This is a genomic window from Enterobacter cloacae complex sp. P16RS2, assembly GCF_014982155.1.
GTDB lineage: Bacteria > Pseudomonadota > Gammaproteobacteria > Enterobacterales > Enterobacteriaceae > Enterobacter > Enterobacter cloacae_M.
Genome location: NZ_JADCKW010000028.1, coordinates 1 through 115,343 on the forward strand (window position 1 = coordinate 1; position 115,343 = coordinate 115,343).

Consider the following 115,343-nt stretch of genomic DNA (forward strand, 5'->3'; position numbering starts at 1 on the left):
ATCCTCAATATTGCAATAAGACTTATAAATAAAGTGGATTTGGGTTAAGATGTCTTTCAGGAAAGCAGAGGACAGATGCAAGAATTTTGTATGTCTGGCACTGACTTTCCGAATTAATTGATTGTTATTGTTGGAGTTATCTCTGGCTGGAATGTGTCGAACATCTCCTGCTACGTTGACAGCGCTGCGATAAAGATGGCAGAAAAGGTGTTATACCTTTAATGTAATTTACATAAACCTGCGAACATCTAAATATCCTGAACGTTTAAGAGAATAAAAATAACGTCATGAAACGTGCTTTCTGACTGTTGATATAAAGCAGCACAATAACTATCTGTCAGGCAGTCTGCCGGGCCGGGATGCGAGGGAAAACCTTCAGAGGGAATTGCTTAACTGTTACACACAGCTTCAACCCGGGCAGCTCCGCACGAGCAACCTGAAAGTGAATAGATATGATAAATGCAAATCGTCCGATAATGAATCTCGACCTCGATCTGCTGAGAACGTTTGTTGCGGTCGCCGATCTCAACACTTTTGCAGCAGCTGCTGCCGCCGTTTGCCGAACTCAGTCCGCCGTTAGCCAGCAAATGCAGCGGCTGGAGCAGCTGGTCGGTAAAGAGCTTTTTGCACGTCACGGGCGTAATAAGCTCTTAACGGAACACGGTATTCAGCTACTGGGTTATGCCAGGAAAATTCTTCGCTTTAATGATGAAGCATGTATGTCATTAATGTTTAGCAACCTTCAAGGGGTGCTAACGTTAGGCGCATCTGATGAGTCAGCGGATACTATATTGCCGTTTCTTCTCAATCGTATTAGTTCGGTTTATCCGAAGCTTGCGCTGGACGTTAGCGTAAAACGTAATGCCTTTATGGTTGAGATGTTAAATGAGCATAAAGTCGACCTGGTGGTGACGACGCATCGTCCCGGGCAGTTTGATTGCCTGACGCTGCGTACATCGCCTACGCACTGGTATTGCGCAGCCGAATACGTGCTGCAAAAAGGGGAGCCGGTTCCGCTGGTATTACTGGATGACCCGAGCCCGTTCCGCGATATGGTGCTCACTGCGCTGAATGAGGCCAACATTCCGTGGCGTCTGGCGTATGTGGCTTCCACGCTGCCAGCGGTTCGTGCCGCCGTGAAGGCTGGTCTGGGCGTAACGGCCCGTCCGGTAGAGATGATGAGTCCCGATCTGCGCGTCCTGGGGAAATCCGATGGTCTTCCTGCGCTGCCGGATACGGAGTATCTGCTCTGCCACAATTCGTCCAGCCATAACGAGTTGGCAAAAGTGGTGTTCGAGGCGATGGAAAACTACCATAACCCCTGGCAGTTCGAGCGCATTACCTCCGAAGGGGGGGATGATTCCCTGATCGTCGAAGGGGATTTTGAGTGATCGATAGCTCAATATTCTGGTAACAAAATGTAAGTGTAAAAAACAGCCACTCGTGTGATTTTCACATGCAGTGGCTTTTTTTACGCAATAATACCCGCCTATGGCGCAAGGGTTTTCAGGATACTCTCTTATTTATCAATAAGCTGAATGCTTTTGCTTAAAACTTGTCCGTTTTCCGTTCTAACTTCGCCCATATCCCTCTCATGTTAAAAAAACAGGAAATATGTTGCCGTTTTCCATGTTGAATTAACAAAAGCGTGTCGCAGATCAAGAAAATACTCCTATTTGGGGGGAGGAATCGTTGGCAAATCCTGTCAAAATAGGAGGGTTATTTTTTTTACTTCCGAAACGGACACGATTCAACAACATACATTTGACGGAAAGTCATGCACCCACCAGGGTTAAAGGGCACCAAATGTTAATGAGAATCGCTCGATGTAATTTAATGTGAAGAAACCTTTGTTAAAGTTGACAATAGGTTATAGAAAGGAGTAAAAAACCCCATCATTTTGCTGTCTACGTCTCATTTCGGACAGTTAGTGTAAGGTTATTTGTTCCTCCCCATGAATCGATGTGATGCCCATCTGCCAGCAAGAGCAGTGTCGTTGGTATCACTTTTGATGAGTAAGCAATGAGTATGTCAACATCCACAGAAGTCATCGCTCATCACTGGGCATTCGCAATCTTTCTTATTGTAGCCATTGGCCTGTGCTGCCTGATGTTAGTCGGCGGCTGGTTTCTGGGCGGTCGCGCCCGTGCAAGGCACAAAAACACACCTTTCGAATCAGGTATTGATTCAGTAGGTTCCGCTCGCTTACGCCTGTCTGCCAAGTTCTATCTGGTAGCCATGTTCTTCGTCATCTTCGACGTGGAAGCGCTTTACCTTTTCGCATGGTCAACGTCCATCCGCGAAAGTGGTTGGGTGGGCTTTGTCGAGGCCGCAATTTTCATTTTAGTGCTACTGGCCGGTCTGGTTTATCTGGTGCGTATTGGCGCGCTTGACTGGACGCCTGCGCGTTCACGTCGTGAACACATCAACCCGGAAAACAGTATCTCTAATCGTCAGCAGTAACAGCGAGGCAATAAGATGGATTATACGCTCACCCGCATAGATCCTAACGGTGAGAATGACCGTTACCCCCTGCAAAAACAGGAGATCGTAACCGACCCCCTGGAGCAAGAAGTCAATAAAAGCGTGTACATGGGCAAGCTCGAACATGCCATGCACGATATGGTCAACTGGGGTCGTAAGAACTCCATCTGGCCTTACAACTTTGGCCTTTCTTGCTGCTACGTTGAAATGGTGACGTCATTCACTGCGGTGCATGACGTTGCGCGTTTTGGGGCCGAGGTACTCCGTGCTTCCCCGCGTCAGGCTGACCTGATGGTGGTAGCCGGTACGTGCTTTACCAAGATGGCACCTGTTATTCAGCGTCTTTATGACCAGATGCTGGAGCCAAAATGGGTTATCTCCATGGGCGCATGTGCAAACTCTGGCGGTATGTACGACATTTATTCCGTCGTGCAGGGCGTAGATAAATTTATCCCAGTGGATGTGTACATCCCGGGTTGTCCGCCACGTCCGGAAGCCTACATGCAGGCGCTGATGCTGCTGCAGGAATCTATCGGTAAAGAACGTCGCCCACTGTCGTGGGTTGTTGGCGATCAGGGTGTGTATCGCGCGAACATGCAGTCTGAGCGCGAGCGTAAACGTGGTGAACGTATTGCCGTCACCAACCTGCGTACGCCTGACGAAATTTAATTTGCGCCTGTAGGCCTGGAGAACACCTTCGCATATCACTACTCAAATAGCGCGAAGCCAGGCTCAACAGTCACCACGGACCATTTGCAATGGTGAACAATATGACCGACTTAACCGCGCAAGAAGCCGCCTGGCAGACCCGGGATCATCTGGATGACCCAGTCATTGGCGAACTGCGCAACCGTTTTGGGCCGGATGCCTTTACTGTTCAGGCTACCCGCACCGGGGTACCCGTTGTTTGGGTGAAGCGTGAGCAATTGCTGGAAGTTGTCGATTTCCTCAAGAAATTGCCAAAACCGTACGTCATGCTGTTTGACTTACACGGCATGGATGAACGTCTGCGTACCCACCGCCAGGGTCTCCCTGCTGCGGATTTTTCCGTTTTCTACCACCTGATCTCAATAGACCGTAATACGGATATCATGCTCAAGGTGGCATTGTCTGAAAACGACATGCATCTGCCGACAATCACCAAACTTTTCCCGAACGCGAACTGGTATGAGCGTGAAACCTGGGAAATGTTTGGCATGACCTTCGACGGCCACCCGCATCTGACGCGCATCATGATGCCGCAGACCTGGACCGGCCACCCGCTGCGTAAAGACTACCCGGCACGTGCAACCGAATTCGATCCGTTTGAGCTGACCAAAGCCAAACAGGATCTGGAAATGGAAGCGCTGACCTTCAAACCGGAAGACTGGGGCATGAAGCGCGGTACCGACAACGAGGACTTCATGTTCCTCAACCTCGGTCCAAACCACCCGTCTGCGCACGGTGCATTCCGTATTATTCTTCAGCTTGATGGCGAAGAGATTGTCGACTGCGTTCCGGACATCGGCTACCACCACCGTGGTGCTGAGAAGATGGGCGAGCGTCAGTCCTGGCACAGCTACATTCCGTATACCGACCGTATCGAGTACCTCGGCGGCTGCGTCAACGAAATGCCATACGTGCTGGCCGTTGAGAAACTGGCGGGTATCGTTACGCCGGATCGCGTTAACGTGATTCGCGTTATGCTGTCAGAACTGTTCCGTATCAACAGCCACCTGCTGTACATCTCCACGTTCATTCAGGACGTCGGCGCGATGACCCCGGTCTTCTTCGCCTTTACCGACCGTCAGAAAATTTACGATCTGGTGGAAGCGATTACCGGCTTCCGTATGCACCCGGCCTGGTTCCGTATCGGCGGTGTGGCACACGATCTGCCGCGCGGCTGGGACCGTCTGCTGCGTGAGTTCCTCGACTGGATGCCAAAACGTCTGGCCTCTTACGAGAAAGCCGCGCTGCGTAACACCATCCTGAAAGGCCGTTCCCAGGGCGTTGCTGCCTACGGCGCGAAAGAAGCGCTGGAGTGGGGTACGACAGGTGCAGGTCTGCGTGCGACCGGTATTGATTTCGACGTGCGTAAAGCGCGCCCTTACTCTGGCTACGAGAACTTCGACTTTGAAGTCCCGGTGGGCGGCGGTGTTTCCGACTGCTACACCCGCGTGATGCTGAAAGTGGAAGAGCTGCGCCAGAGTCTGCGCATCCTTGAGCAGTGCCTCAACAACATGCCGGAAGGCCCGTTCAAGGCGGATCACCCGCTGACGACGCCGCCACCGAAAGAGCGCACGCTGCAACATATCGAAACCCTGATCACCCACTTCCTGCAGGTTTCATGGGGTCCGGTCATGCCGGCGCAAGAATCCTTCCAGATGATTGAAGCGACCAAGGGTATTAACAGTTACTACCTGACCAGTGACGGCAGCACCATGAGCTACCGTACCCGCGTACGTACGCCGAGCTTTGCGCACCTGCAGCAGATCCCGTCCGCCATCCGCGGCAGTCTGGTCTCCGACCTGATTGTGTATCTGGGTAGTATCGATTTTGTTATGTCAGATGTGGACCGCTAATTATGCACGAGAATCAACAACCACAAACCGAGGCTTTTGAGCTGAGTGAAGCAGAACGTGCCGCCATTGAGCACGAGATGCACCACTACGAAGACCCGCGTGCGGCGTCCATTGAAGCGCTGAAAATCGTACAGAAACAGCGTGGTTGGGTGCCGGATGGGGCGATCTATGAGATCGCGAAAGTGCTGGGTATTCCGGCAAGTGACGTAGAGGGCGTAGCCACGTTCTACAGCCAGATCTTCCGTCAGCCGGTAGGCCGCCATGTGATCCGCTACTGTGACAGCGTTGTCTGCCACATCACCGGTTATCAGGGCATTCAGGCTGCGATTGAGAAAAAGCTCAATATCAAGCCGGGCCAGACCACGTTCGATGGACGCTTTACCCTGCTGCCAACCTGCTGCCTGGGTAACTGCGACAAGGGGCCGACCATGATGATTGATGAGGACACTCACAGCCATCTGACGCCGGAAGCGATTCCTGACCTGCTGGAGCAGTACAAATGAAAACTGTAATTCGTACTGCTGAGACGCATCCGCTGACCTGGCGTCTGCGCGATGACAAACAGCCGGTATGGCTCGATGAATACCAGAGCAAAAACGGCTATGCCGGCGCGCGTAAAGCCCTTGGCGGCATGGCGCCGGACGACATCGTTAATGCGGTGAAAGACTCCGGCCTGAAAGGGCGCGGCGGTGCGGGCTTCTCCACCGGTCTGAAGTGGAGCCTGATGCCGAAAGACGAATCCATGAACATCCGTTACCTGCTGTGTAACGCCGATGAAATGGAGCCGGGCACCTATAAAGACCGCCTGCTGATGGAACAGCTGCCGCACCTGCTGGTGGAAGGCATGCTGATCTCCGCGTTTGCGCTGAAAGCCTACCGTGGCTACATCTTCCTGCGCGGTGAGTACATCGAAGCGGCGGAAAACCTGCGTCGCGCGATTGCCGAAGCCACCGAAGCGGGCCTGCTGGGTAAAAACATTCTGGGTACCGGCTTTGACTTTGAACTGTTCGTGCACACAGGCGCAGGGCGTTATATCTGCGGTGAAGAAACCGCGCTGATTAACTCCCTGGAAGGCCGCCGCGCGAACCCGCGTTCCAAGCCACCGTTCCCGGCAAGCTCCGGCGTATGGGGTAAACCGACCTGCGTAAACAACGTTGAAACCCTGTGTAACGTTCCGGCTATCCTCGCCAACGGCGTGGAGTGGTATCAGGGCATCTCCTCAAGCAAAGATGCTGGTACCAAGCTGATGGGCTTCTCTGGTCGCGTTAAAAATCCTGGCGTCTGGGAACTGCCGTTCGGTACCACCGCACGTGAAATTCTTGAGGACTACGCTGGCGGCATGCGCGATGGCCTGAAATTCAAAGCCTGGCAGCCGGGTGGGGCAGGGACAGACTTCCTGACCGAAGCCCACCTTGATCTGCCAATGGAATTCGAAAGCATTGGTAAAGCAGGCAGCCGTCTGGGTACGGCGCTGGCGATGGCCGTCGACCACGAGATCGGCATGGTCTCGCTGGTGCGTAACCTGGAAGAGTTCTTCGCCCGCGAGTCCTGCGGCTGGTGTACACCGTGCCGTGATGGTCTGCCGTGGAGCGTGAAGATCCTGCGTGCAATCGAACGTGGCGAAGGCCAGCCTGGGGATATCGAGACGCTTGAGCAACTGTGTCGATTCTTAGGCCCGGGTAAAACCTTCTGTGCCCACGCACCGGGTGCCGTCGAACCTCTGCAGAGCGCGATCAAATATTTCCGCGACGAGTTCGAAGCAGGTATCAAGCAGCCGTTCAGTAATACCCATGCGATTAATGGGATTCAGCCGAACCTGCTTAAAGCGCGCTGGTAACGACAAGAATTTTGATTAACGCTCGGTTTCGACCGAGCCAACTGGAAGCATGCTAATGGCTACGATTCATGTAGACGGCAAAGAATACGAAGTCAACGGGGCGGACAACCTGCTGGAAGCTTGTCTGTCTCTTGGCCTCGATATTCCGTACTTTTGCTGGCATCCGGCGCTGGGCAGCGTCGGTGCTTGCCGCCAGTGTGCGGTGAAGCAATATCAAAACGCGGAAGACACGCGTGGTCGCCTGGTGATGTCCTGTATGACGCCAGCCACCGAAGGCACTTTTATTTCGATTGATGACGAAGAAGCCAAACAGTTCCGCGAAAGCGTTGTGGAATGGTTGATGACCAACCACCCGCACGACTGTCCGGTCTGTGAAGAGGGCGGTAACTGCCACCTTCAGGATATGACCGTGATGACCGGCCACAGCTTCCGTCGCTATCGCTTTACCAAGCGTACCCACCGTAACCAGGACCTGGGGCCGTTCATCTCTCACGAAATGAACCGCTGCATCGCCTGCTACCGCTGCGTGCGTTACTACAAAGACTACGCAGACGGTCAGGATCTGGGCGTATATGGCGCGCACGATAACGTCTACTTCGGTCGTCCGGAAGACGGTACGCTGGAAAGCGAATTCTCTGGTAACCTGGTAGAAATCTGCCCGACCGGCGTATTCACCGATAAAACCCACTCCGAGCGTTACAACCGTAAATGGGACATGCAGTTTGCGCCAAGCATCTGCCAGCAGTGTTCCCTCGGCTGTAACACCAGCCCGGGTGAGCGTTACGGCGAGCTGCGTCGTATCGAAAACCGTTACAACGGTACCGTTAACCACTACTTCCTTTGCGACCGCGGTCGTTTCGGCTATGGGTATGTGAACCTGAAAGACCGTCCGCGTCAGCCGGTTCAGCGCCGTGGCGACGACTTCATCACCCTGAACGCTGAGCAGGCGATGCAGGGCGCGGCAGATATTCTGCGTCAGTCGAAGAAAGTGATCGGTATCGGCTCCCCGCGCGCCAGCATCGAAAGCAACTTCGCGCTGCGCGAGCTGGTTGGAGCGGAAAACTTCTATACCGGTATCGCCCAGGGTGAGCAGGAACGTCTGCAGCTGGTACTGAAAGTGCTGCGTGAAGGCGGTATTCATACCCCTGCGCTGCGCGAAATCGAATCTTATGATGCGGTCCTGGTGCTGGGTGAAGACCTGACGCAGACGGGCGCACGCGCGGCTCTGGCGGTTCGTCAGGCGGTGAAGGGTAAAGCACGTGAAATGGCAGCGGCGCAGAAAGTGGCTGACTGGCAGATTGCGGCGATCCTGAACATCGGCCAGCGCGCGAAGCATCCTCTGTTTGTGACCAACGTCGATAACACCCGTCTGGACGATATCGCTGCGTGGACCTACTGCGCGCCGGTTGAAGATCAGGCTCGTCTTGGCTTTGCGATTGCCCACGCGCTGGATAGCAGCTCGCCGGCCGTTGAGCTGGATCGCGACCTGCAGAACAAGGTCGACGTGATTGTTCAGGCCCTGGCGGGTGCGAAAAAACCGCTGATTATTTCCGGTACCAACGCCGGTAGCGCCGAGATCATTCAGGCGGCAGCCAACGTTGCCAAAGCCCTGAAAGGCCGCGGTGCGGACGTCGGTGTGACCATGATTGCCCGTGCGGTGAACAGCATTGGTCTGGGCATGATCGGCGGCGGCTCGCTGGAAGAAGCGTTAAGCGAACTGGAATCCGGTGCCGCTGACGCCGTTGTGGTGCTCGAAAACGACCTGCATCGCCACGCCTCTGCCGCTCGCGTTGACGCCGCGCTCTCCAAAGCGCCGCTGGTGATGGTCATTGACCATCAGCGAACCGCGATCATGGACAAAGCGCACCTGGTGCTTTCTGCGGCAAGCTTCGCAGAAAGCGACGGTACCGTTATCAACAACGAAGGTCGCGCCCAGCGTTTCTTCCAGGTTTACGACCCGGCGTACTACGACAGCAACACCGTGATGCTGGAAAGCTGGCGCTGGCTGCACTCCCTGCACAGCACCGTGCAGAGCCGTGAAGTGGACTGGACGCAGCTCGACCACGTTATCGACGCGGTAGTGGAAAAACTGCCTCAACTGGCAGGCATTAAAGATGCCGCACCTGAAGCAAGCTTCCGCATTCGCGGCCAGAAACTGGCGCGTGAACCGCACCGCTACAGCGGCCGTACCGCGATGCGCGCCAACATCAGCGTGCACGAACCGCGCCAGCCGCAGGATAAAGACACCATGTTCGCCTTCTCCATGGAAGGGAACAACCAGCCGTCTGCGCCGCGTTCGCAAATCCCATTCGCATGGGCGCCGGGTTGGAACTCCCCGCAGGCATGGAACAAGTTCCAGGCTGAAGTGGGTGGCTCCCTGCGCCACGGCGATCCGGGCGTGCGTCTGATTGAAGCCTCCGAAACCGGTCTGGACTTCTTCACCACCGTTCCGGCGAGCTTCCAGGCGCAGGACGGCAGCTGGCGTATCGCGCCGTACTACCATCTGTTCGGTAGCGACGAGCTGTCCCAGCGTTCACCTGTCTTCCAGACCCGTATGCCGCAGCCGTACATCAAGCTTAACCCGGCTGATGCCGCGAAGCTTGGCGTTAACGCGGGCGCGAACATTGCCTTTAGCTATGACGGCCAGACAATCAGCCTGCCGCTGATTATCTCCGAAGGTCTGACAGCAGGGCAGGTGGGTCTGCCGATGGGTATGCCTGGCATCGCGCCGGTTCTGGCGGGTGCGCGTCTTGATAATCTGCAGGAGGCAAAAGCATGAGTTGGTTAACGCCGGATCTTATCGACATCCTGCTGAGCATTCTGAAAGCGATTGTTATCCTGCTGGTGGTGGTCACCTGCGGCGCGTTCATGAGCTTTGGTGAACGTCGTCTGCTCGGTCTGTTCCAGAACCGTTACGGACCGAACCGCGTGGGCTGGGGTGGTTCACTCCAGCTGGTCGCGGACATGATCAAGATGTTCTTTAAAGAGGACTGGATCCCTCGCTTCTCTGACCGCGTGATCTTTACTCTGGCACCGATGATCGCCTTCACCTCGCTGCTGCTGGCGTTTGCTATCGTGCCGGTTAGCCCGACCTGGGTGGTCGCTGACCTGAACATCGGCATTCTGTTCTTCCTGATGATGGCAGGCCTCGCGGTTTACGCGGTGCTGTTCGCAGGCTGGTCCAGTAACAACAAATACTCGCTGCTGGGTGCGATGCGTGCTTCCGCGCAGACGCTGAGCTACGAAGTGTTCCTGGGGCTTTCCCTGATGGGCGTGGTGGCGCAGGCCGGTTCATTCAACATGACCGACATCGTCAATAACCAGGCCGACATCTGGAACGTTATCCCGCAGTTCTTTGGGTTTATTACCTTTGCTATCGCGGGCGTGGCGGTGTGTCACCGTCACCCGTTTGACCAGCCAGAAGCCGAACAGGAACTGGCCGACGGTTACCACATCGAATATTCCGGTATGAAATTCGGTCTGTTCTTCGTGGGCGAGTACATCGGTATCGTCACCATTTCCGCGTTGATGGTAACGCTGTTCTTTGGTGGCTGGCATGGCCCGTTCTTACCGCCGTTCATCTGGTTCGCGCTGAAAACCGCGTTCTTCATGATGATGTTCATTTTGATTCGCGCAGCGTTACCGCGTCCGCGTTATGACCAGGTAATGTCCTTCGGCTGGAAAGTGTGCCTGCCGCTGACGCTCGTCAACTTGTTGGTAACGGCGGCTGTCATTCTCTGGCAGCAGCCATAAGGGGCTATAGACCATGACCTTAAAAGAATTACTGGTAGGCTTTGGTACCCAGGTACGCAGTATCTGGATGATCGGCCTGCACGCGTTTGCCAAACGCGAAACCCGGATGTACCCGGAAGAGCCGGTATATCTGCCGCCGCGCTACCGTGGCCGTATCGTGCTGACGCGCGACCCGGACGGTTCTGAGCGCTGCGTTGCCTGTAACCTGTGTGCGGTAGCGTGTCCGGTAGGCTGTATCTCTTTGCAGAAAGCAGAGACGGTAGACGGCCGCTGGTACCCTGAGTTCTTCCGCATTAACTTCTCACGCTGCATCTTCTGCGGTCTGTGTGAAGAAGCGTGCCCAACCACGGCGATTCAGCTGACTCCAGACTTCGAGCTGGGTGAGTACAAGCGTCAGGACCTGGTGTACGAGAAAGAGGATCTGCTGATTTCCGGTCCGGGCAAATACCCGGAATATAACTTCTACCGGATGGCGGGTATGGCAATCGACGGCAAAGATAAGGGCGAAGCAGAGAACGAAGCTAAGCCTATCGACGTCAAGAGCCTGTTACCGTAAGGAGAGGGCAATGGAATTCGCTTTTTATATCTGTGGCCTTATCGCCATCCTGGCTACGCTGCGAGTGATTACGCACACCAATCCGGTGCATGCGCTGCTGTACTTAATCATCTCGCTGCTGGCCATTTCCGGGGTGTTCTTCGCACTGGGCGCGCACTTCGCCGGTGCGCTGGAAATCATCGTCTACGCCGGGGCCATCATGGTGCTGTTCGTGTTCGTGGTGATGATGCTGAACCTGGGCGGCTCTGAAATTGAGCAGGAACGTCAGTGGTTAAAACCGCAGGTGTGGATTGGTCCGGCAATTTTGTCGGCCATCATGCTGGCGGTGATTGTTTACGCCATTCTGGGCGTCAACGATCAGGGCATCGACGGCACGCCGATCGGCGCTAAAGAGGTCGGTATCACGCTCTTTGGCCCATACGTTCTGGCGGTTGAACTGGCCTCAATGCTGCTGCTGGCAGGTCTGGTTGTTGCTTTCCACGTTGGCCGAGAAGAGCGTGCTGGCGAGGTGCTGAGCAACCGCACTGACGACCGCGCGAAAAGAAAAACGGAGGAGCGCGCATGATCCCCTTAACACATGGACTGATCCTCGCTGCGATTTTATTCGTTCTGGGTTTGACCGGTCTGGTTATCCGCCGCAATCTGCTGTTTATGCTGATCGGTCTGGAAATCATGATTAACGCCTCCGCGCTGGCCTTCGTGGTCGCCGGAAGCTACTGGGGCCAGACCGATGGTCAGGTGATGTACATTCTCGCCATCAGCCTTGCGGCTGCCGAAGCGAGTATTGGCCTGGCGCTGTTGCTGCAGCTCCATCGTCGCCGCCAGAACCTGAACATCGATTCAGTAAGTGAGTTGCGTGGATGAACATGCTTGCCTTAACCATTATTTTTCCGCTGATTGGCTTCGTGCTGCTGGCGTTTTCTCGTGGCCGCTGGTCTGAGAATCTGTCTGCGACCGTGGGCATTGGCTCCATCGGTCTGGCTGCGCTGGTAACGGCGTATGCGGGTATCGACTTCTTTAACAACGGGCGTCAGCCTTTCAGCGTGCCGCTGTGGACCTGGATGTCGGTCGGTGATTTCAACATCGGCTTCAACCTGGTGCTGGATGGCCTCTCGCTGACCATGCTCTCCGTGGTCACCGGCGTTGGCTTCCTGATCCACATGTTCGCCTCCTGGTATATGCGCGGTGAAGAGGGTTACTCCCGCTTCTTCGCCTACACCAACCTGTTTATCGCCAGCATGGTGGTTCTGGTGCTGGCCGATAACCTGCTGCTGATGTATCTGGGCTGGGAAGGCGTAGGTCTGTGTTCTTACCTGCTGATCGGTTTCTACTACACCGATCCGAAGAATGGCGCAGCGGCCATGAAAGCGTTCGTCGTGACCCGCGTGGGTGACGTCTTCCTCGCTTTCGCGCTGTTCATTCTTTACAACGAACTGGGCACGCTGAACTTCCGCGAAATGGTGGAACTGGCGCCGGCGCACTTCGCTGCAGGCAACAACATGCTGTGGTGGGCAACGCTGATGCTGCTGGGTGGCGCCGTGGGTAAATCCGCGCAGCTGCCGTTGCAGACATGGCTGGCCGACGCGATGGCGGGTCCAACCCCTGTCTCCGCGCTGATCCACGCCGCGACCATGGTAACCGCCGGTGTCTACCTGATTGCGCGTACCCATGGCCTGTTCCTGATGACCCCGGAAATTCTGCATCTGGTGGGTATCGTCGGTGCGGTCACCCTGGTGCTGGCAGGCTTTGCCGCGCTGGTGCAGACCGACATCAAACGCGTTCTCGCGTATTCCACCATGAGCCAGATTGGTTACATGTTCCTGGCGCTGGGCGTTCAGGCGTGGGACGCGGCCATTTTCCACCTGATGACGCACGCGTTCTTTAAAGCGCTGCTGTTCCTCTCATCCGGTTCCGTGATTCTGGCCTGCCATCACGAGCAGAATATCTTCAAGATGGGCGGACTGCGTAAGTCCATTCCGCTGGTTTATGTCTGCTTCCTGGTGGGCGGCGCGGCGCTGGCGGCACTGCCGCTGATCACCGCGGGCTTCTTCAGTAAGGACGAAATCCTTGCGGGTGCCATGGCGAATGGTCATATCAATCTGATGGTTGCGGGTCTGGTCGGTGCGTTCATGACCTCCCTGTATACCTTCCGTATGATTTTCATCGTATTCCACGGTAAAGAACAAATTCACGCTCACGCAGGGAAGGGGATTACCCACCACCTGCCGCTGATTGTGCTGCTGGTACTGTCCACCTTCGTTGGCGCGATGATTGTGCCACCGCTGCAGGGCGTACTGCCAGACACCACCGAGCTTGAGCACGGTCGCGTTCTGACGCTTGAAATCACCTCCGGTGTGGTCGCTATCGCGGGCATCCTGATCGCTGCATGGCTGTGGCTGGGCAAACGTACGCTGGTGACTGCCGTTGCCAACAGCGCGCCGGGCCGTCTGCTGGGCACCTGGTGGTACAACGCGTGGGGCTTCGACTGGCTGTACGACATGATCTTCGTTAAGCCGTTCCTGGGCATTGCGTGGCTGCTGAAGCGCGACCCGCTGAACAGCCTGATGAATATCCCGGCGATCCTTTCCCGCTTTGCAGGTAAAGGCCTGCTGTACAGCGAGAACGGTTACCTGCGCTGGTATGTGGCGTCCATGAGCATTGGTGCGGTTGTCGTGCTGGCGCTGCTGATGGTGTTGCGTTGATCGTTAAGTGAATTTTATTCGAATTCGTTGAAAATCAGGCCCCTGCTGGGGGCCTTAAAAAGGAATGTAAATCGCCATGTTACTACCCTGGCTAATATTAATTCCCTTCATCGGCGGCTTCCTGTGCTGGCAGACTGAACGCTTTGGCGTGAAGATGCCGCGCTGGATCGCGCTGATCACCATGGGATTGACGCTCGCGCTTGGCCTGCAACTGTGGTTGCAGGGCGGTTACTCACTGACCCAGTCTGCGGGCATTCCGCAGTGGCAGTCTGAGTTCATTCTGCCGTGGATCCCGCGTTTCGGCATTACGATCCACCTGGCGATTGACGGTCTGTCGCTGCTGATGGTGGTGCTGACCGGTCTGCTCGGCGTTCTGGCGGTACTTTGCTCCTGGCGAGAAATCGAAAAATACCAGGGCTTCTTCCACCTGAACCTGATGTGGATCCTGGGCGGCGTGATCGGCGTGTTCCTTGCCATCGACATGTTCCTGTTCTTCTTCTTCTGGGAGATGATGCTGGTGCCGATGTACTTCCTGATCGCGCTGTGGGGCCACAAGGCGTCCGACGGTAAAACGCGTATCACGGCGGCAACCAAGTTCTTCATCTATACCCAGGCGAGTGGTCTGGTGATGTTGATTGCCATTCTGGCGCTGGTGTTTGTTCACCACAACGCGACCGGTACCTGGACCTTCAACTACGAAGATCTGCTGAAGACGCCAATGTCCCACGGCGTTGAATACCTGCTGATGCTGGGCTTCTTCATCGCGTTCGCGGTGAAAATGCCGGTCGTTCCGCTGCACGGCTGGCTGCCAGACGCGCACTCTCAGGCACCAACGGCGGGCTCCGTTGACCTGGCGGGCATCTTGCTGAAAACGGCGGCCTACGGTCTGCTGCGTTTCGCACTGCCGCTGTTCCCGAATGCCTCCGCTGAGTTCGCACCGATTGCCATGTGGCTGGGTGTGATCGGTATCTTCTACGGTGCCTGGATGGCCTTCACGCAGTACGACATTAAGCGTCTGATTGCCTACACATCCGTTTCCCACATGGGCTTCGTGCTGATTGCTATCTACACCGGCAGCCAGCTGGCGTACCAGGGCGCGGTGATCCAGATGATTGCGCACGGTCTGTCCGCAGCCGGCCTCTTCATCCTGTGCGGTCAGCTGTACGAACGTCTGCATACCCGCGACATGCGCATGATGGGCGGTCTGTGGAGCAAAATTAAGTGGCTGCCAGCGCTGTCCATGTTCTTCGCGGTGGCTACCCTGGGGATGCCGGGTACCGGTAACTTCGTCGGCGAATTTATGATTCTGTTCGGCAGCTTCAAAGTGGTTCCGGTGATTACCGTGATCTCCACCTTTGGTCTGGTGTTCGCTTCCGTGTACTCGCTGGCGATGCTGCACCGCGCCTACTTCGGTAAAGCGAAGAGCGAAATTGCTGCACAAGAACTGCCGGGGATGTCGCTGCGTGAGCTGTTCATCATCCTGCTGCTGGTCGTACTGCTGGTGCTGCTGGGCTTCTTCCCGCAGCCGATTCTGGATACCTCGCATAGCGCGATGGGTAACATCCAGCAGTGGTTTGTTAATTCTGCTTCTACTACAAGGCCGTAATTCGCCATGACAATAACTCCACAACAACTGATCGCGCTGCTACCGCTGCTGATCGTCGGATTGACGGTGGTGGTTGTGATGCTCTCCATTGCGTGGCGACGCAATCACTTCCTGAATGCCACGCTGTCGGTCATCGGCCTGAACGCCGCGTTAGTCTCTCTCTGGTTTGTTGGCCAGGGTGGGGCGATGGACGTCACGCCGCTGATGCGCGTTGACGGTTACGCCATGCTGTATACCGGTCTGGTGCTGCTGGCGAGCCTGGCAACCTGTACCTTTGCGTACCCGTGGCTCGAAGGCTACAACGACAATAAAGAAGAGTTTTACCTGCTGGTTCTGATTGCCGCGCTGGGCGGCATTCTGCTGGCGAATGCGAACCACCTGGCCGCGCTGTTCCTCGGTATTGAGCTGATCTCTCTGCCGCTGTTCGGTCTGATTGGTTACGCCTTCCGTCAGAGGCGCTCCCTGGAAGCAAGCATCAAGTACACCATTCTGTCTGCTGCTGCGTCCTCGTTCCTGCTGTTTGGTATTGCGCTGCTGTACGCACAGTCCGGTAACCTCTCCTTTATGGCGCTCGGCAAGAGCCTCGGTGACGGCATGCTGCATGAGCCGCTGCTGCTGGCAGGTCTGGGCATGATGATTGTTGGCCTTGGCTTCAAACTCTCTCTGGTGCCGTTCCACCTGTGGACGCCAGACGTATACCAGGGCGCCCCGGCTCCTGTATCGACCTTCCTGGCGACGGCGAGCAAGATCGCTATCTTCGGTGTGGTCATGCGTCTGTTCCTGTACGCGCCTGTGGGTGACAGCGAAGCGGTTCGCGTGGTGCTGGGCATTATCGCGTTCGTCTCCATCATCTTCGGTAACCTGATGGCGCTGAGCCAGACCAACATTAAGCGTCTGCTGGGCTACTCGTCTATCTCTCATCTGGGCTACCTGATGGTGGCGCTGATTGCGCTGCAGAGCGGCGAGATGTCGATGGAAACCGTAGGCGTGTATCTGGCCGGTTACCTGTTCAGCAGTCTCGGCGCCTTCGGCGTGGTGAGTCTGATGTCCAGCCCGTACCGTGGCCCGGATGCCGATTCACTGTTCTCCTACCGTGGTCTGTTCTGGCACCGTCCGATCCTGTCCGCGGTAATGACCGTGATGATGCTCTCTCTGGCAGGTATCCCGATGACGCTTGGCTTCATCGGTAAGTTCTACGTGCTGGCCGTCGGTGTGCAGGCGCACCTGTGGTGGCTGACCGCGGGCGTGGTTATCGGCTCCGCGATTGGTCTCTACTACTACCTGCGCGTGGCCGTGAGCCTGTACCTGAGCGCGCCTCAGCAGCTCAACCGTGATGCCCCAACCAACTGGCAGTACAGCGCCGGTGGTATCGTCGTGCTTATCTCCGCACTGCTGGTGCTGATCTTCGGTATCTATCCGCAGCCGCTGATTGATATCGTGCAGCGAGCGATGCCGCTGATGTAAAAACAAAAAACCCGCCTCGGCGGGTTTTTTTATGGTTTTCTCCCTCTCCCAGTGGGAGAGGGCCTGGGTGAGGGCACCAGCCCGCACCATGCTTAAGCCAGCTGCTTGCGGCTAATCAACGGCCCGTCAATCTTCTTCATCGAGCGGTCCAGTACTTCCTCAATCACCGACGACAGCTCGTTCAGCTCAAACTTCGCCACATACCCGTCCGCCTTCACCTTGCGAATATGGTCTTCGTTGGCGTTACCGGAAAGGGAAGAGTGGATCACCACCGGAATGTCCTTCAATACCGGGTCGGTTTTGATTTTGCGCGTGAGCGTAAAACCGTCCATCTCAGGCATTTCGAGGTCGGTCAGCACCAGAGCGATCTTATCGGTGATGGGAACCCCTTCAGCCTGCGCCTGTGCGGCCAGCACGCCAATTTTCTCCCACGCGTCTTTGCCGGTGATATGCAGTTGCGCGGGGATCTCCATCGCCTGCAGACCTTTCTCCAGCATCGAGCGCGCCACCTTGGAATCTTCTGCAACGATAGCGACAGCGCCTGGCTTGATATGGAATTTGGTGGTCTTTAGATTCGTGGCGTGCAGATCGTGATTGGCCGGGGTGATGTCATACAGGATCTGCTCAACGTCCAGCACCATCGCCAGATCGTTGGTATCGGTCTTCTCGTCAAGACACGCAATGCTGGTGATGTAGCGACCGCTGACGGCGGTTTCCGCCGCATGCACCTGCTTCCAGTCCAGACGCATGATGTTCTCAACCGATTCCACGGCAAACGCCTGCACGCTGCGCGCATATTCGGTGATCAGCAGGATGTTCAGCCCGGTAGTGGGCTTACAGCCCGCCACGGCGGCCAGGTCAATCACCGGGATCACCTGATCGCGAATATTCACCATTCCCATCAGCGGCGATTTCATCCCGGCGGGTTTCGTGAACTCCGGCATCGGCACAATTTCACGCAGCTTAAAGACGTTAATGCCAAACAGCTCGGATTTATTTTCGTTCAGAGAGGTGCCAAGACGGAACAGCAACAGTTCAAAACGGTTCGACAGGGTCAGATTCGCCCTGTCATCAATATCTTTCTGGAAATTATCCATTCTACCCTCGAGAGAAATGCTGACCTTTTAATCGTTATCGGCATCCTGAGGGAAAAATGAAGGACTAAACGCTAACCTGAGCGAAATCTTCGGCCAGCTCACATTCCGGGAACAGCGCGCGGCACTCTGCCAGCAGCTTTTCGCAGCCCCGCGCGTCGTAGCGCGAGCTGACATGAGTGACGATGAGCCGCCCGACGCCCGCGTCACGGGCAAGCTGTGCCGCCTGTCGCGTGGAGCTATGGCCCCGGCCGTTGGCCTTCTCTTCCATCGCCGTTTCAAGGGTTGCTTCATGCACCATCACGTCCACGCCCTGAGCCAGCGTGAGCGCTGCCGGGCATGGGGCCGTATCGCCAAAAATCGCCAGTTTTTTGCCGGGCTGCGGTGCTGCGAGATAATCCTGGCCGTTAATGACGCGTCCGTCCTCCAGCGTGACGGTCTCTCCGTGCTTCAGACGCTGGAACAGCGGCCCGGGTTTTACGCCATCGGCCATCAGCGCGGCGGCATCCAGCGCGCCGGGTTTATCATGCGCATCAATACGGTAGCCATAGCACTCCACAGGATGATTGAGCGGTTGAGCAGTAACCCGATAATCCTCGTCATCGAATACCAGGCCTTCGGCAATCTCAACGACCTCCAGCGGATAATCTGTCCATGACCCGCTCAGGCGTAGCGTAGTTTCAACAAATTCACGAATACCCGCTGGCCCGTAAATCGTCAGCGGGTTGGCGTTACCGGCCATCGAGCGGCTGCACAGCAGGCCGGGAAGGCCAAACAGGTGGTCGCCATGCAGATGGGTGATAAAAATTTTATCCAGCTTGCCGGGGTGGTAAGCGGTGTGTAACAGCTGATGCTGCGTGCCTTCACCGCAGTCAAACAGCCACAGCCCGCCGCGGGTGGGATGCTTAAGATCCAGCAGGATCGCCGTCACGTTTCGTGAGCGGGTTGGCACGCCAGCGGACGTACCCAGAAAAATCAGTTCCATAACGCAATCAGCCCTTTGCCGAACGGGGAGGGGTTTAGTATAACGTGATGAACCCCAGGAAGGAGACTGACATGATCCAGTGGCAAGATTTACATCATAGCGACCTCACCGTTGATTCACTTTACGCCCTGCTGAAGCTCCGCTGTGAAGTGTTTGTTGTGGAACAGACCTGCCCGTATCAGGACATCGACGGCGATGACCTCGTTGGTGAGAACCGCCATATCCTCGGCTGGCGGGATAACGAGCTGGTGGCATATGCGAGGATTCTGAAAAGCGAAGACGATTTTGAGCCTGTCGTCATTGGCCGCGTCATCATCAGCGGCAAGGCGCGCGGTGAAAAGCTGGGCTATCAGCTGATGGAAAAAACGCTGGAGGCGTGCCGGAAACAGTGGCCGGACAAGGCGTTATACCTGGGCGCGCAGGCGCATCTTCAATCCTTTTACGGGCACTTTGGCTTTGCGCCAGTGACGGATGTATATGACGAAGATGGTATTCCGCATATCGGCATGGCGTGGGAAACGAAGCAGGCGTAATGGCGAGTCGTTGGCTATAGTTAGCGGACTGGTGTACTAACATGGAGAAAAATATGTCATTTCAATCCTGGGATACCCGTATCGACGACGACCTGGCCTTGCTGAGCGAAACGCTGGAAGAGGTGTTGCGTTCCTCCGGCGACCCTGCCGATCAGAAATATATTGAGCTAAAAGCCCGTGCCGAGCAGGCGCTGCATGAAGTGAAAAACCGCGTCAGCCATGCGTCAGATACTTACTACTACCGTGCCAAAAAAGCGGTGTATCGCGCCGATGATTACGTGCATGAAAAACCGTGGCAGGGTATTGGGGTGGGTGCTGCCGTGGGGCTGGTGCTGGGGCTGCTGTTAGCCCGTCGTTAAGCCGCTTAACCACTCCCTATACGTGGGTACTGCTATTTATGGCCAGTACCCCGTATAATATGACGTTTTAACAGGGAGAGGTTCGCGTGAATTCGATTTTCCTCGCGCTGGAGCAACTGCGTACCCAGCTATCGCAAGCGTTACCCGCAGTACCCGGCATACGTCATTTCGACGTCACTTTCCCGTTAAACGACGCCTTCGATCCCCTCGCATGGCTGGGCGAGCAGCAATGTTATCCGCAGTTTTACTGGCAGCAGCGTAACGGTGATGAAGAGCTGGCCGCGCTGGGGGCGGTCACCCAATTTTCCTCTCTGGCATTAGCCTCGCAGTTTTTGCGCGCGCAAAACGCGGCAAGTGATACCCGCATCTGCGGCCTGAACGCCTTTAATCCCGAACAGGGTAGCCTCTTTTTACCGCGACTGCTCTGGCGACGCACCGCCGGCAACGCCACGCTGCGCCTTCAGCTGTGGAGCGACCGCTCGCTTGTGGAGGATGCCCGCGTCGCGCAGGATTTTTTACAGCGGCTTCGTCCTGCCAGATCTATCCGTCCGCTCTCCGTGCAGGTTGAGCACGAAACCCATCAGCCGCAGCAGGCCGAATGGCTGAGACTAATCCGCAGGGCGACGGAGACCATCGCGCGTGGTGATTTTGAAAAAGTGGTGCTCGCCCGGGCAACCGATCTGCAGTTCACGCAGCGCGTTAACCCTATCGCACTGATGGCCGCCAGCCGCGCCCTCAATTTACATTGCTATCATTTCTGCATGGTATTCGACGCCCGCAACGCTTTTCTCGGCTCGACCCCCGAGCGTCTCTGGCGGCGGCGCGGCAAGCTGCTGCGCACGGAAGCGCTGGCGGGCACCGTTGCCAGCCATAGCGATGATAGCCAGGCGCAGCGTCTCGGCGAGTGGCTGCTGAACGATGATAAAAACCAGCGCGAAAATATGCTGGTGGTGGAAGATATCTGCCAGCGTCTTCAGCACTCTACGCAGACGCTTGAGGTACTGCCCCCCCAGGTGGTACGCCTGCGTAAGGTGCAGCATTTGCGCCGCTGTATCTGGACCGAGCTGAAACAGGCCGACGACGTGCAGTGTCTGCTCATGTTACAGCCGACCGCGGCCGTTGCCGGATTACCCCGACAGCCCGCGCGCGAGTTTATCCAGAAGGTTGAACCCTTTAACCGCGAGTGGTACGCCGGTTCGGCCGGGTATTTATCCCCCGAACAGAGTGAGTTCTGCGTGGCGCTGCGCTCCGCGCGCGTTCAGGAGGACTCCCTGCGGCTCTACGCCGGCGCCGGTATTGTCAGCGGATCTGACCCGGAGCAGGAGTGGCAGGAGATTGAAAACAAAGCAGCCGGATTGCGCTCTCTGCTCCTAAGGGATTAATACAGATTCGCGCAATCCCGATTCATATCAAAATTCCAATTTTTTCTATTATTTATACTGTGTCGCATTCTTGATACCGGACAATCTCATGTCAGTAAGTTCTTTTAACCGACGCTGGGCGGCGGTGATCCTTGAAGCCCTGACGCGCCATGGCGTCAGGCACGTGTGTATTGCACCGGGTTCTCGCTCAACGCCGCTGACGCTGGCGGCCGCTGAAAACCGGGCGTTGATTCACCACACCCACTTTGATGAACGCGGTCTCGGCCATCTGGCGCTGGGTCTGGCGAAAGTCAGCAAAGAACCTGTGGCGGTGATCGTCACCTCCGGTACCGCCCTGGCGAACCTCTATCCGGCCCTGATTGAAGCCGGGTTAACGGGTGAAAGACTGATCTTACTGACGGCCGATCGTCCCCCTGAGCTTATCGACTGCGGTGCCAATCAGGCCATTCGCCAGCCGGGGCTCTTTTCTTCGCATCCTTCGCAGACGATTTCGTTACCGCGTCCCACCCAGGATATTCCGGCAAGCTGGCTGGTCTCCACCGTCGATCACGCCATGGAGACGTTGCGCAGTGGGGCGTTGCATATCAACTGCCCGTTTGCCGAGCCGCTGTACGGCGAGCTGGACGACACGGGTCTTGACTGGCAGCAGTCTCTCGGCGACTGGTGGCAGAGTGAAAAACCGTGGCTGCGCGAGCAGACGCATCTTGAGAGCGCGAAACAGCGCGACTGGTTCTTCTGGCGGCAGAAGCGCGGCGTGGTTATCGCTGGGCGCATGAGCGCCGCCGAAGGCAAGCTGGTCGCTGAATGGGCGCAAACCCTCGGCTGGCCGCTGATTGGCGATGTGCTTTCCCAGACCGGTCAGCCGCTGCCGTGCGCCGATCTCTGGCTGGGTAACGCGAAAGCGGTCACCGAGCTTGCGCAGGCGCAGATTGTGGTCCAGCTTGGATCGAGTTTAACCGGCAAACGGTTACTGCAGTGGCAGGCCACCTGCACGCCGGAAGAGTATTGGCTGGTGGATTCGCTGGAAGGACGGCTTGACCCGGCGCACCACCGCGGCCGTCGTCTGGTCAGCAGCATCGATGCCTGGCTGACGCTTCATCCGGCTGAAAAACGCAAGCCCTGGGCGGTGGCTATACCGGACCTTTCGCGCCAGGCGTGGGAACTGACCAAAGCGCACTGTGAAGCGTTTAGCGAAGCCGGGCTGGCGCACCGCATTCGTCAGTACCTGCCTGAACAGGGGCAGCTGTTTGTCGGCAACAGCCTGGTCGTGCGGCTGATTGACGCTTTCTCGAAGCTGCCCGCGGGCTACCCGGTGTACAGCAACCGCGGCGCCAGCGGCATCGACGGGCTGATCTCGACGGCGGCGGGCGTGCAGCGCGCCAGCGCGAAATCGACGCTGGCGATCGTGGGCGATCTCTCCGCGCTCTACGATCTCAACGCGCTGGCGCTGCTGCGTCAGGCGTCAGCCCCGTTTGTGCTGATTGTGGTCAACAACAACGGCGGGCAGATTTTCTCCCTGTTGCCAACGCCTCAGAGCGAACGCGAGCGTTTCTATCTGATGCCGCAGAACGTGCAGTTCGAACACGCCGCGGCGATGTTTAGCCTGAAATACCATCGCCCGGAAAGCTGGGAACAGCTGGACGCGGCATTAAGCAGCGCCTGGAAACAGCCGGGCGCGACGCTGATCGAGCTGGTGGTGAACGAGGCTGACGGTGCGCAGGCCCTGCAAAGCCTGCTGGCGCAGGCGAGCCAGCTGTGATCCTCTCGGGCGTGCAGCAGGCTGGCAAACCGGGCTATCCCTGGCTGGTCTTTTTGCACGGTTTTTCTGGAGATTGCCGCGAGTGGCAGAAGGTCGGTGAAAAACTCAGCGACTACCCCCGGCTGTATATGGATCTGCCGGGTCACGGTGGATCCCGAGATTTTAGCGTGATGGGGTTTGAGGAGATGAGCACGTTGCTCACTCAAACTCTGCTTAGTTACAACATACTTAAATTCTGGCTCATCGGGTACTCCCTCGGCGGCCGCATTGCGATGTTTCATGCCTGCCAGCAGCCGAAGGGGCTGCTCGGGGTGATTGTTGAAGGTGGACATCCGGGCCTGCAGGATGCCGATGCGCGAAATGCGCGGCTGGCGTCCGACCGCCGCTGGGCAGCGCGTTTTCGCACCGAACCGCTGGAGAAGGTGTTCGCTGACTGGTACCAACAGCCCGTGTTTGCCTCCCTCACGGACGCCCAGCGCGAGGCGCTGATTACCCTGCGCAGCCAGAACAACGGCGCGACGCTGGCGATGATGCTCGAGGCGACCTCGCTGGCCGTGCAGCCGGATTTGCGTGCCGCGCTTAGCGCACGCGATTTCTCTTTTGACTATCTCTATGGCGAACGGGATGAAAAGTTCGCGGCCCTTGCCGCGGAAGTGAACGCCGTTCGCCATGCAATTCCCAATGCCGGACACAACGCCCACCGGGAAAACCCCGATGCGGTTATCGCGAGTCTGGCTCAGATACTGCGTTATCGAATAAAGGACACTCTATGATCTACCCTGATGAAAACATGCTTTACGCCCCGGTTGAATGGCAGGACTGCTCCGAAGGCTACACCGACATTCGCTACCACAAATCCACCGACGGCATTGCCAAAATCACCATCAACCGCCCGCAGGTACGTAACGCCTTCCGTCCGCTGACCGTGAAAGAGATGATTCAGGCCCTGGCGGATGCGCGCTACGACGACAACATCGGCGTGATTGTCCTGACCGGCGAAGGCGATAAAGCGTTCTGCTCCGGCGGCGATCAGAAAGTGCGCGGCGACTACGGCGGATACCAGGACGATGCGGGTACCCACCACCTGAACGTCCTCGATTTCCAGCGCCAGATCCGCACCTGTCCAAAACCGGTGGTGGCGATGGTGGCGGGCTACTCCATCGGCGGCGGTCATGTGCTGCACATGATGTGCGATCTGACCATTGCCGCTGAGAACGCCATTTTTGGCCAGACCGGTCCGAAAGTGGGATCCTTCGATGGCGGCTGGGGCGCCTCGTACATGGCACGCATCGTCGGGCAGAAAAAAGCCCGCGAAATCTGGTTCCTGTGCCGTCAGTACAACGCTCAGGAAGCGCTGGATATGGGCCTGGTGAATACCGTGGTGCCGATTGCCGATCTCGAAAAAGAGACCGTTCGCTGGTGCCGCGAAATGCTGCAAAACAGCCCGATGGCGCTGCGCTGCCTGAAGGCCGCTCTCAACGCCGACTGCGACGGTCAGGCGGGTCTGCAGGAGCTGGCGGGCAACGCCACCATGCTGTTCTACATGACCGAAGAGGGTCAGGAAGGGCGCAACGCGTTTAACGAAAAGCGCCAGCCGGACTTCAGCAAATACAAACGGAATCCGTAATGCGTCGCGCGCAGGTTTACCGCTGGCAGATACCGATGGACGCGGGCGTGGTGTTGCGTGAACGGCGGTTAAAAACCCGTGACGGTTTCGTCGTGCATCTGCAGCAGGACGAGCGGGAAGGCTGGGGCGAAATTTCACCTCTGCCGGGCTTTAGCCTGGAATCGCTGGATGACGCGCAGTCAGCATTGCTGGCGTGGGCGGACGCGTGGCGTGAGGGCGCGGATCCGGCGTTGCCGGACGTGCCTTCCGCGGCTTTTGGCATCAGCTGCGCGCTGGCGGAGCTGGACGGCAGCCTGTCTGAAGAGGCTAACTACAGCGCGGCACCGCTCTGTACGGGCGATCCTGACGAGCTGTTCGCGCTGCTCTCCGCCATGCCGGGCGAGAAAGTGGCGAAAATTAAAGTCGGTCTCTACGAAGCGGTGCGCGATGGCATGGTCGCTAACCTGCTGCTGGAGGCGATCCCCGACCTCCATTTGCGTCTGGACGCTAACCGCGCCTGGACGCCGCTCAAGGCGCAGCAGTTTGCTAAGTACGTCAACCCGGCGTACCGCAACCGCATTGCCTTCCTCGAAGAGCCGTGCAAAACCCGCGACGATTCGCGCGCGTTTGCCCGCGAAACGGGGATTGCCATCGCCTGGGACGAAAGCCTGCGTGAGGACGATTTTGAATTTATCGCCGAGCCCGGCGTCAGCGCGGTGGTGATTAAACCGACGCTGACCGGCAGCCTGGCGAAGGTGCGCGAGCAGGTCGCGGCGGCGCACGCTTCGGGGCTGACGGCGGTCATCAGCTCGTCGATTGAGTCCAGCCTTGGGCTGACACAGCTGGCGCGCATTGCCGCCTGGTTAACGCCGGATACGATCCCCGGCCTCGACACGCTGAACCTGATGCAGGCCCAGCTTATCCGCACGTGGCCGGACAGCGCGCTGCCGTGCCTCGACGTCACGGCGCTGGAGCCGTTGTTATGAGTTTTACCGACTGGCCGTGGCGGCACTGGCGCGCGCAGTTTGCTGATAAACCGGCCCTGAGGCTGAACGATGAGGTGCTCAGCTGGCAACAGCTGTGCGCCCGCATCGACCGCCTTGCGGCAGAGTTTCACCTGCAGGGCGTGGAGGAGGGCAACGGCGTGCTGCTGCTGGCCCATAATCACCCGCAAACCCTGCTGGCGTGGCTCGCCCTGCTCCAGTGCGGGGCGCGTATTCTTCCCGTTAATCCGCAGCTGCCTCGCCCGCTGCTGGACGTGTTGCTCCCGCAGATGACGCTGCGCTTTGCGCTGGTGCTGGACGGTATCTGCGACGGTCTTCCTGCCCTGAGCATGCGCGAGCGCGCGGGGGAATATCGCGTTGCGTGGCAGCCGTCGCGGATGGCGTCGATGACGCTGACCTCCGGCTCCACCGGGCTGCCGAAAGCGGCGGTGCATACCTGCGACGCCCATCTCGCCAGCGCGCGCGGAGTGCTGGCGCTGATGCCCTACGGCGAAGACGACGACTGGCTGCTTTCGCTGCCGCTGTTTCACGTTTCCGGCCAGGGGATTTTATGGCGCTGGCTGCAGGCCGGCGCGCGGTTAACCGTGCGCGAGAAACAGCCGCTGGCGCAGGCTTTGCGCGGCTGTACGCACGCCTCGCTGGTGCCGACCCAGCTCTGGCGTCTGCTTAATACCCGTCAGCCTGTCGCACTGAAAGCGGTGCTGCTGGGCGGAGCCGCCATCCCTGTGGAATTGACGCAGCAGGCGCGCGAGCAGGGGATTCGCACCTTCTGCGGCTACGGCCTGACCGAGTTTGCCTCTACCGTCTGCGCAAAAGCGGCGGACGGCGAGCCGGACGTAGGCTATGCGCTGCCGGGCAGAGAGGTGAAGGTGGTTAACGGTGAGGTCTGGATCCGGGCAGAGAGTATGGCCTCAGGCTACTGGCGGGACGGCGAATTGGTTCCGCTGACCAACGCGCAGGGATGGTTCGCCACCCGCGATCGCGGTGAATGGCATGACGGCCGCCTGACGATCCTCGGCCGCATGGACAACCTCTTTTTTAGCGGCGGAGAAGGGATCCAGCCGGAGAGCCTTGAGCGCGTTATCGCCCGCCATCCGCAGATTAACCAGGTGTTTATCGTCCCGCTGGACGACGCCGAGTTTGGACAGCGTCCGGTGGCGGTGGTGGAGTGCGAGCCGGGCACGGATATCAGCTGTTTGCCTGACTGGGTCAGGGATAAGGTGGCGCGTTTTGAGCAACCCGTCCGCTGGCTGCTGTTGCCGGCCGAACTCAAAAATGGCGGCATTAAAGTCTCACGCCGCGCTTTGCAGCAGTGGGTGAACGCCTCGCTGAAGGGATAATAGCCGTTTCAAATAATTACAATCTACTGACCTGCCGCACGCAGAGTGCTTGATCCCCGGAAGACTCCGGTTAAAATCTCGCGGTTTTGGGACTTCTTTATAATAATTGTGCGGGATCACGACAATGAAAAAAGCGGCATTAGTGGGCTTCGGCCTGATGGTTGTATCTGCGGCGGCTAACGCCATCAGCATTAACGGCTCGGCGGGTCAGGATTATACCCACCTGGGCTTTGGCATGGGTACCGAGACTTCCGGTCTGGCGATGACCGGCGGCTGGACGCATAACGATGACGACGGCGACGCGGCGAGCCTCGGCCTGGGTCTGAACGTTCCTCTTGGCCCGTTCCTGGCCACCGTCGGCGGTAAAGGTATCTATACCAACCCAAATGACGGTGACGAAGGGTACGCGGCGGCTGTGGGCGGCGGCCTGCAGTGGAAAATTGGCGACAGCTTCGGCCTGTTTGGTGAGTACTACTACTCTCCAGATTCCCTCTCAAGCGGTATCGAAAGCTATGAAGAGGCCAACGCTGGCGCGCGCTGGACCATCATGCGTCCGATTACCATCGAAGCGGGCTATCGCTATCTGAACCTGGCTGGCAAAGACGGCAACCGCGACAACGCGTTGGCCGACGGCCCGTACGTGGGCGTCAGCGCAGGCTTCTAATCACACTGGCGCGGCGTTCTGTCGCGCCAGTTTCTCTCTTCTCGACCCCGCGTTTGCGCTATAGTGTTTTGACCAAATAAGCGGGAGAACATAATGATTAACGTGGAGATGTTATCCACCGGCGACGAAGTGCTGCATGGACAAATTATTGATACCAATGCTGCCTGGCTTGCCGATCTTTTCTTTGAGCAAGGATTACCGTTAACGCGCCGCAATACGGTGGGCGACAATCTTGAGTCGCTGGTCGCTATTCTGCGCGAGCGCAGCGAACACTGCGACGTGCTGATTGTGAATGGCGGACTCGGCCCCACCGGTGACGATCTCAGTGCCCTGGCCGCCGCAACCGCAAAAGGCGAAGGGCTGGTGCTGCACGAGGCGTGGCTTTCGCAGATGGAGCGCTTTTTCTCCGAACGTGGCCGCGTCATGGCCCCCAGCAACCGCAAACAGGCTGAAATTCCCGCCAGCGCCGAGCTGGTCGATAACCCGGTGGGTACCGCGTGCGGGTTTGCCATGCAGCTGAACCGCTGCCTGATGTTCTTCACGCCGGGCGTGCCCTCAGAATTTAAAGTGATGGTCGAGCAGCAGATCCTGCCGCGCCTTCGCGATCGTTTTACTCTGCCTGAACCGCCGCTGTGCCTGCGTTTGACCACCTTTGGCCGCTCGGAAAGCGATCTGGCCCAGAGCCTTGACCCTCTCCCGCTGCCGCCGGGCGTCTCCATGGGCTACCGCTCCTCCATGCCGATCATTGAACTCAAGCTGACAGGCCCGGCCGAGCAGAAAGAGGCGATGCTGGCCCTGTGGCCCGAGGTGCAGCGCGTGGCGGGCGAAAGCCTGATCTTTGAAGGGACGGAAGGGCTGCCCGCGCAGATTGCGACGCATCTGCAGTCGCGTCAGCTGAGCGTGACCTTAAGCGAGCAGTTCACCGGTGGCCTGCTGGCGCTGCAGCTGTCGCGCGTCAACGCGCCGCTGCTGGCCAGCGAAGTGGTGCCTTTCCAGCAGGAGACCCTGGCGCAGACCGCCCGCTGGGCTTCCGAGAGAAGGGTGAAGCATTTTGCCGGTCTGGCGCTGTTCGTCGGGGGGCTGGACGAGGAATGCCTTAACTTCGCGCTGGCGACGCCGGAAGGCACCTGGGCCCTGCGGGTAAAAATGAGTATCACCCGCCACAGCCTGGCGGTGCGTCAGGAGGTTTGCGCTATGATGGCGCTGAACATGCTGCGCCGCTGGCTGAATGGCAAAGAGGTTGCCAGCGAGCACGGCTGGATTAACGTTGTCGAGTCGCTGTTCATTGAGTAAAACCTGTGCCGGGGCCTTTCGCCCCGGCACTGTTTAGCCCAGCGCCTTCGCCAGCAGGGTGATCGGATGTTCGCAGCGCTTGCTGGTGGACATCTCAATCTGCCACTTGCAGGTTTCGCAGTCCGTTACCACGATATCCGCGCCGCTCTCTTCAATCTGACGGAACAGCGGGGCGCCAATCACCTGCGACGTTTCGTAGTTTTCACGCTTAAAGCCGTAGGTTCCTGCAATCCCGCAGCAGCGCGAGTCCAGCACCGTCAGCTCCAGGCCTGGAATAAGCCGCAGTAGCTCAAGCGTATAGAGCGACCAGCCCATTTTTTCCATGTGACACGGCGTGTGATAGACCACTTTCAGCGGTAATGTCCCCAGCGGCAACGTCTGCCCGCTATCGAGCTTACGCCACAGGAAGCGTGTCGCCAGCTCGATGTGCTCGCGCAGGCCGGTGTTATCCACGTCCAGCAGATGCGGGTACTCGTCGCGCAGGGTGAAGGTACAGGTGGACGAGGTCGCCAGCACCGGAATACCTTTATCGACAATCGCTTCGCGCAGGGAGGTGACATTGCTCTGAGCCTGCCTGCGCGCTTTATCGGTAAACCCGTTGGCAATCAGCGGTACGCCGCAGCACTTCTCTTTGTTCAGTAGCTGAACGCCCGTTCCCATGGCGTTCAGCACCTTCAGCAGATCTTTACCCAGCTGCGGATGGTTGTAATTCACATAGCAGCCGTGGAAGAAGGCCACCTGGTCGGCATACTTCGCCTGTTCCGCCTCGACGGATTTATACCAGCGGCGGAAGGTGCCGTGAGAATATTTCGGCAGGCTGCGGTGATGAGCTATCTTCAGCGTGGCATCCAGCAGCTGGCGCACCGGTTTGAGAGAGGTCGCGGCATTCACCAGCGGGGCAAACGGCGTCGAGACGCTGCCCATCAGATCGGTGTGGCTCAGAATAGCGTCACGCAGCGTCGGCTTTTGCGTGCTGTAGCGCGCCCGGGCTCGCTGGATGATATCGCCGATTTTCACATCCGACGGGCAGGCGACTTCGCAGCGTTTGCAGTTGATGCAGTATTTCAGCGCCTCGTCGTATAGCTTGCCGTCCTTCAGGCGCAGACGCTCGCCGTCCGGCCCGGCCTGTTTTGGGCCGGGATAGCGTGGGTTCACGCCGCTGACCGGGCAGACGGTGGTACACAGCGTGCATTTAATGCAGCTTTCAAAACGAGTGTCGTTCATTGTTCAGCCTCCGTGCGCTGGCTAATCTGCTCTGCCACATACAGCGCCGTGACGGCGCAGACCCCGCCACCGCATCCCTGGGCAATGGGATCGTACCCGCCCAGCAGCGAGCCGATGGCAAAAAGATTACTGACGGGCTTACCGGAAAGTTGCGGATGCAGCTGCTTATCGACGATCACGCCGAACTGCTGCCAGGGCTGCGGCGAGAAGAAATCACTTTGATACCAGTCCGCGCGGGAGGCTCGCTGGCGAACATCGAGCCCCATAATGGCTTCCCGGATGCCCTCCCGGCTGCTCAGCAGCCCGTTGCTGAAGAAGCTGCCGCTTGCCAGCACCGCATAGCGCGCGCGAAGCGGAATATCGTCGTGGTTGCGCGTCCAGACTTCGCTCACCGCGCAGTCGGTCAGGGTGATTTTTTTCACCTCATCACCCGCCATCCACACGCCGCCCTGCGCGACAAACTGGCGCTGGAGCTGGGTATGCAGGCGAATGCCGGGTACGGAAGGGGGCAGGGTTGGCAGCAGGCCGAGCGAGCAGGGCAGCCGATCTGAGAGCCAGCGCCAGAGCAGGTTGTCGCGTAAACCAAAGCAGGCGGGCATCAGCAGGGCGTCACAGCTGTCGCTGTGGGGCCTGAGCGCGTCATACAGCAGCGGCCATTTATCCTCGTTATCCAGAAAACGGGCGATATTCACCGCGCGAAACTCGCTCGGGTTGTCGCGCAGGACATCCAGTTCAGGCAGCTCTATCTCTGCCGTGTCGGCATTGACGCCCTGGCGACAGAGCGACGCGGCCGCGAGATGGGGCTGGAAATCCAGAAAGCCGCTAATGCCCACGACCCGCACGCGTGCGGCATTGAAGGGAGCAACGGGCACTTCTTCCGGGCTGAGCCAGGCAGAGCGCAGGGTGCCGAGCGGGGTGACGCGCTGGTGATTGAACCGGGCGCTTCCCTTCAGACGCGCGCCGCAGTCCGCCAGCAGCGCTTCGGTTTCCAGCGCAAAGCGGTCAATATGCTGGGCGCCAATCAGGTGATACGGGTGCTCCGGCGGCAGCTTGTCACGGTACGCTTCGTCCACCAGATCCAGAGAGCCCGACGAGAAGTGCAGGGCGCTCTGGCCCCGGGTGATAATGGCGCAGCGAAGACCCTGCTTCGAGAGCTTGATGCCGCAGAGCAGGCCTGCCAGCCCGCCGCCGACGATTACGGTATCAAATTTCATCGCGTTGCTCCTTCTCAAGACCGCAAAGCCCCTGGTAGACCCAGCGGGTAAATTCGCTTTCGCGCAAGGCATCGCCCCAGGCGACAGGCTGAATGCCTTTCCAGCGCTCGTTTAAAAACGCGCTGAGCTGATCGAGCGACTGGGTGGCGGTGGTGGTATGAAAACGCTGCAGTAGCCCGGCGGCACGACAGGCGCACAGCTCGCCCTGACAGGTACCCATTCCCACGCGGGTGCGGCGACGAAGATCGAGCAGGCTTGTGACCGTCAGGCTCTCCACCGCGTACTGCACCTCACCGGCGGTGACGGCTTCGCACTCGCACACCAGGCTGCGGCTCAGGCGTCCTTCACCGAGCCACTGCGGCGTTCTGTCGCCGTGGCGGTAAATCGCGGATCCGCGCAGCGGCGCGGGCAGGGAGATGATTTTTTGCAGCGTTTTTTCGGTGGACTGCCGCGAGCCGGGCAGCGACTGGTCTGCCGTCACGCATGTTTCGGTATTCCCCAGCTTGCGGCAGACGGCATCGGTCGCCCACTCGGCCATCAGGCGGTAGGTCATCAGCTTGCCGCCGGTGATGGTGATAAACCCGTCCATGCCGTCGCGCTCGGCGTGATCGAGCAGCACGATTCCCCGGCTGACGTTACGTCCGCTCGGGTCGTTGTCGCTGGCAACCAGCGGACGCACGCCCGCGTAGGCGCGCAGAATACGCGTCTGCGCCATCACCGGGGCCAGTTTTTCCCCTTCCCGCAGCAGGATATCCACCTCTTCAGCGGTGACGCGGTTGTAATCAATCTCGCTGTAATCCACGTGGGTTGAGGTGGTACCGATTAACGAAATGGTGTCGCCCGGGACCAGGATATCGGCGTCGGACGGTTTGCGGCAGCGGTTGATCACGTGGTTATTGATGCGGTGGTCGAGGATCAGCAGCGAGCCTTTCGCCGGGAACATGCGCACCGACAGGTCCGCGTATTCCGCGATGCGCTGCCCCCAGATCCCCGCCGCGTTGACCACTACGGCGGCATACAGCTCGCTGTGTTCGTTATACTGCGTATCAAGGATCCGCACGCCGCAGATACGATGACCTTCACGGATAAGCCCGGTCACTTCGTGCCCGGTCAGGATGCGCGCGCCATGCTCGCGGGCGTCCAGCATATTGGCGGCCGTCAGGCGAAAGGGGTCAACGGTACCGTCAGGGACTTTAACCGCGCCAATAAGCGCCTGGTTAACCGACGGTTCCAGCCGCCGCGCCAGAGCCGGATCCATGGCCTCAGCCTGAATGCCCGCTGCACAGCAGGCGGTAACAAAGGTGTCCTGAAAGGTGAGGTCATCTTCGGGAAGAGTAATAAAGAGGCCGTTGGTTGGCTCAATGCAGTGGCGGGCTATACGCTTGAGGATCTGGTTTTCAGCAATACATTCGCGCGCGGACTCACCGTCGGTAACCGCATACCGCGCTCCGCTGTGCAGCAGGCCGTGGTTACGCCCGGTTGCGCCCGTGGCGATATCGTGGCGCTCCAGCAGCGTGACGCTTAAGCCGCGAAGGGCGCAGTCGCGTGCGATCCCGGCGCCGGTTGCGCCACCGCCAATGATTATCACATCGCTGTAACGAGGATCGTGAATGGTCATTGTTTACCCTCTATGTTCGTTTTTTTATCATTTAGCCATATCAATTGTGTGGTTTGTTTGATTTCGAACATAAACGCGCGAAATTCGAAAGTGAAACGTGATTTCATGCGCTTTTTTGCGCATTCTGTCATATTTCTGTAACATTCTGTGCGTTGATTCACAGTAACAATCACCGTGATTTCTTAACATCCCCGCCTCTGGAATTCAGGTGCGAGCCACCTGCCCATTCAATTCAAGGCCACGGAGGCTGTTATGCTCAGTATCTTCAAACCTGCGCCGCACAGGGCGCGTCTGCCAGAGGCAGAAATTGATCCGCTATACCGCCGTCTGCGCTGGCAAATTTTCCTGGGGATTTTCTTCGGGTACGCGGCGTACTACCTTGTACGTAAAAACTTCGCGCTCGCCATGCCGTATCTGGTGGAGCAGGGCTTCTCCCGCGGCGATCTGGGGTTCGCGCTGTCGGGGATCTCAATCGCCTACGGTTTTTCCAAATTCATCATGGGTTCCGTGTCGGATCGCTCGAATCCGCGCGTGTTCCTGCCCGCCGGCCTGATCCTGGCGGCCGCGGTCATGCTGTTCATGGGCTTTGTGCCGTGGGCGACGTCCAGTATTGCGATTATGTTCGTGCTGCTGTTCCTCTGCGGCTGGTTCCAGGGGATGGGGTGGCCGCCGTGCGGACGTACCATGGTGCACTGGTGGTCGCAGAAGGAACGCGGCGGCATCGTGTCGGTGTGGAACTGCGCGCATAACGTAGGTGGCGGTATTCCGCCGCTGCTGTTCCTGCTGGGGATGGCCTGGTTCAACGACTGGCATGCTGCGCTCTATATGCCTGCCTTTGGCGCCATCGTCGTGGCGATTTTCGCCTTTGCGCTGATGCGCGATACGCCGCAGTCCTGCGGCCTGCCGCCGATTGAAGAGTATAAAAACGACTATCCGGATGATTACAGCAAGGAGCACGAAGAAGAGCTGACCGCAAAACAGATCTTCATGAAGTACGTCCTGCCGAACAAGCTGCTGTGGTACATCGCGGTGGCGAACGTGTTCGTTTACCTGCTGCGCTACGGCATTCTGGACTGGTCCCCGACGTACCTGAAAGAGGTGAAGCACTTCGCGCTGGATAAATCGTCCTGGGCCTATTTCCTGTATGAATATGCCGGGATCCCGGGCACGCTGCTTTGCGGCTGGATGTCGGACAAGGTGTTTAAAGGCAACCGCGGCGCGACGGGCGTGTTCTTTATGACCCTGGTCACCATCGCGACCGTCGTTTACTGGCTCAACCCGCCGGGCAACCCATCAGTAGACATGGCCTGCATGATCGTTATCGGCTTCCTGATTTATGGTCCGGTAATGCTGATTGGCCTGCACGCGCTGGAGCTGGCGCCGAAAAAAGCGGCAGGCACGGCGGCAGGCTTTACCGGTCTGTTCGGCTATCTGGGCGGTTCGGTCGCGGCGAGCGCCATCGTTGGCTACACCGTTGACTTCTTCGGCTGGGACGGCGGCTTTATGGTGATGATCGGCGGCAGCGTGCTGGCGGTACTGCTGCTCACTGTGGTCATGATCGGTGAGAAACGTCACCACGCGGAAGTGCTGGCGCGTCGTCAATAAGGAGCTTTGCGATGAAATTAACTCAGTTAGCAACCGGCCTGCTGCTGGCGGGCCTGATGACAGGCTCCGCGCTGGCGGCGGATAAAATCGTTATTGCCCACCGCGGTGCGAGCGGCTATCTGCCAGAGCATACGCTGCCGGCAAAAGCGATGGCCTATGCGCAGGGGGCGGATTACCTGGAGCAGGATCTGGTGATGACCAAGGACGACCAGCTGGTCGTCCTGCACGACCACTACCTTGACCGCGTGACGGACGTGGCAGAGCGTTTCCCGGATCGCGCCCGCAAAGATGGCCGCTTCTACGCCATTGACTTCACGCTGGCGGAGATCCGCTCCCTGAAGTTCACCGAAGGCTTCGAGATTGAAAACGGCAAGAAGGTGCAGGTCTATCCGGGACGTTTCCCGATGGGCAAATCTGACTTCCGGATCCATACCTTCCAGGAAGAGATTGAGTTTGTTCAGGGGCTGAACCACTCAACCGGTAAAAATATCGGCATCTACCCGGAGATCAAAGCGCCGTGGTTCCACCATCAGGAAGGCAAAGACATTGCCGCGAAGACGCTGGAGGTGCTGAAACAGTACGGCTACACCAGCAAGAAGGACAAAGTCTACCTGCAGTGTTTTGACGCCGCCGAGCTGAAGCGCATCAAAACCGAGCTGGAGCCGAAGATGGGGATGAACCTCAATCTGGTGCAGCTTATTGCCTATACCGACTGGAATGAAACCCAGGAGAAGCAGCCGGACGGCAAATGGGTGAACTATAACTACGACTGGATGTTTAAGCCGGGCGCGATGAAGCAGATTGCGCAGTACGCCGACGGCATCGGGCCGGATTACCACATGCTGGTGGCGGAAGGCTCAGCGCCGGGCCACGTGAAGCTGACGGCGATGGTGAAAGAGGCGCACGCCAGCAGGATGCAGGTGCATCCGTATACCGTGCGTGCAGACCAGCTGCCGCCATATGCCACGGACGTGAATCAGCTTTATGAGGTGTTGTATAACCAGGCGGGCGTGGACGGACTGTTTACGGATTTTCCGGATAAAGCGGTCGAATTCATTCACCGGAAGTAGGTTTGGCAGGTCGGGTAAGGCGAAGCCGCCACCCGACAATCAGGCTCTGCGGCCTGATGCCCTCACCTTAACCCTCTCCCACCGGGAGAGGGGATAAGGACAACATCACATCTCGATCTCTATATCGCCTTTTGCCCGGCAGCAGCAGGGCAAAATTTCCCCTTCGTTGATAAAGGCCAGCGGCTCGGTCAGCCAGTCCACCTGGCCGGCGACCAGGCGGCAGCGGCAGGAGCCGCAGTAGCCGGAACGACACTGGTACTCTACTTCTACCTGATGCGCCTCAAGCGCCACCAGCAGAGAAGGGTGCTCCTCCCGACACAGCACCTCAGTGCCGGAAAGACTTAACGTGACGCGTGACATCAGAGCTGGAAGTCGCTCAGGTCGTCGGTGTTGACTTCAGAATCAATCTGACCGACCAGATAAGAGCTGACTTCCACTTCCTGCGGCGCAACCTGCACGTTATCGGATACCAGCCAGGTGTTGATCCACGGAATCGGGTTAGAGCGCGTCTGGAATGGCAGGTCAAGACCGACGGCCTGCATGCGGATGTTGGTGATGTACTCAACGTACTGGCACAGGATGTCTTTGTTCAGGCCGATCATGGAACCGTCGCGGAACAGGTAGTCTGCCCACTCTTTCTCCTGCTGGGCCGCCAGCACGAACAGGTCGTAGCACTCCTGCTTGCACTCTTCGGCGATTTCCGCCATCTCCGGATCGTCCGTACCGCTGCGCAGCAGGTTCAGCATGTGCTGGGTACCTGTCAGGTGCAGGGCTTCATCGCGGGCGATCAGACGGATGATTTTGGCATTGCCTTCCATCAGCTTGCGCTCGGCAAAGGCGAAGGAGCAGGCGAAGCTCACGTAGAAGCGGATCGCTTCCAGGGCGTTAACGCTCATCAGGCAGAGGTACAGCTGCTTTTTCAGCGCGCGCAGGTTCACGGTAACGGTTTTGCCGTTCACATGGTGGGTGCCTTCGCCCAGCAGGTGCCAGTAGCTGGTCATCTCGATCAGCTCGTCGTAGTAGTGCGCAATGCCTTCCGCGCGCTTCTGGATCTGCTCGTTGGTGACGATATCGTCAAACACCACCGCCGGATCGTTCACGATGTTGCGGATGATGTGGGTGTAAGAGCGGGAGTGGATCGTCTCAGAGAACGCCCAGGTTTCCACCCAGGTTTCCAGCTCTGGAATGGAGATCAGCGGCAGCAGCGCCACGTTCGGGCTACGACCCTGAATGGAGTCCAGCAGAGTCTGGTACTTCAGGTTGCTGATGAAGATATGTTTTTCGTGATCCGGCAGCGACTGGTAGTCAATACGGTCGCGGGAGACGTCCACTTCTTCCGGGCGCCAGAAGAAGGAGAGTTGCTTTTCAATCAGCTTTTCGAAGATGTCATATTTTTGCTGATCGTAGCGTGCCACGTTGACCGGCTGGCCGAAGAACATCGGCTCTTTGAGCTGGTCGTTTTTCGTCTGTGAAAAGGTGGTATATGCCATGAGTGTGTCCTGTCTTACGAAATAAAGGCGGGGATATCCCCGCCCTTCATTAGATCTTACATGCGCCGCTTTCGCAGCCATCGTCCTGAATTGACGGTACCAGGTCGTCCTGAGCGTCTTCCGCACCGTCACGGGTGTTGTGATAGTACAGGGTTTTCACGCCAAATTTGTAGGCGGTGAGTAGGTCTTTCAGCAATTGCTGCATCGGTACCTTGCCGGACGGGAAGCGCGTCGGGTCATAGTTGGTATTGGCAGAGATCGACTGGTCGATAAACTTCTGCATGATACCCACCAGCTGCAGGTAGCCGTCGTTGTTTGGCATTTCCCACAGCAGCTCGTAGTTGTTGCCCAGCGTTTCGTAGTCCGGTACCACCTGACGCAGCACGCCGTCTTTCGACGCTTTAATGCTGACGTGGCCGCGCGGCGGTTCAATACCGTTGGTGGCGTTAGAGATCTGCGAAGAGGTCTCGGACGGCATCAGGGCAGAGAGCGTAGAGTTACGCAAGCCGTGGGTCTTGATGGACTCGCGCAGGCCTTCCCAGTCGAGATGCAGCGGCTCGCTGACAATCGCATCCAGGTCTTTCTTGTAGGTGTCGATTGGCAGAATGCCTTTCGCGTAGGTGGTTTCGTTGAACCACGGGCACGCGCCTTGCTCTTTCGCCAGCTCGTTAGAGGCTTTCATCAGGTAGTACTGAATCGCTTCGAACGTCTGGTGCGTAAGGTTGTTAGCGCTGCCGTCGGAGTAACGCTTGCCGTTTTTCGCCAGCCAGTAGGCGAAGTTGATCACGCCGATACCCAGGGTACGGCGGCCCATTGCACCGCGTTTAGCGGCCGGGATCGGGTAATCCTGGTAGTCCAGCAGGGCGTCGAGCGCGCGAACCGCCAGCACGGCCAGCTCTTCCAGCTCGTCCAGGCTCTTAATCGCGCCCAGGTTGAACGCGGACAGCGTACACAGCGCGATTTCGCCGTTTTCGTCGTTCACGTCTTCCAGCGGTTTGGTCGGCAGGGCGATCTCCAGGCACAGGTTAGACTGGCGCACTGGCGCAACCATCGGGTCAAACGGGCTGTGGGTGTTGCAGTGGTCCACGTTCTGGATGTAAATACGGCCGGTAGAGGCGCGTTCCTGCATCATCAGAGAGAACAGGTCTACCGCCTTCACGCGCTGCTTGCGGATGCTGTCGTCTTTTTCGTATTTGGTGTACAGACGCTCGAACTCATCCTGATCGGCAAAGAACGCGTCATACAGGCCCGGAACGTCGGACGGGCTGAACAGCGTAATGTCTTCGCCTTTCAGCAGACGGGTGTACATCAGCTTGTTGATCTGCACGCCGTAGTCCATGTGACGCACGCGGTTGCCTTCCACGCCGCGGTTGTTTTTCAGAACCAGCAGGCTTTCCACTTCCAGGTGCCACATCGGGTAGAACAGAGTCGCAGCACCGCCGCGCACGCCGCCCTGAGAGCAGGATTTTACTGCCGTCTGGAAGTGTTTATAGAACGGAATACAGCCGGTGTGGAACGCTTCACCGCCGCGAATCGGGCTGCCCAGCGCGCGAATGCGACCGGCGTTGATGCCGATACCGGCACGCTGGGAAACGTATTTCACGATGGCGCTGGAGGTGGCGTTGATGGAATCCAGGCTGTCACCACACTCGATCAGTACGCAGGAGCTGAACTGACGGGTTGGGGTACGCACGCCAGACATGATTGGCGTCGGCAGTGAAATCTTGAACGTGGATACCGCATCGTAGAAACGCTTCACGTATTCCAGACGGGTGTCACGCGGGTAGTTAGAGAACAGGCAGGCGGCCACCAGAATATAGAGGAACTGGGCGCTTTCGTAGATCTCACCGGTTACACGGTTCTGAACCAGGTATTTGCCTTCGAGCTGCTTCACCGCCGCGTAGGAGAAGTTCATGTCGCGCCAGTGATCGATAAACCCGTTCATCTGCTCGAACTCTTCTTCCGTATAGTCTTCCAGCAGATGCGTGTCGTATTTGCCCAGCTCAACCATTTTCACCACGTGATCGTAAAGCTTCGGCGGCTCAAACTGGCCGTAGGCTTTTTTACGCAGATGGAAAATCGCCAGACGTGCAGCGAGGTACTGATAATCCGGTGCTTCGCGGGAGATGAGGTCTGCCGCTGCTTTAATGATCGTTTCGTGGATATCAGACGTTTTGATACCGTCGTAGAACTGAATGTGAGAACGCAGTTCAACCTGGGAGATAGATACGTTGTTCAGTCCTTCTGCTGCCCAGTCGAGAACTCGATGGATTTTGTCCAGATTGATACGCTCGGTAGTACCGTCGCGCTTTGTCACCAGCAGACTCTGATTCATGTGGGTTTTACCTGTCCGTGAAATAAAAAATATCCCCCGTTTATCCACAGATCCGCCTTGTGACTAACTCTGTGGATAAATACTACATATAGGGGGTTTGCGATAAGAAAAACGCTATATGGTGAGTATTCTAGTATCGAATCTTTTCAGCACAAGGGTTGATTTTGACGTTAAATTGAGGTTGTGAAAGGGTAAAAAAGGCTAAGTCCTCGTACCGTAAGGCCTGGAAGACATGTCAATAATTAAGAAAAAAAATTCAAAATTTGATCGAGTGCTGATTTCTTCAACGGGAGGTCAGAATTGCGCAACATGATGTCGCGCAATCTTTATAAGAATAACGAATGACGTTAGTCGTTTTTGGCGGTTGTGTGCAACATATAGTTAACATCAACGCCCGGTGCGAGTTTGAATTTATCGGTCAGCGGATTGTAGTGCAGGCCGGTGATGTGCTGCTCTTTGAGCCACGTCTGGTCAACCCAGCTTAACAGCTCCGCAGGCTTGATGAATTTCTTCACGTCGTGCGTCCCTTTCGGCACCATGCGCAGTACATACTCCGCGCCAACGACGGCCATTAGCCAGGCTTTACCGTTACGGTTGATGGTTGAGAAGAAGACCTGGCCGCCCGGCTTCACCAGTTTTGCACAGGCATGTACCACCGACTGCGGATCGGGTACGTGCTCCAGCATCTCCATGCAGGTCACCACATCGTACTGATGGGCGTGTTTTGCCGCGTGCTCTTCCACGGTTTCCTGCACGTATTCCACCTGTATGCCGGACTCCAGCGCGTGAAGGCGGGCAACCTGGAGCGGTTCAAAGCCCATATCCAGGCCCGTAACATTCGCCCCTTCGCGCGCCATGCTCTCAGCCAGGATGCCGCCGCCGCAGCCGACGTCGAGCACTTTCTTACCGAACAGACCGCCGGAACGCTCCGCGATATAGCCCAGACGCAGCGGGTTAATGCGATGCAGCGGTTTGAACTCACCTTCGAGATCCCACCAGCGGGACGCCACCGCTTCAAATTTGGCAATCTCTTCGTGGTCAACGTTGTGAGCCACCGGGGATTTTTCGGCATTCATGGGCGCTTTTACTCCTTATTTAGCAAGACAAAGGAGTATATCAGGCAATCCCCGTGAATAAAGCGTATAGGTTTACCTCAATCACCTCGGCTGTGTTATAATTTGCGACCTTTGAATCCGGGATACAGTAGAGGGATAGCGGTTAGATGAGCGACCTTGCGAGAGAAATTACACCGGTTAACATCGAGGAAGAGCTGAAGAGCTCCTATCTGGACTATGCGATGTCGGTCATTGTTGGCCGTGCGCTGCCGGACGTCCGCGATGGCCTTAAGCCGGTACACCGTCGCGTACTATACGCCATGAACGTATTGGGCAATGACTGGAATAAAGCCTATAAAAAATCTGCCCGCGTCGTCGGTGACGTCATCGGTAAATATCACCCGCATGGTGATACCGCCGTTTATGACACCATCGTTCGTATGGCGCAGCCATTCTCATTGCGCTACATGCTGGTAGATGGTCAGGGTAACTTTGGTTCAGTCGACGGCGACTCCGCTGCGGCGATGCGTTATACGGAAATCCGTATGTCGAAAATCGCTCACGAGCTGATGGCCGACCTGGAAAAAGAGACCGTTGATTTCGTCGATAACTACGACGGCACCGAGCGCATCCCAGATGTGATGCCAACCAAGATCCCGAACCTGCTGGTTAACGGTTCGTCCGGTATCGCGGTCGGTATGGCAACCAACATTCCGCCGCACAATATCACCGAGGTGATCAACGGCTGCCTGGCCTATATCGACGATGAAGACATCAGCATTGAAGGGCTGATGGAACATATCCCGGGCCCGGACTTCCCAACGGCGGCGATCATCAATGGTCGTCGCGGTATTGAAGAAGCGTACCGCACCGGCCGCGGCAAGATTTACATCCGTGCCCGCGCCGAAGTGGAAGCGGACGCTAAAACCGGCCGTGAAACCATCATTGTTCACGAGATCCCGTATCAGGTGAACAAAGCGCGTCTGATTGAAAAAATCGCCGAGTTGGTAAAAGAAAAACGCGTTGAAGGCATCAGCGCGCTGCGTGACGAGTCTGACAAAGACGGTATGCGCATTGTGATTGAGATCAAACGCGACGCGGTGGGTGAGGTTGTGCTGAACAACCTGTACTCCCAGACTCAGCTTCAGGTCTCCTTCGGTATCAACATGGTTGCGCTGCACCATGGTCAGCCGAAGATCATGAACCTGAAAGAGATCCTGAGCGCGTTCGTGCGTCACCGCCGTGAAGTGGTGACCCGTCGTACCATCTTCGAACTGCGCAAAGCGCGCGACCGTGCGCACATCCTTGAAGCGTTGGCGGTTGCGCTGGCCAACATCGACCCGATCATCGAACTGATCCGTCGTGCGCCAACCCCGGCGGAAGCGAAAGCAGCCCTGGTTTCCCGTCCGTGGGATCTGGGTAACGTTGCCGCGATGCTGGAACGTGCGGGCGATGACGCAGCGCGTCCAGAGTGGCTGGAACCTGAATTCGGCGTGCGTGACGGTCAGTATTACCTGACTGAACAGCAGGCTCAGGCGATTCTGGATCTGCGTCTGCAGAAACTGACCGGCCTTGAGCACGAAAAACTGCTCGACGAATACAAAGAGCTGCTGGAACAGATTGCTGAACTGCTGCATATCCTGGGCAGCGCAGAGCGTCTGATGGAAGTGATCCGTGAAGAGCTGGAGCTGGTCCGCGATCAGTTCGGCGATGCGCGCCGCACCGAAATCACCGCGAACAGCTCTGATATCAACATTGAAGATCTGATCAACCGCGAAGACGTGGTGGTCACCCTGTCTCACCAGGGCTATGTGAAGTATCAGCCGCTGACCGACTACGAAGCACAGCGTCGTGGCGGTAAAGGCAAGTCTGCAGCGCGTATTAAAGAAGAAGACTTTATTGACCGCCTGCTGGTGGCCAACACCCATGACACGATCCTCTGCTTCTCCAGCCGTGGTCGTCTGTACTGGATGAAAGTTTATCAGCTGCCGGAAGCGAGCCGCGGCGCGCGTGGCCGTCCAATCGTTAACCTGCTGCCGCTGGAAGCGAACGAACGTATCACCGCTATCCTGCCGGTACGCGAGTACGAAGAGGGCGTGAACGTCTTTATGGCGACCGCCAGCGGTACCGTGAAGAAAACCGCGCTGACCGAGTTCAGCCGCCCACGTTCCGCCGGGATCATCGCGGTGAACCTGAACGAAGGCGACGAGCTGATCGGTGTGGATCTGACCTCCGGTTCTGATGAAGTGATGCTGTTCTCTGCGGCCGGTAAAGTGGTGCGCTTTAAAGAGAACGCCGTCCGTGCAATGGGTCGTACCGCTACAGGCGTTCGTGGTATCAAACTGGCTGGCGAAGACAGCGTTGTTTCTCTGATTATTCCGCGCGGTGAAGGGGCTATCCTGACCGTGACGCAGAATGGTTACGGTAAACGTACGGCGGAAGGGGAATACCCAACCAAGTCTCGCGGCACGCAGGGCGTTATCTCTATCAAAGTGACCGAGCGCAACGGTTCCGTTGTGGGCGCGGTGCAGGTAGACGATGCCGACCAGATCATGATGATCACCGATGCCGGTACGCTGGTGCGTACCCGCGTGTCTGAGATCAGCGTGGTGGGGCGTAACACCCAGGGCGTGATCCTCATCCGTACAGCGGAAGATGAAAACGTGGTCGGTCTGCAGCGCGTTGCTGAGCCGGTGGATGACGAAGAGCTCGATTCCATCGACGGTAGCGTTGCGGAAGGCGATGATGATATCGCGCCGGAAGCCGACACCGACGATGACGTAGCGGATGACGCTGACGAGTAATGTCTCCTGATGCAAAAAAGGGCCGGATTCCGGCCCTTTTCTTTTGCACAAGCAGATAAGTCAACGTTGCGACCTGACGCGTTTACCGCTACCTTAACCACATTCTTTTGACCCCGACGGCGGAGCCTCGCCCCCTTGAAATACCTCGTCTCCTTTCGTACTACGCTGAAAGTTTCTCGCTATCTGTTTCGGGCGCTGGCGCTCTTGCTCTGGCTGCTGGTGGCCTTGTTCTCGGTGTTTTACATCGTTAACGCGCTGCACCAGAAAGAAGCGGAGATCCGCCAGGAGTTTAACTTAAGCTCCGACCAGGCCCAGCGCTACATTCAGCGAACGTCTGACGTGATGAAGGAGCTGAAGTATATTGCCGAAAATCGTCTGACGGCGGAAAACGGCATCCTTGCGCTTCGCGGGCGGAATGACAATACCGAAGTCCCGGACTTCCAGCCGCTGTTCCCGGACTCCGATTGCTCCACCATGAGCAATACCTGGCGCGGGTCGCTGGAATCCCTTGCCTGGTTTATGCGCTACTGGCGCGACAATTTCTCCGCCGCCTATGACCTGAACCGCGTATTCCTGATTGGCAGTGAAAATCTCTGCATGGCTGACTTTGGCCTGCGCGACGTGCCCGTTGAGCGTGACGATGCGCTGAAAAGCCTGCATGAACGTATTGTGAAATACCGCAATGCGCCGCAGGACGAGCGCGGGAATAACATCTTCTGGGTTAGCCAGGGCCCGCGCCCGGGCGTGGGCTATTTCTACGCCCTGACGCCGGTGTATCTCGGCAATCGCCTGCAGGCGCTGCTGGGGATTGAGCAGACCATTCGCATGGAAAACTTTTTCACCCCGGGCAGCCTGCCCATGGGGGTGACCATTCTGGATGAAAACGGTCATCAGCTGATCTCACTCGCCGGGCCGGATAACCGGTTAAACGTCGAACCGCACTGGATGCAGGAACGGTCGTGGTTTGGCTATACCTCCGGCTTCCGCGAACTGGTGCTGAAGAAGAGCCTGCCGCCTTCGTCGCTGAGCATTGTCTACTCGGTGCCAGTGGACATGGTGCTTGAGCGGATACGCATTCTCATCATGAATGCCATTCTGCTGAACCTGATCGCGGGTGGGGCGCTGTTCACCCTGGCGCGCATGTATGAGCGGAAAATCTTTATTCCGGCCGAAAGCGACGCCCAGCGGCTGGAGGAACACGAGCAGTTTAACCGTAAGATTGTTGCCTCGGCGCCGGTGGGGATCTGTATTCTGCGTACTCAGGACGGGACCAACATCCTGAGTAACGAGCTGGCGCATAACTACCTGAACATGCTGACGCATGAGGACCGGCAGAGGCTGACGCAAATTATCTGCGGCCAGCAGGTTAACTTTGTCGACGTGCTCACCAGCACGCACACCAACCTGCAGATCAGCTTTGTGCATTCCCGCTATCGCAATGAAAACGTGGCGATTTGCGTGCTGGTGGATGTCTCCGCGCGCGTGAAGATGGAAGAGTCGCTGCAGGAGATGGCCCAGGCGGCGGAGCAAGCCAGCCAGTCGAAATCCATGTTCCTTGCCACCGTCAGCCACGAGCTGCGAACGCCGCTGTACGGGATCATCGGTAACCTCGACCTGCTGCAGACCAAAGAGCTGCCGAAAGGGGTCGACAGGCTGGTGACGGCAATGAACAACTCCTCCAGCCTGCTGCTGAAAATCATCAGCGATATTCTCGACTTCTCTAAAATTGAGTCTGAGCAGCTGAAAATCGAGCCGCGGGAGTTCTCGCCGCGCGAGGTGATGAACCACATCAGCGCCAACTATCTGCCGCTTGTGGTGCGTAAACAGCTGGGGCTCTACTGCTTTATCGAACCGGACGTGCCGCTGACGCTGCACGGCGATCCGATGCGCCTGCAGCAGGTCATCTCAAACCTGCTCAGCAACGCCATCAAATTCACCGACGTTGGCTGTATCGTGTTGCACGTTTGCCGGGCGGGGGATTACCTGAGCATTCGCGTGCGCGACACGGGCGTCGGCATCCCGGCGAAGGAAGTGGTCCGCCTGTTCGACCCGTTCTTCCAGGTCGGGACCGGCGTGCAGCGTAACTTCCAGGGCACCGGACTGGGGCTGGCGATTTGTGAGAAGCTCGTCAGCATGATGGACGGCGATATCTCTGTGGATACCGAGCCCGGCATGGGAAGCCAGTTCACCATCCGCATTCCGCTCTATTCGGCACAGTATCCGGCAAAAGCGACGGTAGACGGGCTGAGCGACAAGCGCTGCTGGCTGGCGGTGCATAACGCCTCGCTGAATGACTACCTGACGGCGTTGCTTGCCCACAGTGGAGTCAGGGTGTGTCTCTATGAAGGTCAAACACCGGATGTGGACGATGTGCTGATCGCCGACGAGATGCCGGAGCAGCCGTGGCAGGGGAGAGGGTCGGTGCTCTTCTGCCGTCGCCACATCGGCATTCCTGTCGAGCGTGCGCCTGGGGAATGGGTACACAGCGTTGCAACGCCGCACGAGCTGTTGAGCCTGCTGGCGCGCATCTACAAAGTGGAGCTGGAAGAGCGCGACGGCGCGGGCGGATTGCCGTCACCGGAGTCTCTGGCGTCGATAAATGACGATATGATGATTCTGGTGGTGGATGACCATCCGATTAACCGTCGCCTGCTGGCTGACCAGCTGGGATCGCTGGGCTACCAGTGCAAAACCGCCAATGACGGCGTGGATGCGCTGAATGTGCTGAGTAAAAATCATATTGATATCGTGCTTAGCGACGTCAACATGCCAAACATGGACGGCTACCGCCTGACGCAGCGCATCCGACAGCTGGGCCTGACGCTGCCGGTAGTGGGCGTAACGGCGAACGCGCTGGCGGAAGAGAAACAGCGTTGTCTGGAGTCAGGCATGGACAGCTGTCTGTCGAAGCCGGTGACGCTGGACGTGCTGAAACAGACGTTGTCGATTTACGCGGATCGCGTGAGAAAAACCAGAATATAAAAAAAGGCCCGTAAGGGCCTTTTCGTTTTTTCACCCTCTCCCCGCGGGAGAGGGACGGGGTGAGGGCATCAGGCCGCACACCCGTCCGGGATCAATCCTTGTCCGATGCGCTCAGCGTAACGGAGGAGAGATAGTTCAGCAGAGCAATATCGTTGTCCACGCCCAGCTTCATCATCGCTGATTTCTTCTGGCTGCTGATGGTTTTAATGCTGCGGTTCAGCTTCTTGGCAATCTCGGTTACCAGGAAACCTTCTGCGAACAGGCGCAGAACTTCACTCTCTTTCGGGGACAGGCGTTTGTCACCGTAGCCACCCGCGCTGATTTTTTCCAGCAGACGAGAGACGCTCTCAGGCGTGAACTTCTTGCCTTTCTGCAGCGCAGCGAGCGCTTTTGGCAGATCGGTCGGGGCGCCCTGTTTCAGCACAATCCCTTCGATGTCCAGATCCAACACCGCGCTCAGGATCGCCGGGTTGTTGTTCATGGTCAGAACAATGATCGAGATATCCGGGAAGTGACGTTTAATGTATTTGATGAGCGTGATCCCATCACCGTATTTGTCTCCAGGCATGGAGAGATCGGTAATGAGCACGTGTGCATCAAGCTTTGGGAGGTTATTGATCAGTGCTGTAGAGTCTTCAAATTCACCGACTACATTCACCCACTCGATCTGTTCAAGTGATTTGCGAATACCGAACAGTACAATCGGATGGTCATCGGCAATAATTACGTTCATATTGTTCATGTATAAGGCTACCTTGCTACAGCAAGCTTTTGACGTAGGCGTCAATGTCGCTGATGTATTTTTCAATGCCAGAGGCATCTTTCTCACGAATTAGATGTTCCAGCGTTTCACATAACTGCTTGCCGGGAACCAGATTAAGCATGGCAAACACCCCTTTAAGCCGGTGTGCTGTCTGTGCCAGCGCTGCAAAATCATTCGCAGCGGACTCAGTATACAACCGCTTAACATCATCTGGTACTGTATCAACAAAGAGTGAATAGTATCCGCTGGCGTGAAGCTCGGCATTTTCATTGCCGCCTAACGGTGATTCCGTTATCTCTTCCTGCGCCAGCTGCTCTTCTATTAGTTGTAGTACAGCTTCCTGCATCGCATTGCTTATATTAAAGTTGACGCGCAGCTGGCCAGGGCCGATTTTCCGCACGCCTGACTCATCATCGCTTAAAAGCAAGCCGGAGGCAGTAAGATTAGACGGATTATCAGTTAAAAACAGATCAAATTCTTGACTTGCAAGTCTTTCATCCGGCGTGATGCAGGCCGCTCCCCAGTTTTCTAACTGACGAACGACAATATTGCGGATCTCGTTCGAGGTCACATCGACCATCACCACGACGTCATCCAGCAGACGTTCTTCATCCTCTTCCTGCGGATTGGCCGCCATTTTCACGTGCAGAGAATAGCGGGTGCCGAGGGATTCACGGGCTTTGATATTCAGGTGGCCGCCAAGCTTACGCGCCAGCTGATCGCACAGCCAGAAGGTCAGGGCATTGGCCTTGCCGTGGCGATCGCTCTGCGTGTCATTCAGAAACGGGAAGTGCAGATTATCAATTTCACTTGTTGTGACGCCTTCCCCGGTGTCCAGGATGCGGAACGTCAGACGGTCTTCTGCCGACTCCTCGGTGCTGACTTCAAGGGTGATTTTGCCAATCTGCGTGGTGGTCACGGCATACTGAATAATCATCAGCAGAATGCGGCGCAGCGCTTCGCGATCGCCGTGGCGTTCGTCATTCGCAGGGAGATTGTTATTGATCAGCAGCTGCAGCCCTTTGCGCTTAATGACGGGCAGTACTTCAGGCACCACTTCATCGATCAGATCCTGAATGGAGAAGAGGGCTGGCGTTCCCTTCCAGAAATCATTCTCCAGCATGTTCGCCAGCTGGATCTCATCAACCATTCTGACCAGCGAATCGGCCTGGCAGGCAAGCTGGTGGCTTTCAGAGGTGTTTAACGCCGCCGCCTGGGTCGCCAGCGTTTTTAACGGCTGCTTGAAGGCATCGCCAATGTTCTGCATAAATGCGGCGCGCCCCTGCTGGTTTTTCTCATACAGCCTTTGCGCCTGCTTGAGCTTTTTATTGACCAGCACTTCGCGATCCTGGTCGCGAATAATGAAGATTTGCGTGCGGGGAGCCACCTGGCTGCGGAACTGACGGATCTCGTACAGTTCATTGTTGATGGTGGCCTGAATCACCCCCTGGTGTTGATCCGCCATGGTGGTGATGTTCTGCAGGTTAAGATGCGGCAGCAGATGGTCGGCAATTTTGTTGCTCATCACCGTACGATTCGCCTCCTGGTCGTGAACCAGGACCCCAAGCGGCAGCACGGAAACAATCTCTTCATTCAGTGCACGCAATACGCGCAGCTCATTGTTGGTACCGGCCGGAACCGCAGAGGCGTCGCTCTGACGCCCCGTCTGGAAACGGAAGGTGCTGTAGCCAAACAGCGCCAGCGCCAGCAGACCGATATTCAGCAGCAGAGGCAGCAGAATATTTTGCAGGGTGTCGAGCAACAGCGTGCCAAACGGCACCTGCCACACGAGACGCATGCCGGTCGAGTTCAGCGATGAGGCAATTTCGATTTTCGAGCCGTTAAAGGAGATCGATACGCTCTCTGCGGCCTCTTTGTCGGACGCCGCACGCATGTTCTGGGTGCTGCTGTCTGGCTCCAGGCGGAAGCTGTCGAGCGGCATATCCGGCGGGATTAAATCATTAATCGGTAAATCGAAGGCCACCACCGTCGCCAGATGCCCTGGCTGGTTGAACGTGGTGCGCAGGGTAAAATAATGACCGTTTTGCCAGGCCAGACGACGCAGGGAAGAGAAGCTCTCACGCTCATCAAGGGCGTTCGCCTGCTGCAGCATCTCTGCCCGGCGGGAATCGACGATGCTGCCCACGGTTGTCTCTTTAAAGCCGGACGAGAGATCTTTTAACGGCAGCGTAGAGATCAGGATCATGCTGTTGTCCTGACCGTTCAGATAGTACATCGACCACGGTACCGTTTCGGCACCCCAGAGGGTATCCAGATAGGTCGAAATACGCTGCGTCATCTCAAGCGTCGCGCTGTCGTGAGAGCCAAAGATGAGTGCCTCGGTCTTACGCTGCGGTTTTTCGAGATAATAGACATCCTGCTTAAGTCGCGTCTCCTGAAGTCCATCCCCGGACGAGGAGGTCGGGGCAGCAGCGATATTGTCGTAAATCTGCCAGGTGGCGTAGCGCCAGGTGTCTATGCGCTTGTGCACGGCGTGGGTGATATCCACGACCTGATAGCTCTTATCCTTCAGCCAGGCGTTAACCGCGCTTTGTACCATCACCCCCATGGTGACTAACAGCACAACGATCAAAAGAAGAAAGAAACGGGTGATGCTCCCGGGGAGAAGGGAGAATTTGCTCGGGGCGGTAGTTTCAGTCTGACTCATTGATATCTTTAACCCGTTATGGTCGTGCTCTGTGGCGATAGGGCAGTATAAAGGGTAATAACTGAATTTCCAGCGCGACTGTCCGGGAAGAGGCGACTTTTTCTCCGGACAATATCGGCGGCGGGGAGTGCAGAAAACATGTACAAACTCGCCATGCGCGTACAAATAATCGACCCATGCCGTCAATAAATAGCACGAATTAACAAGAAATTAAGTCTTGTACCAATTTATGGACTACGAAGAATACCCGAAGAGAATTTAGTTAATAGTCGTTACAATTACGGTGCGGTAGCATAAAAAAAGAGAAGTTACGTAAAGAAAGGTAAAAAAAAACCGAATGCGGAGCATCCGGTTCAATTAGGGATAAACAGACATTCAAAACTGAATGACGGTAATAAATAAAGTTAATGATGATAGCGAGAGTTATTTTAGAGATTAGGTGCGATCTTGTTTTGTCATTCAGTGCTGTAACGGATTTTATTATAACTCTTTGATGTGTATGTGGTGATTTTCCTGTTTGATTATAAGTGCTAATTTTCTAAGCTATTTGTGCTTTGTAAAAGTTCCTTGATATTTACATTTTGAAACATGTTGATGGGTAAATGAAACATCTTCAAAGTTTTCGTATCATATTCGCATTGGATTATTCTGTAATTTTGCGGAGAATGAAATTGCCGACTGGTTAATGAGGGTTAACCAGTAAGCAGTGGCAATTATAAGGCATATAACAGAGGGTTAATAAAATGAAAGTTAAAGTACTGTCCCTCCTGGTACCAGCACTCCTGGTGGCAGGCGCAGCAAATGCGGCCGAAATTTATAACAAAGATGGCAACAAATTAGATCTGTACGGTAAAGTCGATGGTCTGCACTATTTCTCTGACGACAAGAGTGCCGACGGCGACCAGACTTACATGCGTCTTGGCTTCAAAGGCGAAACTCAGGTTAACGATCAGCTGACCGGTTACGGCCAGTGGGAATACCAGATCCAGGGCAACACCTCTGAAAGCGACAACCAGGCCTGGACGCGTGTGGCGTTCGCGGGTCTGAAATTCGCTGACGCGGGTTCTTTCGATTACGGTCGTAACTACGGCGTAATCTACGATGTAACCTCCTGGACCGACGTTCTGCCAGAATTTGGCGGCGATACTTACGGTGCGGACAACTTCCTGCAGTCCCGTGCTAACGGCGTGGCGACCTACCGCAACCAGGACTTCTTTGGTCTGGTGGATGGCCTGAACTTTGCCCTGCAGTATCAGGGTAAAAACGGCAGCGTAAGCGGTGAAAACGACACCGGTCGTAGCACCCTGAAACAGAACGGCGACGGCTACGGTGCATCCCTGACCTATAACCTTGGCGAAGGCTTCAGCGTAGGTGGTGCGATGTCCTCCTCCAAACGTACCGCTGACCAGAACGCACCGGGCGTATACGGTAATGGCGATCACGCAGAAGTCTATACTGGTGGCCTGAAATACGATGCCAACAACATCTATCTGGCAGCGCAGTACTCTCAGACCTACAACGCAACCCGTTTCGGTACCTCTAACGGCAGCAGCCCGACTACCGCTTACGGCTTCGCTAACAAAGCGCAGAACTTCGAAGTGGTTGCTCAGTACCAGTTCGACTTCGGCCTGCGTCCGTCCGTGGCTTACCTGCAGTCTAAAGGGAAAGACATCGAAGGTTACGGCGATCAGGATCTGCTGAAATATGTTGATGTTGGTGCGACTTACTACTTCAACAAAAACATGTCCACCTACGTGGATTACAAAATCAACCTGGTTGATGAAAATGAATTCACCCGTCAGGCGGGTATCGGTACTGACGATATCGTCGCGCTGGGTCTGGTTTACCAGTTCTAATCGCTTCATCGTGTGACGTAAGGGGCCTGCTGGCCCCTTTTTTGTGTCTCGCAGATTCGAACAACTCACCCGTTTTGGTGTACTCTTGCCGCCCTGGCATGAGGATAATAATGAATGGACATGACTTTTTTACGCGCCAGCTTTCTGGCTATGCTTTTTTTCCTGACCGCGTGTGACGATTCCGCGCCCGTGGCGAAAGCCGACGCACCCGCCGCGACGGTGCTCGAAGGCAAAACGATGGGCACCTTCTGGCGCGTCAGCGTGATGAACCTCGATAAAACACGCACAGATGAGCTACGCGGCAAAATCCAGTCTCAGCTGGATGCCGACGATCAGCTGCTCTCAACCTATAAAAATGACTCGGCGCTGATGCGCTTTAACCTCTCCACCAGCACCTCCCTGTGGCCGGTGAGCGAGGCGATGGCCGATATCGTGACCGAATCTATACGCGTGGGTTATAAAACCAACGGCGCGATGGATGTGACCGTCGGACCCCTGGTAAACCTTTGGGGATTTGGCCCTAACAAACAGCCGGTGACCACGCCCGAACAGGCGGCCATTGATGACGCCCGCGCCCGGACAGGGCTGCAGCATCTGACGGTGATCAATCAGTACGGACAACAGTACCTGCAAAAGGATATCCCCGATCTGTTTGTCGATCTGTCGACGGTAGGGGAAGGCTATGCGGCGGATCATCTTGCAGCGCTGATGGCCCAGGAAGGCATTTCCCGCTATCTGGTCTCCGTGGGCGGCGCGCTAGTCAGCCGGGGGATGAACGCCAGCGATAAGCCGTGGCGCGTAGCGATTCAAAAGCCGACCGATCGGCAAAATGCCGTACAGGCGATAGTGGATATCAACGGACATGGCATCAGTACCTCCGGGAGCTATCGTAACTATTACGAGCTTGACGGGAAGCGTATTTCGCATGTTATCGATCCGCAGACCGGCCGTCCCATCACGCATAACCTGGTCTCGGTGACGGTCATCGCCCCAACGGCGCTGGAAGCGGATGCCTGGGATACTGGCTTAATGGTTCTCGGCCCGGAAAAAGCCAAAGAGGTGGTTCGCCAGGAAGGGCTGGCGGTTTATATGATCACCAAAGAGGGCGACGGGTTCAAAACCTGGAGCTCGCCGCAGTTCAATAGCTTCCTGGTGCGCGACAAAAATTAAAAAGCAAGGTTGCGGGTTTTTTATCAGTGGCACTCAGGCACGCTCTATGTATGCTTACAAGAGGAGCCGATAATGAGAAACTCAACCTTTATTACCGATGAGGATCGCTGGCAGGCCGTGCTGGCCCGCGATCCGCTCGCTGACGAACAGTTTGTCTTCGCCGTGCAGACGACGGGTATTTTCTGCCGCCCGTCATGCCGCGCCCGCCACGCGCTGCGTAAAAACGTCCGCTTTTATCCCGATGCCCACCATGCCGTTCAGGCAGGGTTTCGCCCGTGCAAGCGCTGCATGCCGGACAAACGCGATCCGCAGGCGCAGAAGCTGGCAAAAGTGGAACACGCCTGCCGTCTTCTGGAGCAGGATCCCACGCTAACCCTGGAGAGGCTGGCGCAGCAGGTCGCCATGAGTCCTTTCCATTTCCACCGTCTGTTTAAGTCCGCGACCGGCATGACGCCAAAGGCCTGGCAGCAGGCGGCGCGAGGCCAGCGCCTGCGCACCGCGCTTGCACAGGGAGACAAAGTTACCGACGCCGTGCTGGCGGCGGGGTTTCCCGACAGCAGCAGCTATTATCGTAAAGCCAACGATGCGCTGGGCATGACGGCGAAGCAGTACCGCAAAGGGGATGCGGCAGTGCGTTATGCCATCAGCGACTGCTCGTTAGGACGCTGTCTGGTTGCGGAAAGCGAGCGGGGGATCTGCGCGATCCTGCTGGGTGACAGCGATGAAGAATTAGCCGAAGAGCTTGCCGCGCATTTTCCAAAAGCAGCGCATGCGCCGCTGGAAGAGGATTTCGCACAGCGGATCCAGCAGGTGATTGCCAGTATTGATAACCGCGATGTACCACTTGCGCTGCCGCTGGATATTCGCGGAACCGCGTTCCAGCAGCGCGTCTGGCAGGCCCTTCGCAACATTCCCTGCGGCGAAACGGCAAGTTACCGGCAGGTGGCGCAGGCGATTGGTCAACCTAATGCGGTACGCGCCGTTGCCGGAGCCTGTGCGGCAAACACGCTGGCGATTGTGATCCCCTGTCATCGCGTGGTTCGTAACGACGGCGCGCTGTCGGGTTACCGTTGGGGGACGGCGCGAAAAGCGCTATTACTGAAACGTGAGGCGAAACGCCAGGAGGGATAATGCTCGATCTTTTTGCGGATGCTGAACCCTGGCAGGAGCCGCTTGCGCCGGGAGCGGTGATCCTGCGCCGTTTTGCACTCTCCCGTGCGGCGGCGCTTCTTGCCGGTATCGACGAGGTGACGGCGGTTTCGCCATTTCGCCATATGGTGACGCCGGGCGGCTACACCATGTCGGTGGCCATGGCCAGCTGCGGCGAACTGGGCTGGGCGACGAACGAGCGGGGCTATCTGTATGCTCCGAACGATCCCGCTACCGGCCAGCCGTGGCCCGCGATGCCCGCGATTTTTCAGTCTCTCTGCCACGAGGCCGCCGTGGCAGCGCAGTATCCTGACTTCCGGCCGGATGCCTGCCTGATCAACCGCTACGCCGTTGGCGCGAAGCTCTCGCTGCATCAGGACAAGGATGAACCCGATCTTCGCGCGCCTATCGTCTCGGTATCGTTAGGTTTGCCTGCCGTCTTCCAGTTTGGGGGATTACGCCGCAACGACCCGCTCAAGCGCATTATGCTGGAACATGGCGATGTGGTGGTGTGGGGCAGGGAGTCGCGGCTTTATTATCACGGCATTCAGCCGCTGAAGCCCGGGATCCACCCGCTCACGGGCGAGTACCGTTTCAACCTGACCTTCCGTCAGGCGGGGTACAGTAAACTAAAATAAGAATTATTCTTGATGTACACGCAGGGCAGTTTACACTGCTGGCTGATTTTTATTGTCCGGATTGCCTGCATGCAACTACTTCTCCTCGTCTGGCGTCAGTATCGCTGGCCCTTCATCGCAGTAATGGCGTTAAGCCTCGCCAGCGCCGCGCTGGGTATTGGCCTGATCGCGTTTATTAACGTGCGGTTGATTGAAATGGTCGATACCTCGCTCTCCGTTCTGCCGGAGTTTCTCGGCCTGCTGCTCCTGCTGATGGCGGTTACGCTCGGTTCCCAGCTGGCGCTGACCACGCTCGGGCACCATTTCGTTTTCCGTTTGCGCAGTGAGTTTATCAAGCGGATCCTGGACACCCAGGTTGAGCGCGTTGAGCAGCTCGGCAGCGCATCCCTGCTGGCGGGGCTGACCAGCGACGTGCGCGCCATTACCATCGCGTTCGTTCGGCTGCCGGAGCTGGTGCAGGGGATCATTCTGACCTTTGGCTCGGCTGCCTATCTCGCCTGGCTCTCCAGCAAAATGCTGGCGGTGACCGCTCTGTGGATTGTCATTACCATCTGGGGCGGCTTTATGCTGGTGTCGCGCGTCTACAAACACATGGCGGTGCTGCGCGAAACCGAAGATAAGCTTTATAACGATTACCAGACGGTGCTGGAAGGGCGCAAAGAGCTCACCCTGAACCGCGAGCGCGCCGAGCATATCTTTAATCATCTCTATATCCCGGACGCGCGCGAATACCGTCATCATATTATTCGCGCCGACACCTTCCACCTGAGCGCGGTGAACTGGTCAAACATCATGATGCTGGGTGCCATTGGCCTGGTGTTCTGGATGGCGAACGGCCTGGGCTGGGCGGACACCAACGTCGCGGCAACCTACTCGCTGACGCTGCTGTTTTTGCGCACGCCGCTGCTCTCAGCGGTCGGTGCGCTGCCCACCCTGCTGAGTGCGCAGGTGGCATTTAATAAGCTCAAAAAATTCGATCTCGCGCCGTTCAAGGCCGAATTCCCACGCCCGCAGGCCTTCCCGAACTGGCAGACGCTGGAGCTGCGTAACGTGACGTTCCGCTATCAGGACAGCGCCTTCTCCGTGGGGCCGGTCAACCTGACGATCCGCCGCGGTGAACTGCTGTTCCTCATCGGCGGTAACGGCAGCGGTAAATCTACGCTGGCGATGTTGCTAACCGGACTCTATCAGCCGCAGTCGGGCGAGATTTTGCTGGACGGCAAGGCGCTAAGCGCGGAGAAGCCCGAGGATTACCGCAAGCTTTTCTCGGCGGTGTTCACCGACGTCTGGCTGTTCGAGCGGCTGCTGGGGCCGGAAGGGCAACAGGCCAATCCGGCGCTGGTGGAAAAATGGCTGGCGCAGCTGCAGATGTCGCACAAGCTGGAACTTCAGGACGGTAAAATTCTCAATCTGAAGCTTTCCAAAGGGCAGAAAAAGCGCGTGGCGCTGCTGCTGGCGCTGGCGGAAGAGCGTGACATCATCCTGCTGGACGAGTGGGCTGCGGATCAGGATCCGCATTTCCGCCGCGAGTTTTATCAGGTGCTGCTGCCGCTGATGCAGGAGATGGGCAAAACCATTTTCGCCATCAGCCACGACGATCACTACTTCATTCATGCTGACCGCCTGCTGGAGATGCGCGACGGCAAGCTGAGCGAGCTGACCGGTGAAGAGCGCGATGCGGCCTCGCGTGACGCGGTGGCGCGTACGGCCTGATGCCCTCACCCTAACCCTCTCCCACAGGGAGAGGGGATAGATCGTGGCTGTAATGACGCTTTTTTCTCCATCCCGTCCCGTTGTTTATTCTTATTTACATATCCCCGCGCTATGCTTAACCCCAACTCATTTAATGGATTTATGATTGATGTCGGTATTAAAGAAAAACAGCGCCAGACAGCGTGACCAGGAGCGCGCGCGACTCATCTGGCTTCTCACGACCGATAAAGCGGTCACTTCTACGCTATTAGGCAAACTCACCCTGGCTGAGCAATATGATGTCGGCACCCTGGCCGACGATATTGCTGAGGTAGGTGCGCTGGTTGCTCATTTACCCCCGCCGGATCTGGCGGATACCCTTGAAGCGCTTCCCTCGGAAGAACGCCACGCCCTGTGGCGTCTGGTGCAGGATCACGAGCGCGGGCAGGTGCTGCTTGAGGCCTCCGAAAACGTCTGGGACGACCTGATCGACGAGATGAGCGACCGGGATATTCTCGACGCGGTGCAAACCCTGGATATCGACGAGCAGATTTACCTCGTTCAGCACCTGCCGCGAAACCTGACCGGCCGCCTGCTGGCGTCACTGCCTGCGGAGGAGCGGGCGCGCGTGCGTCAGGTGATGCACTACGAGAAAAACAGCGTCGGCGCGATCATGGAGTTCGGCGTTATCACGGTGCGCCCGGACGTGACGCTCGGTACCGTGCAGCGCTATCTGCGTCGCCTGGGCAAAATGCCGGACAACACCGATAAACTGTTTGTCACCTCCCGGGATAAAACCCTGCTTGGCGAACTTGAGCTGAAAACCATCCTGCTCAACAGCACCCAGCGGAAGGTGAGCGAGGTGATGGAAAACGAGCCGATGGTCTTCTCCCCGGAAGACGACGCGGAGAAAGCGGCGCGTACCTTCGAGCGTGACGACCTGGTGAGTGCCGCCGTCGTGGATTCCGTCGGCAAACTGATGGGGCGTCTGACCATCGATGAGATCGTTGACGTGGTCTATGAAGAAACCGACAACGACCTGCGCGCGCTCGGCGGGATCAGCGCCGAAGATGACGTCCATGCCTCCGTCGGCAAGGCGGTAAAAACGCGCTGGGCGTGGCTGGCCATTAACCTGTGTACCGCGTTTATCGCCTCCCGGGTGATTGACGGTTTTGAACACACCATTTCTCAGCTGGTGGCGCTGGCCTCGCTGATGCCGATTGTGGCCGGAATCGGCGGCAACACCGGAAACCAGACCATCACCATGATCGTCCGCGCGCTGGCGCTGGAAAATATTCAGCCAGGTAACTTCGCCTTTCTGATCTTCAGGGAGATGGGCGTGGCGCTGATCAACGGCCTGGTGTGGGGCGGCATTATGGGCGGCATCACCTGGTGGCTGTACGACGATATGGCCCTGGGCGGCGTGATGATGCTGGCGATGGTGCTGAACCTGCTGGTGGCATCAATGATGGGAGTCATTATCCCGCTGACGATGACCAAACTGGGGCGCGACCCCGCGGTGGGGTCGAGCGTGATGATCACCGCCATCACCGATACCGGCGGTTTCTTTATTTTTCTTGGGCTGGCGACGATTTTTCTTCTTTAAGCCGACGCTTAATGCGGGCGGGGAGGAGTGCCATGACGATAATCCCGCCCAGCACGCCAATCGCCAGATTGCCGGTTGATACCGTGGCGGCAACGGTCACCAGCATGACGACCGTTTCTGCTATCGGGGCTGTTTTCACCGTGGCTGGCTGAAGGCTGTGCCAGCTGAAGGTTTTGACGGCGACAATCGCCATAATGCCCGCCAGCACCGCCATCGGGATTTTGGCCATCACGTCGCTGAGCGCCGTCACCAGGATCAGCAGCACAATGCCCGCCGCAAAGGTTGAAATGCGGCTTCGACCTTTCCCCATCTCCACGTTGACGATGGTTTGTCCGATCATCGCGCAGCCAGCAATCCCCCCGTAAAATCCGGCCAGGATATTGCCGACGCCTAATCCAATGCTTTCGCGGCGTTTACTGGACGGCGTTGCGGTCAGCTCATCCACCAGCTTTGCCGTCAGCAGGGATTCCAGCAGGCCGACAAACGCGATGCTCAGCGCGCACGGCCAGATAATGCTCAGCGTCTGCACATTGAGCGGGACCAGCAGCTCGGTAAGACCCGGCAAACCGCCGCTCATGGAGCCTTCATCGCCCACGGTCGGCAGGATTTGACCGGTTGAAACGGTGAACAAGGTAAGCACAACAATCGCAATCAGCGGGGAAGGGATGCTTTTGATATAGCGCGGCACCCACAGCACAATCAGCAGCGTCAGGACGAACAGGCCCACAATCAGCGGGCTTCGGCTCCAGAAATGCGGCACCTGAGCGAAGAAGATCAAAATGCCCAGGGCGTTAACAAATCCGGTCATGACCGACTGGGGGATAAAGCGCATCAGTCTTGCCATGCCCAGCATGCCAAACAGAATCTGAATCACGCCCGCCATCAGCACGGCGGGAAGTATGTACTGTACGCCGTGCTGATGCACCATCGGGCCAATGACCAGCGCCACGGACCCGGCCGCTGCCGTGACCATCGCCGGACGGCCCCCGAGTACAGACAGGGCAAGACACAGCACCACGGAGGCGATCAGGCTGACCTTCGGGTCAACGCCCGCCACCACGGAAAATGAGATAACCTCGGGGAACAGCGCCAGGGCGGTAATCACGCCTGCCAGCGTTTCACGCGTCAGCTGCTTAGGGGAACGCAGCACGTTGGCTACGCGGTCTTCGGGGGATACAGCAGAATGGGGTAGGGACATAACAGTTCGCTGGTTAGGGCAGGCTTCCGTGCGCGCGATCACAAAACGCAACATACTATCCAGTAAAACCGCGCTTTACCAGACGCATCGATAATTCCTCACAAACAATCCATCATTAAATTTCACAATTACAATAATTTCGTAACCTTTAAACAATATTTAAAAGTTGTTACCGTGCCCCCGCAGCTTTTTTCACCTGCAATTTCCACGCATCAAGCACTTTTACACTAAGGCATAAATTATGAAAAAAATGACTGCCATGCTCTTTTCTCTGGCCGTGGGGCTTAACACCGTCTCCATGGCGGCGAAAGCTGACGCACCAAAAGAGCAGGAAACGGACGTCCTTTTAATTGGTGGCGGTATCATGAGCGCCACGCTGGGAACCTATCTGCAAGAACTGCAGCCGGACTGGTCTATGACCATGGTCGAGCGCCTTGATGGCGTGGCGCAGGAGAGTTCGAACGGATGGAATAACGCCGGTACCGGACATTCGGCACTCATGGAACTGAACTATACGCCGCAGAAAAAGGACGGTTCCATTAGTATCGAGAAGGCGGTAGAGATCAACGAAGCATTCCAGGTTTCTCGCCAGTTCTGGTCTCATCAGGTCAACAGCGGCGTGATGCACGACCCGCACTCTTTCATCAACACCGTGCCGCACATGAGCTTTGTGTGGGGAGAGCAGAACGTCAACTTCCTGCGCGCGCGCTACGCCGCTCTGCAGCAGAGCACGCTGTTCCGCGGGATGAAATACTCTGAAGACCACGCGCAGATTAAAGAGTGGGCTCCGCTGGTCATGGAAGGTCGTGACCCGAACCAGAAAGTGGCGGCGACCCGTACCGAAATTGGTACCGACGTTAACTACGGTGAAATTACCCGTCAGCTGGTGACGTCTCTGAAGAAAAAAGAGAACTTCAACCTGCAGCTCAGCACCGAAGTGCGCGGTTTCAAGCGCAACGCGGATAACAGCTGGAGCGTGACCGTTGCCGATCTGAAAAACAACGAAGCCGAGCACGTCATCAGGGCGAAGTTTGTCTTTATCGGTGCGGGCGGCGCGGCGCTGAAGCTGCTGCAGGAGTCCGGTATTCCGGAAGCGGACGACTACGCGGGCTTCCCGGTCGGCGGTCAGTTCCTGGTGTCCGATAACCCGGAAGTGGTGAACCGTCATCTGGCAAAAGTGTACGGTCAGGCTTCCGTGGGCGCGCCGCCAATGTCTGTTCCACACATCGACACTCGTATGCTTGACGGCAAACGCGTGGTGCTGTTTGGACCGTTCGCGACCTTCTCCACGAAGTTCCTGAAAAACGGCTCCCTGTGGGATCTGCTGAGCGCAACCACCACCTCTAACGTCAAGCCGATGATGGACGTGGGGCTGGATAACTTCGATCTGGTGAAATACCTGATTAGCCAGGTGATGCTCTCTGACGACGACCGTTTCGAGGCGCTGAAAGAGTACTATCCGCAGGCGAAGAAAGAAGACTGGCGTCTGTGGCAGGCGGGTCAGCGCGTACAGATCATCAAGCGCGATCCGAAAGAGGGTGGCGTGCTGCGTCTGGGTACCGAAGTGGTAAGCGATAAGGATGGCACCATTGCCGCGCTGCTGGGTGCGTCACCGGGCGCGTCTACCGCTGCGCCAATCATGCTGCACCTGATGGAAAAAGTGTTTAAAGACAAAGTCGCCAGCCCGGAATGGCAGGCGAAGCTGAAAACCATTATTCCATCCTACGGCACGAAGCTGAACGGCAACGTGAGCGCGACGGAGCAGGAGCTGGAATACACCAGCCGCGTTCTGCAGCTGCAATACATCAAGCCACAGGCTGCGGATGCTGCGCCAAAAGCGGAGCTGAAGCCTCAGCCGGAAAACAAACCGGTTGCGGATATCGCGCTGTAAGATAAAAGCAAAACGGTAACATCCGTTACCGTTTTAGTGTTTTCTCCCTCTCCCGGTGGGAGAGGGGGGGGGGAGGGCACCTGAGCGCACCCTTTCCGGGTCGGGTAAGGCGAAACCGCCACCCGACTTAATTTCAACGTACTACCGCTTGTCCGACAGTCTCATCTGCCTTCCAGATGCGATACTTCACTTCTACGTTTTCAGGCGTATACACCACGATCGGCAGCTTGCTGTTGTAGCGCAACAGACTGTTGTCGCCCAGATACGCCGTTACAAATTTCTTCTCTTTCTTGCCGTCCGGGCAGGCCATCATGGTGGAAACCGGAGAGGTCACTTTGTCAAAGACGTAATAATCGTAACCCCAGCCTTCCAGGGTTTTACTTTCCAGCTGACCGCCCAGACGGTGCTGGTTGCAGTCCACTTCCAGCGTCTTGCCAATTAACAGTTCCACTTTAAAGTTCGCTTCATCCTGCTGAACCGGCAGCTGAATCACCTGACGCTTCATCCCTTTGTCCGCCTGCGGGTACGGAGCCACTTTTTCCAGCGGCTGCTGTTTTGGGGTTTCGCTGGCGAAAGCGCTGCTGCTGACGCACGCGGCGGCGATGAGGGCGATGGCAAATTTAGGTGCGTTTTTCATTGTCATTCCTTTATGTCAAAACGATCCTGCGCAGGTTAACATAACAACGATGAATGACCGGTGTTATTTACTTACATTTTCACTATTGATAGCGTTATGCGCTTTTAATTTACCTTTTTAGTGGTTTTTTATGCTGGTGTGGAGTCAGGTGTCAGTTCGTGTTATTTTAGACCCTATATATTGTTATTCATCTGTAAAAGGGAAGAGAGATGGTTTGTGCAAAACTGAAAACGCCTGAAGGCCGCAAGTTCCTCCTGGCGCTGCTGGTCGTATTTATGATTGCTGCCGCATGCGTGGGGCGGGCAACCATCGTTGGCGTGATCGAACAGTACAATATTCCCCTCTCTGCCTGGACAACCAGCATGTATGTCCTGCAGTCGGCGATGATCTTCGTCTACAGCCTGGTGTTTACCGTTCTGCTGGCCATCCCGCTGGGCATTTTCTTCCTGGGTGGACGTGAGAAGCATTAAGCGCTGACTCGCAATAGCTAAGCCATCCTGCCGGATGGCTTTTTTATGGTCTCATCACACTCTCCTCAGGTTTTTTTAATCCGCGATATCCTATCCTGTAAGCATTCAGGCAACTGTTTTTAAAGCAGGAGCGGTAGATGCGTTCCAGATTTCCAGTGCTCAGTCAGATCCCCAAAGGCGTCTGGGTTGTGGGGGGCGTCAGTATGCTGATGGATATCTCGTCAGAGAGTATTCACAGCCTCCTGCCACTTTTTATGATGACCACCCTCGGTACGAGCGTGCTGTTTATCGGCCTGATTGAAGGGCTGGCGGAGGCCATAGCGCTTTTTATTAAGGTCTTTTCGGGGGCGATAAGCGACTACCTGGGTCAACGTAAGGGGCTGGCTCTGTTAGGGTATGGCCTGGGGGCGCTAAGCAAACCCCTTTTCGCATTAGCGTCCTCTTCCGGGATGGTTTTAGGCGCACGTCTCATGGACCGCACGGGGAAGGGAATACGGGGCGCCCCGCGGGATGCGCTGGTTGCAGACGTCACGCCGCCGGAAATGCGTGGTGCGGCTTATGGTCTGCGTCAGTCAATGGATACCACAGGCGCATTTCTTGGCCCATTACTGGCCGTAAGCTTAATGCTGTTACTGGACAATGATTTTCGCACCGTTTTCTGGATAGCTCTTATCCCCGGTCTGCTTTCAGTTGCCTTGCTCTATTTCGGCCTTCAGGAGCCGAAAACTCCCCTCGAACATAAACGTACTAATCCCATTAAACGAGAGAATTTAAGGCGGCTGGGTAAAGCGTGCTGGTGGGTGATTGGCCTTGGTGCAGTGTTCACGCTTGCCCGGTTTAGCGAGGCTTTTCTCGTCCTTCGTGCGCAGCAGTCGGGCGTTCCTCTGGCCCTTATTCCGCTGGTGATGGTGGTCATGAACGTACTCTATTCCCTTTCGGCTTACCCTTTTGGCAAACTTTCTGATGGCATGAGCCACACCCGACTTCTGCAGTGGGGGCTAATGGTGCTGATTGGTGCAGATGTTGTTCTGGCGCTGAGCAGCCACTGGATGGGAGTCATTTTAGGCGTCGCGTTTTGGGGGATACATATGGGTATGACTCAGGGATTACTGGCGGCAATGATAGCTAAAACTGCACCGCCCGATCTGCGCGGTACGGCTTTCGGTATTTTTAGTCTGGTCAGCGGCGTGGGATTGTTAATCGCCAGCGTGGGAGCCGGCGCGATATGGGAAACGTTTGGCGCGGAATATACGTTTTATGCCGGAGCGGTGATTTGTCTGGCTACGCTAGTGTATCTGCGCAAAACGCCGGACGAGGCGAAATAAAAAACCAGCCATCAGGCTGGTTTTCAGTGTGTTTTTGGTCGGCACGAGAGGATTTGAACCTCCGACCCCCGACACCCCATGACGGTGCGCTACCAGGCTGCGCTACGTGCCGACGCATAAAAAGAATACTACTCGATTCCGTTTTGAATGCAAGGGAATCTGTCGCTAACTGGTTTATTATTAATCAGTTAGCGATGAAGCGCTTCTCATCCGTCAGGACCTGAAGCAGCAGGCTCAGCTGCGGTTTCTGATCTTTCAACCGTTCACCCTGCAGATTATACGTCTGATAATTCCCGTTGCTGTTCAGAACCAGCGTCAGCTTCGGCGTGGTGACTACCAGCGTATTATTCCCCGCCGCCGTCACCCAGCTGTGGCGGCGCGCGGCGCTGAAGAGATCCTGCCCCTGCGAATACTCGTTTGCTGGCGTGCTGACGTGCAGCAGACGTTGCATCAGGGTAGTCATCACATCTTTATGCTCGGTGAGCATACTGATGCGCTGCGCCGGGGTGCCAGGCCAGTGGATCACCAGCGGAACCTGCAGATTCGGGCGAGACCAGCTCATACTCTTCGTCTCGTCACCTAGCGGCACGCCATGACCCGCGGTCACGATCACCACGGTGTTGTCCAGCTTGCCCGACTCGCGAAGCGCATCAAGCACGCGGCCTATCTGCGCATCAACATCGCCAGCCGCGCGACCGTAGCGGCGCGCAAAGTCACTCTTATTGCTGTCAGCAAGCGTTGTGCCGTTAAAGGCAACCCATGAGAACCAGCGGTTATCTTCCTGGGCGTAACGCTGCAGCCAGTTTATCCATTGGCTGGCGGTCTGCGCGTCGGACTGTTTTTGCGCCGTCGGCAGTGAGAAATCGGACAGCAGCGCCTGGCGGTAGAGCGGGCTGTTAAAGCCATCGGAGGAGAACAACCCTAACTGATAGCCTTGCTGATTCAGCCCGGTGATCAGCGCCGCAGGCGTGCGGGTAGACAGTACGCCGTCCATGTAGCCAGCTGAAATGCCATAGAAGAGGCCAAAGATGCCCGCATCGGCGGTGTTACCGGAGCTCATATGCTGAGTAAACGAGACGTTCTGACTCGCGAAAGCGGCCAGCGCCGGCATCTGCTTCTCGAAACGGGAATAGTTCAGGCCATCGACGGTGATCAGCAGGACGTTTTGCCCGCGCCCCATATCGCGGTAGTTCAGGTCACTCAGAGGATACTGAACGCTGACGGCTTCCGGGTTACCCTGCTCGATAAGACGGCGCTGGTACTCCTGCGCATCAAGCAGGCCGTGTTTCTCGAGGAAGCGACGGGCCGTCATCGGGTACGAGAGCGGCAGGTTCGCGCGCTGCATGGTAATAGGGCGATAGAAGTTCGCATCCGCCCAGATATACATGATGTGCGAACTGATAAAGGAGATGAAAAAGAGCGCGGCGACGGGCTTCGCATAATGGCGTCGCCGGGTCAGGCTGCGGAGCTTTTGCCAGCTCCAGGTAGCGAACAGCATCTCAATCAGCAGGATCACCGGGACGCTGATAAACATCAGCTGCCAGTCACGGGCCGTTTCGTTCTGGTCGGGGTTAATCACCAGTTCCCAGACGATGGGGTTGAGGTGCAGGTGGAAGCGGGTGAACACTTCACTGTCGATAAGCAGCAGCGTCATCCCAACCGTCGCAAGGATGGCGGACAAGAACCGCATCAGACGCTGCGACATGACGATAAACGTCAGGGGGAACAGGATCAGCAGATAGGTGGCGAAAACCAAAAAGCTAAAGTGACCCACAACGCTCATCCAGGAGTAGATACGCCCGGTTAGCGTTGTTGGCCAGTCTGCGACAAACAGATAACGACAGCCAATGACCGTCGCCAGCAGAATGTTGAACAGGGCAAACCAGTGCCCCCAGCTGACCATCTGGGAGACTTTTTCACGGTAGCGCTGACGATTCGTCACCATAAACTGTTGTTCGTATCCCTTAATGGGCCGGGTCGTTGCTGACGGACGACTGTAAAGCCTGGGCGAACGATTTTGCGATCGCCTGACGCTGAGCCGGAGCAACGCTGGTGTTAATCAGGTTGGTGACCATATTTCCCAAAACCATCAGGGAGAGATCGGTCGGCGTTTTATGTTTTTCCAGTACGTTGACCAGCTCACTGAGCAGTTGTTCAACGTGTTCATCACTGTAGCGGGAATGTTGTGGCATAAATCAAAATCAGTTTGTTGATGAAAGGGCAACATATTACCGTAGCAACAGCTTTTTTTCCCCTTTTTTATCTGTTGTTGCACACATGTCCTGGTGGTGGTTGAATACCGCCCGGTCTAAAAGGAGAGTTTATCATGAGTCTGGAAATCAACCAGATTGCCTTGCACCAGCTTATCAAGCGTGATGAGCAAACCCTTGAAGTGGTGCTGCGCGATTCGTTACTGGAACCCACGGCGACCGTGGTGGAGATGATGGCAGAGCTGCATCGCGTCTACAGCGCCAAAAATAAAGCCTATGGTCTTTTCAGCGAAGACAGCGAACTGGCCGATAGCCTGCGCCTGCAGCGCCAGGGTGAAGAGGATTTCCTGGCGTTTAGCCGTGCGGCAACCGGGCGTCTGCGCGACGAGCTGGCTAAATATCCGTTCGCCGACGGCGGGATTGTCTTGTTCTGCCACTACCGCTATCTGGCGGTCGAGTATCTGCTGGTTACCGTGCTGAATAACTTAAGCAGCATGCGCGTGAACGAGCAGCTGGATATCAGCTCGACGCATTATCTGGACATTAACCATGCGGATATCGTGGCGCGTATTGATTTGACCGAGTGGGAAACCAACCCGGAGTCGACCCGCTACCTGACTTTCCTGAAGGGACGCGTGGGCCGCAAAGTGGCGGATTTCTTTATGGACTTCCTCGGCGCCAGTGAAGGGCTTAACGCCAAAGCGCAGAACAAAGGGCTGCTCCAGGCGGTTGACGATTTCACAGCAGAAGCGCAGCTCGATAAATCTGAGCGCCAGACGGTGCGTCAGCAGGTTTACAGCTACTGCAACGAACAGCTGCAGGCAGGGGAAGAGATTGAGCTGGAGTCGCTGTCAAAAGAGCTGGCGGGCGTCAGCGAAGTCAGCTTCCAGGAATTTACCGCAGAAAAGGGCTATGAGCTTGAAGAGAGCTTCCCGGCGGATCGCAGCACGCTGCGTCAGTTAACCAAGTTTGCCGGCAGCGGCGGTGGGTTAACCATCAACTTTGACGCGATGCTGCTGGGTGAACGTATCTTCTGGGATCCGGCCACCGATACGCTGACCATTAAAGGTACGCCGCCGAACCTGCGCGATCAGCTTCAGCGCCGCACCTCGGGTGGGAAATAACAGCCATAAAAAAACCCCGCAGAAGCGGGGTTTTTTTCGACAGGTTTGCGATTATGCGCGAACGAAGTCGATGTGAGTCAGTTTTGGCTTGAACGCGTGACGCTGAACAGCCTGAACTTTCACTTTTTCTTCTTTACCGCCAACAACGATGGTCAGAACTTCGCTGTAGAATTCAGCTTTGGTCTGCAGGTTCCACAGTTTGTCGTGATCCAGTTCGATTGCAACTGGAGCAGCTTCGCCACCGTAAACGATAGCCGGGAACTTGTTAGCGGTACGCAGGCGGCGGCTCGCACCCTTACCCTGCACGTTACGTACTTCTGCTTCGATAGTGAACATTGATTTCTCTCTGTATTTAAAACCCTACTACAGGCGACCCAGCAGCAGGTGAGTGTTCTGCCTCACGGATGTGAAGCGGGCGGCATTTTATACTCAAATGCCCCTCACATCAATGAAAAGTCCCGCTAACCGCGCAATTCGTTGGCGCGACGGAAGCGACCTTCGTAGTCAAAGAGCTTCTCGCGCACCTGCCAGAACTGGCCTTTTTTACGGGCGACGACAAAATCCGGATGGCGCAATAGCATCTGCTGGCGCACGATATCGGCCACGGTTATCCAGCGCAGGGGCACGCCCGGCGTGCGGGTATGCGGGCGGATAAACAGCTGTTCGAAGGCCATTCGCTGGGCAGGCGTCTGAACCCGGAAGCGCTCGCTGACGTCCGCCCCGTCTTCGTCGTAATAGGTGATTTTCAACCACTCGCCTTTTTCATCGGTGCCGGGCTGCAGCGCCATGCCGGAACAGCGCAGCACCAGGGCATCTTTCAGCTTTAGCGCCGCTTTCAGCATGTCATCCGGGTCAACCAGCACCGCGTCGCATTCCCGGCAGCGGCGGGCGGCAATGTCGTTTTCGGCGTTGCACTGCGGGCAGTTTTTGAACCGGAAGCGGAAATCGCACTGCTCGCGATGCCCGTCATCATCTTCAAACCAGCCCTGACAGCGGCGGCCAAAGTGTTCGATCAGCGTACCGTCGGCGGTGGTTTTTCCCCAGAAGGTGTTGGCAAACCCGCAGGCAGGGCAAAAGACCTGCACGGGCACGTTGTCGCTTTTCCCTTTTGGCGCGCCGACCTCAGGCGTATAGAGATCGTGCGGGTTACCGGCATAATCCAGAATCAGGCAGTCGGTTTTTCCCGGGGCCAGACGCAGGCCGCGGCCAACAATCTGCTGATACAGACTGACCGATTCGGTCGGGCGCAAAATGGCGATCAGGTCGACATGCGGGGCGTCAAAGCCGGTGGTCAATACCGACACGTTTACCAGATAGCGGAACCGCTGGGCTTTAAAGGCGTCAATCAGGCCGTCGCGCTCCGGGCCGGGCGTTTCGCCGGTGATTAACGCCGCGTCGCCGGCGGGCAGTAATCCGGTGATTTCACGCGCGTGCTCAACGGTGGCGGCAAAGATCATTACCCCCTTGCGCGTCGCGGCGAACTCCTCAATCTGGCTGATAATATGCGGCGTAATACGCTTCTGCTTTTTCAGCTCCTGATTGAGATCCGCTTCGCTGAATAAGCCGTTGCTCTGCGCCTGCAAACGGCTGAAATCGTACTGCACCACCGGCATATCCAGCCGTTCAGGCGGCGTCAGGTAGCCATGTTTAATCATGTAGCGCAGCGGAAGTTCGTAAATGCAGTCGCTAAACAGGGCTTTGTCATCACCGCGAACCATGCCGTGATAATGATAGCGATAGATCCAGCCTTTCCCCAGGCGAAACGGGGTCGCCGTCAGGCCCAGCAGGCGCAGGTGAGGATTCACCGCTTTCAGGTGAGCCAGGATTTGCTGGTACTGGCTGTCGTCGTCATCGCTGATGCGGTGACACTCGTCGACGATCAGCAGCGAAAATTCGCTGCGAAACAGCTCCAGATTGCGCGCCACCGACTGCACGCTGCCAAAAACCACTTTGCCGTGGCTCTCTTTGCGCTTCAACCCGGCGGCGAAAATATCGGCTTCCAGCCCAAGCGCACAATACTTGGCGTGGTTTTGCGCGACGAGCTCTTTAACGTGCGCCAGCACCAGCACGCGACCGCGAGCCAGACGCGCCAGTTCGGCGATGACCAGGCTTTTGCCTGCGCCGGTCGGGAGCACAATCGCCGCCGGCTCGCGATGTTTACGGAACCAGGCGAGGGTGGCGTCAACGGCTTCCTGCTGATAGGGACGAAGTGTAAAAGTCATGGGGTCTCGGTTTCGTTATTCCGCACATAGTATGCCACGAAACTTTTTCCCTTGAGTGGCGCAACCAGACCATTATACTGAACCGTTCCAGACTGCTTCTTTTTTCGGACCTGTTGTCCGACTTCCAGCACCATTAAGGCTAAAAAGATTTCATGCGACTTGATAAGTTTATCGCTCAGCAACTCGGCGTAAGCCGCGCTATTGCCGGGCGTGAAATTCGCGCCAGCCGCGTTACCGTGGATGGCGACATTGTGAGAGACAGCGCGTTCAAACTGCAACCTGACCATCAGGTGGAGTATGACGGCAATCCGCTGACCCAGCAGCACGGTCCGCGCTACTTCATGCTCAATAAGCCGGAAGGCTACGTCTGCTCAACGGACGATCCCGATCACCCGACGGTGCTCTATTTCCTCGACGAGCCGGTGGCGCACAAGCTGCACGCCGCAGGTCGACTCGACATCGACACCACGGGTCTGGTACTGATGACCGACGACGGGCAGTGGTCGCATCGCATTACTTCCCCGCGTCACCACTGCGAGAAAACCTATCTGGTCACGCTGGAGTCGCCGGTGTCGGATGACACGGCAGAGAAATTCACGAAAGGCGTTCAGCTGCATAATGAAAAAGATCTGACCAAACCCGCCGTGCTTGAGGTGATTACGCCGACGGAGGTCCGTCTGACCATCAGCGAAGGGCGTTACCATCAGGTGAAACGTATGTTTGCCGCGGTGGGGAACCACGTTGTTGGCCTGCATCGTGAGCGGATTGGTGCGATCGAACTCGATCCCGACCTGGCGCCAGGCGAATATCGCCCGTTAACGGAAGAAGAGATCGCCAGCGTCGGTCTGCCTTCGCACTAATTTCAGGAGAGCTCTGTGACCACCAGGCCACACTCGTCGTTCAAAATCGTCTTCATTCTTGGCCTGCTGGCCATGCTGATGCCGCTGTCTATTGATATGTACCTGCCCGCGCTGCCGGTCATTTCCGCGCAGTTTGGCGTTCCGGCGGGCAGCGCACAGATGACGCTCAGCACCTATATTCTCGGCTTTGCCCTCGGCCAGCTGTTTTATGGCCCGATGGCGGACAGCCTTGGACGCAAGCCCGTTATTCTGGGCGGGACGCTGGTCTTTGCAGCCGCAGCGGTGGCCTGTGCGCTGGCGCAGACCATCGATCATCTGATTATCATGCGCTTCTTCCACGGTCTGGCGGCGGCAGCGGCAAGCGTGGTGATTAACGCCCTGATGCGCGATATCTACCCGAAGGAAGAGTTCTCCCGCATGATGTCGTTCGTGATGCTGGTGACGACGATTGCGCCGCTGGTGGCCCCGATGGCCGGTGGTGCGGTGCTGGTGTGGTTTAGCTGGCATGTGATTTTCTGGATACTGGCCCTGGCCGCGCTGCTGGCCTCGGCGATGATTTTCTTCTTTATTGATGAAACGCTTCCCATCGAGCGCCGTCAGAAATTCCACATCCGAACCACAATCGGCAACTTTGCCTCGCTGTTTCGCCACAAGCGCGTGCTCAGCTATATGCTGGCAAGCGGGTTCAGCTTCGCCGGGATGTTCTCCTTCCTGAGCGCCGGGCCGTTTGTCTACATCGAGCTGAACCACGTTTCGCCGCAGCACTTTGGCTACTATTTCGCGCTTAACATCGTCTTCCTGTTCATCATGACCATCATCAACAGCCGTTTTGTCCGGCGGGTGGGGGCGCTGAACATGTTCCGCGCCGGGCTGTGGATCCAGTTTGTGATGGCTATCTGGCTGGTGGTTAGCGCGTTTCTGGGCGTGGGCTTCTGGGCGCTGGTGGTCGGCGTAGCGGCCTTTGTCGGCTGCGTGTCGATGGTGTCATCTAATGCGATGGCGGTGATCCTGGATGAGTTTCCGCATATGGCGGGCACCGCCTCTTCCCTGGCGGGGACGTTCCGCTTCGGCATCGGCGCTATCGTTGGCGCGTTGCTTTCAATGGCCACCTTTACGACGGCATGGCCCATGCTGTGGGCGATGGCTTTTTGCGCAACCAGCTCGATACTCTTCTATCTTTACGCCAGTCGACCGCGAAAAGCGGCCCACTAAAACACAGAGAAGGCCCGGCAGGGCCTTTTTTGTTGATGCATATCAACCAAACCCCCGTTCGTTTATTCCGTGTTTGTTTATTTTATGTAAAATCTATTTGTGTAAAAAGTCACATCATTGTATTCAAAAAGGTTGAGTTAGATCGCAGAAACGGGTACATATAGCGCCGACGCGAGCCAGGAAACGGATAAAAAAGCGCTGAATAGTGCAGGCTGGCGATGATGTGTTACTATAAATGTAAATAAATTGTGAAGTAAATTTTGCTTCCGGGGAACGAACGTGAATACATTACAACTCTCCATTGTCCATCGCTTGCCCCAGAGCTATCGCTGGTCGACGGGTTTTGCAGGTTCGAAAGTTGAACCGATTCCGCAAAACGTCGCGGGCTGTGAAAACTGCCTTGTGGCACTCAAGCTGCTGAGCCCGAGCGACGAAAATGCATGGCGGGTGATGGAGCGTCTCAGTCAGGCCCTGACGGATATCGAAGTGGACAGCTCCGTGCTGGAGTGTGAAGGTGAGCCGTGCCTGTTTGTGAAGAGCCAGGACGAGTTTGCCGCCACCTGCCGTCTGAAGAATTTTGGCGTTGCCATCGCGGAGCCTTTCTCCGGCCAGTACCCGTTCTGACCGCTAGTCTGCCGACAACAGCTGGCGCGTGTAGCGCTGCGTTGGCGCGCTAAATACGCGCTGGCACTCACCCTGCTCGACCACTTCTCCCTGTCGCAACACAATCACCTGATGGCATAGCGCCCGCACCACCTGAAGATCGTGGCTGATAAAGATATAGGCCAGCCTGTGCTTTTCCTGCAGCCCTTTCAGCAGGGCCAGGATCTGCGCCTGAACGGTTCTGTCCAGCGACGACGTCGGTTCATCCAGAATAATCAGCTCCGGCTTCAGGATCAGCGCGCGGGCAATGGCGATACGCTGGCGCTGCCCGCCGGAGAATTCAGCCGGATAGCGGTGGCGCGTCCCGGCATCTAAGCCCACTTCGGCCATCACCCGCATAACTTCCTGCTCTCGCTGCTGAGCGTTCAGGCCGGGTTGATGTACGCGCAGACCCTCTTCGATAATCTGTAACACGCTGAGCCGTGGATTAAGCGAGGAGTTGGGATCCTGAAACACCACCTGCATGCGGGGCCGCACGGGCAGCATCTGGCGGCGGTTCCAGCGGTGCAGCGGCATATCGTCAAAGAGGATCTCGCCCTGCGAGGCAATTAAGCGCAGCAGCGCCAGACCGGTGGTGCTTTTGCCCGAACCGGATTCACCCACCAGCCCCAGAGATTCTCCCGGGCGCAGCGAGAAGCGGATGTGTTTCAGCACCGGATTCTGGTCGACGATGCGTCGCAAAATACCTTTGCGGATCGGGAACGAGACGGACAGCTCCTCAACGCGCAGCAGCGGCGTGCTGTCCGCATCGAGAGGAATCGGGTCGCCGGAGGGTTCGCTGTCGAGCAGGCGCTGCGTATAGGGGTGCTGTGGGGCACTCAGCAGCGCGGACGCCGTATTCTGTTCAACACAGCGTCCGTTTTGCATCACCGCGACGCTGTCGGCCAGCTTTCTCACAATGCTCAGGTTGTGCGTTATAAACAGCAGGCTCATGTTCAGCTCGTCACGCAGCTCCCGCAGCAGCGTCAATATTTGCGCCTGTACCGTCACGTCCAGCGCCGTTGTAGGCTCGTCGGCAATCAACAGCTCGGGTCGCGTGAGCAGTGCCATGGCGATCATCACGCGCTGGCGTTCGCCGCCGGAGAGCTGGTGCGGAAAATCATTCAGCCTTTTGGCCGCGTTGCGTATGCCTGTTCGCTCCAGACAGTCCAGAATTTCTCCCCGCGCGGCCTCTTTGCGCATCCCCCGGTGCAGGGAGAGCACTTCATAGAGCTGTTTCTCCAGGCTGTGCAGCGGGTTGAGGGAAACCATCGGCTCCTGGAAGATCATGGCGATTTTGTTGCCGCGAATGCCGCGCAGGGTATGCTCGTCGGCATGCAGCAGCGAGCTGCCGTGAAACAGAATATCCCCTTGCGGGTAGCTCACCGGTGGGGACGGCAACAGACGCAGGATAGAGAGTGCCGAAACGCTCTTGCCTGAACCCGACTCGCCCACCAGGGCCAGCGTTTCCCCGGTCTGGATCTGCAGCGACAGGTCGGTGACCACGTTGCGCGTCTCGCCCTGCTTTGAAAAAGCAATCGACAGGTTATCAATACTGAGAAGAGGCTGGGTCATTTTATACCGCCTTGTTCGGATCTAAGGCATCGCGCACGGCTTCGCCAATAAAAATCAGCAGTGAAAGCAGCACGGCCACGGAAAGAAAGGCGGCGATACCTAACCACGGTGCCTGCAGGTTGTTTTTGCCCTGTAGCAGCAGTTCGCCGAGCGACGGGGAACCCAGCGGTAGCCCGAAACCAAGAAAATCCAGCGAGGTGAGGGTGGTGATCGAGCTGCACAGAATAAACGGCAGGAAGGTGAGCGTTGCCACTACCGCGTTTGGCAGCATGTGGCGGAAGATAATCCCCCGGTCGCTCACGCCAAGCGCCTGCGCGGCGCGTATGTAGTCGAAATTGCGGGTGCGCAGGAACTCCGCGCGCACCACGCCCACCAGCGCCATCCAGCCGAACAGGACGGTGATGCCTAACAGCCACCAGAAGCCGGGCTGCACCACGCTGGAAAGCAGGATGATCAGAAACAGCGTTGGCATGCCTGACCAGACTTCAATAACCCGCTGGCCCCACAGATCAATTTTCCCGCCGTAGTAGCCCTGAACGGCGCCCGCCACGACGCCCATTACGCTGGAGAATATTGTCAGCATCAGCCCAAAGAGAAGCGAGATTCGCGTGCCATACAGGATGCGCGCCAGCACGTCCCCGCCGTTAGCATCCGTTCCCAGCCAGTTTTGTGCGGAGGGCGGGGAAGGGAAGGGGGATGTGGTAGCGAAGTTAATGCTGTTTGCGCCAAAGCGCACCGGCGCCCAGAGCGCCCAGCCGTGCTGTTCGATCTGCTGGCGAAGCCACGGATCCTGATACTCCGCCGGTGTTGCAAACGGGCCGCCGAAGTCGCTTTCGCTGTAACTGGCGATAACCGGCACGTACCAGCGGTCGTTAAAATGCACCAGCAACGGCTTGTCGTTGGCGATCAGCTCCGAACACATGCTTAAGGCAAAGAGCACGGCAAAAATCCACAGCGACCAGTAGCCGCGGCGGTTGTGGCGAAAGCGGGCCCAGCGGGCCTGGTTGGCGGGGCTTAAACGCGGCATCAGCGGCCCTCAAAATCGATTCGGGGATCGACCAGCGTATAGCTGATATCACTGATGATATTCAGCAGCAGGCCAATCAGGGTGAAAATATAGAGTGTGCCAAACATCACCGGATAGTCGCGAGATACGGTAGCCTCATAGCCCAGCAGCCCCAGGCCGTTAAGCGAGAACATCACCTCTATCAGCAGTGAGCCGGTAAAAAACATGCCGATGAACGTGGCCGGAAATCCGGCGATCACCAGCAGCATAGCGTTGCGGAACACGTGTTTCCACATGATCTGCTTCTCGCTCACGCCCTTGGCGCGGGCCGTGACGACGTACTGTTTACGAATTTCATCGAGAAAGGCGTTTTTGGTCAACATGGTCAGGGCCGCAAACCCGCCGATGACCGTGGCCAGCACCGGCAGCGTGATATGCCAGAGATAGTCGGTGATTTTCTGATACCACGGCAGGGAGCTGAAATCGGCGGAGACCAGCCCCCGCAGCGGGAAGAGGTCGAAATAACTTCCCCCGGCAAAAAAGACAATCAGCAGGACGGCAAACAGAAACGCCGGAATGGCGTATCCAATGATGATGAACGTGCTGCTCCAGATATCGAAGCGGCTGCCGCTATACACCGCTTTGCGGATCCCGAGCGGTATCGAGACCATATAGATAATCAGCGTTCCCCACAGCCCCAGCGTTATCGAAACCGGCAGGCTTTGCTTGATCAACGTTAATACTGACGCACTGCGAAACAGGCTGTCGCCAAAATCAAAGCGGATGTAATCCCAGAGCATCTTGAAATAGCGCTCGTGAATCGGTTTGTCAAAGCCGTAGCGGTGGGTGATCTCGGCGATCACCTCCGGATCCAGCCCGCGTCCGCCGCGATAATGGCTTTCGCTGATATTCCCTACGCCGGTTCGCGCATGGCTCGCCCCCATTCCTTCACCGCCGCCGCCCGGCATGCCGCCGCTGTTGCCAAATTCAATGGCGGCAATTGCCTGATCGACCGGGCCGCCGGGGGCGATTTGCACGATAAAAAAGTTAATCGTGATGATGGCCCACAGGGTGGGGATAATCAGCAGGAGACGACGGAGAAGATAGGCACCCATGATGATTCCTTATCGGCGCTCAGCGGGAAGTCTGGCGGCTTTGTTAACGTCATACCACCAGGTATCAAAGCCCAGGGAGTAGACAGGGCGCACGGCAGGCACGGAGAACTTGTCCCAGCGCGCAAGGCGATCTTCGCCCATATACCACATCGGCAGCATGTAGTAGTTCCAGGTTAAGACCCTGTCGAGGGCGCGCCCGAGCGGCAGGAGCTTTTCTTTATCCCCCTGCGCCGCCACTATTTTCGCAATCAGCGCGTCAATCGCCGGGCTTTTTACCCCCGGCGCATTGTAGGAGGAGTCAATGTAGCTGGAGGCCCAGGAAATTTGCAGGTCCGAGCTGGGCCACGGCTGGGCGGGCCACAGGCGCTGCATCATGTCGTAATCACGGCTGCGCATGCGGCTGGTGATCTGCGCGTTATCGACCTGGCGAATGTTCATGGTCACGCCCAGCCGCTCAAGGTTGTGCTTAAACGGCAGTACCCACTGATCGTTGCCCCCGGACGAGAGCAGCAGCTCAAAGCTGAGAGGCTTGCCCGTTTTGGCATCCACACGCTTTTGATTTTTCAGGTGCCAGCCCGCGTCATCCAGCAGTTTGCTGGCCTTCAGCAGGTTGTCGCGGTCGTAACCGTCACCGTTCGACGCGGGCGGCTGAAACACGGTGGTGAAAACCTCCGGCGGTAGCTCCGCTTTCAGCGGGGCCAGCAGGACCAGCTCGTCGGCTTTCGGGTAATCGCGCGCGGCATATTCGGTGTTCTGGAAATAGCTATTCGCACGGCTGTAAGCCCCGTAAAACAGCGCTTTGTTCATCCACTCAAAATCAAAGGCCAGGGAAATGGCCTCACGCACCCGGCGGTCATTAAATACCGGACGCTGAATATTAAACGCCAGCCAGCGGGTGTCCTGGGCAGACTCATTTTTGTGCTCGTCTTTGACGATATAGCCTTTGGCGAAATTTTTGCCTATATAGCGTGTCGCCCAGTTTTTGGCGCTGCTCTCGACGCGTAAATCGAAAGCGCCGGCTTTAAATGCTTCAAACGCCACGTTATCGTCGAGGTAGTAATCATAGCGAAGCGTGTCGAAATTCCAGCGCCCGCGGTTTACCGGCAGGTCTGCCGCCCAGTAGTCTTTCACGCGAGAGTAAACGACATATTGCCCCATGCGCCAGTCGGTGATGCGGTATGGGCCGCCTGCCAGCGGCGGCGTGGAAAGCGGGTCGCTTAGCTTATGATTTTTCCAGAACGACTCAGGCATCACCGGCAGCGAGAACAGGCTAAGCATGTTCTCTTTGTTCGGTTCGCTTAGCTCGATGCGCACGGTGAGCGGCGCAATGGCTCTGACGGAAGCCCCTTTATACACGATGCGAAACTGGGGGACGCCTTCGGTCATGAATTTATGGAAGGTGAACGCCACGTCGCTGGCCTTCACCGGCGTACCGTCGTGAAAACGTGCTCGCGGATTCAGCGAGATTTCCGCCCAGGCGAAGTTATCGGCATAACGCACGTTCTCGGCAATCAGCGGATAATAGCTGCCGGGCTCATCATCCGAGGTGACGAAGAGCGTATCGTAAAGCGATTCCGTTCGCGCGGCCGCCACGCCGCGCAGGGCGAAGCGGTTGAAGTTGTCGAATGTTCCCGTGGCGGAAAGCGTTACCTTTCCGCCCTTCGGCGCGGCAGGGTTGACGTAATCGAAGTGCGTAAAATTGACTGCGTATTTTGGCTCGCCAATCACCGCGAAGGCGATATTTTCTTTGATGGCTTGCGCCTGGCTGGACAGGCTGGTGAATGCCAACATCAGCAACATAAAGCGCATAAGCATCTCGCGGCGGCTCCCTCTTTTACAGTCCGACTCGGTTAAGCTGAATAATAAGTGACGTCACGGGCAATGTGAAATTAATCACCCGCGGGAGAAATATCAGGTCGCCATTCGCGGAACTGCGCCAGCGGCATCGGGCGGCTAATCCAGTATCCCTGCAGGAAATTAACGCCGTGTTCGCGTAGCCAGGCGGCCTGTTCCGGCGTTTCCACCCCTTCAGCGACGGTCGACATATTCAGTCGTCTTGCCAGCGTCAGGACGGCATCCAGCACCGGCGACGTCACGGTCTCAGTGCCAATTGCATTAACAAAGCCGCGGTCGATCTTGAGATAGTCCATGGTGAAATGCTCAAGATAAATCAGCGCGCTGTGGCCGGTGCCAAAATCATCAATGGCTATCTCAAACCCTTCGTTGTGTAGCCATTCGAAGAGGCTGTTGGCTTCCCGATGATTGAGCATGTCGCGTTCGGTAATTTCCAGCACGATCTGGAAGTAATCCTGCGGCAGTAGCGCTTTGAAGGTGCGCATATCGTCTTTGAAGCTTTCTGCATGCAGATGCCCCGGCGCAATGTTGATGCCCACCTTTGCTCCCGGAGGTAACAGCGTTTGTAACACGGGCGCATCGTGAATGATAAGGTCAAAGAGATGCAGCGTCAGCGGGACAATCAGCTTCTGCGCTTCGGCAAAGTTGATAAACGCGTCCGGCGGAATTTCCCCCATCGTCGGGTGTTTCCAGCGCATCAGCACTTCAAGCCCGGTCATCTGGAGCGATTTAGCATCGACGACGGGCTGATAAACCACATAAAACTGACCGCGCTTAATGGCGCTTAAAATCTCTTTACCCGGGTTGAGGCGAATGCTGAGGATATAGTAATTGAGCGATCCGGCACAAATGCCGCATACCAGCCCGAAGAACAGGGCATAGAGAATTTCATCGCTGGTCCATGCGTCCGCATACAGGTTTATGGTCAGGGGGACGTCTTTCAGCGTCGCGGTTCGGGTCGGCGTTTCGTGCAGATCTTGCGCGTTGACCAGCGTGCCGGACTGCGTTGACAGCGCGTGATCGCCAATGATGATGGCGATGCCGGCAAATTCGTCCTGGCGAGCGGTGTAGAGCAGGTAAGGCGTCAGATTGAGATTCACCGAGGTGAACACGCCGCCGTCCTTCACCAGCGGATTACGGTACCAGATGGCAATCGCGGGCTTGTTGGGCAACATGGGGGTGCCAGGAAGCAACGCCATATCAATCTGTTTGTCGATGTGCAGCTCGGGTATCAGCTCCTCCATCGGGGAATTCATCGGCCCCGTGGCAGAAGAGCAGAACGCCATTTTGTCTCTGACCAGCAGGAATGCGCGAACGTTAACGCTAAAGGCAGCGCGCGAGGTAAGCTCCTGATTGACGTCGTGACAGCTGTTTAACGTGAGCGGCTGGAGCACATCGATAGAATTTTTTAACTCATCGAAATAGCTCTTCATATAGATGCTCACATCGTGGATCAGGGTGTCGAATTTGACTTCCCGCTTGTGGTAGCTCCAGAAAAATTGCAACGAACCCAGGAGCAGGGCGGCGATCAGGCCTGTGATGATGCTGAGGATCAGTATTTTTCGATTGCTGGAGAAATAGCGGGTGAACATAGACGTCGTGATTCCTGAAATGCCGCTGGATGTATTCAGTGTAACGGGCAAAAAAAAACACTGCCGAAGCAGTGCTTTTTTTCATCATATCGCCAGCCAAGGGATAACCAACGATACGATAGTCATATTAACTGCGGGTCAGTACGCGGCGTGCTTCGTTGTAGCGCTTCTTCCAGTACGGTTCATTCATGCTGGAAATGGTCACACCGCTACTGGTGGAGGCATGTACAAACTGGTCATTACCAATGTAGATGCCAACATGTCGACCTGTAGAACCGGCACGGAACAGGACTAAATCACCGGTGCGCAGTTTAGTACGTGAAATCGACTTGCCCATCTCCTGCTGTTCATAGGTTGAACGCGGAAGATCTAACCCAAATTGCTCACGGAACGTACGCTGTACAAAACCGGAACAATCAATACCTGTTTTTGTGCTGCCGCCAAGACGATAGCGCACGCCTTTCCAGTCAGCATACTGGTCCATAATGCGGGACTTCACGTCCAGATTACGTACCATATTTTCAAATTCATCCTGAGAGGCTTGCAGTGACGAGGAATCTTCCATTCCCACAACACGCGTCTCAGGATGCATATTCTTTGCGGTGTTAGATGTACTACATGCAGACAACAGTACCGCGACTGCTATCGCCGGGATCCCCCGTAAGATATATCTCAGAAACGGTTGAGATTTGACCATTTTGTTTATTATCCCTTGAAGTCCTTAACGACAAATATCGTTATAAAAATGCCAAACGTGACGAGACTAATTATCTGTTCACATTGAGACAATTCTTTCTGGTCACATTTGTGGCTCAGCGCACAAAATTATTCGCCATTGAAATAATTATCTCTATGGGGCAAAACGAGTTCGAGATTAACCGATTGCCTGGGGTAATGCGAGAAAAAAAAGCCTTTTTTTTATAAGAAAATGTGATACAGAAAGTAAAAACATGGAAATGCTCAAAATACCGGCAGATCCGCCGCGTAATCGCGTAATTGATTCATTTTTATCATGAATATGATGACGAGAATATGACACTGGGGAAAGATCGCGGCGAGAACGCTATCAGGGATCATGTCGATCCCTGATAGCTCACGTTAATTTAGGTTAGTTATTTGTTTAATTATTGTTGCGCCCTGCCGGGAAGATAGCGATCGAACAATACTATTATCCTGTCGCTCAGTGGGGTCATTAAACACCACGGCAGCGCAATCAGCGCCACGGAGAGCGAACCGACGGCAATATCGGTAAACCAGTGAGCGCCAATCATTACGCGCGGGAAGGCAAAAACCACAAAAATAATCAGGGCTATGGCAAAGGCTTTTCTGCCAAAATAGCGAAGCATAATGGCGCAAAAAATAAGCAGCATCATACCGTGATCGCCGGGGAAACTGTCCTTCGACGCATCTTTTGTTGGAATATGCAGCAGTTCGCTGACGCGATAAATATCGGTGAAGAATAGCGTTGGGCTTGAGCGCTTAACCGGAATAATCGCGGTTGCCAGCTGGTTAATGGCGACGGCAAACAGCAGCATTACCAGACCGATAATGAGAATACGCCGACGCCCGGCTTTATCCTCTTTCAGCCAGAAAGAGAGCATCAGGCAGCCCATGGCCAGCAGCGAGAAGCCGTCGAAGGCGCGGTTGTTGGTAATTGCCACCAGCCACAGGAACGCGTTGCTCTTCACCAGCTCCTGGTTGAAGAAGTGAAAAATGGCAGAATCCAGCGGGAACCAGAAACCATGATCCGCCGGGATATACCAGGAGAAGAAAAGCGCCAGACCGGCGACATTAAGCAGTAAGATCAGGGGAAATCGAGTTGTCATAACGTTCTGCATAGAGTGAAAACTGGGGCAACGTTAGCCGCCCGAACTTAAACGAATCCTCAACAGGCTGGACTGGAGGGCATTCCAGTCGGCGTTAACCGCACTAATTAACTCTATTCGGCTGTCAGGCGGCGCCACATTCTGCGTTTCAATAAAGAAATCGTCACCCTGACGGTTGATCCTTACCAGCCCGTCTGGGGTGCGCATGATCCCTTTCACGCGATCGACGGGAGCAAGTCGGGCCCACTCCAGGATCCCAATGGTGTCAAAAACGGTTTCAGCATCAAATATCCATCCGCAGGCCTGATATCCCTGGCCGCTGTTCAGGTTACGACGCCAGCGCTGGTGTTCCGGCAGGCTGAGAGCGGCTAAACCCTGCTTAACCGGATGACTGTGCGAATGAGCCGCACTGGCAGGCAGGTCGGTGAGGTTCAGACGAGGCAGGTCAAGCAGGGCGTTATCAATATTCCCCTGTGTGGCCTGCACCCGCATGCGGTTGCCGCCAAAATGCTGCCACCACGCCTCCAGCGCGGCCTGGCTTTCTGGCGTGGCGCGATCTTCCTTGTTGGCGACGATAACGTCCGCCGAGGCGAGCTGATCGCGGAAGTTCTCATTGGCCACCGCCTTGTCATCCAGAAGCTGACGCGGATCGAGCAGGCACAGGGTGGCGCGCAGATCGATCCACGGCTCGTAAACCGGGGCGGTCAGTAAATCGAGGATCTGCTTCGGATGGCCCAGCCCGGTGGGTTCAATCAGCAGGCGGTCAGGTTTGCCCTGACGCAGCAGGGTATTGAGCCCGACCTGCATAGGCAGGCCATTAACGCAGCACATGCACCCGCCGGGGATCTCTTTAATCATAGCGCCGCTGGATGACAGCAAGGCGCCGTCAATGCCCACCTCGCCAAATTCATTGACCAGCACGGCCCATTTCTCGGCAGGATCTTTATTCGCCAGCAGGTGGAGAATTGAGGTGGTTTTACCGCTGCCGAGAAAACCGGTGATGAGGTTGGTTTTGGTCACGTGCGCTCCAGATGAGAATGGTGATGCTATAACACTATTCTCTCTATCCTGGCGAAAAACGTGACCGATGAGAAGGGGAGGGGCGAACGGAGGCCGAATCCGTTCGCGTTAAGCGCAATAATCGTTAAACATTTAACGTTTCGATAACAGCCTGACGCGCGCCGTGGCGGGTGATGCGCTCATAAGCCTGGCTGACAGCCTCCACAAACGCGCTGTTTTGCGCGAGATCGTGACCAAAGACCTCGCTCAGCCCCAGCAGGGCGTTAACGCGCTCGGCGTCGCTGCTGGCATTGACCATCGTGCGAATTTTATCGCTGAGGGGATCGCGAACGTCAATCGCGTTGCCACGGTCGTCGGTACCGCTGACGTAGCGTATCCAGCCGGCCACGCCCAGGGCCAGCAGAGACCACGGTGTTTTTCGCTCAAGATGAACGCGGATCCCGTCCAGCATTCTCTGGGGCAGCTTCTGGCTACCGTCCATCGCGATTTGCCAGGTCCGATGCTGGAGTGCCGGGTTGGCAAAGCGCTCCAGCAGGCTATCTGCGTAGGCGGTGAGGTCGACATCCTTAATGCGTAACGTGGGCGCCTGCTCGTCCAGCATCAGCCGACGGGCGCCTTCGCGGAACGCAGCGTCCTCCATGCATTCATTAATATGGGCATAGCCCGCGAGATACCCCAGATACGCCAGGAAAGAGTGGCTGCCGTTTAGCATGCGCAATTTCATCTGCTCCCAGGGCAGAACATCCTGCACCATCTGAACGCCCGCTACTTCCCAGTCCGGACGGCCGGCGACAAAATTATCTTCAACGACCCACTGAATGAACGGCTCGCAGCTGATGGCGCACGGATCTTCCACGCCGAGCGCGTCGGTGATTTCCGCCAGTGAGGCCTCCGTCGCGGCGGGAACAATTCTGTCGACCATCGTCCCCGGGAAGCTCACGTGGCTGTCAATCCATTCAGAAAGCGCTGCGGAACGCTTTTGCGCCATGCCCAGCACCGCGTTTTTCACCACGTGCCCGTTATCAGGGATATTGTCGCAGGAGAGCACGGTAAACGCAGGCAAGCCGCGCTCGCGGCGGCGGTGGAGCGCTTCGACCAGGATCCCGGGGGCGGAATGCGGCTCTGAGGGATTCTCAAGATCGTGGATTATCCGGGCGTTGTGCAGATCGAGTTTCCCGGTCGCGGGATCGATGCAATAGCCTTTCTCCGTAATGGTGAGCGACACAATAGCGACCTGAGGCTCGCAAAATTTCTCAATAATGGCGGGCAGAGAGTCCAGCTTTGCGTTCAGGCATTCATGGACGGCGCCGACGATAATCGCCTCATTTCCTTCTGCCCCTTTCTCCAGCACGGTGAACAGGTGATCCTGCGCGCGCAGCTGGCTCATCAGCACGTCGCCGCTGAAGAGGCTAATCTCACAAATACCCCAGTCGCCGCCTTTTTCATTCAGCACCCGATTTGTTAACAATGCCTGGTGCGCACGGTGGAACGCGCCAAAGCCAAAATGGACGATGCGGGAGCGTAATTGCGCGCGATCGTAGCGAGGTTGCTGAACCCGGGCAGGAAGGGCGGTGGAGGCAATTGTCTTCATGAGATACACACCTGATTAACCATTAATTAACAATGCCAGTGTAAAGTTATATGACAGCAAATAAAATTGGTGAGCCTTAAATATCCCCGTTCTGTGAGTTTGATCAATCAATGTGAGGCGGTATATTGACCCCTGGCGGCAAACATGTATGGTAGTCGTCATTGCAGTAACGCATATTGGTATAACAACTTAAGAGGGTGAGGCAATGGAACAAACCTGGCGTTGGTACGGGCCGAACGATCCGGTTTCTCTTGATGATGTGCGCCAGGCTGGCGCAACGGGTGTCGTCACGGCGCTGCATCATATTCCTAACGGTCAGGTATGGCCGGTTGAAGAAATTCAGCAGCGTCAGGCGCTGATGGCGGAGAAGGGGTTAACCTGGTCTGTGGTAGAGAGCATCCCGGTTCACGAAGACATCAAAACCCATTCCGGGGAGTACCAGACCTGGATAGCTAACTATCAGCAGAGCATTCGCAACCTGGCGGCCTGCGGCATTGATACGGTTTGCTATAACTTTATGCCCATCCTCGACTGGACGCGTACCGATCTTGAATATCAGATGCCGGACGGCTCGAAAGCGCTGCGTTTCGACCAGATCGCCTTCGCGGCGTTTGAGCTGCACATTCTGAAACGTCCTGGCGCCGAAGCGGATTACACCGCGGAAGAGCAGCAGCAGGCGCTCGAATGGTTCAATGCAGCCAGCGACGCGGACATCGAAAAGCTGACCCGTAATATTATTGCGGGCCTGCCGGGAGCTGAAGAGGGGTATACGCTGGATCAGTTCCGCGCGCGCCTGGCGGAATACGGCGATATTGATAAGCAGCAGCTGCGTGAAAACATGGCGTACTTCCTGCGCGCTATCGTGCCGGTTGCTGAAGAGGTTGGGGTACGCCTCGCCGTGCACCCGGACGATCCACCGCGTCCTATCCTCGGCCTGCCGCGCATTGTTTCCACTATTGAAGATATGCAGTGGCTGAAAGAGACGGTCAACAGCATCTATAACGGCTTTACCATGTGTACCGGCTCCTACGGCGTGCGCGCGGATAACGACCTGGTGCGGATGATTGAAACCTTTGGCGATCGCATTCATTTCACGCACTTGCGTGCGACCTGCCGCGAGGAGAACCCAAAAACCTTCCACGAGGCGGCGCACCTGGGCGGCGATGTGAATATGGTGGCGGTGGTAGACGCCATTCTGGCGGAAGAGGCGCGTCGCAAGCAGGCGGGCGATGTGCGTCCTATCCCGTTCCGTCCGGATCACGGCCACCAGATGCTGGACGATCTGCGCAAGAAAACCAACCCAGGCTATTCGGCGATTGGCCGTCTTAAAGGGATGGCGGAAGTGCGCGGCGTCGAGCTGGCGCTGAAGATGACGAAGTATCCGGAGCTTCTGTAAGCTCTGTTGCCCGGTGGCGCTAAGCTTACCGGGCCTACAAAAAAACCGGCCTGAGAGCCGGTTTTTGTGTTTTTGTCGGTCGGGTAAGGCGAAGCCGCCACCCGAAAAACGCCGCAATCAGTCGGCGCGACCCATATAGCGTTTTTCTTCGATATGGATGCGGATCTTCTCGCCAGCGGAGAGGTATTCCGGCACCTGCACAACCAGACCGGTGGTCAGGGTAGCCGGTTTGTTGCGCGCACTTGCGGATGCGCCTTTGATACCTGGTGCGGTTTCCACGATTTCCAGATCGACGGTCTGGGGCAGCTCCAGCGCCAGCAGCACGCCGTCCCAGGTCAGGACCTGCATGTCAGGCATACCGCCTTCAGGGATAAACAGCAGCTCTTCTTCAATCTGATCTTTGGTGAAGATGTACGGGGTGTAATCTTCTTTATCCATGAACACGTATTCGTTGCCGTCGATGTAGGAGAAATCAACGTAGCGACGGGTCAGGGTCACGGTATCGACGATATCGTCACCTTTAAAGCGCTCTTCCACCTTCAGGCCGGTACGCACATCGGCGAAACGCATTTTGTACAGCGTTGCTGCACCACGGGCGCTCGGGGCCTGAATGTCGATATCTTTCACAATCAGCAGTTTGCCGTTGTAATTCAGCACCATACCTTTCTTAATTTCGTTCGCTCTTGGCATTGCAGTAATCCTGTTTACGGGAGGTAAAAAATATCGCGCCAAATTACTCGCGCGCGGCCTTTCAGGCAAGAGGAATTCGTGGCTTTTGCTATCAATACGCAAAAGGTGTTACTGTGCGCGCGATGCCCGACTGCGCGGGCGATCGTCAGCGAAAGAGAGCATTTATGGATTGCCGTCCCGATTGTGGCGCGTGCTGTACAGCACCGTCCATTTCAAGCCCCATTCCAGGAATGCCGGAGGGCAAGCCTGCCAATACCCGCTGCGTTCAGCTCTCGGAAACGAACCTGTGCATGATCTTTGGCTCACCGCTGCGCCCGAAAGTCTGCTCCGGGCTTCAGCCCACTGCAGAAATGTGTGGCAACACGCGAGGGCAGGCGATGACGTACCTTCTTGACCTGGAAGCGCTCACCGCGCCCTAAACGTCTTTAATTCTCGCCAGACAGCCGATCGTCAGGGTACACATCAACAGCGCAATCCAGAACACCGTGTGATAGTTCCAGATTTCGGCAACGACACCGGCCATTGAGCCCGCGATAATCCAGCCCACGCGGGTGGTATTAGTATAAAGGGTGGTGGCAGAGCCTGCCTGGCCCGGCATCAGATCCTGAAAATAGAGCATACCTATCCCGGCGAGAATGCCAATATAGATGGCGTTCAGCAGCTGTAAAGCCAGCAACAGCCCCGGCGTATGTACCGTTAGCATACCGACATAGAACAGCAGACCGGCGATGGCGGCCATACGCATTAAAAAACGCTTTCCGAAGCGCTTTGCGTAATAGCCCGCAATGAGCATCGTCGGGATCTCAAGCCCGGCTGCGGTGCCCATCATGATGCCCGCCAGCTTCTCCGACAGGTGCAGTTCATCAATAATAAACAGCGGCATATTGATGATATACAGGCTGTTGGTGCCCCACATCAGCGTACAGATAACAAACAGGAGCAGGGCATCGCGGCGGTTGCGTCGCGGCGCTTCCAGCACGCCCGTTGCCACTTTCGGCTCTTTGCGCATGGACGGCAGGAAGAACCACACCAGCGCGCCGCACACCACAAACGCGACGGCCGCGCTCAGATACATCACCGTAAAGCCAAAACCCATCGCCAGCGCGTAGGCCAGCGGCGGGCCAATCACCCATGCCAGCGACACCTGAGCACGAAGGACAGAGCTGAACATCACCGCTTCACGTCCGGTATGGTCGGCGTGTTCGCGGGCAAGCGCAAACAGCTGAGGGTTCGCCGTTGAGCCAAAGCTGCTCAGGAATACCCCGACGAAGAGCAGAATGAAATAGTTGCGGTTCCAGGCAAACAGAACGCAGGCCATGACCCCGAGCAGACAGCAGAAAACGATCAGGCTTTTACGATCGCCTTTTCTGTCGGATCGTCCCGCCAGAAACTGGCTGACCAGGATGCCGATGATGGCGCTTCCGGTAAAAAAGAAGCCGACCATTGCCGGGCGAACGTGAACCTCATTTGTCAGAAATAAGCTCAATGTCGGCGTCTGTAACGCACCGGCAATGCCCGTGAAGAAGGCAACAACCAGGAATGCCGCGGAGGTCAAATCAAAGGGCTTCGGCGAGACGGCCGCAGGGGTGTTATGCATGTTTTATAATTAGCGAGTAGCAGAGAGGGGCGGAGTTTACGCCGTCAGCTAAAAATTAAACAGTGGGTGCGGTCAATGATGCCACGAAAAATCAAAATAGCATTTCAACTTACGTCCAACTCGGCTGACCTTAGCTGAAACTGTCTTGCTGAACTTCAGCAAAATTCAGCTGAACGAAGAAGAAATGTGCTGTATCTCTAAATTCTGATATCAGAAATACGAGTTTACTTGCAAGACATTGCAGAAAGCGCAAGACTTTTTGAAACGTTTCAGCGCTATCTTGTTTTAACAAACGGAGCAGGCTAGCGCATTTTTTCTCATTAAAGCTGAAACGATTCAAGTTCAGCAGGAGTGGAGAACCATGTTCCAGTTATCTGTTCAGGATATCCACCCGGGCGCTCAGGCCGGGGATAAAGAAGAGGCTATTCGCCAGGTTGCCGCTGCGCTTGTGCAGGCGGGTAACGTCGCGGACGGCTATGTAAACGGCATGCTGGCCCGCGAGCAGCAGACCTCAACCTTCCTCGGCAATGGCATTGCCATTCCGCACGGTACAACCGACACCCGCGATCAGGTGCTGAAAACCGGCGTTCAGGTTTATCAATTCCCGCAGGGCGTGCTCTGGGGCGACGGTCAGGTGGCGTATGTGGCTATCGGTATCGCGGCCAGCAGCGACGAACACTTAGGCCTGCTGCGTCAGCTGACGCATGTCCTGAGCGATGACGACGTGGCTGAACAGCTGAAGTCCGCGACCACAGCTGAAGAGCTGCGCGCCTTGCTGATGGGCGAAAAACAGAGCGAAGCGCTGAAGCTGGATAATGAAACGCTGACGCTGGACGTGATTGCCTCCGATCTGGTCACGCTGCAGGCGCTGAACGCGGGGCGTCTGAAAGAAGCCGGCGCGGCGGATGCCACGTTTGTGACGCGCGTAATTAACGATAAGCCGTTGAATCTGGGTCAGGGTATCTGGCTGAACGACAGTGCTGAAGGCAACCTGCGCAGCGCTATCGCCGTGAGCCGCGCGGCCAAGGCGTTTGACGTGGAAGGCGAGCGTGCGGCCATGCTGGTGACCGTGGCGATGAACGACGATCAGCCGGTTTCCGTGCTGAAGCGTCTGGGCGATCTGCTGCTGAACAACAAAGCTGAAAAACTGCTGAACGCTGATGCCTCCACCGTGCTGGCACTGCTGACCAGTGATGATGCGCCGACCGAAGACGTGCAGACCGCTGAGTTCGTGGTACGCAACGAGCACGGCCTGCATGCCCGTCCGGGCACCATGCTGGTGAATACCATTAAACAATTCGAGAGTGAGATCACCGTGGCGAATCTTGATGGCACGGGCAAACCGGCCAACGGCCGTAGTCTAATGAAAGTTGTCGCGCTGGGCGTGAAGAAAGGACATCGTCTGCGTTTCACCGCACAGGGTGCCGATGCTGAACAGGCGCTGAAAGCGATTGGCGACGCCATCGCGGCGGGTCTGGGGGAGGGCGCATAATGAGCAGACGTGTTGCGACTATTACGCTGAACCCGGCTTATGACCTGGTAGGATTTTGCCCGGAAATTGAGCGCGGCGAAGTCAACCTCGTGCGTACCACTGGCCTGCATGCTGCGGGTAAAGGGATTAACGTCGCGAAAGTGCTCAAGGATCTCGGTATCGACGTCACCGTGGGTGGATTCCTCGGTAAAGATAACCAGGATGGTTTCCAGCAGCTGTTCAGCGAGCTGGGCATTGCCAACCGTTTTCAGGTTGTTCAGGGCCGTACCCGCATCAACGTCAAGCTGACGGAGAAAGACGGTGAAGTGACCGATCTGAACTTCTCTGGCTTCGAAGTGACGCCGTCAGACTGGGAGCGTTTTGTTAACGACTCTCTGACCTGGCTCGGTCAGTTTGACATGGTCTGCGTCAGCGGCAGCCTGCCGTCCGGCGTCAGCCCGGAAGCGTTTACCGACTGGATGACGCGCCTGCGCAGCCAGTGCCCGTGCATCATTTTTGACAGCAGCCGCGACGCGCTGGTTGCGGGTCTGAAAGCCTCTCCTTGGCTGGTGAAGCCGAATCGCCGCGAGCTGGAGATCTGGGCGGGTCGTAAGCTGCCAGAATTAAAAGATGTGATTGACGCTGCCCATGCGCTGCGCGAGCAGGGTATCGCTCACGTAGTGATCTCTCTTGGTGCAGAAGGCGCGCTGTGGGTTAACGCGTCTGGTGAATGGATCGCCAAACCGCCGTCAATGGAAGTTGTCAGCACCGTTGGCGCAGGGGATTCCATGGTTGGCGGCCTGGTTTATGGTCTGCTGATGCGTGAATCCAGTGAACATACTTTACGTCTTGCCACCGCCGTTGCTGCCCTGGCCGTAAGCCAGAGCAATGTCGGCATTACCGATCGTACCCAGTTAGCCGCGATGATGGCGCGCGTTGACTTAAAACCTTTTAACTAACAGCAGGAGAGGAATAATGAAAACGCTGCTGATCATTGACTCCGGTCTCGGACAGGCCCGCGCCTATATGGCGAAGACCTTGCTGGGCGCGGCGGCACAAAAAGCACATCTGGACATTATCGATAATCCAGGCGATGCAGAACTGGCCATTGTACTGGGCGACAAAATCCCGGCTGACAGTGCGCTGAACGGCAAAAAAGTGTGGCTGGGCGATATTAATCGCGCGGTGGCACACCCGGAACTGTTCCTGAGCGAAGCGAAAGGGCACGCGTCTGTCTACAGCGCGCCTGTCGCGACGGCACCGGCTGCGGCTACGGGTCCGAAACGCGTTGTTGCGGTGACGGCCTGCCCTACGGGCGTGGCTCACACCTTTATGGCAGCTGAAGCCATTGAAACCGAAGCGAAAAAACGCGGCTGGTGGGTAAAAGTTGAAACGCGCGGCTCCGTCGGTGCCGGCAACGCTATCACCCCTGAAGAAGTGGCTGAGGCCGATCTGGTGATCGTGGCGGCGGATATCGAAGTGGACCTGGCAAAATTTGCCGGTAAGCCAATGTACCGTACGTCTACCGGCCTGGCGCTGAAAAAGACCGCGCAGGAGTTTGATAAAGCGCTGGTGGAAGCGAAGCCGTATCAGGCAACCGGCGCGCGTCAAACCGCGACGGAAGGTAAGAAAGAGTCTGCAGGCGCTTATCGCCATCTGTTGACCGGTGTGTCTTACATGCTGCCGATGGTGGTTGCGGGCGGTCTGTGTATTGCCCTTTCGTTCGCATTTGGTATTACCGCGTTTAAAGAGCAAGGCACGCTGGCCGCGGCGTTAATGCAGATTGGCGGCGGTTCCGCGTTCGCGCTGATGGTACCCGTCCTGGCAGGCTTTATTGCCTTCTCCATTGCTGACCGTCCTGGCCTGACGCCGGGCCTTATCGGCGGTATGCTGGCCGTGAGCACCGGTTCTGGCTTTATCGGCGGTATCATCGCGGGCTTCCTGGCCGGTTACGTCGCGAAGCTCATTAGCTCGAAGCTCAAGCTGCCGCAGAGTATGGAAGCGCTGAAACCGATCCTGATCATCCCGCTGATTTCCAGCCTGGTGGTCGGTCTGGCGATGATTTACCTGATTGGTAAGCCGGTTGCGGGCATCCTGGCGGGTCTGACCCACTGGCTGCAAACCATGGGCACCGCGAACGCGGTTCTGCTGGGCGCAATTCTCGGCGGCATGATGTGTACCGACATGGGTGGTCCGGTGAACAAAGCGGCGTACGCCTTTGGTGTTGGCCTGCTAAGTACCCAGACCTACGCACCGATGGCAGCGATCATGGCGGCAGGCATGGTGCCTCCTCTGGCACTCGGTCTGGCGACGATTATTGCCCGTCGTAAGTTCGATAAAGCGCAGCAGGAAGGCGGCAAAGCGGCGCTGGTTCTGGGCTTGTGCTTCATTACCGAAGGGGCGATTCCGTTCGCGGCTCGTGACCCAATGCGTGTACTGCCGTGCTGTATCGCGGGTGGTGCAGTGACGGGTGCGATCTCCATGGCGATTGGCGCGAAGCTGATGGCACCACACGGCGGTCTGTTTGTCCTGCTGATCCCTGGCGCCATCACGCCGGTACTGGGCTACCTGCTGGCCATCGTTGCCGGTACGCTGGTGGCGGGTCTCTCTTACGCAGTGCTGAAACGTCCTGAAGCGGAAGTTGTGGCGAAAGCAGCGTAAGCGATAAACCACAAAAAAGCCGGGTCGCATTTCGCACCCGGCTTTTTTTATGCCGCCTGTTCAGCGGTTTGCTGTGCCTTCAGCCAGGCAATTTCTTCTGCCCAGATGTCCGGATTAATGGTTTCCAGCACCATCGGAATACCGTCGAAGCGGGCGTCCTGCATAATAAACCGAAACGCATCGTGGCCGATGTTGCCTTCGCCCAGGCTGTGGTGGCGGTCAACGCGGCTGCCGAACGCGCTTTTCGCATCGTTCAGGTGCATTCCGCGCAGGTACTTAAAGCCCACGATGCGCTCGAACTCATCGAACGTGTTTTTCGTTGCCTCGGTGGTGCGCAGGTCATATCCGGCGGCAAACGCGTGGCAGGTATCAATGCATACGCCAACGCGGGATTTATCCTCCACGCCGTCGATGATCGCCGCCAGATGTTCAAACCTAAAGCCGAGGTTGCTGCCCTGACCGGCGGTATTCTCAATTACCGCGGTGACGCCTTTGGTCTTGTCCAGCGTGATGTTGATGGATTCGGCAATGCGCGCCAGGCAGGCATCTTCATCGATTTGCATCAGATGGCTGCCCGGATGGAAGTTCAGCAGCGTCAGACCCAGCTGTTCGCAGCGCTGTACTTCATCAAGAAACGCCTCGCGGGATTTTTCCAGCGCCTCTTCAACCGGGTGACCGAGGTTGATCAGGTAGCTGTCGTGGGGAAGGATCTGGCCTGGCCCGTAGTGATACTTCTCACAAGCGGCTTTGAAATCATCAATCACGTCAGCGGTGAGCGGCGCGGCGCGCCACTGGCGCTGGTTTTTGGTGAACAGGGCGAAAGCGGTCGCCTCGATTTCGGCGGCGCGAATGGCGGCATTCGCAAGACCACCTGCAGCGCTGACGTGCGCTCCAACATATTTCATAAAAAAACTCCTGCTAACCCGAAACGCTTATGATAGCGGGTTAGCAGGAGAAGGACGAGATGGTTTATGCCATCAGGCTATGGACCGCGAGGTTAATCGCACCGCCGCCGACAATCAGCCAGATGAAGAGTACCAGCGCCATCAGCAGCGGCTTCGCACCGGCTTTTTTCAGCGCGCTGACGTGTGTAGTCACCCCCAGGGCCGCCATGGCCATCGCCAGCAGTACGGTATCCAGCGTCACCAGCATATCCACCACCGCTTTCGGCAGCAGGTGGAAGGAGTTAAAGATAGCGACCACGATAAACAGGATCGCAAACCATGGAATGGTGATTTTACTTTTCTGATTACTGTCCGCCGGTGCAAGCTGTTTAACCCGCGCAGCAAGGAAAATCAGGAACGGCGCCAGCATCATCACGCGCAGCATTTTGGCAATCACCGCCGCGTTTTCGGCTTCAGGGTTAATGGCATGTCCTGCCGCCACCACCTGAGCCACTTCGTGCATGGTCGAACCGATATAGATGCCGTAGGTTTCCGGGCTAAACCAGTGGGCAACCAGCGGATACATGGCCGGGTAGAGGAAGATCGCCAGTGTACCGAAGATCACCACCGTCGCCACCGCCACGGTTACCTTGCTGGCTTCGGCTTTAACCACGGGCTCTGTTGCCAGCACCGCCGCGGCCCCGCAGATACTGCTCCCGGCACCGATCAGCCAGCTGGTTTGCTTATCCAGGCCAAAGACTTTCTGGCCGATAAAGCAGGCCAGCAAAAAAGTGCTGGTCAGGGTCAGGACGTCGATAGCGATTCCGCTCACGCCCACGTCCGCAATCTGCGAAAAGGTGAGACGGAAGCCGTAAAGGATGATCCCGAGACGCAGCAGGTGCTGTTTGGCAAAGATCACGCCGCCGTCGCAGGATTTCCAGATGTGTGGGTAAACGGTATTTCCCACGACCATGCCCAGCAAAATAGCCAGCGTCAACGCGCTAAAACCTGCGCCTGCGATAGCCGGGATGCTGCCGCCCCATAATGCTACGGCTGTCACTGCTGCGCTAAGCGCGAGGCCCGGCACGAAGTGCCACACTGTACGATGATGTTGTAAGGTGATTTCTGACATAACCTTCTCCTTTGTCTGGCTAAAGGTTACGGCGCGCTGGCTTAAAAATAAAATTGATTATATACTTATAATCAATCTATATAAGTGGTAAGCAACCATGCACATTACATTGCGTCAGCTGGAAGTGTTTGCCGAGGTGCTGAAAAGCGGCTCGACAACCCAGGCGTCACAAATGCTGGCGCTCTCGCAGTCTGCGGTCAGCGCGGCGCTGACCGATCTTGAAGGGCAGCTGGGCGTGCAGCTGTTCGACAGGGTAGGGAAGCGGCTTGTGGTCAACGAGCACGGTCGTCTTCTTTATCCACGGGCGCTGGCGCTGCTGGAGCAGGCTATCGAAATCGAACAGCTGTTCCGCGAGGACAACGGCGCGATCCGCGTCTATGCCAGCAGCACCATTGGGAACTACATCCTGCCGGAAGTGATTGCCCGCTACCGCCGGGATTTCCCGACCCTGCCGCTGGAGATGAGCGTGGGTAACAGCCAGGACGTTATCAACGCGGTGATCGATTTCCGGGTGGATATCGGCCTCATCGAAGGGCCCTGCCATAACGTCGATATCATTGCCGAGCCCTGGCTGGAAGATGAACTTGTGGTGTTTGCGTCCCCGGCCTCGTCGTTATTGCAGGGCGAGGTGACGCTGGAGCGCCTGGCGCAGGCGCAGTGGATCCTGCGCGAGCAGGGCTCCGGCACGCGTGAAATTGTCGATTATCTGCTGCTTTCCCATCTGCCGCATTTCCAGCTGGGGATGGAGCTGGGGAACTCTGAGGCCATTAAGCACGCGGTGCGTCATGGCCTGGGGATCAGCTGTCTTTCCCGGCGCGTCATTGCCGAACAGCTTGAGACGGGATCGCTGGTTGAAATCCCGGTTCCGTTGCCGAAGCTGGTGCGCACGCTATGGTGCATCCATCATCGTCAGAAGCACCTTTCCAGCTCTCTGCAGCGTTTTCTGCGCTACTGCGCCATTTAACGTTCCCCGGTGGCGCTTCGCTTACCGGGGCTACGCGCGCCTGTCACCCCACATTTTTATGCTTTACTTATAATCCTGGCCGAGTCATGAAGCTCTCTTATAACTGAGTATTTCTGCCGGAAGGAACGCGGATCGTCTGCTACAATCGCGCCTCATTTATTAAATGGACAGCATTTTCATATGGTTTCAGAAATTAAAACCACAGAAGCGCCCACGCTACGTCGTGAACTCAAGGCGCGTCACCTGACGATGATCGCCATTGGCGGCTCAATCGGTACAGGTCTTTTCGTTGCCTCTGGCGCAACGATTTCGGCAGCCGGCCCGGGTGGGGCACTCTTCTCTTATATACTGATTGGCCTGATGGTGTACTTCCTGATGACCAGTCTCGGCGAACTGGCCGCGTACATGCCGGTATCCGGTTCGTTCTCGACCTACGGTCAAAAATACGTTGAAGAAGGCTTCGGCTTCGCGCTGGGCTGGAACTACTGGTACAACTGGGCGGTCACCATCGCCGTTGACCTTGTCGCCGCACAGCTGGTGATGAACTGGTGGTTCCCGGATACGCCGGGCTGGATCTGGAGCGCCCTGTTCCTGGCCGTCATCTTCCTGCTGAACTATATCTCCGTGCGCGGTTTCGGCGAGGCGGAATACTGGTTCTCTTTGATCAAAGTGGCAACCGTCATCATCTTTATCGTCGTCGGTGTGGCGATGATCGTTGGTATTTTCAAAGGCGCAGAACCTGCGGGCTGGAGTAACTGGGCGATAGGCGATGCGCCGTTTGCCGGTGGCCTTTCGGCGATGATTGGCGTGGCGATGATTGTCGGCTTCTCCTTCCAGGGGACCGAGCTGATTGGTATCGCCGCCGGTGAGTCAGAGAACCCAGAGAAAAATATTCCGCGTGCGGTCCGTCAGGTGTTCTGGCGTATCCTGCTGTTCTATGTGTTCGCGATCCTGATTATCAGCTTGATCATCCCGTACACCGATCCAAGCCTGCTGCGTAATGACGTAAAAGACATTAGCGTCAGCCCGTTCACGCTGGTCTTCCAGCACGCCGGTCTGCTTTCAGCCGCGGCGGTGATGAACGCCGTTATCCTGACCGCAGTGCTTTCAGCCGGTAACTCCGGGATGTACGCGTCCACCCGTATGCTCTACACGCTGGCATGCGACGGTAAAGCACCGCGTATCTTCGCGAAGCTGTCCCGCGGTGGCGTACCGCGTAACGCGCTCTACGCCACAACGGTGATTGCCGGTCTGTGCTTCCTGACCTCCATGTTTGGCAACCAGACGGTGTACCTGTGGCTGCTTAACACGTCCGGGATGACGGGCTTTATTGCCTGGCTGGGGATTGCTATTAGCCACTACCGTTTCCGCCGCGGCTTCGTCAAGCAGGGTCACGATGTTAACTCGCTGCCGTATCGCTCCGGCTTCTTCCCACTGGGTCCTATTTTCGCCTTCATTCTGTGCCTGATCATTACGCTGGGACAGAACTATGAAGCGTTCCTGGCGGACACCATTGACTGGGGCGCCGTGACGGCGACCTACATTGGTATTCCGCTTTTCCTCGTCATCTGGTTTGGCTACAAGCTGACGAAAGGAACAAAATTCGTTCGCTACAGTGAAATGGAATTCCCGGAACGATTTAAACAATAATCGCACTTCCTCTCTTTTAACCCGCTCATTCGAGCGGGTTTTTTTATGCCCGCATCCTGAAACAAAGATACATTTTTTAACAATTCAATTGATAATAATTATCGTTTGCTTTATCGTTATCAAAAATAAGCGTGTCACCGACCCACCGCAGACGTGGGCGGCAGGGAAGACGCTGTGAGCAATGATGATTTGATTTAGTTGTATTTACCTCATGGAGATATGGAATGTTTAGGTTGAATCCCTTCGTCAGGGGAGGACTTTGTGCGTCCGCAATGTCCCTAGCCCTGCCTGTTATCGCAGCGGAATCCGGCGACACAATGGTTGTAACGGCCTCCGCGACCGAGCAAAACCTGAAAGACGCACCGGCAAGCATCAGCGTGATTACCCAGGAAGATTTGCAGCGCAAACCCGTTCAGAATCTGAAAGATGTGTTACGGGAGGTGCCGGGCGTTCAGCTCACGAGCGAAGGGGACAACCGTAAAGGGGTAAGTATTCGTGGACTGGACAGCAGCTATACGCTGATCCTGATCGACGGCAAGCGCGTTAACTCGCGTAACGCGGTATTCCGCCATAATGATTTCGACCTCAACTGGGTGCCGGTTGACGCCATCGAACGCATCGAAGTGGTGCGCGGACCGATGTCTTCTCTGTACGGTTCCGATGCGCTGGGCGGCGTGGTGAACATTATCACCAAAAAAATCGGCCAGAAATGGACGGGTACCCTGAGCGCCGATTCCACGATTCAGGAGCACCGCGACCGTGGAGACACTTACAATGGTCAGTTCTATACCAGCGGTCCGCTGGTGGACGGCCTGCTGGGGCTGAAAGCCTACGGTAGCCTCGCGAAGCGTGAGAAAGACGGTCAGCAGAAATCCTCCACCACGGCGAGCGGTGAAACGCCGCGCATTGAAGGCTTCACCAGCCGCGATGCGAATGTGGAGTTCGCCTGGACACCGTCTGAAAACCACGACTTTACGGCGGGCTACGGTTTCGATCGTCAGGATCGCGACTCGGATTCCCTCGACAAAAACCGCCTTGAGCGTCAGAACTACTCTCTCAGCCACAACGGCCGTTGGGGCGTCGGCAACAGCGAGCTAAAGGTTTACGGCGAAAAGGTGGGTAACAAAAACCCCGGCAACAGCAATCCTATCACCTCCGAGAGCAACGCGGTGGACGGAAAATACGTGCTGCCGCTGGGTGAAATCAACCAGCTGCTGACCTTCGGCGGGGAATGGCGTCATGATAAGCTGAAAGATCCGGTCAACCTGACGGGCGGTTCCAGCAGCAGTACCTCGACAAGCCAGTATGCCCTGTTCCTTGAAGATGAGTGGCGTATCTTTGAACCTCTGGCGCTGACCACCGGCATCCGTATGGACGACCATGATACCTACGGCGATCACTGGAGCCCGCGTGCCTATCTGGTCTATAACGCGACCGATACCGTAACGGTGAAAGGGGGCTGGGCCACCGCGTTTAAAGCGCCGTCGCTGCTGCAGCTTAGCCCGGACTGGGTCACCGGCTCGTGTCGCGGTGCCTGTGAGATTGTCGGTAACCCGGATCTGAAACCGGAAACCAGCGAGAGCTTCGAATTCGGTCTATACTACAGCGGGGGAGAAGGCTGGTTAGAGGGCGTGCAGGCCAGCGTCACCACCTTCCAGAATAACGTGGATGACCGCATCAGCATCAGCCGTACGGCCAATGCAAAACAGGCCCAGGGCTACCCTAACTACGTTGGACTGAATGCGGACGGCGAACCAATTTTCCGCTACTACAACGTAAACAAGGCACGCATCCGCGGGGTGGAAACCGAGCTGAAATTCCCGCTGGCGGACGACTGGAAACTGACCCTTAACTACACCTATAACGACGGTCGTGATATCAGCAACGGCGGCAACAAGCCGTTGTCGGATCTGCCGTTCCACACCGCCAACGGTACCGTTGACTGGAAGGCAACGCAGGACTGGTCGTTCTACGTTCAGGGCAACTACACCGGTGAGAAACGCGCGCTGACCAGCAGTGCACCAACGCCGGGTGGCTATGTCATCTGGAATACCGGCGCCGCGTGGCAGGCGACGAAAAGCGTGAAGCTGCGTGCGGGCGTGCAGAACCTGCTGGATAAAGATCTGAGCCGTGACGATTACAGCTATACGGAAGATGGCCGTCGCTACTTTGTCGGTGTGGATTACAAGTTCTGATGCGGCCAGGGTAAAAGCAAAACGGCAACGTAAGTTGCCGTTTTTAGTGTTTGTTCCCTCTCCCTGTGGGAGAGGGTCAGGGTGAGGGCATCATAGCGCGCGCACTCGCACTTACCGAAACAAATGCTCCGCATGGAAGCGGAGATGATCCTCAATAAAGGACGCGATGAAGTAATAGCTGTGGTCATACCCCGGCTGGATGCGCAGCGTCAGCGGCCAGTCCTTCTGGCGTGCCGCTTCTGCCAGCACCGCAGGCTGTAGCTGCCCGGCGAGGAACTGATCCGCATCGCCCTGATCGATAAGCATCGGGAGCGCATTTGCCGAGCTGCTGGCCAGCATCAGCGCACAGCTGTCCCATTCCTGCCATTTTGCTTCATCTTCACCCAGATAGTTCGTGAAGGCTTTCTGCCCCCACGGCACCTGCGTTGGGTTAACAATTGGCGAAAATGCCGACACGCTGACGTATTTTCCCGGATTTTTTAGCGCCATGATCAGCGCCCCGTGACCCCCCATAGAATGTCCGCTGATGGCGCAGCGGTCGCTTACCGCAAACCCGGACTGAATCAGCGCGGGCAGCTCGTCGCGAATGTAGTCATACATGCGGTAATGGTGCGCCCAGGGCTGCTCGGTCGCATTGAGATAAAACCCGGCGCCTTTACCCAGGTCGTATCCTGCATCGTCGGCTACAACATCGCCACGCGGGCTGGTATCAGGCATCACCAGCGCAATACCCAGCTCGGCGGCAACACGCTGCGCGCCCGCTTTGGTGGTGAAGTTTTCGTCGTTGCAGGTCAGGCCTGAAAGCCAGAACAGAACCGGCGGATTTTCCGTCGGCGGCAGGAAAATGCTGAACGTCATCGCACAGTTCAGGACGGTGGAGTCATGCCGCCAGCGCTGCTGTCGACCTTCAAAACAACGGTGCTCTTCGAGCAGTTCCATGCAGGGCTCCTTAATGAGAATGCGTATTCATAAAAACTATAATACAGCCTTTTCATTGACCTGTGAGTAACTTTCACTTTCGCCAGACGGCGAGATGCTGCATCATAAATTTACTTTTCTTTAACAATTGGAGCGGTCATGGCGCTGCGTATTGCGCTCAGTGGGTTTGTCGTTCTGGTGGTGGCGATGGGGATAGGGCGCTTTGCCTTTACGCCTCAGGTACCGCTCATGATTGCTGCCGGACAGCTTACGCTGACCAGCGCGGGTCTGGTGGCGGCGATGAACTATCTGGGCTATCTGGTGGGCGCATGGGATGCAATGCGCGCGCACCGCTTTGTGGAAACGCGCCTCTGGCTTGGCATCACCGGCGCGGTTGCGCTGACGCTGCTCTCCGCGGCGGCGGATAACGCCGTTGTGCACGGCCTGCTGCGCTTCGTGATTGGCTGCATGAGCGGCTGGTCGATGGTACTCATTGCCGCCTGGACCAACGAGCGGCTGGGGCAGCTGGGTAAACCGGGCCTGAGCGCCGCCGTGTTTGCCGGACCGGGAGCGGGCATTGCCCTGAGCGGGCTGCTCGCCGTCTATATCCAGGCGAAATCCCTTTCGGCCGGGGCGGCATGGCAAATCTACGGCGTGCTGGCGCTGGTGCTGATTGCGCTGGTGGCGCGCTACCTTCCGCGATCCGGGCAGCTCCATCGACCGGGCACCGCACCAGAGCCGCTGGTGCTGACGGCGGATTTAAAGCGCCTGGTCTGGAGCTACAGTCTGGCCGGGTTTGGCTATATCCTCCCGGCGACATTCCTGTCGCAAATGGCGGCGGTGCGTTTTCCCGGCAGCCTGTTTGCCCAGTTTGTCTGGCCGATTTTTGGTATCGCCGCCGTGGCGGGCATTGCGCTCAGTATTCTTTTACGCCACACCTCAACGGCGAACCGCAGGCTGGCTATCGTGCTGTGGTTACAGGGGGCTGGCGTGCTGGCGGCCTGGCTGCTGCCGGGGATTGGCGGTTTGCTGACGGGCGGGCTGCTAGTGGGCGGCGGTTTTCTGTGTGCCGTGCAGCTCTCTCTTTTATACGGCCGCGAGCTGGCGCCAAACCATACGCGTTATATGGCAGGCCTGCTCACCACCGGGTATGCGATTGGTCAATTGATTGGCCCGATGACCTCGGCGTTATCAACCTGGCTTACCCACCGGCTGGAGCCCGCGCTGGGTCTGGCGGGCGTTGCGCTGTTCGTCGGCGGAGCGCTGGTCTGGAATCGTCACGCTGAAAGGCAACAGCAATTGCAATAATTATCGTCGTGAATACTGGATTATGTGCGCCGCCTCACGCACAATGAGCGCATACTTTTGCCACAACGAGGGCAAAAGACGCCACACCTGCAGGAGAACAAAATGTCATCACTCAGTAAAGAAGCTGCCCTGGTCCACGAAGCCCTGGTTGCGCGCGGTCTTGAAACGCCACTGCGTCCGCCCGTACAGGATTTGGACAATGAAACCCGCAAGCGTCTGATTGCCGGTCATATGACCGAGATCATGGAGCTGCTGAATCTCGATCTGAGTGACGACAGTCTGATGGAGACGCCGCACCGCATCGCGAAAATGTACGTCGACGAAATTTTCTCCGGGCTGGATTACGCCAACTTCCCGAAAATCACCGTCATTGAAAACAAGATGAAAGTGGACGAGATGGTGACGGTGCGCGATATCACGCTGACCAGCACCTGCGAACACCACTTCGTGACCATCGACGGTAAAGCGACCGTGGCGTATATCCCAAAAGATACGGTGATTGGCCTGTCGAAGATCAACCGCATCGTGCAGTTCTTTGCCCAGCGTCCGCAGGTGCAGGAGCGTCTGACGCAGCAGATCCTGACCGCGCTGCAAACGCTGCTGGGCACGAATAACGTGGCCGTCTCTATCGACGCGGTTCACTACTGCGTGAAGGCGCGAGGCGTGCGTGATGCGACCAGTGCAACGACCACGACGTCGCTGGGCGGCCTGTTTAAATCGAGCCAGAATACCCGCCAGGAGTTCCTGCGCGCCGTACGTCACCACAACTAAGTCTTACAGGGCAGGAACCATGGAGCGAAACGTCACGCTCGATTTTGTTCGCGGCGTCGCCATTCTCGGTATCCTGCTGCTCAATATCAGCGCCTTCGGCCTGCCGAAGGCGGCTTATCTCAATCCTGCCTGGTATGGCGACATCACGCGCAGCGATGCCTGGACCTGGGCTGTCCTCGATCTCTTCGCACAGGTTAAATTCCTCACGCTGTTTGCCCTCCTGTTTGGTGCAGGTCTGCAACTCCTCCTCAAACGCGGTACGCGCTGGATCCAGTCGCGCCTGACGCTGCTGGTTCTCCTCGGCTTTATCCACGGCCTGTTCTTCTGGGACGGCGATATTCTTCTCGCGTATGGGTTAGTCGGGCTCATCTGCTGGCGTCTGATTCGCGATGCGCACAGCGTAAAAAGCCTGTTTAACACCGGCGTGATGCTCTATGTCATGGGGCTTGGGGTCCTGCTGCTGCTGGGGACGATCTCCGGCGAGGCGACGAACCGTTCCTGGATCCCGGATGCCGCTAACCTGCAGTACGAACAGTACTGGAAGCTGAAGGGCGGTACGGAAGCGATAAGCAACCGCGCGGATATGCTGGGGGATAACCTCCTTGCGCTGGGCGCGCAATACGGCTGGCAGCTGGCGGGCATGATGCTGATGGGCGCGTCACTGATGCGCACCGGCTGGCTGAAAGGGGAGTTCAGCCTGCGTCACTATCGGCGAACGGGTGTCGGGCTGGTGCTGATCGGCGTGCTGATTAACCTCCCGGCGATAATCACGCAGTGGCACATCCACTGGGATTACCGCTGGTGCGCGTTCCTGCTCCAGGTGCCGCGCGAACTGAGCGCGCCGTTCCAGACCATCGGCTACGCGGCGCTGATCTATGGCTTCTGGCCAACGCTTTCCCGCCTGTGGATCGTCAGCGCTATCGCCTGCGTAGGCCGCATGGCGTTGAGCAATTACCTCCTGCAAACGCTTCTCTGCACCACGCTTTTCTATCGATTTGGCCTGTTTATGAAATTCGACCGCCTCACGCTGCTGGCGTTTGTTATTCCGGTCTGGGTGATTAACCTGGCGTTTTCTGTTCTCTGGCTACGTTTTTTCCGCCAGGGACCGCTGGAGTGGGTGTGGCGTCAGTTAACCGCACATGCTTCAGGGGTATCATTGAGGAACACATCCAGATAACGATCTGGATCACAATCATTAACAAAACGGATGTAAGCGTTTTCATGAGTGTGAGCTTCTTCACGTAGTCCCCTTTCTCTCGCTGCCAAAATAGCCACCTTGCTAAACACAGGGGGTGTCTGTGAGTTGCTGCAATCCTTTGAAGGATGGTGAATATGATCACCATTCGTGACGTCGCCCGTCAGGCGGGCGTTTCTGTGGCTACCGTCTCACGCGTGCTGAACAATAGCGCGCTGGTCAGCCCTGAAACCCGTGAAATCGTAATGAAAGCCGTGACCCAGCTCGGGTACCGGCCAAATGCCAATGCCCAGGCGCTTGCGACGCAGGTCAGCGACACCATCGGCGTGGTGGTGATGGACGTCTCGGATGCCTTTTTCGGCGCGCTGGTCAAAGCGGTCGACGTGGTCGCCCAGCAGCATCAGAAATATGTCCTGATCGGCAATAGCTATCATGAGGCGGAAAAGGAGCGCCATGCCATCGAAGTGCTGATCCGCCAGCGCTGTAACGCCTTGATTGTCCACTCAAAAGCCTTGAGCGATGAAGAGCTAACCGGCTTTATGGATCAGATCCCGGGCATGGTGCTGATCAACCGCATCGTCCCCGGCTATGCCCACCGCTGCGTCGGGCTGGATAACGTCAGCGGCGCCATGATGGCGACGAAAATGCTCATCAACAACGGGCATCAGCGGATCGGTTATCTGGCCTCCAGCCATCATATTGAAGATGACGACCTGCGGCGCGAGGGGTGGCAAAACGCCCTGAAAGACCACGGCATTACGCCGTCAGAAAGCTGGACGGGCACCGGTACGCCGGACATGCAGGGCGGCGAGGCGGCAATGGTGGAGCTGCTGGGCCGCAACCTGCAGCTTACTGCGGTGTTTGCCTATAACGACAGCATGGCGGCAGGCGCCCTGACGGCGCTGAAAGATAACGGCATTGCGGTGCCACAGCATTTATCACTCATTGGTTTTGATGATATTCCGATTGCCCGTTACACCGACCCGCAGCTGACAACGGTGCGTTACCCCATTGCTTCTATGGCGAAACTGGCGACTGAGCTGGCGTTACAGGGGGCTGCAGGGCTGCTGGATCCGGGCGCAACACACTGTTTCATGCCGACTTTAGTGCGTCGGCACTCCGTCGCGGCCCGGCAAATTGTGGTTCCGATCACTAACTGATTACATCAGGTGATGTAACCGTTTTCAATCTGTGAGTAAATTCACAGTATCTTAACAAGGCGCTGACTATGATGTCAGCGTTTTAGGGGCTGAAACGCTATGTAACGGTGATTATTCACTTTCACTATAGCGAATGTGCCGCAAACAACGAATAAAACGCATTTCTGGAGCGTTACCGAACACGGAAGATAGAAATTTTATAAGTGAACTTCGGCTGTCAGTAACGTTTTATTAACACCTGCCCGCCGATCGTTATTCACAAGAACTACCCTGCATAAAAAAAACCGGAGATACCATGAATAAGAAGGTGTTGACCCTGTCTGCCGTAATGGCAAGCATGCTTTTTGGTGCAGCAGCGCACGCTGCGGATACCCGTATTGGTGTGACCATCTATAAATACGACGACAACTTCATGTCTGTTGTACGTAAAGCGATTGAGAAAGATGCGAAAGCAGCGCCAGACGTTCAGCTGCTGATGAACGACTCCCAGAACGACCAGTCCAAACAGAACGACCAGATCGACGTTCTGCTGGCAAAAGGCGTGAAAGCCCTGGCCATCAACCTGGTTGACCCGGCTGCAGCAGGCACGGTTATTGAAAAAGCGCGCGGCCAGAACGTGCCAATCGTCTTCTTCAACAAAGAACCTTCCCGTAAAGCGCTGGATAGCTACGACAAAGCGTATTACGTCGGTACCGACTCCAAAGAGTCCGGTATTATTCAGGGCGATCTGATCGCCAAACACTGGGCGGCGAATCCGAACTGGGACCTTAACAAAGACGGTCAGATTCAGTTCGTGCTGCTGAAAGGCGAACCCGGCCACCCGGATGCTGAAGCCCGTACCACTTACGTTATCAAAGAGCTGAACGACAAGGGTCTGAAAACCCAGCAGCTGGCGTTAGATACCGCGATGTGGGATACCGCTCAGGCGAAAGATAAGATGGACGCGTGGCTGTCCGGCCCTAACGCGAACAAAATCGAAGTGGTTATCGCGAACAACGATGCGATGGCAATGGGTGCGGTAGAAGCGCTGAAAGCACACAATAAATCCTCCATCCCGGTATTCGGCGTAGATGCACTGCCAGAAGCGCTGGCGCTGGTTAAATCCGGTGCGATGGCCGGTACCGTTCTGAACGATGCCAACAACCAGGCGAAAGCGACCTTCGATCTGGCGAAAAACCTGGCCGATGGCAAAGGCGCGGCTGATGGCACCAGCTGGAAAATTGAAAACAAAATCGTTCGCGTACCTTACGTGGGCGTAGACCAGTCCAACCTGGCTGAGTTTATCGGTAAATAAGTTAGCGGTACTGTCTCCACTGGGCGCAATTCGTTGCGCCCTTTTATAACGCGATATGCGAGGCCAACAAGGTATAATTATGGTCAGCACAAATACTCAGTCATCCGGTGAATACCTGTTGGAAATGAGCGGTATCAACAAGTCATTTCCCGGCGTTAAGGCACTCGATAATGTTAATTTAAAAGTTCGTCCTCACTCTATTCATGCCCTGATGGGGGAGAACGGTGCGGGTAAATCAACATTATTAAAATGTCTTTTTGGGATCTATCAAAAAGATTCTGGCAGCATTCTTTTTCAGGGGAAAGAGATCGATTTCCATTCAGCGAAAGAAGCACTGGAAAACGGTATCTCGATGGTTCACCAGGAATTAAACCTGGTGCTGCAGCGTTCAGTCATGGATAACATGTGGTTGGGACGTTATCCAACCAAGGGTGTCTTTGTCGATCAGGACAAAATGTATCGCGACACCAAAGCGATTTTTGATGAGCTGGATATTGATATCGATCCGCGCGCCCGCGTGGGAACATTATCCGTCTCCCAGATGCAGATGATCGAAATCGCCAAAGCGTTCTCCTATGATGCGAAAATCGTCATTATGGACGAACCGACATCGTCATTAACGGAAAAAGAGGTTAATCACCTTTTTACCATTATTCGTAAGCTAAAAGATCGCGGCTGCGGCATTGTGTATATCTCCCACAAAATGGAAGAGATCTTCCAGCTGTGCGATGAGATTACCATCCTGCGCGACGGTCAGTGGATTGCCACGCAGACGCTGGAAGGGCTGGACATGGACAAGATCATCGCCATGATGGTCGGACGTTCCCTGAACCAGCGCTTCCCGGACAAAGAAAACAAGCCGGGCGAAGTGATCCTGGAAGTGCGTAATCTGACCTCGTTACGCCAGCCGTCTATTCGCGATGTCTCCTTCGACCTGCATAAGGGTGAAATCCTGGGGATTGCCGGTCTGGTGGGAGCTAAGCGTACCGACATTGTGGAAACCCTGTTCGGTATCCGTGAGAAAGCCGAAGGCACTATTACGCTGCACGGTAAGAAAATTAACAACCACAACGCCAACGAAGCCATTAATAATGGTTTTGCGCTGGTGACGGAAGAGCGTCGTTCGACCGGTATTTATGCCTATCTGGATATTAACTTTAACTCGTTAATTTCAAACATTCGCAATTACAAAAACAAAGTCGGGCTGCTGGATAACTCCCGCATGAAGAGCGATACCCAATGGGTTATTGACTCCATGCGCGTGAAAACGCCAGGACACCGCACCCAAATTGGTTCGCTGTCAGGCGGTAACCAGCAGAAAGTCATTATTGGCCGCTGGTTATTAACCCAGCCAGAAATTCTGATGCTGGATGAACCGACCCGCGGTATTGACGTCGGCGCGAAGTTTGAAATTTATCAGCTGATTGCCGAGCTGGCGAAAAAGAATAAAGGGATCATTATTATTTCTTCCGAAATGCCGGAATTGTTAGGGATCACGGATCGTATTCTGGTTATGAGCAATGGTCTCGTTGCCGGTATTGTTGACACCAAAACGACAACGCAAAACGAAATTTTGCGTCTTGCGTCTTTGCACCTTTAAGATCAGGGGCTCCTCATGAGTGCGTTAAATAAAAAAAGTTTTCTCACTTACCTGAAAGAAGGCGGTATTTACGTTGTTCTTTTAGTACTGCTGGCTATCATCATTTTCCAGGACCCTACGTTCTTAAGCCTGCTGAACCTGAGTAACATTCTGACCCAGTCCTCCGTGCGTATTATCATTGCGCTGGGCGTGGCGGGCCTGATCGTAACCCAGGGGACGGACCTTTCTGCTGGTCGTCAGGTGGGTCTGGCGGCGGTTATCGCGGCAACCCTGCTGCAGTCGATGGAAAACGCCAACAAGGTCTTCCCGGAAATGGCCACCATGCCGATTTTCGTGGTGATCCTGATTGTCTGCGCCATCGGTGCGGTGATTGGTCTGATCAACGGTATTATCATCGCCTACCTGAACGTGACGCCGTTTATCACCACGCTGGGTACGATGATCATCGTTTACGGTATCAACTCCCTGTACTACGACTTTGTCGGTGCTTCCCCAATCTCGGGTTTTGACAGCGGCTTCTCGACCTTTACGCAAGGGTTCATCGCGCTGGGCAGCTTCCGCCTGTCGTATATCACCTTCTATGCGCTGATTGCGGTGGCCTTCGTCTGGATCCTGTGGAACAAAACGCGCTTTGGTAAAAACATCTTCGCAATCGGCGGTAACCCGGAAGCGGCGAAAGTGTCCGGCGTGAACGTTGCCCTGAACCTGCTCATCATTTATGCCCTGTCCGGCGTGTTCTACGCTTTCGGCGGTATGCTGGAAGCGGGCCGTATCGGTTCTGCAACCAACAACCTTGGCTTCATGTACGAGCTGGATGCGATTGCAGCCTGCGTGGTGGGCGGCGTCTCCTTTAGCGGCGGCGTGGGTACGGTACTGGGCGTGGTGACCGGTGTGATCATCTTCACCGTCATCAACTACGGCTTGACCTATATCGGCGTGAACCCGTACTGGCAGTACATCATCAAAGGCGCCATCATTATCTTCGCGGTTGCGCTGGATTCACTGAAGTACGCGCGTAAGAAATAATTGCTCCTCGCGTTATCCGGCCCGCTCACCGAGCGGGCTTTTTTATGCCTTATGCCAGCTGTGACTCCTCTCGGGTCACAATGCGCTCAAACCAGTCGAGTTCAGAGAGCTTGCAGGCGACCCACTGTTCGCAAAAGGCGTTGCCCAGGCTGTCGGTGAGGTACTGACAGCGGGCAAAGGTCTCAATCGCCTCCTGCTGAAACAGCGGTAGTTCGGGTTGATCGTGCTGCGGTTCGGGCAAATCCTCGTCGTCGGTGTTTTCCAGCCCGTACAGCATACCGGTCAGGATCGTGGCAGCGACCAGATACGGATTGGCATCGGCCCCGGCCAGCCGGTACTCGATACGACGGTTGTGGTCATCCGAGCAGGGAATACGCAAAGCGGCGGAGCGGGTGTTATAGCCCCAGGAGTTAAATACGGGCTCCGTCAGGTTTTTACGCAGGCGACGAAACGCGTTAACGCCCGGCGCAAGGATGGCGACAGATGCAGGCATCAGCGCCAGCTGCCCCGCGATGCACAAACGCATCATGCTGTTAAGCGCGTTCACCGGGGAGGCAAAGACGTTTTCGCCGTGACGATTGTTCAGGCTGAAATGGAAGTGCAGGCCGCTGCCGGACAGCTGGCTGAAAGGTTTAGCCATAAAGTTTGCCTGCAGGCCGTGCTTTTCGGCAACGTATCGGGTCAGGCGACGAAGCGCCAGCACGTTATCGCAGACCTCAACCACGCGATGGCTGTGCTTCAGGTTTAATTCGTACTGACCCGACTCGGCTTCCGCCACGATCCCGGACAGCGGGATGCGCTGAAGGTGCGCCAGCTGATCCAGCTCGTCAAACAGTGCCGCATGGGCCGCCGTAGTATCCATGTGAAAACAGCCCTGATTTTGCGGATCCCGATCGCCCTGTCCCGTCAGGTAAAACTCGATTTCCGGGGCAATCACCGGGAAGAGGCCGTGCTGGTGGAAGCGGGCCAGCACGTTCTGCAGTATCACGCGCGGCTCAAGCGGGCAGGGGGTATCGTCGCTGTCTTTCATCGTCAGCAGGATCTGCGCGTTGTGCTGCGGATCCTGCGGGCAGGGGTGCAGGGAGCCGGCGACAGGAACGCAGAGTCGGTCCGGTTCATCGTGATGCGGGGCGGCGATTTTTCCTTTCTGATCCATCGAGTAGACCGAAAGGGGAAAATAACAGCCTTTTTCCAGGCTCAGCATGCTCTCCACCGACAGACGCTTGCCGCGAATCGTGCCGTTGATATCGTTCAGGTAAACGTCTACATGTTTCGTCTGCGGGTAACGTTCCAGATAATCTGCCACTTCCACTGAAATGTTGTGCTGCACGGCATCAATTTTTTCATCAAGCCAGAGACCGGAATTGAGTGCGCCAGGAAGTGATAAACCGGGAAAGTTAAAATACGGGCGGAGACTTTTGAGGAAAAACGCATTCATTATTGAGTTCATAGTCATTCTTCAATGAAGCCGTAGCGGCAGTGAACTCAGCTTAAAAGAGCCGACGTAAAGGGGGGGTAAAAAGCGTCAGTCCCGGCGTAAAGAAAGTATAAAGGCGGCCCTGTTATTTCTCCTTTTTCTGCATATCCAGCAGCTGTTCGGGCGTGACTGCCGGGTAACCCTGGGCGTCTTCCGGCACTTCGTGCATCGCCGGAATCGGCACCAGCGGGCCTAAAAAGCGCGGTTCGCGTTTGAAGATATACAGATCGGCCAGGGCGCCAAAACGCGCGCCGAACTCGCGGACGCGCACGCTAAGCATATCTTTTGGCGACGGCACCGCATAACACTGCGCCTGAATGCCCATATGCAGCGCGATAAACAGCGCGCGCTCGCAGTGGAAGCGCTGGGTAATGATGATGAAGTCGTTGGTGTCGAAGACTTTACGCGTGCGCACGATGGAGTCCAGGGTGCGGAATCCGGCGTAGTCGAGCACGATATCGGCAGGATCCACGCCCGCGGCAATCAGGTCCTTACGCATCGTCACCGGTTCATTGTAGCTTTGCAGGGCGTTATCCCCGCTCAGCAGCAGGTAGTTCACCTTGCCGCTGTTGTAGGCGTTCAGCGCACCCTGAATGCGGTAACGGTAATACTGGTTAATCACGCCGGTGCGGTAATACTTGGCGGTGCCGAGCACCACGCCAACCTGACGATAGGGCAGGTCCTGCAGGTCATCAAAGATGTAGGGGGCGGTTTTCCAGCTCATCCAGCGGTCGAGACCCAGCACGATCAACAGCAGTATGCCGACCAGGACAGACAGGCTGTAAAAAACGCGCTTTAACATGGAGATGGCTCGTTCGTGGATGAAATTTAACTCAGGCTACTTTACCTGCCTGGTTAGCGCAAGAAACAGCGACTCAACTGAGGGGTTTTTCAGCAAACTGGCGGGCATTTCTGCCCGCCGGAAGGATTACGCAAGCAGTACGCGGTCAATCGTCGTGCAGCCCAGCGCTTTAAGCGTCGCGGCCGTCGCATCCCACTGAATCAGCGGCGCATCGGCAATTTCTGCCAGAATAGCGCGCTGAATGTCCTGATAGTCATAGCCGTTCAGGCTCAGCAGGTTAAGCGCGCCCTGCAGCGGTGGCAGGGTTGGGTTAAACGCGGCGTTTTCCGCGTAGCTGCCGCTAAAGATCCGGCCATCGCGGCACTGCAGCGCCACGCCGCTCGGGGACTTGCTGTACGGCGTGTGGCTTTTGTTCGCCGCGCGAATGGCAGCCTGGCTCAGGTCATCGCCGGACAGGGCGTAACCGTGGTCCTGCTCGTCCATCAGCAGCGTTTTGATCTCCAGATCTTTTGGGCCAAACGCATCAGGTAGATAATCCCCCAGCGTGTGCGGCGCGCGGCCTGGCAGGTTGATGCGCAGCTGCAGCCCGCTGTTCAGCTCGTTCATAAACTGACGGCAGTGGCCACAGGGGGTGTAGTTAACGGTAATGGCGCTCAGGGCTTTTTCACCCCGCAGCCAGGCGTGGCTGATGGCGCTCTGCTCGGCGTGAACCGTTTGCTGCATGGTCGCGCCCAGGAACTCCATATTGCCGCCGAAGTACCAGGTTCCGCTGACGCCGCGCGCAATGGCCCCGACGTTAAAGTGGGAGAGATCGGCCCGCGCGCAGGCGGCAGCCAGGGGAAGCAGTGCGAAAGCCAGCGCGTCTTCGTCCAGTCCCGTTGCCTGTTTTAGCATCGTGACCTGCTCCGCGGTCAGCAGGGCGGGGAAGTGTGCATCTGCCAGAACGGGAGCCAGGGCTGACTGCAAATTCTCTGCAAGCCGGGCGAAAGCAGCTTGAAAACGTGGGTGCATGGCGTATGCCTCATAAAGGTTAATGGATCGGTAGTTTACGGAGCCGTCAGGGCTTTATATGTGATCCACTTCTCATTATGTATGCAACTTATGAAATCAAAATGAAATTTGCGCGACGCATCGCAAATTTTAGCCCATCACCGCCAGAATCAGCGGGAAAATGAACGGGGCCAGCAGGGAGGTGATAATCCCGCAGATCACCAGCGCCAGGGAGCTAAACGCCCCTTCCTGATAATCCAGCTCCGCGCAGCGGGCGGTGCCCAGGGCGTGGGAAGCTGTTCCCATCGACAGTCCCCGTGCAGCTTTAGTGTGAATACGCATCCCGTTCAGCAGGGTGTGACCAAACACCGCCCCGAGAATACCGACGAAAATGACGCACATCGCGCTGATGGCAGGGATCCCGCCAAGGCTACCCCCAACCGCCATCGCGATAGGCGTGGTTACCGATTTAGGCAGGATAGAGGCGGCGATCTGCGGGGAGGCCCCCATCAACAGCGCTACCGACGTGCCGGTGATCATCGCCACCAGGCTGCCCACAAAACAGATGGTAATGATGGATTTCCAGCGGGCGCGAATCTGGTGCAGCTGCTCATATAAAGGAAAGGCGAGCGCCACAACAGCAGGCTGCAGCAGGTCGTTTAAAATTTTGCTGCCGGCAAAGTAGCGTTCGTAGGGAATGCCGGTGAGCAGCAGGAACGGAATAATCACCACCATTGCCACCAGCAGCGGGTTCAGCAACGGCATTTTGAAACGTGCGGCAAGCTTGCGCGCGGCGAAGAACACCGCCAGGGTTAACGGCAGCGACCACCAGATATTGGCCATCATTTTTTTGTTTTCTCCCCGACCACGTTACGTTCGCCATGCACCAGATGCGAACTCCAGCTCACAACCAGGAAAACCACCAGCGTACTGACCGCGCAGGAGACCACAATCGGGCCGAACTGGGCCTTGAGCAAATCAAAATACTGCATGACCCCGACGCCGATAGGCACGAAAAGCAGCGCCATATAGCGAATAAGGACGAAGCAGCCGGGATTGACCCATTTTGCGGGCAGGATTTGCAGCGCCAGCAAAACAAAGAGGATCAGCATACCGATAATGCTGCCGGGAATGACGATCGGCAGCAGCGACGCGATGAAAATCCCGGCATACAGGCAGGCGTAAATCAGGACGAATGCGCGCAGATATTGCCAGATAATGTTCAATGATTTGCTCATGGTGATAGTCCTTGCTGAAACGCATTCATCATACAATTAAACTCAAAAATGTGCCACGGATCACATCATGAAATTTGAGCATACCAGACATTCCAGAATGGAAAGTCGCGCTTTCCACATACATACAGAGCAGATACTATAGCGCGTCTTTTTTCACAGGTACTGCTATGCGTGTTTTACTGGCCCCAATGGAAGGCGTGCTCGACTCCCTCGTGCGCGAGCTTCTGACCGAGGTGAACGATTACGATCTCTGCGTGACGGAGTTTCTGCGCGTGGTCGATATGCTGTTGCCGGTAAAATCCTTCTTCCGCCTGTGCCCCGAGCTGCACAACCAGAGCCGGACCTCTTCCGGCACGCTGGTGCGTATTCAGCTGCTCGGTCAGTACCCCGAATGGCTGGCGGAAAACGCCGCCCGCGCGGTTGAGCTGGGCTCTTACGGGGTGGACCTCAACTGCGGCTGTCCGTCGAAGCTGGTCAACGGCAGCGGCGGCGGGGCGACGTTGCTGAAAGATCCTGAGCTGATTTACCGCGGCGCGAAAGCCATGCGTGAGGCTGTGCCTTCGCATTTGCCGGTGACGGTGAAGGTGCGCCTGGGGTGGGACAGCGACGCGCGGCAGTTTGAAATCGCCGATGCGGTGCAGCAGGCCGGGGCCACCGAGCTGGTGGTGCATGGCCGCACCAAAGAAGATGGCTACAAGGCCGAGCGCATTAACTGGCAGGCGATCGGTGAGATCCGCAAGCGCCTCACCATTCCGGTCATCGCTAACGGTGAAATCTGGGATTACGAGAGCGCGCAGGCCTGTCTGAACGCCACCGGCTGCGATGCGGTAATGATCGGTCGCGGCGCCCTGAATGTGCCGAACCTCAGCCGGGTGGTGAAATATAACGAGCCGCGAATGCCGTGGGCAGACGTCGTTACGCTGCTGCAAAAATACAGCCGACTGGAAAAGCAGGGCGACACCGGTTTGTATCACGTCGCGCGAATTAAACAGTGGCTGAGTTATTTACGCAAAGAGTACGATGAAGCGCTGGGATTATTTCAGGAGATTCGGACATTACAGACTTCGTCTGATATTGCCCGGGTGATTCAGTCAAAATAATAAGCGTTAAATTGCTCACACTTTTCTAAACCAGAAAACAGTTCTGGTTTTCAACGTGGCGCGACGGTGTTAAGGTGCCACTGTTTTCAACGCAGGATTGTTACTGGTTAACAGGCAAAACCTAAGCGTTTCACAGCATTTTCGCTGTGGAGCGCTTAGGTTTTTTTTTGCCTGTCGTTTATGCAGGAGAGACATTTGGCTTAGCGCTTTTTAATGATTTTAAAAAATGAATTATCGACAGGAAATAGAGAAATTTCCTGCGGCCGGTTACGCACAAAATACTCAATCACAGGTTGTTATCATGGCATATAAAAATAAACTCTATGCGTTCGCCTTATTGACGATATCCCCGCTGTCGGTGGCGCAGGACTGGAATGGAACGGTATTAGGCTTTGAAGCTCCGCCGGAGCCTGTTCTGGGCGAAATGCTCGGCATACGTAAAATCCTCAACGATAACGGTTTTACCTATAACCTCGGATATCTGAATGAAATTGGCTGGAACGGAGGTGGCGGATATAACCACGACTCCCACGTGGCCTATATTGACCAGTTTGCGCTGACCTTCAACCAGGATCTTGAGCGCTGGACCAGTATCCCGGACGCGCGTATCGAGGGGAACATCGTCAACCGCAACCACAATGACGACCTCACCACCAAACGCGTGCAGGACCCGCGCGTTAACTTTAACGATCTAACCCAGGAGAGTTGGGGCGGACAGTCCATTACCCGCCTGGGCTGGCTGACCTTTGCCCGCAGCTTTGACGACCGGCGTCTGACCTGGCGCATCGGGATGATGAACAAGGTGCAGACCTTCGATCAAATCATCCCCTGTGATTTCCAGCTCCTGTCGCAGTGCGGCGGGAAGTCAGCCAACTCGCTGACGTGGAACAACTGGAACGTTCACACCTGGGGCACCACGCTTGCGTATAAATTAACGCCGACGCTGACCTTAAAAGGTGGCGTAATGGAGCAAAATCCTGAGGCCTCCAGCCGCAGCCACGCCTGGAGCTGGTCGACGAAGGGCAGCAAAGGGGTTTTACTGCCGGTTGAAATCGAAGCGCGCCCGCTGATTAACGGCCTGCCGGGCGCGTACAACCTGGGCGTGGTGTTTAACAACGCGCCGCAAACCGATCTCTATCGTGGCAAATCCGGCGGTGCGGGCGCGACGGACCCGAACGGCTTTGATACCCACAGCCGGACCTGGTTCATGTACGCCGGGCTGAACCAGCAGCTTACGCAGCATCAGGATGACCCGAATCGCGGGTTGAGCACCTCTTTCAGCATGAGCCTTGCGGATCAGAGTACCAACTACATGCACCAGGTTTACGCCGCCTCGCTGCGCTACCGCGGGCTGTTTGACGCGCGACCGGAAGACTGGATTGGCTTTGGCTTGACCTGGATTGATATGAGCAGCCAGTACGCCCGCAACCAGCGCTATATGAACAGCCTGAGCGGCGTGTCGGACTATAACGATCCGGCGTATCACCCGGTGCCAGGCCACTCCCTGAACGGTGAGTTTTATTATCGCTTCCGTCCGGTGTCGTGGCTGGAGCTGCAGCCGGGCATTCAGTACTGGCACCATCCCGGCGGCGTATCCCGGACGCAGGATGCCTGGGTGACGGAGCTGAAAACTGTCGTGACGTTCTAGCAATGTCGATCCGCGTCACGTTTCTGATGCGTGATGCATTGAGGCTATGAATGAAACTGATAGAGTGCCAGAACTGGATTGTTACTGCTTAGGCAGGCAAAACCTGATTTTCTGGCATCTGCCGGAGGTCAGGTTTTTTTGTTTCTGGGGTTCAGATGAAAATCGCCAAGATACTCAATAATAACGTGGTGGTTGTTCAGGATGAGCGCGGGCGCGAACAGGTGGTGATGGGCCGTGGGCTGGCCTTTCAGAAGCGCGTCGGTGAAGCGCTGGATACCGCGTTGGTTGAAAAGGTGTTTGCGTTACAAAGCGATGAACTGGTGCGTCGACTCGGGGAGTTGCTGAGTCAAATTCCGCTGGAGGTAATGACCACCTGCGACCGCATCATCGGGCTGGCGGCGCAGCGGCTGGGCAAGCTGCAGGAGAGTTTGTATATCACCCTCACCGACCACTGCTACTTTGCGATTGAGCGGCAGAAGAACGGGCTGGCCATCAAAAACGTGCTGCTGTGGGATATTAAACGGCTGTATCCGAAGGAGTTCGAATTAGGGCAGGAGGCGCGGGCCATTTTCGCCAGACGCCTGAACGTCGAGCTGGAGGAGGATGAGGCCGGGTTTATCGCGCTGCATCTGGTCACCGCGCAGCTGAACAGCGAAATGCCGGAAGTGATGCACGTAACGCGGGTGATGCAGGAGATCCTGCAGCTGGTCAAGTATCAGCTGCAGCTTGAGTACGATGAAGACTCGCTCAGCTATCAGCGTTTCGTCACCCACCTGAAGTTTTTTGCCCAGCGGATGCTGACCCGCACCGTGGTGGAAGATGACGACGTCTCGCTGCATACGGCGGTAAAAGACAATTACGCGAAAGCGTGGAAATGTGCCGAGA

At 56.5% G+C, this 115,343-nt stretch carries 95 protein-coding genes and 1 tRNA gene (1 of these 96 running past the window's edge); 59 read left to right on the forward strand and 37 right to left on the reverse strand.

Annotated features, from left to right (window positions below):
* Window positions 1-452: 452 nt before the first annotated feature.
* From lrhA to nuoN, 14 genes are all read left to right on the forward strand, one after another.
* On the forward strand, window positions 453-1,391 hold the full coding sequence (gene lrhA, locus INF68_RS17300; RefSeq protein WP_047174162.1) for a transcriptional regulator LrhA: 939 nt from the start codon (window positions 453-455) through the stop codon (window positions 1,389-1,391).
* A 631-nt stretch (window positions 1,392-2,022) separates the two neighbouring features.
* A complete protein-coding gene (gene nuoA, locus INF68_RS17305; protein ID WP_014171000.1) occupies window positions 2,023-2,463 on the forward strand; it encodes an NADH-quinone oxidoreductase subunit NuoA in 441 nt (146 codons plus the stop codon).
* A 15-nt stretch (window positions 2,464-2,478) separates the two neighbouring features.
* Entirely contained in the window at window positions 2,479-3,153 is a 675-nt protein-coding gene (nuoB, locus tag INF68_RS17310; RefSeq protein ID WP_003861482.1) for an NADH-quinone oxidoreductase subunit NuoB, read from the forward strand.
* A gap of 89 nt (window positions 3,154-3,242) precedes the next feature.
* Window positions 3,243-5,045 carry an NADH-quinone oxidoreductase subunit C/D gene (nuoC, locus tag INF68_RS17315; RefSeq protein ID WP_023312537.1) on the forward strand — a complete coding sequence of 601 codons (1,803 nt, stop codon included), beginning with the start codon at window positions 3,243-3,245 and terminating at the stop codon, window positions 5,043-5,045.
* A gap of 2 nt (window positions 5,046-5,047) precedes the next feature.
* Window positions 5,048-5,548 carry an NADH-quinone oxidoreductase subunit NuoE gene (gene nuoE, locus INF68_RS17320; RefSeq protein WP_006176513.1) on the forward strand — a complete coding sequence of 167 codons (501 nt, stop codon included), beginning with the start codon at window positions 5,048-5,050 and terminating at the stop codon, window positions 5,546-5,548.
* Complete coding sequence (gene nuoF, locus INF68_RS17325; protein WP_023312536.1) at window positions 5,545-6,882, forward strand: NADH-quinone oxidoreductase subunit NuoF; 1,338 nt, start codon at window positions 5,545-5,547, stop codon at window positions 6,880-6,882. Before nuoE ends, nuoF begins: the two co-directional genes overlap by 4 nt.
* Window positions 6,883-6,937: 55 nt before the next feature.
* The gene (gene nuoG / locus INF68_RS17330) at window positions 6,938-9,661 is read left to right on the forward strand and encodes an NADH-quinone oxidoreductase subunit NuoG (protein WP_023312535.1); all 2,724 of its coding nucleotides are present in this window, start codon (window positions 6,938-6,940) and stop codon (window positions 9,659-9,661) included.
* Window positions 9,658-10,635 carry an NADH-quinone oxidoreductase subunit NuoH gene (nuoH, locus tag INF68_RS17335; RefSeq protein ID WP_008500211.1) on the forward strand — a complete coding sequence of 326 codons (978 nt, stop codon included), beginning with the start codon at window positions 9,658-9,660 and terminating at the stop codon, window positions 10,633-10,635. The genes nuoG and nuoH overlap by 4 nt, the downstream gene beginning before the upstream one ends.
* A 13-nt stretch (window positions 10,636-10,648) precedes the next feature.
* Window positions 10,649-11,191 carry an NADH-quinone oxidoreductase subunit NuoI gene (nuoI, locus tag INF68_RS17340; RefSeq protein ID WP_003861491.1) on the forward strand — a complete coding sequence of 181 codons (543 nt, stop codon included), beginning with the start codon at window positions 10,649-10,651 and terminating at the stop codon, window positions 11,189-11,191.
* Window positions 11,192-11,201: 10 nt separating this feature from the next.
* Complete coding sequence (gene nuoJ / locus INF68_RS17345) at window positions 11,202-11,756, forward strand: NADH-quinone oxidoreductase subunit J (protein ID WP_023312534.1); 555 nt, start codon at window positions 11,202-11,204, stop codon at window positions 11,754-11,756.
* Window positions 11,753-12,055, forward strand: a complete 303-nt coding sequence (gene nuoK, locus INF68_RS17350) for an NADH-quinone oxidoreductase subunit NuoK (RefSeq protein ID WP_003861496.1) — start codon at window positions 11,753-11,755, stop codon at window positions 12,053-12,055. The genes nuoJ and nuoK overlap by 4 nt, the downstream gene beginning before the upstream one ends.
* On the forward strand, window positions 12,052-13,893 hold the full coding sequence (gene nuoL, locus INF68_RS17355; protein ID WP_014884634.1) for an NADH-quinone oxidoreductase subunit L: 1,842 nt from the start codon (window positions 12,052-12,054) through the stop codon (window positions 13,891-13,893). Before nuoK ends, nuoL begins: the two co-directional genes overlap by 4 nt.
* 76 nt (window positions 13,894-13,969) lie before the next feature.
* The gene (gene nuoM, locus INF68_RS17360; RefSeq protein WP_023312532.1) at window positions 13,970-15,499 is read left to right on the forward strand and encodes an NADH-quinone oxidoreductase subunit M; all 1,530 of its coding nucleotides are present in this window, start codon (window positions 13,970-13,972) and stop codon (window positions 15,497-15,499) included.
* 6 nt (window positions 15,500-15,505) lie between these two features.
* Window positions 15,506-16,963 carry an NADH-quinone oxidoreductase subunit NuoN gene (gene nuoN, locus INF68_RS17365; RefSeq protein ID WP_126786692.1) on the forward strand — a complete coding sequence of 486 codons (1,458 nt, stop codon included), beginning with the start codon at window positions 15,506-15,508 and terminating at the stop codon, window positions 16,961-16,963.
* Between the two features lie 92 nt (window positions 16,964-17,055).
* Here nuoN and INF68_RS17370 read toward each other — a convergent pair whose 3' ends face one another.
* Together INF68_RS17370 and rbn are read right to left on the reverse strand one after the other, a co-directional pair.
* Complete coding sequence (locus INF68_RS17370; RefSeq protein WP_023312530.1) at window positions 17,056-18,060, reverse strand: chemotaxis protein; 1,005 nt, start codon at window positions 18,058-18,060, stop codon at window positions 17,056-17,058.
* 64 nt (window positions 18,061-18,124) lie between these two features.
* Window positions 18,125-19,042 (reverse strand): ribonuclease BN, encoded by a 918-nt coding sequence (gene rbn, locus INF68_RS17375; RefSeq protein ID WP_023312529.1) that lies wholly within the window; start codon window positions 19,040-19,042, stop codon window positions 18,125-18,127.
* A gap of 71 nt (window positions 19,043-19,113) precedes the next feature.
* Here rbn and INF68_RS17380 point away from each other — a divergent pair, with 71 nt between their 5' ends.
* The 10 genes from INF68_RS17380 to INF68_RS17425 all read left to right on the forward strand — a co-directional run bounded on the left by INF68_RS17380 (window position 19,114) and on the right by INF68_RS17425 (window position 28,982).
* Window positions 19,114-19,575 (forward strand): GNAT family N-acetyltransferase, encoded by a 462-nt coding sequence (locus INF68_RS17380; RefSeq protein ID WP_126786693.1) that lies wholly within the window; start codon window positions 19,114-19,116, stop codon window positions 19,573-19,575.
* A gap of 53 nt (window positions 19,576-19,628) precedes the next feature.
* Window positions 19,629-19,934 (forward strand): stress response protein ElaB, encoded by a 306-nt coding sequence (gene elaB / locus INF68_RS17385; RefSeq protein ID WP_008500219.1) that lies wholly within the window; start codon window positions 19,629-19,631, stop codon window positions 19,932-19,934.
* A gap of 86 nt (window positions 19,935-20,020) precedes the next feature.
* A complete protein-coding gene (menF, locus tag INF68_RS17390) occupies window positions 20,021-21,316 on the forward strand; it encodes an isochorismate synthase MenF (RefSeq protein WP_126786694.1) in 1,296 nt (431 codons plus the stop codon).
* A gap of 88 nt (window positions 21,317-21,404) precedes the next feature.
* Window positions 21,405-23,075, forward strand: coding sequence for a 2-succinyl-5-enolpyruvyl-6-hydroxy-3-cyclohexene-1-carboxylic-acid synthase (gene menD, locus INF68_RS17395; RefSeq protein WP_126786695.1), 1,671 nt, complete (start codon window positions 21,405-21,407; stop codon window positions 23,073-23,075).
* Window positions 23,072-23,848, forward strand: a complete 777-nt coding sequence (gene menH / locus INF68_RS17400; protein ID WP_126786696.1) for a 2-succinyl-6-hydroxy-2,4-cyclohexadiene-1-carboxylate synthase — start codon at window positions 23,072-23,074, stop codon at window positions 23,846-23,848. Before menD ends, menH begins: the two co-directional genes overlap by 4 nt.
* Entirely contained in the window at window positions 23,845-24,702 is an 858-nt protein-coding gene (gene menB / locus INF68_RS17405; protein ID WP_023312524.1) for a 1,4-dihydroxy-2-naphthoyl-CoA synthase, read from the forward strand. Before menH ends, menB begins: the two co-directional genes overlap by 4 nt.
* Entirely contained in the window at window positions 24,702-25,667 is a 966-nt protein-coding gene (menC, locus tag INF68_RS17410) for an o-succinylbenzoate synthase (RefSeq protein WP_126786697.1), read from the forward strand. The genes menB and menC overlap by 1 nt, the downstream gene beginning before the upstream one ends.
* On the forward strand, window positions 25,664-27,025 hold the full coding sequence (gene menE / locus INF68_RS17415; protein ID WP_126786698.1) for an o-succinylbenzoate--CoA ligase: 1,362 nt from the start codon (window positions 25,664-25,666) through the stop codon (window positions 27,023-27,025). The genes menC and menE overlap by 4 nt, the downstream gene beginning before the upstream one ends.
* 124 nt (window positions 27,026-27,149) lie before the next feature.
* Window positions 27,150-27,689: a YfaZ family outer membrane protein gene (locus INF68_RS17420; RefSeq protein ID WP_109846089.1), complete on the forward strand. Its 540-nt coding sequence runs from the start codon at window positions 27,150-27,152 to the stop codon at window positions 27,687-27,689.
* A 93-nt stretch (window positions 27,690-27,782) separates the two neighbouring features.
* Window positions 27,783-28,982 carry a nicotinamide mononucleotide deamidase-related protein YfaY gene (locus INF68_RS17425; RefSeq protein WP_126786699.1) on the forward strand — a complete coding sequence of 400 codons (1,200 nt, stop codon included), beginning with the start codon at window positions 27,783-27,785 and terminating at the stop codon, window positions 28,980-28,982.
* A gap of 33 nt (window positions 28,983-29,015) precedes the next feature.
* On the opposite strand, the gene glpC is transcribed toward INF68_RS17425, so the two are convergent.
* From glpC to glpA, 3 genes are read right to left on the reverse strand one after another with little or no spacing between them, the layout of a single operon-like run.
* Window positions 29,016-30,206: an anaerobic glycerol-3-phosphate dehydrogenase subunit GlpC gene (glpC, locus tag INF68_RS17430; protein WP_126786700.1), complete on the reverse strand. Its 1,191-nt coding sequence runs from the start codon at window positions 30,204-30,206 to the stop codon at window positions 29,016-29,018.
* Window positions 30,203-31,420, reverse strand: coding sequence for a glycerol-3-phosphate dehydrogenase subunit GlpB (gene glpB / locus INF68_RS17435; protein WP_126786701.1), 1,218 nt, complete (start codon window positions 31,418-31,420; stop codon window positions 30,203-30,205). Before glpB ends, glpC begins: the two co-directional genes overlap by 4 nt.
* Window positions 31,410-33,038, reverse strand: coding sequence for an anaerobic glycerol-3-phosphate dehydrogenase subunit A (gene glpA, locus INF68_RS17440; RefSeq protein ID WP_126786702.1), 1,629 nt, complete (start codon window positions 33,036-33,038; stop codon window positions 31,410-31,412). The genes glpB and glpA overlap by 11 nt, the downstream gene beginning before the upstream one ends.
* A 252-nt stretch (window positions 33,039-33,290) precedes the next feature.
* Here glpA and glpT point away from each other — a divergent pair, with 252 nt between their 5' ends.
* Both glpT and glpQ read left to right on the forward strand, forming a co-directional pair.
* The gene (gene glpT, locus INF68_RS17445; protein WP_109846094.1) at window positions 33,291-34,643 is read left to right on the forward strand and encodes a glycerol-3-phosphate transporter; all 1,353 of its coding nucleotides are present in this window, start codon (window positions 33,291-33,293) and stop codon (window positions 34,641-34,643) included.
* A gap of 11 nt (window positions 34,644-34,654) precedes the next feature.
* A complete protein-coding gene (gene glpQ, locus INF68_RS17450; protein WP_126786703.1) occupies window positions 34,655-35,713 on the forward strand; it encodes a glycerophosphodiester phosphodiesterase in 1,059 nt (352 codons plus the stop codon).
* A 105-nt stretch (window positions 35,714-35,818) separates the two neighbouring features.
* Here the strand turns inward: glpQ and yfaE are convergent, their stop codons facing one another.
* The 4 genes from yfaE to ubiG form a co-directional block, all read right to left on the reverse strand.
* Window positions 35,819-36,073, reverse strand: coding sequence for a class I ribonucleotide reductase maintenance protein YfaE (gene yfaE, locus INF68_RS17455; RefSeq protein WP_008500234.1), 255 nt, complete (start codon window positions 36,071-36,073; stop codon window positions 35,819-35,821).
* Window positions 36,073-37,203, reverse strand: coding sequence for a class Ia ribonucleoside-diphosphate reductase subunit beta (gene nrdB, locus INF68_RS17460; RefSeq protein WP_126786704.1), 1,131 nt, complete (start codon window positions 37,201-37,203; stop codon window positions 36,073-36,075). Before nrdB ends, yfaE begins: the two co-directional genes overlap by 1 nt.
* Before the next feature lie 49 nt (window positions 37,204-37,252).
* Window positions 37,253-39,538, reverse strand: a complete 2,286-nt coding sequence (gene nrdA / locus INF68_RS17465) for a class 1a ribonucleoside-diphosphate reductase subunit alpha (RefSeq protein WP_109846097.1) — start codon at window positions 39,536-39,538, stop codon at window positions 37,253-37,255.
* A gap of 347 nt (window positions 39,539-39,885) precedes the next feature.
* A complete protein-coding gene (gene ubiG, locus INF68_RS17470; protein WP_039263205.1) occupies window positions 39,886-40,614 on the reverse strand; it encodes a bifunctional 2-polyprenyl-6-hydroxyphenol methylase/3-demethylubiquinol 3-O-methyltransferase UbiG in 729 nt (242 codons plus the stop codon).
* Between the two features lie 146 nt (window positions 40,615-40,760).
* On the opposite strand from ubiG, the gene gyrA reads away from it, so the two are divergent.
* Both gyrA and rcsC read left to right on the forward strand, forming a co-directional pair.
* On the forward strand, window positions 40,761-43,397 hold the full coding sequence (gene gyrA, locus INF68_RS17475; protein WP_045354270.1) for a DNA topoisomerase (ATP-hydrolyzing) subunit A: 2,637 nt from the start codon (window positions 40,761-40,763) through the stop codon (window positions 43,395-43,397).
* Between the two features lie 135 nt (window positions 43,398-43,532).
* Window positions 43,533-46,379 (forward strand): two-component system sensor histidine kinase RcsC, encoded by a 2,847-nt coding sequence (rcsC, locus tag INF68_RS17480; RefSeq protein WP_126786705.1) that lies wholly within the window; start codon window positions 43,533-43,535, stop codon window positions 46,377-46,379.
* Between the two features lie 91 nt (window positions 46,380-46,470).
* Here rcsC and rcsB read toward each other — a convergent pair whose 3' ends face one another.
* Window positions 46,471-47,121: a response regulator transcription factor RcsB gene (rcsB, locus tag INF68_RS17485; RefSeq protein WP_006176468.1), complete on the reverse strand. Its 651-nt coding sequence runs from the start codon at window positions 47,119-47,121 to the stop codon at window positions 46,471-46,473.
* Window positions 47,122-47,137: 16 nt separating this feature from the next.
* Window positions 47,138-49,810 (reverse strand): phosphotransferase RcsD, encoded by a 2,673-nt coding sequence (gene rcsD / locus INF68_RS17490; protein WP_126786706.1) that lies wholly within the window; start codon window positions 49,808-49,810, stop codon window positions 47,138-47,140.
* A 743-nt stretch (window positions 49,811-50,553) separates the two neighbouring features.
* On the opposite strand from rcsD, the gene INF68_RS17495 reads away from it, so the two are divergent.
* The 6 genes from INF68_RS17495 (at window position 50,554) to mgtE (ending at window position 57,921) form a co-directional block, all read left to right on the forward strand.
* Entirely contained in the window at window positions 50,554-51,666 is a 1,113-nt protein-coding gene (locus tag INF68_RS17495; protein WP_045402762.1) for a porin OmpC, read from the forward strand.
* 114 nt (window positions 51,667-51,780) lie between these two features.
* On the forward strand, window positions 51,781-52,836 hold the full coding sequence (gene apbE / locus INF68_RS17500; RefSeq protein ID WP_023312507.1) for an FAD:protein FMN transferase ApbE: 1,056 nt from the start codon (window positions 51,781-51,783) through the stop codon (window positions 52,834-52,836).
* 72 nt (window positions 52,837-52,908) lie between these two features.
* On the forward strand, window positions 52,909-53,967 hold the full coding sequence (gene ada, locus INF68_RS17505) for a bifunctional DNA-binding transcriptional regulator/O6-methylguanine-DNA methyltransferase Ada (RefSeq protein ID WP_126786707.1): 1,059 nt from the start codon (window positions 52,909-52,911) through the stop codon (window positions 53,965-53,967).
* On the forward strand, window positions 53,967-54,623 hold the full coding sequence (gene alkB, locus INF68_RS17510) for a DNA oxidative demethylase AlkB (RefSeq protein WP_126786708.1): 657 nt from the start codon (window positions 53,967-53,969) through the stop codon (window positions 54,621-54,623). The genes ada and alkB overlap by 1 nt, the downstream gene beginning before the upstream one ends.
* Before the next feature lie 69 nt (window positions 54,624-54,692).
* Entirely contained in the window at window positions 54,693-56,336 is a 1,644-nt protein-coding gene (locus INF68_RS17515; protein ID WP_126786709.1) for a multidrug ABC transporter permease/ATP-binding protein, read from the forward strand.
* Window positions 56,337-56,484: 148 nt separating this feature from the next.
* Window positions 56,485-57,921 carry a magnesium transporter gene (gene mgtE / locus INF68_RS17520; RefSeq protein WP_109846102.1) on the forward strand — a complete coding sequence of 479 codons (1,437 nt, stop codon included), beginning with the start codon at window positions 56,485-56,487 and terminating at the stop codon, window positions 57,919-57,921.
* Here the strand turns inward: mgtE and INF68_RS17525 are convergent.
* The gene (locus INF68_RS17525; RefSeq protein ID WP_193525381.1) at window positions 57,884-59,173 is read right to left on the reverse strand and encodes a SulP family inorganic anion transporter; all 1,290 of its coding nucleotides are present in this window, start codon (window positions 59,171-59,173) and stop codon (window positions 57,884-57,886) included. The genes mgtE and INF68_RS17525 overlap by 38 nt on opposite strands.
* A 187-nt stretch (window positions 59,174-59,360) precedes the next feature.
* On the opposite strand from INF68_RS17525, the gene mqo reads away from it, so the two are divergent.
* Entirely contained in the window at window positions 59,361-61,010 is a 1,650-nt protein-coding gene (mqo, locus tag INF68_RS17530) for a malate dehydrogenase (quinone) (protein WP_126786710.1), read from the forward strand.
* A gap of 133 nt (window positions 61,011-61,143) precedes the next feature.
* Here mqo and eco read toward each other — a convergent pair whose 3' ends face one another.
* The gene (gene eco, locus INF68_RS17535) at window positions 61,144-61,647 is read right to left on the reverse strand and encodes a serine protease inhibitor ecotin (RefSeq protein ID WP_126786711.1); all 504 of its coding nucleotides are present in this window, start codon (window positions 61,645-61,647) and stop codon (window positions 61,144-61,146) included.
* Between the two features lie 209 nt (window positions 61,648-61,856).
* On the opposite strand from eco, the gene INF68_RS17540 reads away from it, so the two are divergent.
* Window positions 61,857-62,117, forward strand: coding sequence for a DUF2534 family protein (locus tag INF68_RS17540; RefSeq protein WP_126786712.1), 261 nt, complete (start codon window positions 61,857-61,859; stop codon window positions 62,115-62,117).
* Window positions 62,118-62,254: 137 nt separating this feature from the next.
* On the forward strand, window positions 62,255-63,442 hold the full coding sequence (locus INF68_RS17545; protein ID WP_126786713.1) for an MFS transporter: 1,188 nt from the start codon (window positions 62,255-62,257) through the stop codon (window positions 63,440-63,442).
* Between the two features lie 35 nt (window positions 63,443-63,477).
* On the opposite strand, the gene INF68_RS17550 is transcribed toward INF68_RS17545, so the two are convergent.
* From INF68_RS17550 to INF68_RS17560, 3 genes are all read right to left on the reverse strand, one after another.
* Window positions 63,478-63,554: transfer RNA gene (locus INF68_RS17550), tRNA-Pro, on the reverse strand.
* A 72-nt stretch (window positions 63,555-63,626) separates the two neighbouring features.
* Window positions 63,627-65,387 carry an LPS biosynthesis-modulating metalloenzyme YejM gene (gene yejM, locus INF68_RS17555; protein ID WP_126786714.1) on the reverse strand — a complete coding sequence of 587 codons (1,761 nt, stop codon included), beginning with the start codon at window positions 65,385-65,387 and terminating at the stop codon, window positions 63,627-63,629.
* Between the two features lie 19 nt (window positions 65,388-65,406).
* A complete protein-coding gene (locus tag INF68_RS17560) occupies window positions 65,407-65,634 on the reverse strand; it encodes a YejL family protein (RefSeq protein WP_008500958.1) in 228 nt (75 codons plus the stop codon).
* Window positions 65,635-65,768: 134 nt separating this feature from the next.
* On the opposite strand from INF68_RS17560, the gene yejK reads away from it, so the two are divergent.
* Complete coding sequence (gene yejK, locus INF68_RS17565; protein WP_109845346.1) at window positions 65,769-66,776, forward strand: nucleoid-associated protein YejK; 1,008 nt, start codon at window positions 65,769-65,771, stop codon at window positions 66,774-66,776.
* Between the two features lie 51 nt (window positions 66,777-66,827).
* On the opposite strand, the gene rplY is transcribed toward yejK, so the two are convergent.
* Both rplY and INF68_RS17575 read right to left on the reverse strand, forming a co-directional pair.
* The gene (rplY, locus tag INF68_RS17570; protein WP_008500956.1) at window positions 66,828-67,112 is read right to left on the reverse strand and encodes a 50S ribosomal protein L25; all 285 of its coding nucleotides are present in this window, start codon (window positions 67,110-67,112) and stop codon (window positions 66,828-66,830) included.
* Window positions 67,113-67,237: 125 nt separating this feature from the next.
* Window positions 67,238-68,998 carry a DEAD/DEAH box helicase gene (locus INF68_RS17575; RefSeq protein WP_126786715.1) on the reverse strand — a complete coding sequence of 587 codons (1,761 nt, stop codon included), beginning with the start codon at window positions 68,996-68,998 and terminating at the stop codon, window positions 67,238-67,240.
* Between the two features lie 152 nt (window positions 68,999-69,150).
* Here INF68_RS17575 and rsuA point away from each other — a divergent pair, with 152 nt between their 5' ends.
* The 3 genes from rsuA to INF68_RS17590 all read left to right on the forward strand — a co-directional run bounded on the left by rsuA (window position 69,151) and on the right by INF68_RS17590 (window position 71,694).
* Window positions 69,151-69,858: a 16S rRNA pseudouridine(516) synthase RsuA gene (rsuA, locus tag INF68_RS17580; RefSeq protein ID WP_109845344.1), complete on the forward strand. Its 708-nt coding sequence runs from the start codon at window positions 69,151-69,153 to the stop codon at window positions 69,856-69,858.
* Between the two features lie 15 nt (window positions 69,859-69,873).
* Window positions 69,874-71,070, forward strand: coding sequence for a Bcr/CflA family multidrug efflux MFS transporter (locus INF68_RS17585; protein WP_126786716.1), 1,197 nt, complete (start codon window positions 69,874-69,876; stop codon window positions 71,068-71,070).
* 279 nt (window positions 71,071-71,349) lie between these two features.
* Window positions 71,350-71,694: a YejG family protein gene (locus tag INF68_RS17590; protein WP_045334337.1), complete on the forward strand. Its 345-nt coding sequence runs from the start codon at window positions 71,350-71,352 to the stop codon at window positions 71,692-71,694.
* Window positions 71,695-71,697: 3 nt separating this feature from the next.
* On the opposite strand, the gene yejF is transcribed toward INF68_RS17590, so the two are convergent.
* From yejF to INF68_RS17635, 9 genes are all read right to left on the reverse strand, one after another.
* On the reverse strand, window positions 71,698-73,287 hold the full coding sequence (gene yejF, locus INF68_RS17595; RefSeq protein ID WP_126786717.1) for a microcin C ABC transporter ATP-binding protein YejF: 1,590 nt from the start codon (window positions 73,285-73,287) through the stop codon (window positions 71,698-71,700).
* Between the two features lies 1 nt (window position 73,288).
* Window positions 73,289-74,314, reverse strand: a complete 1,026-nt coding sequence (locus INF68_RS17600) for an ABC transporter permease (protein WP_126786718.1) — start codon at window positions 74,312-74,314, stop codon at window positions 73,289-73,291.
* Window positions 74,314-75,408, reverse strand: a complete 1,095-nt coding sequence (locus INF68_RS17605; RefSeq protein ID WP_109845341.1) for a microcin C ABC transporter permease YejB — start codon at window positions 75,406-75,408, stop codon at window positions 74,314-74,316. Before INF68_RS17605 ends, INF68_RS17600 begins: the two co-directional genes overlap by 1 nt.
* 9 nt (window positions 75,409-75,417) lie before the next feature.
* On the reverse strand, window positions 75,418-77,223 hold the full coding sequence (locus INF68_RS17610) for an extracellular solute-binding protein (RefSeq protein WP_126786719.1): 1,806 nt from the start codon (window positions 77,221-77,223) through the stop codon (window positions 75,418-75,420).
* A 74-nt stretch (window positions 77,224-77,297) separates the two neighbouring features.
* Window positions 77,298-78,854, reverse strand: coding sequence for a cyclic di-GMP phosphodiesterase (locus tag INF68_RS17615; RefSeq protein ID WP_126786720.1), 1,557 nt, complete (start codon window positions 78,852-78,854; stop codon window positions 77,298-77,300).
* 127 nt (window positions 78,855-78,981) lie between these two features.
* Window positions 78,982-79,551, reverse strand: coding sequence for a bifunctional murein DD-endopeptidase/murein LD-carboxypeptidase (mepS, locus tag INF68_RS17620; protein ID WP_008500946.1), 570 nt, complete (start codon window positions 79,549-79,551; stop codon window positions 78,982-78,984).
* 427 nt (window positions 79,552-79,978) lie between these two features.
* Window positions 79,979-80,680: a phosphatase PAP2 family protein gene (locus INF68_RS17625; protein WP_185874192.1), complete on the reverse strand. Its 702-nt coding sequence runs from the start codon at window positions 80,678-80,680 to the stop codon at window positions 79,979-79,981.
* 33 nt (window positions 80,681-80,713) lie between these two features.
* On the reverse strand, window positions 80,714-81,700 hold the full coding sequence (locus INF68_RS17630) for a GTP-binding protein (protein WP_126786722.1): 987 nt from the start codon (window positions 81,698-81,700) through the stop codon (window positions 80,714-80,716).
* A 124-nt stretch (window positions 81,701-81,824) separates the two neighbouring features.
* The gene (locus INF68_RS17635) at window positions 81,825-83,291 is read right to left on the reverse strand and encodes a mannitol dehydrogenase family protein (RefSeq protein ID WP_126786723.1); all 1,467 of its coding nucleotides are present in this window, start codon (window positions 83,289-83,291) and stop codon (window positions 81,825-81,827) included.
* Between the two features lie 205 nt (window positions 83,292-83,496).
* Between INF68_RS17635 and uxuA the strand changes: the two genes are divergently transcribed.
* Window positions 83,497-84,687, forward strand: a complete 1,191-nt coding sequence (gene uxuA, locus INF68_RS17640; RefSeq protein WP_109845334.1) for a mannonate dehydratase — start codon at window positions 83,497-83,499, stop codon at window positions 84,685-84,687.
* A 117-nt stretch (window positions 84,688-84,804) separates the two neighbouring features.
* On the opposite strand, the gene yeiP is transcribed toward uxuA, so the two are convergent.
* On the reverse strand, window positions 84,805-85,377 hold the full coding sequence (gene yeiP / locus INF68_RS17645; RefSeq protein WP_008500940.1) for an elongation factor P-like protein YeiP: 573 nt from the start codon (window positions 85,375-85,377) through the stop codon (window positions 84,805-84,807).
* 164 nt (window positions 85,378-85,541) lie between these two features.
* Between yeiP and INF68_RS17650 the strand changes: the two genes are divergently transcribed.
* Window positions 85,542-85,796 carry a YkgJ family cysteine cluster protein gene (locus INF68_RS17650; RefSeq protein WP_126786747.1) on the forward strand — a complete coding sequence of 85 codons (255 nt, stop codon included), beginning with the start codon at window positions 85,542-85,544 and terminating at the stop codon, window positions 85,794-85,796.
* Here INF68_RS17650 and setB read toward each other — a convergent pair.
* On the reverse strand, window positions 85,793-86,974 hold the full coding sequence (gene setB / locus INF68_RS17655; RefSeq protein ID WP_126786724.1) for a sugar efflux transporter SetB: 1,182 nt from the start codon (window positions 86,972-86,974) through the stop codon (window positions 85,793-85,795). The two genes, INF68_RS17650 and setB, sit on opposite strands and share 4 nt — an antisense overlap.
* A gap of 361 nt (window positions 86,975-87,335) precedes the next feature.
* Between setB and fruB the strand changes: the two genes are divergently transcribed.
* From fruB to fruA, 3 genes are read left to right on the forward strand one after another with little or no spacing between them, the layout of a single operon-like run.
* Window positions 87,336-88,466 carry a fused PTS fructose transporter subunit IIA/HPr protein gene (fruB, locus tag INF68_RS17660; RefSeq protein WP_109845332.1) on the forward strand — a complete coding sequence of 377 codons (1,131 nt, stop codon included), beginning with the start codon at window positions 87,336-87,338 and terminating at the stop codon, window positions 88,464-88,466.
* Window positions 88,466-89,404: a 1-phosphofructokinase gene (gene fruK, locus INF68_RS17665; RefSeq protein WP_193525382.1), complete on the forward strand. Its 939-nt coding sequence runs from the start codon at window positions 88,466-88,468 to the stop codon at window positions 89,402-89,404. The genes fruB and fruK overlap by 1 nt, the downstream gene beginning before the upstream one ends.
* A gap of 16 nt (window positions 89,405-89,420) precedes the next feature.
* Window positions 89,421-91,106 carry a PTS fructose transporter subunit IIBC gene (fruA, locus tag INF68_RS17670; protein WP_045402826.1) on the forward strand — a complete coding sequence of 562 codons (1,686 nt, stop codon included), beginning with the start codon at window positions 89,421-89,423 and terminating at the stop codon, window positions 91,104-91,106.
* Window positions 91,107-91,153: 47 nt separating this feature from the next.
* Here the strand turns inward: fruA and nfo are convergent, their stop codons facing one another.
* Entirely contained in the window at window positions 91,154-92,011 is an 858-nt protein-coding gene (gene nfo / locus INF68_RS17675) for a deoxyribonuclease IV (RefSeq protein ID WP_045354228.1), read from the reverse strand.
* A gap of 64 nt (window positions 92,012-92,075) precedes the next feature.
* Window positions 92,076-93,122, reverse strand: coding sequence for a YeiH family protein (locus INF68_RS17680; protein ID WP_023312477.1), 1,047 nt, complete (start codon window positions 93,120-93,122; stop codon window positions 92,076-92,078).
* A 97-nt stretch (window positions 93,123-93,219) separates the two neighbouring features.
* Here INF68_RS17680 and yieE point away from each other — a divergent pair, with 97 nt between their 5' ends.
* The 3 genes from yieE to cirA all read left to right on the forward strand — a co-directional run bounded on the left by yieE (window position 93,220) and on the right by cirA (window position 97,931).
* Entirely contained in the window at window positions 93,220-94,086 is an 867-nt protein-coding gene (yieE, locus tag INF68_RS17685) for a DNA-binding transcriptional regulator YeiE (RefSeq protein ID WP_023312476.1), read from the forward strand.
* Between the two features lie 180 nt (window positions 94,087-94,266).
* Window positions 94,267-95,736: an amino acid permease gene (locus tag INF68_RS17690; RefSeq protein WP_023312475.1), complete on the forward strand. Its 1,470-nt coding sequence runs from the start codon at window positions 94,267-94,269 to the stop codon at window positions 95,734-95,736.
* Window positions 95,737-95,960: 224 nt separating this feature from the next.
* Entirely contained in the window at window positions 95,961-97,931 is a 1,971-nt protein-coding gene (gene cirA, locus INF68_RS17695; protein WP_193525383.1) for a catecholate siderophore receptor CirA, read from the forward strand.
* 111 nt (window positions 97,932-98,042) lie between these two features.
* On the opposite strand, the gene fghA is transcribed toward cirA, so the two are convergent.
* On the reverse strand, window positions 98,043-98,870 hold the full coding sequence (fghA, locus tag INF68_RS17700; protein ID WP_109845328.1) for an S-formylglutathione hydrolase: 828 nt from the start codon (window positions 98,868-98,870) through the stop codon (window positions 98,043-98,045).
* Between the two features lie 138 nt (window positions 98,871-99,008).
* Between fghA and INF68_RS17705 the strand changes: the two genes are divergently transcribed.
* From INF68_RS17705 to mglC, 7 genes are all read left to right on the forward strand, one after another.
* On the forward strand, window positions 99,009-100,157 hold the full coding sequence (locus INF68_RS17705) for a YbfB/YjiJ family MFS transporter (protein WP_109845327.1): 1,149 nt from the start codon (window positions 99,009-99,011) through the stop codon (window positions 100,155-100,157).
* A gap of 102 nt (window positions 100,158-100,259) precedes the next feature.
* On the forward strand, window positions 100,260-100,928 hold the full coding sequence (folE, locus tag INF68_RS17710; protein ID WP_023312471.1) for a GTP cyclohydrolase I FolE: 669 nt from the start codon (window positions 100,260-100,262) through the stop codon (window positions 100,926-100,928).
* A gap of 19 nt (window positions 100,929-100,947) precedes the next feature.
* Window positions 100,948-102,105, forward strand: coding sequence for a DUF418 domain-containing protein YeiB (gene yeiB, locus INF68_RS17715; protein ID WP_126786727.1), 1,158 nt, complete (start codon window positions 100,948-100,950; stop codon window positions 102,103-102,105).
* 155 nt (window positions 102,106-102,260) lie between these two features.
* Complete coding sequence (galS, locus tag INF68_RS17720) at window positions 102,261-103,283, forward strand: HTH-type transcriptional regulator GalS (RefSeq protein WP_126786728.1); 1,023 nt, start codon at window positions 102,261-102,263, stop codon at window positions 103,281-103,283.
* Window positions 103,284-103,578: 295 nt separating this feature from the next.
* Window positions 103,579-104,577, forward strand: coding sequence for a galactose/glucose ABC transporter substrate-binding protein MglB (mglB, locus tag INF68_RS17725; RefSeq protein ID WP_023312468.1), 999 nt, complete (start codon window positions 103,579-103,581; stop codon window positions 104,575-104,577).
* A 79-nt stretch (window positions 104,578-104,656) separates the two neighbouring features.
* Window positions 104,657-106,177 (forward strand): galactose/methyl galactoside ABC transporter ATP-binding protein MglA, encoded by a 1,521-nt coding sequence (gene mglA / locus INF68_RS17730; RefSeq protein WP_126786729.1) that lies wholly within the window; start codon window positions 104,657-104,659, stop codon window positions 106,175-106,177.
* Between the two features lie 15 nt (window positions 106,178-106,192).
* Window positions 106,193-107,203, forward strand: a complete 1,011-nt coding sequence (mglC, locus tag INF68_RS17735; protein ID WP_008500921.1) for a galactose/methyl galactoside ABC transporter permease MglC — start codon at window positions 106,193-106,195, stop codon at window positions 107,201-107,203.
* A 49-nt stretch (window positions 107,204-107,252) separates the two neighbouring features.
* On the opposite strand, the gene INF68_RS17740 is transcribed toward mglC, so the two are convergent.
* From INF68_RS17740 to INF68_RS17760, 5 genes are all read right to left on the reverse strand, one after another.
* Window positions 107,253-108,641 (reverse strand): glutamine synthetase family protein, encoded by a 1,389-nt coding sequence (locus INF68_RS17740; protein ID WP_126786748.1) that lies wholly within the window; start codon window positions 108,639-108,641, stop codon window positions 107,253-107,255.
* Between the two features lie 124 nt (window positions 108,642-108,765).
* A complete protein-coding gene (sanA, locus tag INF68_RS17745) occupies window positions 108,766-109,482 on the reverse strand; it encodes an outer membrane permeability protein SanA (protein WP_008500918.1) in 717 nt (238 codons plus the stop codon).
* Window positions 109,483-109,608: 126 nt separating this feature from the next.
* Entirely contained in the window at window positions 109,609-110,493 is an 885-nt protein-coding gene (cdd, locus tag INF68_RS17750; protein WP_126786730.1) for a cytidine deaminase, read from the reverse strand.
* Between the two features lie 129 nt (window positions 110,494-110,622).
* A complete protein-coding gene (locus tag INF68_RS17755) occupies window positions 110,623-111,318 on the reverse strand; it encodes a CidB/LrgB family autolysis modulator (RefSeq protein ID WP_029740398.1) in 696 nt (231 codons plus the stop codon).
* On the reverse strand, window positions 111,315-111,710 hold the full coding sequence (locus tag INF68_RS17760) for a CidA/LrgA family protein (RefSeq protein WP_023312463.1): 396 nt from the start codon (window positions 111,708-111,710) through the stop codon (window positions 111,315-111,317). The genes INF68_RS17755 and INF68_RS17760 overlap by 4 nt, the downstream gene beginning before the upstream one ends.
* A 167-nt stretch (window positions 111,711-111,877) precedes the next feature.
* Here INF68_RS17760 and dusC point away from each other — a divergent pair, with 167 nt between their 5' ends.
* The 3 genes from dusC to licT all read left to right on the forward strand — a co-directional run.
* Window positions 111,878-112,810 (forward strand): tRNA dihydrouridine(16) synthase DusC, encoded by a 933-nt coding sequence (gene dusC, locus INF68_RS17765; protein WP_063143788.1) that lies wholly within the window; start codon window positions 111,878-111,880, stop codon window positions 112,808-112,810.
* Between the two features lie 301 nt (window positions 112,811-113,111).
* Window positions 113,112-114,458 carry a carbohydrate porin gene (locus INF68_RS17770; RefSeq protein ID WP_126786731.1) on the forward strand — a complete coding sequence of 449 codons (1,347 nt, stop codon included), beginning with the start codon at window positions 113,112-113,114 and terminating at the stop codon, window positions 114,456-114,458.
* Between the two features lie 155 nt (window positions 114,459-114,613).
* Window positions 114,614-115,343 carry the 5' portion of a BglG family transcription antiterminator LicT gene (licT, locus tag INF68_RS17775; RefSeq protein WP_126786732.1) on the forward strand. Its footprint extends 104 nt past the window's final position, so 730 of the gene's 834 nt are visible here — the first part of the coding sequence; its start codon is at window positions 114,614-114,616; its stop codon lies beyond the right edge, outside the window.

Excerpts from the sequence above, each read along its gene's own strand:
- lrhA (WP_047174162.1), top strand. The coding sequence starts at position 453 with ATGATAAATGCAAATCGTCCGATAATGAATCTCGACCTCGATCTGCTG.
- nuoA (WP_014171000.1), top strand. The coding sequence starts at position 2,023 with ATGAGTATGTCAACATCCACAGAAGTCATCGCTCATCACTGGGCATTC.
- nuoB (WP_003861482.1), top strand. The coding sequence starts at position 2,479 with ATGGATTATACGCTCACCCGCATAGATCCTAACGGTGAGAATGACCGT.
- nuoC (WP_023312537.1), top strand. The coding sequence starts at position 3,243 with ATGGTGAACAATATGACCGACTTAACCGCGCAAGAAGCCGCCTGGCAG.
- nuoE (WP_006176513.1), top strand. The coding sequence starts at position 5,048 with ATGCACGAGAATCAACAACCACAAACCGAGGCTTTTGAGCTGAGTGAA.
- nuoF (WP_023312536.1), top strand. The coding sequence starts at position 5,545 with ATGAAAACTGTAATTCGTACTGCTGAGACGCATCCGCTGACCTGGCGT.
- nuoG (WP_023312535.1), top strand. The coding sequence starts at position 6,938 with ATGGCTACGATTCATGTAGACGGCAAAGAATACGAAGTCAACGGGGCG.
- nuoH (WP_008500211.1), top strand. The coding sequence starts at position 9,658 with ATGAGTTGGTTAACGCCGGATCTTATCGACATCCTGCTGAGCATTCTG.
- nuoI (WP_003861491.1), top strand. The coding sequence starts at position 10,649 with ATGACCTTAAAAGAATTACTGGTAGGCTTTGGTACCCAGGTACGCAGT.
- nuoJ (WP_023312534.1), top strand. The coding sequence starts at position 11,202 with ATGGAATTCGCTTTTTATATCTGTGGCCTTATCGCCATCCTGGCTACG.
- nuoK (WP_003861496.1), top strand. The coding sequence starts at position 11,753 with ATGATCCCCTTAACACATGGACTGATCCTCGCTGCGATTTTATTCGTT.
- nuoL (WP_014884634.1), top strand. The coding sequence starts at position 12,052 with ATGAACATGCTTGCCTTAACCATTATTTTTCCGCTGATTGGCTTCGTG.
- nuoM (WP_023312532.1), top strand. The coding sequence starts at position 13,970 with ATGTTACTACCCTGGCTAATATTAATTCCCTTCATCGGCGGCTTCCTG.
- nuoN (WP_126786692.1), top strand. The coding sequence starts at position 15,506 with ATGACAATAACTCCACAACAACTGATCGCGCTGCTACCGCTGCTGATC.
- INF68_RS17370 (WP_023312530.1), bottom strand. The coding sequence starts at position 18,060 with ATGGATAATTTCCAGAAAGATATTGATGACAGGGCGAATCTGACCCTG.
- rbn (WP_023312529.1), bottom strand. The coding sequence starts at position 19,042 with ATGGAACTGATTTTTCTGGGTACGTCCGCTGGCGTGCCAACCCGCTCA.
- INF68_RS17380 (WP_126786693.1), top strand. The coding sequence starts at position 19,114 with ATGATCCAGTGGCAAGATTTACATCATAGCGACCTCACCGTTGATTCA.
- elaB (WP_008500219.1), top strand. The coding sequence starts at position 19,629 with ATGTCATTTCAATCCTGGGATACCCGTATCGACGACGACCTGGCCTTG.
- menD (WP_126786695.1), top strand. The coding sequence starts at position 21,405 with ATGTCAGTAAGTTCTTTTAACCGACGCTGGGCGGCGGTGATCCTTGAA.
- menB (WP_023312524.1), top strand. The coding sequence starts at position 23,845 with ATGATCTACCCTGATGAAAACATGCTTTACGCCCCGGTTGAATGGCAG.
- menC (WP_126786697.1), top strand. The coding sequence starts at position 24,702 with ATGCGTCGCGCGCAGGTTTACCGCTGGCAGATACCGATGGACGCGGGC.
- menE (WP_126786698.1), top strand. The coding sequence starts at position 25,664 with ATGAGTTTTACCGACTGGCCGTGGCGGCACTGGCGCGCGCAGTTTGCT.
- INF68_RS17420 (WP_109846089.1), top strand. The coding sequence starts at position 27,150 with ATGAAAAAAGCGGCATTAGTGGGCTTCGGCCTGATGGTTGTATCTGCG.
- INF68_RS17425 (WP_126786699.1), top strand. The coding sequence starts at position 27,783 with ATGATTAACGTGGAGATGTTATCCACCGGCGACGAAGTGCTGCATGGA.
- glpC (WP_126786700.1), bottom strand. The coding sequence starts at position 30,206 with ATGAACGACACTCGTTTTGAAAGCTGCATTAAATGCACGCTGTGTACC.
- glpB (WP_126786701.1), bottom strand. The coding sequence starts at position 31,420 with ATGAAATTTGATACCGTAATCGTCGGCGGCGGGCTGGCAGGCCTGCTC.
- glpA (WP_126786702.1), bottom strand. The coding sequence starts at position 33,038 with ATGACCATTCACGATCCTCGTTACAGCGATGTGATAATCATTGGCGGT.
- glpT (WP_109846094.1), top strand. The coding sequence starts at position 33,291 with ATGCTCAGTATCTTCAAACCTGCGCCGCACAGGGCGCGTCTGCCAGAG.
- glpQ (WP_126786703.1), top strand. The coding sequence starts at position 34,655 with ATGAAATTAACTCAGTTAGCAACCGGCCTGCTGCTGGCGGGCCTGATG.
- yfaE (WP_008500234.1), bottom strand. The coding sequence starts at position 36,073 with ATGTCACGCGTCACGTTAAGTCTTTCCGGCACTGAGGTGCTGTGTCGG.
- nrdB (WP_126786704.1), bottom strand. The coding sequence starts at position 37,203 with ATGGCATATACCACCTTTTCACAGACGAAAAACGACCAGCTCAAAGAG.
- nrdA (WP_109846097.1), bottom strand. The coding sequence starts at position 39,538 with ATGAATCAGAGTCTGCTGGTGACAAAGCGCGACGGTACTACCGAGCGT.
- ubiG (WP_039263205.1), bottom strand. The coding sequence starts at position 40,614 with ATGAATGCCGAAAAATCCCCGGTGGCTCACAACGTTGACCACGAAGAG.
- gyrA (WP_045354270.1), top strand. The coding sequence starts at position 40,761 with ATGAGCGACCTTGCGAGAGAAATTACACCGGTTAACATCGAGGAAGAG.
- rcsB (WP_006176468.1), bottom strand. The coding sequence starts at position 47,121 with ATGAACAATATGAACGTAATTATTGCCGATGACCATCCGATTGTACTG.
- rcsD (WP_126786706.1), bottom strand. The coding sequence starts at position 49,810 with ATGAGTCAGACTGAAACTACCGCCCCGAGCAAATTCTCCCTTCTCCCC.
- INF68_RS17495 (WP_045402762.1), top strand. The coding sequence starts at position 50,554 with ATGAAAGTTAAAGTACTGTCCCTCCTGGTACCAGCACTCCTGGTGGCA.
- apbE (WP_023312507.1), top strand. The coding sequence starts at position 51,781 with ATGGACATGACTTTTTTACGCGCCAGCTTTCTGGCTATGCTTTTTTTC.
- ada (WP_126786707.1), top strand. The coding sequence starts at position 52,909 with ATGAGAAACTCAACCTTTATTACCGATGAGGATCGCTGGCAGGCCGTG.
- alkB (WP_126786708.1), top strand. The coding sequence starts at position 53,967 with ATGCTCGATCTTTTTGCGGATGCTGAACCCTGGCAGGAGCCGCTTGCG.
- INF68_RS17515 (WP_126786709.1), top strand. The coding sequence starts at position 54,693 with ATGCAACTACTTCTCCTCGTCTGGCGTCAGTATCGCTGGCCCTTCATC.
- mgtE (WP_109846102.1), top strand. The coding sequence starts at position 56,485 with ATGTCGGTATTAAAGAAAAACAGCGCCAGACAGCGTGACCAGGAGCGC.
- INF68_RS17525 (WP_193525381.1), bottom strand. The coding sequence starts at position 59,173 with ATGTTGCGTTTTGTGATCGCGCGCACGGAAGCCTGCCCTAACCAGCGA.
- mqo (WP_126786710.1), top strand. The coding sequence starts at position 59,361 with ATGAAAAAAATGACTGCCATGCTCTTTTCTCTGGCCGTGGGGCTTAAC.
- eco (WP_126786711.1), bottom strand. The coding sequence starts at position 61,647 with ATGAAAAACGCACCTAAATTTGCCATCGCCCTCATCGCCGCCGCGTGC.
- INF68_RS17540 (WP_126786712.1), top strand. The coding sequence starts at position 61,857 with ATGGTTTGTGCAAAACTGAAAACGCCTGAAGGCCGCAAGTTCCTCCTG.
- INF68_RS17545 (WP_126786713.1), top strand. The coding sequence starts at position 62,255 with ATGCGTTCCAGATTTCCAGTGCTCAGTCAGATCCCCAAAGGCGTCTGG.
- yejM (WP_126786714.1), bottom strand. The coding sequence starts at position 65,387 with ATGGTGACGAATCGTCAGCGCTACCGTGAAAAAGTCTCCCAGATGGTC.
- INF68_RS17560 (WP_008500958.1), bottom strand. The coding sequence starts at position 65,634 with ATGCCACAACATTCCCGCTACAGTGATGAACACGTTGAACAACTGCTC.
- yejK (WP_109845346.1), top strand. The coding sequence starts at position 65,769 with ATGAGTCTGGAAATCAACCAGATTGCCTTGCACCAGCTTATCAAGCGT.
- rplY (WP_008500956.1), bottom strand. The coding sequence starts at position 67,112 with ATGTTCACTATCGAAGCAGAAGTACGTAACGTGCAGGGTAAGGGTGCG.
- INF68_RS17575 (WP_126786715.1), bottom strand. The coding sequence starts at position 68,998 with ATGACTTTTACACTTCGTCCCTATCAGCAGGAAGCCGTTGACGCCACC.
- rsuA (WP_109845344.1), top strand. The coding sequence starts at position 69,151 with ATGCGACTTGATAAGTTTATCGCTCAGCAACTCGGCGTAAGCCGCGCT.
- yejF (WP_126786717.1), bottom strand. The coding sequence starts at position 73,287 with ATGACCCAGCCTCTTCTCAGTATTGATAACCTGTCGATTGCTTTTTCA.
- INF68_RS17600 (WP_126786718.1), bottom strand. The coding sequence starts at position 74,314 with ATGCCGCGTTTAAGCCCCGCCAACCAGGCCCGCTGGGCCCGCTTTCGC.
- INF68_RS17605 (WP_109845341.1), bottom strand. The coding sequence starts at position 75,408 with ATGGGTGCCTATCTTCTCCGTCGTCTCCTGCTGATTATCCCCACCCTG.
- INF68_RS17610 (WP_126786719.1), bottom strand. The coding sequence starts at position 77,223 with ATGCTTATGCGCTTTATGTTGCTGATGTTGGCATTCACCAGCCTGTCC.
- INF68_RS17615 (WP_126786720.1), bottom strand. The coding sequence starts at position 78,854 with ATGTTCACCCGCTATTTCTCCAGCAATCGAAAAATACTGATCCTCAGC.
- mepS (WP_008500946.1), bottom strand. The coding sequence starts at position 79,551 with ATGGTCAAATCTCAACCGTTTCTGAGATATATCTTACGGGGGATCCCG.
- INF68_RS17625 (WP_185874192.1), bottom strand. The coding sequence starts at position 80,680 with ATGACAACTCGATTTCCCCTGATCTTACTGCTTAATGTCGCCGGTCTG.
- INF68_RS17635 (WP_126786723.1), bottom strand. The coding sequence starts at position 83,291 with ATGAAGACAATTGCCTCCACCGCCCTTCCTGCCCGGGTTCAGCAACCT.
- uxuA (WP_109845334.1), top strand. The coding sequence starts at position 83,497 with ATGGAACAAACCTGGCGTTGGTACGGGCCGAACGATCCGGTTTCTCTT.
- yeiP (WP_008500940.1), bottom strand. The coding sequence starts at position 85,377 with ATGCCAAGAGCGAACGAAATTAAGAAAGGTATGGTGCTGAATTACAAC.
- INF68_RS17650 (WP_126786747.1), top strand. The coding sequence starts at position 85,542 with ATGGATTGCCGTCCCGATTGTGGCGCGTGCTGTACAGCACCGTCCATT.
- setB (WP_126786724.1), bottom strand. The coding sequence starts at position 86,974 with ATGCATAACACCCCTGCGGCCGTCTCGCCGAAGCCCTTTGATTTGACC.
- fruB (WP_109845332.1), top strand. The coding sequence starts at position 87,336 with ATGTTCCAGTTATCTGTTCAGGATATCCACCCGGGCGCTCAGGCCGGG.
- fruK (WP_193525382.1), top strand. The coding sequence starts at position 88,466 with ATGAGCAGACGTGTTGCGACTATTACGCTGAACCCGGCTTATGACCTG.
- fruA (WP_045402826.1), top strand. The coding sequence starts at position 89,421 with ATGAAAACGCTGCTGATCATTGACTCCGGTCTCGGACAGGCCCGCGCC.
- nfo (WP_045354228.1), bottom strand. The coding sequence starts at position 92,011 with ATGAAATATGTTGGAGCGCACGTCAGCGCTGCAGGTGGTCTTGCGAAT.
- INF68_RS17680 (WP_023312477.1), bottom strand. The coding sequence starts at position 93,122 with ATGTCAGAAATCACCTTACAACATCATCGTACAGTGTGGCACTTCGTG.
- yieE (WP_023312476.1), top strand. The coding sequence starts at position 93,220 with ATGCACATTACATTGCGTCAGCTGGAAGTGTTTGCCGAGGTGCTGAAA.
- INF68_RS17690 (WP_023312475.1), top strand. The coding sequence starts at position 94,267 with ATGGTTTCAGAAATTAAAACCACAGAAGCGCCCACGCTACGTCGTGAA.
- cirA (WP_193525383.1), top strand. The coding sequence starts at position 95,961 with ATGTTTAGGTTGAATCCCTTCGTCAGGGGAGGACTTTGTGCGTCCGCA.
- fghA (WP_109845328.1), bottom strand. The coding sequence starts at position 98,870 with ATGGAACTGCTCGAAGAGCACCGTTGTTTTGAAGGTCGACAGCAGCGC.
- INF68_RS17705 (WP_109845327.1), top strand. The coding sequence starts at position 99,009 with ATGGCGCTGCGTATTGCGCTCAGTGGGTTTGTCGTTCTGGTGGTGGCG.
- folE (WP_023312471.1), top strand. The coding sequence starts at position 100,260 with ATGTCATCACTCAGTAAAGAAGCTGCCCTGGTCCACGAAGCCCTGGTT.
- yeiB (WP_126786727.1), top strand. The coding sequence starts at position 100,948 with ATGGAGCGAAACGTCACGCTCGATTTTGTTCGCGGCGTCGCCATTCTC.
- galS (WP_126786728.1), top strand. The coding sequence starts at position 102,261 with ATGATCACCATTCGTGACGTCGCCCGTCAGGCGGGCGTTTCTGTGGCT.
- mglB (WP_023312468.1), top strand. The coding sequence starts at position 103,579 with ATGAATAAGAAGGTGTTGACCCTGTCTGCCGTAATGGCAAGCATGCTT.
- mglA (WP_126786729.1), top strand. The coding sequence starts at position 104,657 with ATGGTCAGCACAAATACTCAGTCATCCGGTGAATACCTGTTGGAAATG.
- mglC (WP_008500921.1), top strand. The coding sequence starts at position 106,193 with ATGAGTGCGTTAAATAAAAAAAGTTTTCTCACTTACCTGAAAGAAGGC.
- INF68_RS17740 (WP_126786748.1), bottom strand. The coding sequence starts at position 108,641 with ATGAATGCGTTTTTCCTCAAAAGTCTCCGCCCGTATTTTAACTTTCCC.
- sanA (WP_008500918.1), bottom strand. The coding sequence starts at position 109,482 with ATGTTAAAGCGCGTTTTTTACAGCCTGTCTGTCCTGGTCGGCATACTG.
- cdd (WP_126786730.1), bottom strand. The coding sequence starts at position 110,493 with ATGCACCCACGTTTTCAAGCTGCTTTCGCCCGGCTTGCAGAGAATTTG.
- INF68_RS17755 (WP_029740398.1), bottom strand. The coding sequence starts at position 111,318 with ATGATGGCCAATATCTGGTGGTCGCTGCCGTTAACCCTGGCGGTGTTC.
- INF68_RS17760 (WP_023312463.1), bottom strand. The coding sequence starts at position 111,710 with ATGAGCAAATCATTGAACATTATCTGGCAATATCTGCGCGCATTCGTC.
- dusC (WP_063143788.1), top strand. The coding sequence starts at position 111,878 with ATGCGTGTTTTACTGGCCCCAATGGAAGGCGTGCTCGACTCCCTCGTG.
- INF68_RS17770 (WP_126786731.1), top strand. The coding sequence starts at position 113,112 with ATGGCATATAAAAATAAACTCTATGCGTTCGCCTTATTGACGATATCC.